Source organism: Paenibacillus sp. J22FR83, from assembly GCF_059691955.1.
On record NZ_JCAUAM010000022.1, the window covers coordinates 1 to 115,343 of the forward strand.

The following is a 115,343-nucleotide window of genomic DNA, read 5'->3' on the forward strand; positions in this document are numbered from 1 at the left end:
TTCAGATTCCACCTCGCGATGGACACCCTTGCTCTTGGCTAACGGTAGGCGTTCGCCAGCCCCCGTTCGGGACTTTCACCCTAGAGATGACGCCCATGCTGGGCGTACATACAAAAAGGGACGTGCCAGTGCACGTCCCTTTTGTGTTTTAGCGATTAATAGTCTGTTGAAGCTTCTACAATATCGGCAAAAGCCCAATAGCTCTTCGCTACATCTTCCCATGGCGATGTTGCTGTGCTGCCGCTCGGTTGACGGCCGAGCAAGCGATTAATCATGGTAACAGCTTCCGCACGAGTGATGGATTGTTCCGGTTTAAATGACTCATCTGCATAACCTTGCAGAATACCGGCGCCTTGCACCTTGAGAATCGCCTTCTCTGCCCAGTGGTCAGCCAGATCGGTGAAGCCCTTGCCAGTCGAATTGTCTGGAAGCAGAATAGCCGCAAGGCTTGCCATCTCTGCACGTGTAATTCGTTGATCCGGAGCAAAGGTTCCATCAGGATAACCGCTCATCAGCTTCATTGCGGAAACTTTGACGATGGACTCCATTGCCCAATGCGTGGCAGCAACATCAGAATAAGTCGTTTTACCCGCCGCCAGTTCATCCTTTTTAATCACACGAGTTAGAATCGTTGCCATCTCTGCACGCGTTATCGCCTGTTCCGGACGGAACGTGCGGTCCTCATATCCTTGGATATAGGCACGATGCCCTTCAGGCACAGCATTGAGCTGAACTAGTGAAAACGTGCTGAACTTATTCACGGAGAATTGCAAGCCCAGATCACCTTCGGAAGAACCATACGGCACCAACTGGCCGTGCAGCAATTCCTTCGTTCCATCACTATGCTCAACGTAAATGGCAAGATTAGCAAGTTGCTCTTGGCTCAATTGCAAGCCCTTTAGCGGCATGACAAGCTCGACTTTACGATTCTGCAAATTCGTTTCAATTGTCATCGGACGGCCGACAACAGTCACGCCTTGCTCGCCCGCAACAGCCAACACAATGGTCTCCTTGTCAGCTCGGCCATTAATGGCTTGCTTCTCAGTTGCATCTTTAATCGGCACAAAATGGAAGTAAATATCGTCCTGGAATCCTTTCAGTGACGATGCTGGGATCGTAACTTTTACGTTGTCCGTCACGATGCCTACATTGATGTTTGCATCCACGAACATCCCGGCTGCATCCTTCGGTACGGTAACGTTCACCTCGGATACTTCATCTTTCGCATCGGGAATAATGATATTCGCCGTATTCAGTTTGGCTTTTTGAATAGCTTCAACGGTCTGTTTGGCCTGCGGCGTCGTCAATTGTATCCTATCGCTTTTCGTACCGTCAGATTTCAGCGTTCTTTCAATTTCAGCTTTGGACACCGAATCGGCATCCTTGGAACCCGGTGCTTTCACATCGACTTGGATTGTTTCTTTATTCGGCACTGAAGGCGAATCAGGCTCTGCCTCTGGCGCTACAACCGTAACACTGCCCGCTTGAATTGTCTTCGTTAATTCTTTGGCGTCTCCATCGGTTATTGTGAACTGCCGAATGTCTGTCGCATCAGTAATTGTCAAAGGCTTCACACCATGTGTAGCAGTGTTCTTAATTTTAAAACTAACCGTAAACAGTGTCTGATCGCTCACGAGTAGCTGATCGCCACCTGTTCCATCCACCCAGCCTGTCATTAAATATCCGATTGTATTGTTATAAATGCTATCGAATACAACAGCTTGAGGTCCAGCGATACTCACCACCTCAAGCGATGAGGGATCATAAGCCATTCGTATGCCAAACGAACCTACGCCCGATGACACCGAGTTCAGCACGACAGGAACATCTACGATGTTACCCTGCTGCCCCTGGCCTTTACCGATTGAAACAGTCGCCGTACCCACCTGAGCGAGACTCAGTATCGTCACCTTACCTGACACTCTCTCGCTAATTTCCACTGGATCTTGATCCAGTGTGTACGAACCACCTTCGAGTGTAATCGGTGTATCACCTGGTATTGCAGTTGATTTAATCGTAAAATTCATTGTAAAAACTTTTTGCCGTTCAAAAATAAAGGTGGTCGGGAAGCTCTCCGCTTTGACGTACACACTTCCTGTTACTGTTTCGGTCGTGTCGAACGTCTCGGCCTCCACATCATTGAAGATTGGCTCGACGAGCGTCAACACACTTGGATCATAATTCACTTTCATTGTATATGCCCAAAAATTATCGTCCGATGCTGTCTCACCAGGCTGCATATACACAGCTACAGAAACCGTTTCTCCCGCATGACCGGAAGAACTGTAAACGTCAGCTTGGAAAGGCAGCGCACGAGTTGCGTGTACAACCGGCAGCAAGCTAATCATCAGGAACGCCATAATCAACAAAGCAACAGCCAGTTGAGAGACACGGTTCGCCACTTGCAAATGGGATGTCTTCACTATGGTCACACTCCTTTCCCTAAGTAAACGTTGAGAATAAGCTGACTGTCGATGGCGTCGACATCACCGTCATCATCCATGTCGAGTGCTTTTTTCTGTTCGTCGGTCAGCGTAATTTTACCTTGCGCATATCTCGTTGCGAGGAGCGCATCCGCCGGGCTGATAATTCCGTCCCCATTGGCATCACCTTTCAGAACAGTTACTGGCCCAAGTGCCTTGCTACTGTTTGGTGTGCCTACTGCAGCTCCAGAAGCAGCTTTCGGCGTCACTTCGAAAATAATGAATTTGCCGAACTGCGCCGCTTTCAACGTCAGTGTCTTGGCAGTCTCTCCAGCAATAACGGTTTTGTTCAAGCCTGCGGCATCATCGGCTGTATACCACTTGAATGTTGTGCCACTCTCGCCGTCGCTGTCAGCGTCCGTATAGGTATAGCTCCCGGTCAGTGTCTGCGTAAGCATGAACGCTCCGTCTATCTTCGCATTCGTTGCCGTCGGCGCAATGTTCGGCACTACCGCAGTCGCACCTGTAAAGGTAACTGGTGTACCTGTCAATGTACCCGTGCTCGCCACTGGCGTCACTTCGAAAATAATGAATTTATTCGCCTGCGCACTCGTCAACGTCAGCGTTTTACTTACCGCTCCGGCAATCGCCGTTTTCGCAGTGCCTGCCACATCCGTCGCTGTGTACCACTTGAACGTTGCTACACCTTCGAGATCACCATCTGTATCTCCATAAGTGTACGTACCGTTCAATGTATTTCCTTCTTTCAGCGTGCCCGTGAAACTCACGGCTGACGCCGTCGGAGCAGCGTTCGGCACTACCGCAGTCGCGCCCGTATATGTCGACGGTGTACCTGTCGGCGTACCCGTGCTCGCCACTGGCGTCACTTCAAAGATAATAAACTTATTAGCTTCCGCACTCGTCAGCGTCAGCGTATTGTTTACCGCACCAGTAATCGCCGTTTTCCCTGTGCCTGCCGCATCCGTCGCCGTATACCATTTATACGTCGTTACACCTACCGGATCGCCATCTGCATCGCCGTATGTATAAGTACCTATCAGCGTACTGCCTTGCTTCAGATCACCAGTAAAGCTAACGTTCGTCGCAGTTGGTGCAGCGTTTGAAGGCCCCCAGTTAACCACACGCACTTGGTTAGTCGTACTAGTTTCCAGAAACGTTACATAGAGCGAGCTATTAACAACACTCGGAAAAACTGAAGTAGCACTGTTCGTCGTAACCCTGTTCAATCCTTTTGTCGAATTACCATCAACAGATGTCCAAGTTGTTCCGTCATATTGTTTAACACGAACCTGATTGGTACTTCCTTCTTGCCAAGCTACATATAAATTGCTATCAAAAGCAACCAGTCTCGGTGTATAAGCATTTTGACTTGTATTGTAATTAAGTCCGGTTGTTTGCGTGCCGCCGTCTACCAACGTCCAGCTCGTACCGTCGTATTTCTTCACACGAATCTGATTTTTTTCACCAAAAGCAACGTATAACTCGTTGTCGTAAACTGCTATATAAGGAATATATGCGCCAACAGCAACATCCACATTAAGCCCTGTGCCTGCATTCCCATCAACAAAGCTCCATGAAGAACCGTTATACGCCTTCACTCGCACCTGCGATACCGTGCTGCCATTCTCACTCCAAACCACATAGAGCTTTCCATTGTAGACAGCCACTTCCTGATTTTGGGCCGCTTTCGTGTTGTCCTTGTTCAGCGAGGTGCCCCCATCCGCTAGATTCCAGGTGGATCCCCCCGCATAGACCTTAGCTCGAATTTTGTTTGTACCGTCGCCACCCGTTTCGTCCCAGATAACATACAACGCGCTGTTATACACAACGAGCTTCGGATTTCTCGCATTTGTAGGACTATTTACATTCATGCCAAAATCGCCATCACCGTCAATACGGTTCCATGATGTTCCGTTGAACTTGGCCACGCGTAGCTGCCACCAGTTAGTCGAAGCCTGCTCCTGCCAAGCGGCATACAGCTCGTTGTTAAATACAACCAGATTAGGCGTTGTCGCTTCGCGTGAAGCGTCTTTATTCAGCGGTGTGTTATTATCGGCCGTCACCCATTGGCCATTCGTCATCTTCTTGACACGAATTTGATTCTTGGTGTCATATACCTCCGCCCAAATAACATAAGCCGTACCGTTCCAATCCACCATCCTTGGACTGCTTGCATTTTTCGCCGTATTGTAGTTAATACCCGTCGTTTCCGAATTACCATCTACGAAATTCCAAGATTCCGCGAACGCAATCGTGCTGTACATCATAATGAATGAAAGCGACAGCACCACAGCAAAAATCATACTGCAACTTTTTTTCCACGTTTTCAACCTAAAAGTCCCCCTCTAGAAGTAAGTGAGATGTATTCACCTGACCTTGTTCAAACAGCCAATCGACATGTTTCAACAAAAAGTCATGTCATGTTTATCATTCTAAGGCTATTGTCCTGGCAGGCATAGTGACGAAAAGTCACTCTTTTCTCTTAATTACAATGTGAGGGAGCGATAAATTGAAGTATAATGAAATTCTAGTGTGGAGGGAGGTTGAACCAGAACATGTCTAACGCTTTACAAATTTTAATCGTGGAAGATGATGCCTTGTTACGAAGCGGACTGGAGCTTATTATTGCGTCCGAAGCGGATATGGAGGTTTGCGGAACTGCACGGAATGGAAAAGAGGCGTTGCAACTACTCGAAACAGTCCTTCCTGATCTGGTGCTCATGGATGTTCAAATGCCCGAAATGGACGGTTTGACCTGCATCCGGGAAATTCGAAAGGGAAATGCCGAATTCCCGATTCTAATTTTGACCACTTTTAATGAAGAAGAATATATTTTCCAAGGCCTTGCGGATGGAGCAAATGGTTATATTTTGAAAGCATTGGATTTTGAAAAGCTGGTTCAAGCCATTCGCGACACCGTCAACAAGCAGTTTGTTCTGCCAGCACAAGTGGCCGCCAAAATTGCCCACTATGCCGCAACAAACAGTCAATTTATGAAAGAAAAGCGGCTGCAGCTTTTTTTCGAAACCGACCAATCTTTTACCAAATCAGAACGTCCGATTATCGAATTGCTGCTACAACGATTGTCCAATAAAGAGATTGCCGACAGCTTGTTTCTCACCGAAGGAACGGTCAAAAACAAACTATCGACTATTTACATTAAGCTAGGTGTACAGAATCGGCAAGATGCCATTCGCAATTTAGAGACCAACCTCTTGAACTAAGACAGCACAGGCAGGATACAGTAAAATACGCTCCCGGCCCCTTTCTCGCTGCTGACTCCAACCTTACCGTGATGCTGTTCAACAATCTCTTGTACAATAGCTAACCCAAGCCCGCTGCCGGTTTCATTTTTTTCACGATTGGTGTAGAAACGATTAAATACAAGCGCCTGTTCAGCAACCGATAAACCCCTGCCGTAATCTGCAATTTCGAGTATGAACACATCTCCCATGCCGCTTGCCTCCACCTCTACCCTGCCTCTGAGCTCAATAACACGACTGACATCCTTGCTGAATTGAACCGCATTGCTTATTAAATTTTGCAGCACCCGCAGCATTCGAAACGGATCTATTCGCAGTTGCAGTGGGGAGCCCTCACGAGCAATACCGGTTAAATTAGCATGCAAGATCACCCCTTGATCAGCTAGATCTCCTTCAAACTTGCGGTGTATGTCTTCAAACCAGGAAGCTATATGTACAACCTCATATTTAAAAGCAGTCTCTCGCGACTCCAGCTTGGACAATTCGAACAAATCATCCACCAAGCGTTTCACATAAGCCGTCTTATCTAATAACTGCTCCGTAATATGCGTATTATCTTTGTCCATAGGCAGCTTCCCTCGAGCAATTAGCTGCAGCCAAGTCTGGATGCCAACTAATGGCGTTCCCAAATCATGTGCGATATTGGCCAGCATTTTGGTTCGCCGCTGATTCGATTCATGCAGACTTCGAGTTCGATCCGTCACTTTCACTTCAAGTAGTCTATTGGTCTCTCCTAGCTCTTCCACCAACACATCATTCCGCCGAGAAAGCCGGACGTATCGATGCGAGACAATGATCGCCTGCGCCATCACAAACGGTACGATGCTATAGCTCAGGAGTTCAACTGTCTGAATAATTCGCAAGTAATATAGCGTATCGTTAATCACTGCACATAAGATGAGAATTAAGACGACCAAATGAATCATGGCCCCTTCCCGTTTGCGCGCACAGGCCTTGAGACCGACATATAGGGTAAAATAGAGCAGAATGCCCCCCTTGAGGACGCTTTGCAACACCATAGACTCTGTGTAAACACGGGCAGGCGTTACACAAATGAACACCAACAGCCCGACAGAGGCAAACATGGAAATTTTCACCATACCTGAATGGACTTCCTGGGGGTACAAGCTTCTAATCAAGAAGATAAGCGTGATCAACCCGAGGACCTCACTTACATATTCGAGCTTCGTCAGCCCTTCCCAACTCTCTAGATGCAGCAGTTCGGCGGACAAATACCCGTTGATAAACATCGTTCTCATTGAGATAAACAGCGCGGTCAAGCCCACAAGTAAGGTGGCGAGATCTCGCTTGCGCATGCCCCACACGATCAGGTGATAGATGCCCATCATTAGAAAACCGCCGATAACGAAGATATCATAGAGCAACTCTTTTAAAATCCCGGGAATTAACGCATCCGTATCACCATACATAATTTCCCGCGTCATGCCGCCCTCACGGAAAGCGTAGTTGGATACTTGGAGGACGATCTCCACTGTTTGCTGTTTCGGTTCAAAAAAGACAAGATTAATATGGGATCTCGGCTGTTCTTCCTCCAAACTGGCGCCCACTTGGCCGAGTCCCGGCTTTTCGATGCCATCAATCCACAATCGGTATGCGCTCCCAATCGCCCTGAGGAACAGGGATTTATTCTTGCCCACGTCGGAAGCCGGCACATGCAGAACCATCCGGTACGTACCGAAACCATGGCTGGACATGCTCACACCATTCACTGTACCGTCTGGCCACGAGGAGGGTACCTTCATATAGGAAGGCTGTAAGTCGGTCTGCACAAAATCTGTCGGCTGAAGCCATTGTTTCCAGTAAAACTCCCAGTCCCCATACAAAGGAATTACACCCTGATCCCCTGCCACCTTATCCTCTATTTCCAAAACGCCTTTCTGAGGCTGATGCGCCACTGCTTCCACTGCAGCCGAATAGACTGTCGTCAGGCTCGACATGAACAGCATAATTACCATCCCGATGACGGTTAACACAATCCGCTTCTTCATTTCTTCATCAACCGCCTTCTCACTGTCGCCTAAAACAAATCTTCGCTAACCCCTACTGCGGCCGCCCGATCCCACTTCATAAAATACTCATACCCCCCAAACCGCGTCAGAGCTTCCTGATCTGGCAGCCAGACCCATTCGTCAATCTCCGTCTGACAGCGGTGTGCACGAAATGCCGCGAGCTTCGCTTCGAGATGCGCATGTACGTCGATTCGTGCGATCTCCCTCGCTGTGTAACCGAATCGCTCTGGCCGCGCCATCGCATCGCCGAATGAAATAAAGTATAGCGAGCCCCGCTGTCCGGTGCGCTGGAAAGCCGCCGTCGTCGCTTTACCAATAGCGCAGTGATCCGGATGACCACCAAGCACTTCGTGAAACGTCAGAACAACATCCGGCTGCAACTCCTCAATCAGCGCTGCGATGCGTGTGATAAGGCTCTCTTCCTCGACGAATTCCACCGTTTTATCACGAATATCCAAAAAGATCAGCCGCTGCACGCCTAAATGCTCGCAAGCCTCGGTAAGTTCAATCTCACGGGCTGCCGCCATCGTTTCCCGGTTAAGATATGGCGGGTTCCCCATGCGCCGTCCCATATCGCCGCGCGTTGCGCTCACGAGCGTAATCTCCACGCCTTCTCTGGCATATTTCGCTAGCGTGCCGCCGCAAATAAACGATTCATCGTCTGGGTGCGCGAAAACTGCGAGCAGTCTTTTGCCTTTGTTATTGGTCATATTCATTCCGGAAAAGGCTCCTTTCCCAGATGCAGCGCCACATTCATTCTGCCTCGGTCATCATATCCAGCTAGCAGCAAGCTCCCCTGCCCGTCAACTTCATAATGCGTAAGTGCCTCCATGCGAAGCCAGCCATGCCCGTCGTAACGGACTGCCGCTCGGTAGGGCCCTTCCCCTGCGATGAACGCGTGTGTCACATTCACTTTGAAATTACGAACAAACATATACGATGTTGCTTCACTATGTACATAAACATCAGACCCCACAAAGGTCTGCAGTTCTTTTGCTACCTCATCCTTATCTATGATGTTCATCAGCGTCTACTCTCTTTTCAAACAGAATTTTGTTGCTCCTATACTGTAACATAAGTTTGTACACTAAACGCAGAAAACCACTCAAACCCGATTCATGCAAGCCTTGATGTTGAAAAAACTGCCCTAAAAGTAGATACGTCTACTTCAGGACAGTTTATCTTATTACATGTTTCACACTTATAGATGGCGCATCCCGTCACGGGATACGGTCAATTTCTCGTATCCTTCTTCTGTAATCAGATACGTATCCTCAACACCAACAACGCCCCGCCCTGGGAAGGTGAACTTAGGTTCAATCGCGATGACCATGCCTGGTGCCAGCGGGTATTTGAAGCCTTTGGCGAGAACGGGCAACTCATCGATTTCGAGCCCGATACCATGACCAAGGAATTTAACTTGGTCAGCGCCATACCCCATGAAGTGGGCGCTCAGCCCAGCTTCCTGCACTTGATCCAGCGCGAGCAGATACAGATGCTCGGCAATTGTGCCCGGCTGCAGCCTGGCTTCCGTGGCACGGAGGACCTCCTCCGCCACGTCATAAGCACGCTGCAGCTCAGGGTCTAGATCGCCGATCACGAGCGTACGCGTCTGATCGATCAAGTACCCGTCGATGGTGCAGCCAATATCGACGAGAATCGGTTCGCCGCGCTGAATCAGCGCGCGGCCTGAGCTCTGTGGGCTGGACGGGTGAAGCCCCGTGCCCCCGGCCGGCCCATCAAAATAGGTGGGCACCGCCGCCGATGCGCCTGACGCAACCATTCCGGTGATTAACTCGGAATTGTACGCGCGCATGCGCATCAGCCCTTGGTGCCCGCGCAGTCTGAGCTGATGCTCGATGAGCGCCATCAGCTCAAACTCCGCCATCCCCTCACGAATGTGGGGGATGACCGCCTCCAGCGCGTCGTCCGCGACGCGCGCTGCCGCCCGAATCGCCGTGACTTCGTCCGGCGATTTGATCATACGCTGCTCTCGCACGAGCAGCGAGCCGTCCTCCCAGACCGCGCCGGGCAGCGCGGTCTGGAGCTTCAAGTACAGCTGGACGGGTAACACGTCCAGCTCTGTCGCCACGCGCAGCGGCTCAGCTGCCGCTGCGCCAGCGCCGCCCATGCGAGCGCGCAGCCGCTCGCCGAGCGTCTTCCAAGACCCGAGCGCTTCGACGGCCGCTGCCGCTTCCTCCTCTGCTCGAACCAAACTACGGCGAACCAGATAAATCGCTTCGCCCTCCGTCGGAATGAATAAATACCCCGTCTGCATCGAGCCACAGTAATAATATATATCAACATTGTGCGTGACCAAGAAACCTGACCACCCACGTTTACGCATCTCATCTTGCAGCCACCGCTGCCTTTGTTCAAAAATTGTCATCACCATCGACTCCTATACGCCGTAGATTAACACCTCACCTTCACATTATACATGGAAATATCCTTTGTCGCTCTAACCATACTCTACCACCACTAGCTACCTCTATAGATCAAATAGATGGATTTTCTGTATCTAATTCCTCCCCTTTTGGGCTCATTTGCCGAATAACTGGATTTTCTCCAGCTATTTTCTTCGATATTCGAGGATTTGAGTAATTAAGACGAAATTACCTGTACTTTTTCCATTTATATTCAAATAATCCCCTTTTTCGCTCGAAATAGCTGTATGTTTTCCAGTTAAACGCCGCTAGTTAATCCAATACCACCGTCCGGGCACGACTGGCCTAGTCTCGTCCGATCTGGTCTTGCCCCCACCACCTCAATGAACCATCTCCGCCGCAGACTTAATCGTCCACGTTATCGGCTGCAACACCGTATACGTCCGCGGAAACACCAACCGGATGAACATAATAACACCAGGTCGTTCCAAGGTAACTGAGTAATCCTGACTGTCATCACGATACGTATAGGGAAATATTTCGCCTTCATTAACAATCTTAAATAAGTCTACCACCACCGCGCTCTGCAAAAATGTATCCGGCAAGGGCTCATTCTGCGCATTTAAACGTAAATTGGCCTGCAAATAGGCCATCGCAGCCTCCCTTGCTTTCGTCTCATCTATGGCATGAACCCCTTGTGCTAGCTTCCCTTCATCACTTTGTTGAGCAGCCGCATGCACGGCATTGTTCAGCCCGTGTTTTCCCTGAAATACGGTATGCATGGCCAACTCTTCATCCGTCTGAAGGCCGTACAACGACATAAATACAACGCTCATTAACACCATTAACAGCAGCTTATACATGCCATTCCCTCAACTCCCACGACTCTCACGGCACATATTCACTCATCTTCATGCCCGTCGCACCCATTCGATCGGAAGCCATCGGCACCGAAATGCCGACAAGCTGATCAATGACAAAAAGCCGCTGATACGGATACGTAATCGTTAACCTCAAGCCCGTTCCTCGCCAGACCGGTGCACTTGCATCCATGCCACTTACACCTGAGTCGGTAGCCACTGAATAGGCAAGCTCATCTACTAAGAAGCCTCTTTCCGCCATACGCTCCTTGGATGCGGCAATCATCGTTGCGTTGATATACCCATGGCTGCCATTCGCCCCAACTTCGAGCAGATAATCGACTTCCTTTTGCAGCACCGCCTGCCGAACAATAATAATATGCTTATACACTGGCGCGAACATAAACCAGCAGAGCATTGTCGCGAATAGAATAAACACCAAAATCTGCTTCATGGATTAATCCGCTCAATGGATCCACTAATTCTAGCCCCGCTATTGCTAACCTGTTTGCGAGTTCCCGTGTTTCCCCCAACAACATCCATATATATGCCGATAACAACAATCATCAACAGCACCGTTACAAGAATTGACCTCATACATAACCTGCCATTTCTCTATGGGGTAAGTGCTGTAATATTCGTATTCGCTGTCGTCCCGTGTGTCCCAATATTTCGTCGCATTCCTGTTGAGCCATCATTAATAATCGATGTAAACAATAACGCCACTACGATTAACATCATCACCGTTACCAAAATATTTCTCATTTCCTTACTCTCCCATCACATGTTAGTTAATTGCATCAAATAATCGTTGCCCTTCGGCGATCCATGGGTACATAAACACCCGAAATGTATTTAGAATCGGCAGTCCCGCAAGGACAAAAAGCACATACGATACCGTTTCCTTCTTACTGTCGCGAATCAATTCCATCTTCTCTTTATAATCCTGTATTCGTTGCTTCAGCAGGTCGTAGTAGCCCCCATGTTCATTCAGCCTGAGCGCATTCAACGTTTCGCCAAAACTATGAGCTTCTTCGGTTCCTAGCCTCTTTTTAAAAAGAGTAATCGCCTCTTCGGCCCCTTGGTACCATTCATTAAGCAGCAGCTGCACATGAGCTCGAGTGGATGTCGTCTGACCGACACATAAGGACAATTTATCATGCAGATTTAATTTCGAATCGTTATAGTATAAAAGCTGTCGACTGATTGCATAAATATCCCGTACGATGCGCTGTGATCGCTTTTCTTTGAGCTGGGCAAGTACTTTGCCATCCCATATAAGAAAAATCGACACGATAGCCGCTCCAACTAACACGTATGCAGGCTGTATGTTCAAAACGATCCAAGGACGCTCGATGGCCGCATATCCCATACCGCCTACTAGCATTGTTCCTGCCAAAAGCAATCTTCTTGCTCCCTCATACAGGATTGCATTCAGCCAAATCCCACATCCCAATAACAACTGGCGCTTCGCCTCCACCGCTTTCGTATTCATGCCCAGCATTTTATACAAAAACGGGGGGAATTCAGCCTCTTTGAGCGTGCTCTTTACCTGTAGGGACCGCCATCTTCTCTTGCGCGCTGGTATGTACCTTAAACCTTGGTAAATCATCATCATAAAAAGTAAAAATAATAGCACACGCGACGCGTACTGCAGCATTAACAGCTGGGTATTGACCATAATCACAGGGATTCACCACCTCACATTCTTCGCATCGACAAGTAGATCCCCATCAGAAACGACACAAAAATTAGCAATAGGGCATCCAAAATCATATTCCGACCCTCAGGATCGATCACATAATATAAATAAGCGTTATCTGTGTTTACCTTAAAGTTAATCCACATGAATAAGGCCATGAATCCAATTGGCGTAAAATTAGCAATTCGAATTTCCAACAGTCGATTTCGTTCGATTTGATCAAAACGTTGTGCTTTGCGCATATCAGTAATCAATTCCTTCAAGCTATCACCAACAAAACTTCCCTCCTTCAAGGCCACTCGCATAATCCCTGTAAAATAATCCGCCCAGATGTGACCCAAAGTCAGGTTGAAAATTCGCAAGCTTTCTTCCGTATCCCTTTGCGTCATAAGATGACGGTATAATTGCTCAAAAACAGGCTTGATCGGGTACAGAATACGATGTTCCTCAATACAATACTTCAGTGCGATTTTCATATTTTGATTAGGGTCCATCATATACGATTGGAAAAACACTTCAACAGCAGGTAGGAACTCCAGTCTCGTTCGCAAACGGACGCTTACCAGCTTCACTCGAAGCAGCAAATACGGCAGCGAGGCACCAATCATCGTCATAATAAGCGAGCCTTTGAACGTTTGGAAGAACACGCCACCAGCCAACAAGCCAAATAACAACCCAATTAAACTTATGGTGAGCACCGCTTGCAAACTAAATCTAGATTCGACGGATTCCAGCAACTCCTTCACATGCTTGATCCAGCCCCATGTCTCCATCTGCGTGGTAATTCTGGCGCTGACGGTTGACCTTCTTACATAATGCAGCCTAATCCTAGCCTTATGTTGTCTAATAACTAGTTCCAACAGCGCTCGAAACCCGACATAAATAAGCACAAATAACAACAAGAGAAAGACATATTTAGCGAAAATCACGGCTCACAACCGCCTTCTTCCCCTTCATTTTCAATAAATCCGTGCTCCTTCAACAGCGAATGCTGTATGGGATCCGCCTTCTTTATTTTTCGCGATGCATGATGCGACAATTTCCCGGGAAATGACCATTTGTCTGTCGAGTTGTCATAACATGCTAGATCTGTGACGAAAGCGCATTCATTCTCATACCGATATTCGACGATTCGCACAATCTTTCTTTTCCCGTGAACGACCTGCATTTCAATGCCGATATGTGTCACAAATTCCGTGATTCTTTTCGTCAAACGCTTCGAATCCATTCCTCTGCCGTCGAGCATACACATATCAGTTATCGCATCGGGTACATCTTCCAACTCACTCACATGGACCGTCGTCAAACTGCCTTCATGACCACGTGTACAAGCGCGAACATATAAGTTAGCATCTTCATCCCTAATTTCAGCGTGACATATGCGTTTCGGAGACTGCCTCAATGCGAGCTTAAAAGCCTGCAAACCCGAATGCCTCGGATCTTCCTCGTCAATTTCGTATTCGACGATATTCTTATGAGGAAAATCTCGCTTTAAATTCAACTCGAATCGCGATTCAATCGTGATAATTCGTTCGTTATCGTCCATTTCGGCAATAATCGCTTTTATTAAGTTGGTTTTCCCTGAATTTGTCGGTCCAATGACGACCATGTTGAAATACGTGTGGATGAAACAACGGAGTAAGACTTCCATGCGGGAATCCATCGTGGCCAGTTCTGGGGAGGCAAGCGAGGCTAAATCAAATCTTTTGACCGTGTAAAACCTTATCGTTAAGGTAGGTTCTGCTGTAAACCCGAAGCCCGTCATCGTCACACGCGAACCGTCTTGCAGAACAACCTCTGCCCAACGCTTTCTAGGATTGAGGGTATCATGGTTAAATAATACTAAATTTTGTTGAATTCGCTCTAATTCTCGAATGGACGGAAGCTCATAGGATGAAGGTGTGGCTTTTCCTCCACGCACTTCAAAAATCTGCCTTCCCACAACCTGAATCTCTTCCAGTCCCTCCTTCTGTTTGAGGACAAGTTCAAGAACATTAAGGCCGATAATTTCAGCAAAAATCGCTTCAGGCAACGTCGTATACCCGCTAGTTCTAGGCGGAATGTCCGAAAGTCTCCTTTTCGACACGAGGTCATGAATAATGGCCAGCAGTTTCCCTCGATCCTCTTCATAACCCAGAATTGCCCGATTCAGCGTCTCGTTATACAGTTGTTTCTCCGTCTCTGATCGGCCTTTCAATGCGACAAGCTCACTGCGAATCTCCTGCACCCATTGCTGGAAAACTGCTTCCTCTCCGGCGCCCGCTTGATCCTGGCTGATTCCGTTCACACGTATTTCGTTCGCCCGTTCAATCGCTCTATCGCCTGAATCAATAGCTCCCCCTGCTTGTAATGTCGGGAAGCGACCCCCGCCAACCACAGACTCTTCTGTCCTACGTTCATGCATGTAGGTAATCATCGAGAACCTTTTACCACTCACACCTTCACCTCCTGATCCTGATTAGCTGACCGCTCGTTTACCGGCAATGAGCTTTTGGAACCATGTCGCCTGCTGCACACTCGTCTTCATGGGCAACTTATAGAAGTCTGCAAATTTCCGCGCTACTGCCTTCACCTCTTGATGCATGGGATGAGTCACGCTCAACATTTCCATCAGCTTTCCTTGGTTGCAACGCGCAAGCGCATCTCCGTGTCTGCTAACATGTCCAATCAAGTGAAGCTGCGTTTCTTTGCGAATATCTTTGATTGTAAACTCGCTTTGCTTCGCATGCCGATCTGTTTGCACGGCCATAAGCTCGAATGCATCCGGTTGGAGGCCAAATACAGATCCCACCTGCCTGATCCATCTCGAGAAATCCTCTTGGAAGTGGGCAATATCTCCTGTCGTAACGACGATTTTGCTATCCGCTTCCAGCAGTCCGCTTACCGTCGCCGCATTATCCCAATATGCGCTTACTTCGATGATACAGATGTCAAAAGCACCTCGCGCCACACGCAGTAAATGGATAATTTCCGATGGCGTGAAGAATTCCGCCTGCTCCCGCAGCATATTACCATAGAGGATATGTAATCCATGTGCCTCTTTCGGCTTGTCGCACACGTGGAGCAATCTTTCTGGCGTTAAACTTTGCGCCTTCAATTCCGCTCTTAGGCCATCTAATGTAATTAGATGATCTTCACGCCCCAAATACCGATGAAGCTTTGAACTTTTGAGATTCAAACACAAATAACCGACCTTCTTCGACGTCTCCATCGCTAACGTACAAGCCACCCCAAACGATGCTAAGGTTGTCCCAATATTCGGGGTAGAACCAACGAACGTGATTAATTTACCAGAAAGCGCCTGGTTGGATTGACCTCCGTTCGCCCCATCAACCCAGGCACGAATTTCATCCGCAATCACTGCCGTACTGCGCCCTGGGAGGATATAATCCAGCTTCATCAGCTTGCACATTTTCAGATACTTCTCATTGATGGAAGCATCGTGGTAATTCGAAAGCATCACAATAACTTTCGCCTTTGGTTCCTGCCCCTGCATCCCTTCAAGAAACTCCTCTAACTCGCCATACGCGAGATCCCGATCCGAAAGAATGATATGGGAGTAAGCCTCCTCCATTAATTTAGGCTGTAAATCATTCGCCTTGGCAAATATTCGCCACCCAAATGGTTTGGCATACACAACATTCGTTATCTCATCTATCAATCGCTGATCCGTCGACACCAGCCCGATTTGCACTCGGTTTCACCTCTCTCTAATGCTAGATTACATTCTACTCTTGGACTTGAATCGATGTGGAACTAAAAGCAATAACCAGCTTCGCCTTCTTCGCTGAGCATAATTGATCAATCTGTAGCCATTCGTTCTCTGTCAAATTCAAATTAATCTGATCGATCGCACCATTGGCTTCCAGTCTGGAGGTATACATCTTCTGCTCATCTCCTTGGGCTTTGGATAGCAAGTTGGAATTCTTCGGGTTGTCGACCTCCACATTCGCTGATGACTTCACAGATGCCACCGTAATTTCCTTGTCATGGAACAACCTGCGTGAGCTGCCATCGCTCCCAGACACGTAAATACGAACCTGATCACCCGCACGAATTCCATTTGAAACAGTAAGTAGATACTCCTTAGGAATTTGAAAAGTTGCCTGTTGTTCATTCGGAAGAAGATGATAACGATTCAGCTTCCACTTCAGAATGGGCTCCCCTGTGCCTAGAGGGATCATGGATTCCTGTCCAACAACATCTGTCAGCTGCGTCAGCATATTCGCTGTATAACTACCCTTCTGAATCGCCTTGAACTCGACCATATCGTCTTGAATAAACTGCCCTGCTCGTATAAAATCCTTCGGTACCACAACCTGAACCGTCTGCTGCAGCTCGACCTGATTCGCTTGCAACACATACACTCCGTACACAAGCAACCCAGCCAGCAATGCAGCAACCATGCTAATTAGCAGGCTTCTCCTGCGATTCAATCGATCAACTCCTTCCTTACTTGTACATAAACAACAAAAAACGCAAACCCCGGAGAATTCTCCGGAATTTGCGTTCTTCGCAATTCAAACTATATGATCATCAGTTCGAAACAATATACTAAAACTATCACATAAACTTCCAATTTTCAACATCTTTTTACAAACTAAACGATCACTTTATTTCGAGGGTGGAGCAAGCCGCCTACAAACCTGTTTACTCGACAATGAATACTCCCACCACTTACCTTAGCTAAAGCTAAGATTAAACTTGGGGTTTCTGGTGTATTAAATTAGTTTCAAACAGGATGAAGAAAGCTTACAAGGTACAGTAACCACTTTACAGCAAGTATTGCATGTCCTAGAGAATGCCGTGCAGCAAGAGCTTATGGAAGCACAGGACCTAAATCTTTTCATCTTCAAGATCTGGACTTCTGTAAACATCGGTTCGAAGAACTCTCTCTGCTTTATCAACTTTCTTGACAGGTATCTTCAGCAACGCCTTCCTGACATAATTCGTCTCTGTGCCCTTGCACCAGGGTCTATGAATATCATCTGGTAAAAAGATTACATATTGACCTGGATATAGCGTTAACTCCATCTCATTTTCCACAACATCGAAAAAGGTATGATCTTCAATAGCTGGACTCACCTCAACCGGTTGATTCTTCTCGCAATCCCGAGCAAAGCCAATGGTCTCTGATCCGGCTAGGATATAGTGAATATCTATATAACGTTGATGTCGCTCTGGCAATACCTTCGCGAAGGGGAGCGTAGAAGTCGTTTTCACGACCAAATATGTACCGTCTTCACTCACCGGATATACACCATCTTCGTTTTCATCGAATGAACAGGTATATAGGTACTCCAAGTACTGTGCAAGCCGCTCAGAGTATAACCATTTATCCTCTGACCACTTACGAAAATCTCCTAATAACAAGCTTGGTTCCTCCTAGCCAACATGTCAGTTTCTAATGAAGTGCTCACACTTATGTTTTCACTAACATCAATAACGATCCTGCAATTGGCGTCATAATCATCGCAGAGCGGAGCAGCAGCTTCGGAGCTCTCTTCGTAAATTTGGCCCCAATGTAAGAGCCAATCATCGTCCCGGCAACGACTTGCGCGAGTAATACAAAGTCCAAGAATCCGGCTTGGAAAAATCCTATAGACCCGAACAAAGCAATTGGTAGAATAACGACCATTGTCGTCCCCACCGCTTGTCGGAGTGGAAATCCGAATAAGATGAGCAGTGCCAACTGGATGAAAGGTGTTGATCCAATCCCGAATACACCTGACAATGATCCCGTGACGAGCCCTGTAAGCGCAGCTAACATCCAGAACCTCGCCTTTTTTAACTCGTTGGATTCCTCAGCAAGCACTCGCTCCTTCGTAGAAAACACCTTACTTGTCCGAAGCCAAATAAGAATCCCCGATAAGAACAACATACCACTGGTCAGCCAAATGAGCTGATCAGCTGCAATCATGCGAGCCACGAAGGTTCCGGCATAAGCACCACCCGCTCCGAATGCCCCAATAATGAGGCCTGAGCGAAGCCTAGCATTCCCTTCTCGGAAATGACTGATTGAACCCGACAAGGTTGTAAATACCATCGCTGCAATCGAAGTACCAAGCGCCGTATGAACTGGAACATGGAACACCGCTAGGAGAATCCCAATAATAAAGCCAGAGCCTCCCGTTCCGGCAAAGCCTAAAATCATGCCCATCAGAAGCATGGTTGCTAGAATGTCCACATTCGCCATCTACTTTCTCATTCAGGTTGTTTGAAAGGCATATTGTTGATAGAAAGAAGGCCGCATATCGGTACGATTCCGATTATGTCCATTTTCTCGAATGTATTTCAAGTAATCGAGATTAATATCTCCGACGACAACCATCTCCACATTCGCTTCCCCTTGGCTGACAATCGCATTTGGCGTACCGATCATCGGTTGAATCGGTGAATAGATGCCGCTTTTACCCGTGAATGTAAATCCGTAAGGAATATGAGTTGGAAACGGAATCGATCCGATCATGTGGCTATTCACGACGAACACCTGATTCTCCGAAGCTCTTGCCTGAGCGAATAGAATATTGCGGCTTTGGCCCCATTCATCGAGACAACAGGTCGGCGCGAGGATAATATCAGCCCCCATTTGACTAAGGATACGTGCTACTTCGGGGAAGGAGTTATCATAGCAGATAGAGATGCCATAGGTCACACCATTTATTTCGAAAACATCCAGCTTGTCGCCAGGTGTGGTCAATTCTTTGTTATACACCATTTCATAGGAAGGATGGATCTTGTTCTGTTCAAAAACAGCACCGCTAGCTGTGAAGACATACGCTGTATTATAATAGCATTTACGATCCGGCTGATAGGCGAAATGCGTCCCCGCAGCGAGTGTGATTTGATACTCTTTGGCCAAATTGGCACATAATTGCTTGATCGCTGCTGTGTACTCCTTGCCAAACCACTCGAAGATTTTCGTGACATCCTCCTTACTCTTGATGTCAAAATGGTGCAGCGTGAGCAGCTCAATCGCGAAAAACTCAGGTAATAAGAGCAGCTCCGCCCCTTGTGCTACGGCTGATTCAACGTGCCACCGAACATGATCCTCAAAGTCTTTCATTGATCTTAGCTTTTTGGCCCGAAACTGGCTGCTGGCAATCTTCATCTTAGTTAACTCCTCTCAGTTCGACCTCATGGGTGATCTTGCGCATGAATTGGTTCATCCTTGCATTTTTCATATGAAAGACTTCGTCTGGCTTCCCGTTCATCGTAATTTGACCATCCTCCATAAAAAGAACGCGATCCGATACGTTGCGAGCAAAATTCATCTCATGTGTCACGACGACCATCGTCATGCCCTCTTTCGCAAGTTTGACCATGATATCGAGCACTTCATGGACTAATTCAGGGTCAAGTGCGGACGTCGGCTCGTCGAACAAAATAACCTTCGGTTCCATGGCCAAAGCTCTTGCTATCGCCACACGCTGTTGTTGACCACCCGATAAATTAGCGGGATACTCATTAATTTTCTCTTGTAAGCCAACCTTTTCAAGCAGCTTAACCGCTTTGGCTTCTGCTTCTTTACGTGGAACCTTTTTCACAATACGCGGTCCCTCGGTTACGTTATCCAGTACGGTTTTATTCGGCCATAGATTAAATTGCTGAAAGACCATGCTGACCTCCGATCGAAGCCAGGTCAATTTCATGTACGATTGCAGCGTTAAGCGGCCGCGAGCGTTCGTCTTATATTCGGCTTTGCGCGTATCCACGTAAATCTCCCCAGAGGTCGGCACCTCTAGCAGATTCATACAGCGTAGCAATGTGCTTTTCCCCGCACCGCTCGGCCCAATAATCGAGACAACCTCACCCTCGCGAATTTCGAGATTGATTTGATCTAGTACCTTTTTCTCATGAAATTGTTTATTTAGTCCACGAATATGAATCATATCTCATGCCTCCTACCTTTTCGCAATACGCAGCTTCTTTTCGATGAAGAATTGCAGCAACATGATCGAGCTGGTCATGGTTAAGTAGATAACGCCTGCCACACCCAGCGTCTCGATGACACTGTATGTACTGTTATAAGCTCGTTGTGCGCCAAGCATTAAATCCGGCACGGTAACAATGGATACGATGGCTGACTCTTTCAGCATAATGACACAGTTATTAATATAAGGCGGCGTTAGCAGTCTAATTGCTTGCGGAATGGTGATGCGGATCATCTTCTGAAAAGGGTTCATCCCAATCGAATCCGCTGCCTCCAATTGACCTCGATCCACGGACATGATGCCTGCTCGAATGATCTCCGACTTGAAGGAAGCGGAATTGATCGACATGGCCGCAAGTCCCGCGATAAACGCGGGAAGCTTGAGACCAAATGGTGTGGCATAATACAACCAGAACAGCGTAAGCATTAACGGGGTTCCTCGAAATACCCATACATAAACGAAGGCTATGCCGCGAACTACACTGATACTGGAAAGCCTCATAAGAGCAATAAAGTAGCCAAGTATTGTTGCGCACAAGATGGCTAGTATGGAAATTTTGAAAGTCGTCAGCGCCCCCTCAAGGTAGAGGGGCATATAATTGGATACAATATTCCAGTCCATGCCAATCACTCATTTTCGGTTTATTTTAGGTTACTTCGGAAGCGGTGCCCCTACCCATTTGGTAGCCAGCTTATCGATGGTTCCGTCCTTCATTTTCTCGTCTATCAGACTATCAATGATTGCTTTTAATTCCGGCTCTTCTTTACGCATACCCACACCCATATTTTTAACTGCTGCTACTTTACCAACTAATTTAAGTGGTTTATCACTCTTATCATTCTTGATGTAATCATTTGCTGCAATGTTACCGACTGCGTAAAGATCGATTCGACCTGCTTTCAAATCTGTGAATGCTTCCGCATTCCCCGGGTATTCCTTCAGCTCTTTGAAGCCTCCGAATTCCTTAATGACGGTATGTGTCGCTGAACCGCCAATCACGCCTGTAATCAGACCACTCAGCTTTGTTACGTCCTCTACTTTGGTCGCATCCTTCAACGTCACAGCTACCGTGCCGTCTTTGCCATAAGGTATGGAGAAATCAATACTCTTCTTTCTCTCATCCGTTTCCGAAAGAGCCGACATCACGAGATCGAATTTCCCTGCTACGAGACCTGGGATTAAGCCCGCGATGTTTCCTGGCACGAACTCAACCTTAACGCCAAGTTTCTCTGCAATCATTGTACCGATATCAATATCTAGTCCTGTGATCTGGCTTTGTTCATTCATGAAGGTCATTGGACGAAAGTTTCCACTTGTACCAATCACGAGCTTGCCGTTCTTTTTAATTTGCTGAACCGTTGCTGATGTGGCAGGCACACTTGTTGCAGCCACTGCCGTTGTTGTTGATGCTACTGACTGGTCAGCAGGCTTAGCAGTTGTACCTGTCGTCGTTGCTTTGGCTCCACAAGCGCTAACTAATAAAAGCGATGCAATAACCAAACCTTTACTCATCCAATTAGTATGTTTCATTTTCTCCAGCTCCCCGTAATGTATGTTGTCTTTATATGTTAGATTATATATCATAATAACTCACTTTACATTGGAGTTGCTTCACAAATCTACCATGGCCCCATTGTGAACATTTCACAAAAACTAAGCTCTCTCCATGGTAATATTCAACGATATATGCTCCTTCTCCTTTATATATCTAACATTTTTTTAGTGATTCCTACTAATTTAGCTCTTTTATTCACCATTGTTTTATGTTAGGTTTATTAACATATACAAGAGGGGGTTATCCCATGAATGGAATCAGTGTGAATGAATTAATTGCTCATAAACCTTTTTTATTCGGAAAAGATCCCATCATTAGCGGTGCCAACGGCTTAAGCCGCCGGATTACGAACGTGAATGTGATGGAGGTACCGGATGTCTTCAATTGGGTAAGACACGGTGATCTCCTCCTTACAACCGCATACTCAATTAAAGACAACCCCAATGCTCAGAATGAGCTGATTCCCAAACTTGCTGCAACAGGAATAGCCGCTATAGGCATCAAAACCAAGCGGTATCTCGAAACCGTTCCAGAGGAAATGGTCGCACTATCAAACCAGTATGAACTTCCCATCTTGGAATTGGCTTATCAAATCGGCTATTCCCAGACTATTTCGGAAGTGCTTGAAGAAATTCTAAATCAGAAATCGAATTGGCTCATGGAACAGCATCATAAGATACAGTTACTTACCAGTACGCTAATTATGGGCGAGAATAGTAAAACCTTTCTTGAGACGTTTTCCAAAAGCACTGGCTTACAGGCTGCCTTAATTACCTACGAATCTGCCATGTATAGTACAGATCCAGCATTCAAGAAGGAATGGCCTGATGCCAGGCAACTTCGGCCAGTTACATTGCCTTCATCTACCTCTGCACTACTTTCATATTGGCTTGGCGATGACACAACTAAAATCTATCTGCCGATTGAGAAAAGCAATGAAACGATGGCTTATTTTGTATGCTGGGGATGCAATCAAGAGGGATGGGAGCCGTTGCAGCTCCTACTTCAACATACTGTTAACTTACTCACCCTGCACTTAAGCAAACAACATTCACTGCGAAGCTTAGAGGATAATCAGAAAGATCTTTTTCTCAAAACCTGGATTCTCGGTGAGATCACCGATCCACAAGCTATAGCACTGCAGGCGGCCTCTTGCGGACTTCAGCTGCAAACTAGCTATACCGTATGCCTCACCTCACTGCTACCCCCTTTTTCGTCACGTGAGCTCATGAATGTGAAAGCTTACTGCATCCTCCAAGGTATCATTATGCTGTCCATGGGAAATGAATGGGTTTTCCTTATACCGAACCTGCTAGTTAATCAGAAAAACATCTACCATAAGTTACAAGCGGAGCTCCATAAGTACTTGAAACAACCCATTATTCGACTGGGCATCAGCAGTATGAAGGGACTGTCCGACATACACGAGGGATATAAAGAAACCGTAACCGCGCTAGAACTTTGGGACTTCATTCGAGCCAATGAAACACTGTGTTACTACGACCAACTCGGCATGTATCCGATTGTTCATGTGCTTTCCGATCAAGAGTCCATTAAAAAGCAGTTATTTCAATTCATTCAGCCCCTGTACGCATTCGATAAAGAAAATAAAGCAAAACTCGTTGATACGTTAATTACCTATTTGCAGTTTGGAGGAAACATCAAGGAAACAGCCAAAGCTTCCTTCTGCCACTACAACTCCATTGTCTATCGACTAGAAAAGGTTCAATCCTTATTAGGAGTTGATTTAAAAGATCCCGACATTCGATTCCAATTGCAAATAGCAGTCAAAGTTTTTGCTTTTTCCACAAAAAAAAAAGGAACTATGATAGGTTCATAGTTCCTTTTGAATTGTAAATCGATGGTTGCCCAGTTGCGGGCTCTTCATATCAACAACATCACCAATTTGACAAGTCATTGGATTGGACGGGGTTCCAGTTAGGATGATATCCCCTTTGCACAATGTGGTCATTCGCGAGATATGTGAGATCAACCAATTTGCAGAAAATAACAGATTCGATGTATGATCTTTCTGTATCAGCGTGCCGTTCACCCACATTTCCAAATCCACCTGATGCGGATCAACTAAGGGAACCATAGGGCCAATAGGAGTCATCTGATCAAACATTTTAAACCTGCCCGTATCAAAATGCGCGCTCGCCGTAATGTCATTAGCAATTGCATAGCCCACGACTATAGACGGTACATCCATTTCTGCAATATTTCTAGCTTCTTGGCCGATAATAACCGCCATCTCCACCTCACAGATAAACTCCGTTAGCTGCGGTGGCAAATAAATATCCGACTCTATCGTTAGGCTTTGTGGAGACTTGATAAAGAGGAAAGGATCCTCCTCATTGGTAATTCCTTTTTGAGCTCGAAAAGCTTTGAAATTAGGTCCAACACCAATGATTTTGCGTGTTTCTTTCAAGTACGCTTGAATATTCATGAGATACCCCCTTCATTTCTCTAATCCGTTATATCCCGAAGTTGGTCATTTTACTGTTGGACCGATCTCATTAAATCGACTTTAACATCTTTATGCTGGCCTTAATGAGTAGCTATTTTCTATAATTATTCAAATATTGCACACTGTCAATATGGTGCTCCGGCATTACGAGGCAAGCCCCCACAGCGGACCTTTAACGCCTAGTTAATCTCCATGCGTTGGCACATGACAAAAGAGACCCAGCTTTTAGCTGGACCTCCTCATTAACTTCCCTTTTATTTGTGATAACCGAGTGCTCGCATGATAAATGTGGTGGTCTGCTCAATCAACATCTCCATGTCTGGACGTTCCTCTGTAAACATCGGTTCGAAGAACTCTCTTTGCTTGTAAAAAAACATAGCTCCCAACACGAACATAAGCGTACTGTCCAGCGATTCAAAAACATAGAGCCCCTCTTGTCTTCCCTTGTCCAATAAATCGCGAACCTTTCTCCATAGCGGAAAAACAAGCTCCCTCATTTTATCGACTCGTGGGGTAATCGTGATAATCTCCATCTGAATCAAACTGATCAGCTGCGGATCTTCGTTTCGAATTTTGACAACTTCTCGAATCACCGTCTTAATGCCTGCAAGTGGATCTTCCACTTCATAAAACTCCGTTAATTTAATCACAGGGAAAAACTGCTTAAATATTTCATGGAAAACGCTCTCTTTTCCACCAAAATAATAGGAAACCAGAGCCACATTGGCCCCGGCCTCCTCGCATATTTGACGAACGCTAGTCGCTTCATAACCATGTTGTGCAAACAACTTTTTGGCAGCCAATAGAATTTTCATTTTCATGTCTGACTTGTCTGACTCTTGATGAACCATGCCTAGCGCCCTCCTATTTGAAAGTTAAGCGTTTGTTTGGACACGACCAACCGCTGGAGCTATCTTCGCTTTCTTCACAAACACAACTAAGATATCAATCACAAGCGCTACCGCGGCAATCACAAATAAGAAGCCAACTTCGCTGCCAACGCCAGGTCCACCGAACAAAATATTCATCAACCCATTCACCGCATAGGTCGCCGGGAAGAAGTTACTGATAGAATGATAGAAATCCGACAGAAGCTCTCTCGGTACAATCGCACCTGAGGAAACCAACTGCAACGATAACATAGCAATGTTAAATAGCATACCTGCGTTCCCAAACAATGTCAAAAACATTTGAGCAACTAAGGCAAACGTCAATAAGAACAGGGATTCAAAGCCCCACAGCGCAACAAATCCTTTGTCTACATGCCCGCCCAATGACACAACCATAACAGCACTGATGAGTCCAACAACAATTGCGGCAATCACCGTAATGCCGATGCGTGCAGTTAATTTTTGCATTTTAGACAGAGAAGCACCTAATAGATTGGTTGAAACGCTGAAGTTCATTCCCATAATCATCGTACCGACAATCGAAGCGAGTACAAGCATCATCGGCAGCATTTGATTCGGCATATCCTTTACTTTATTGGTACTTTGGATGTCTGAACTTACTTTACTCGCTAACCCTTGTGCAATCTGAGTCGCTTGCTCAGCCGGAAGCTGTGGGTTCATCTGTGTCAGGACAGCCGAAGCCCCTGCTGCTACAGCCTCTTTATTGACTGTTGCCGTAATGTTGCCTGCGACAGCTTGCATGACCGACTTCGTCATGGACGGGTTCGACTCATTAATCGTGTAAGAGATCGGTACAGTCTGTCCTGGTGTTTGAAGCTTCTTGGAGAAATCAGGTGAAATGTGCATCACCATCTGCACTTCACGCGCGTTCAGCTTGTTCTGTGCTTCCTCATTGGATGTGATAACTTCCGTTTGGAAAGGGAGATTGCCCTGCAGGTTTTGAACAATTTTGCCACCCATAGCTTGATCTTCATTCACGATCGCAATCTTCAAATTCTTCGTATTATCCGAAACGCCCGAATACCCCGTCATCCATATGATGCTAAACAGCAACTGAAACGTAATCGCTGTAATAATCCCTACTTTAGTTGTTGCAGGCTTCAAAAAAGCCGCTATTGACGATCCCATTTTTGACCACTCCTCATTATTAAACGATCATTTAAAACAACTGTTTAAATAATAAGACAGTTCATTTATTTTGTCAACTGCTATCAATTGGGTACAGACGTTTTCTTCACGAACTTATATAATTAATAAAGCTAATTAAGTATTCGATAACCTCTGTAATAAGACTCTTAGCAAACTTCACAAGCCCAAGAAACTCTATATCCGATTGGCATCCGATCAGAAGCATTGGCGAACCCACAACCGTTTGGAACTCATCCGAAGTGATCTAGCTCTCTTGATCGAACCGTTCCCCGGCAATCTGCTAGCCGTTAAACTGCGCATGTTCCAGCACCCGGATTGGCACGGTCCGCAATTCTACGTACGGTCATACTGTTGCTTAGCTTATCAAATTGATACGGGAACAACGGCTCGTGATTATTGCACAACTTGTCCTAAGCTAACTTCAGAAGAAAGAATACATCTGCTACATTCTCCCGATAACCCGCAGTAATTGGATGACAAAAAGAGGCTCCTTTGGAGCCTCTTTTTGGTCATTACGGAGCAGGCGGCGTGATCGTATCTAACGTGAGCACGACCACACTTTTGGCTGGCATCAGATATGTGGCAAACGGTGCATTCCCCGTTAATTCAGATGTATTCACCTGAATCTCCTGGCTTGTTCCCGTATTATGCGAATCTAGCGAATCGCCAGTCAATATCGTTTCCTTAACAGCCGTGTAACTGGTCAACCCGCTGAGCTGAATTTGCCGCTTTAATTCCGGTTCACGGTTTACAATGACGAGATTGATTCCGGTAGCGGTTTTCATCGCATTCAGCGTAAGACTGGCATACGGATTACCCACTTCTGTGTGCTCGCCCGTTAGCGTTACACGCACTACCTCGCTGCCAAGGTTCTCATTCAGCAACTTCATCAAATCGGCCATCCCAGTTAAATAAAGCTGGCCAGTATCTGGTGATTTGTACACCAAGCCCCAAGGTCCAGAAGTAAACGAGTGATAGGTTGCGGAAGCAATTTCCTCGCGCTGGAACATTCGGTTCAGGAACTGCGCCGTTCCCAAAACGCCTTTTAACGCGTGCGTCTGATACCAGCTTTCCTTCCATGTCTTTCCTGGCAACTCGTCAGGCCATACGGCATGCTCGGAAAGAAACACTTTGATCCGGTCGGAGCCGGTAATCTGTACAATATCGTCACGAATGGCGTCCAAATATTGCTCCATCTTGCTGATCGGGTAACCCAAATAATATGGATGGAACGTTAGATAATCGATCTCGTCACCTAACTCTTCTAGGATAGCTTGATGCCATTCACGCCATACGACATTATCGTTATAATCGCTCCACGGCGACGTTTTGGCTAATACGGCAATCTTCGCGTTTGGGATCAGATTACGAACTTCTAGAATCGTCTCCCTGCACGCCTCAATATACGCTTCGACACCGTCAGGACCGAACTTGTCGCTATACTTGGCAAAATCCAGCTCGTTCCCAAGCTCCCAGACGGCTACATTCACTGGAGCAACAATGCCTGCATCGATTCGCTGCTGTGCCCAGTCGATACCGCCATTAGGATTGACACCGCCACCGACTCCAGTCAAATATTCCACGGCATCGGCATGGTCCTCTGGCGTATCCATCATCATGTTGAAATTCCAAACAAATTCAGCATTAGGGTCGACCGCAAGGACGGAGTGAAGCCACTCGGCAGGCCCAAAACGGTAGACAGCGGCAGGTTCGCCCCAAGTACTTTGCGGCGTTCTTTGTGCAAGATTGCCAACTGCCTGCTGCCATCGGAATACTTGAGAGTCGCTTCCCGCCATCCGGTTCAGCGGCATGGGTAAACCGAAATTCTGGAGCAGATTCGTATATTCGGTCTTGATGTTTAGACTCGCTGGATTATCCTCCATAATCGCAATCTGGCTTTGATACCAGTCGTGATTGTAACCGAGCATGCGTTTACTAGCCTGCTTAACGACATCATTCGTATCAATCGAAGCTGCTGCCGAAGATACGTCACTCTTCGTTGTTACCGTCAACGTCTGACTTGGTCCGGATAAAAGTCCAGCTCCATCTTTGGCTATCACCTTGAACACATACGAAGAATTCGGCGTCAGTCCTTCCGGTGCATACACGTTTCCAGTAACCGAAGCGGTCAAAACATTATTCATGTACACATCGTACCCGGTAACCATAATGTTATCGCTCGCTGCATCCCAGCGTAATTTCACCTTGGAGATGCCGATCTGCTCCGCTCTCAAGTTAACCGGCTCGGTCGGAGGATCATTGTCTTGAACATAATCGATCGTTGCGGTTGCCGATGTACCCATATACGACGCTTGCAGTGTTACCGTGCCACCGCTTGAACTGCCAGTAAAGTACAGTTGGTTGTTAAGCACATACGCTGCTCCAGAGCTTACAGCCCACTTAACCGCTGGCGTAACTTCAATCGATGTCGAACCGTATTGAGCTGATACAGGCAACATACTTAAGTCAAAGCTATTGCCGATAGAAAGCTTCCGGTAATTCGGTGTAACAGTTAGCGAATCCGGTTTTTTAATCAGCACAACGTCATCCGCATACAACGTTCCTGTAATCCCCCCTCCACCAGCTACTCTGCGGATCAGCAGTCTTACTTTATTTTCATCCGTATTCATCACAATGGTTCCCTCGTATTTCGTCCAATCTTGATTGGGACTTGTTTCAACGGTTGACTGAATCACTCTTTTGAATGTGTTTCCGTTATAACCCATCAACGTTATTTGCGGCTTGTGTCCGCTGGTTGTAATATTATCCGTCTTCATCCACAGCTCATAATAATAAGCCGTACCGCCTTCCACAGCAGAAAACCGGTCGATTTCTAACGTCTTATCGCTTCCGTCAAAAACGATTTTGGCCGCTTTGGCCTCGCTTCTAACCACACCTCCCTGAATCGTGACAGCAGCGCCAGATACAGCGCCTTTCCCCCATCCGGTATAATCGGGTGTCAGCTCGAATCCACTGTTGTAAGCAAATAAATTGTCGTTCGCTGCCGCTCTGGCAACGCTTTCATAAATAAATAGTTGCAAAACGGTTACCGCCATCATAACGACCACAAGCATGGTGCTGATTTTCTTTCTCATAAGTCACAACCTTCCTTAGTTTCATAGTTCATTGTTTTAGGACGAAACATACAGCCAATGAGAGAACGCGTGGTACGCTAATCTCAGCGTACCAACGTCCAACACAGGCGATCTTCGCTCGAGTTGCTTCTCTTACTTGCTACCACCTTGCCTTACTGTTTTGTCTAGGTCTGTTATACCGACGCCAGCCCGAGTTGCGCGCCCTGCTCTGTCAAAGCCTCTTGCACACTTCGGATATCCACCTGTCTCGGTGTCATATTCCCCCGTGCACACAAGGCGGCAGCAGCTCCCGCCGCCTGACCGATCGCCATGGCAATCGGCTGAATCCGTATAGCCGAATGCGCTTCGTGCGTGGCGGATATCGGTCGGCCGCCCACCAACAAATTATCAATCTTTTTGGGCACAAGACAGCGGAACGGAATTTCATACCATTTCCCCGGCTCCAAATGTTGAATAACCGTGCCTTCACCGTTCGGATTGTGAATATCCACCGGATACGTGCCACGCGCGATGCAATCGTCGAATTTGCACGCAGACAATAGCTCCTCTGCGGTCAGCATATAGTCGCCGACGACCCTTCGCGACTCGCGTACACCAATTTGCGGAGCTGTCGTTTGCAAGTAGGCTTGTTCGAACCCTTCGACATGCTTTTGCAAAAATACAACGAGTTCTTGAACTTGGCGACGGCCATCAATTTCCGCTTCCGTCAGCTGCCACGGACACGTTGCGTCTTTCAGAATGATCCGTGTCGTGTTGAAATGAATGACGCCCGGCTGGTTCGCGTAAAACCACAGCACATCCTCACGCGGACAATCGATTTCCTTGCGCGCTTTCGCTTCAAGGAAGCGGCGCGTGATTTCCAACTTATCGGGCATGCGATCCGTGTCGACATTCGCCATACGGAAATTGAGCGTCATCGGCTGCATCAGACTATCTACGCTGCGTCCCTTCTCCACATCAGCTCCCGCAAAACCAGCTAAATCGGCATCTCCTGTGCAATCTACAAACATGCGGGCACGCAGCTCTGTCAGTCCCGCTTTGTTCGCCACAATGACCGAATGGATGCCTCTTCCGTCCTCATCCATCCGCACGCCACCTAGAAAGGTATGGTACAGCAACTCGACTCCCGCTTCTAGACACAATCGTTCGGCAACCACCTTAAGCGCCTCCGGATCGAAAGCTGCCCTTTGTTTCGGGTGTCCGTACATGCCCAGCTTCGTCATTCCCTCAATCAGCTCTTGCAATACACCAAAAATAACTTGCACCTCTTTGCCATCCGCTGAACTAGCCCAATACGGCATCCATGGATTAACCATCATAGCCGTCCCAGCGCCGCCAAGAAAGCCATATCTTTCAACCAAAAGCGTTCTCGCCCCAAGACGGGCAGATGAGACTGCGGCGGCGATCCCGCCTGGACCACCCCCCATCACGATGACGTCATATTCCAAATCCGGCATATTCTCCACTCCTCTGCAGGTTATTTAATTAAGCCCTGCTCCTTGATTTGCTTCTCTGCGGCGTCCGTGTACAGCTTATACTTGAATGTGCCCTCCAACGTTTTCAGAAAATCGCTGTATTCCGAGATCGGACGTTTGCCATACACGAATTTGACCAACTCTTCCGCTGCATAGCGATCCGCGTCCGCTTTATTGAACCCAGCGGGAGGCACAACAGAGCTGTCAAACAGCCGAATTCGCTGCGCTTTTGCCGCAAATTCAATAATCGCTTTCTGATTAGGGAACTTCGCGCTTAAATATTGATCGTTCGGACGACCAGTTAGCTGATACATATAGAAGTGGTTTCCTTCCTTAGCTAGCAGTTCCGTCATCGCAACTTTGCCTTCTTTCAGGTTATAATGCTTGCCTTGGACGCCATACATGACCAGCGTGTTGCCTTCCTGCGAAGAGACATAATTGATAAATTCGAACGCTTTATTCAATTTAACCGGGTCTTTCTCGAGTGACTTGGGAATAGCCATCAGTCGGGAAGGTTTGTCGAAATCGAACGCACCATCGAATTGTCCCGCTGGTCCTTTCGGGGCAGGAAGCTGAACCCATTCAGCGTTTGGATTAACCGTTTTGTATTGATTGACCATTTCGTCCTTAGCAATCTCGGTCCAAGCCATGTTGACAATACCAGCTTTTCCTTGAAACGCTTTTTGCTGCACACTGCTTCCTTTGTTCGTCATAAACTCAGGATCGACCACGTTCGCATCGATCATCTTTTGAATGAAAGCAAGTGCCTGCGGCATTGCGTGATCATTGAAAGCGTTCATTAATTTGCCGTCTTTTCCGTAGAAGACACCAGAGCTGAACATGTCGCTAATACCGAACGCACCTAGCACTGGAGCGAATGCATTGAACTCAAGCCCCGTCAGTCCATAGGTGTCTTTCTTCGAGTTTCCGTCTGGATCCCTCTCCGTAAATGCTTTGGCCACCTCCAATAGCTCGTCGATCGTCGTCGGCATCTTCAGTTGCAGCTTATCCAACCAATCTTTCCGTATCCAGAATGAGTTAAAAGGCAAGTCGCCATTACGCGGTATTGCGTAAATTTTACCGTTAACCGTCGATTTCTTCAGGAGATCGCTGCCCAGTGAAGTGATGAACGTTTTGGCAGGCTTCAGCTCCTTGTCAAGGTATGGCGTTAAATCGAGCAACAACCCTTTGTCTGCGTATTCCTTCATATCGATGTTTGACACTTGGAACAGGTCAGGGGAATTGCCGCCCGACATGCGGACCCGCAGCTGATTGTTGTAATCCTCATTCGTCTGAATCGCGGTCAGCATCAGATTCGTACCAAGCTTAGCGTCCAGCTCCTTCTTAAGCACATCCGCCTCCGGCAAAGGCAACCCCGTACCTGTCAACGAGATGTTCAACGTTACGGGAGCAGCAGGTTTGGCACTCTCGCCTTGATTTGATGTCGCTGGACTAGCGGAAGATTGTTTTTTGTCTGTGTCTCCTGTAGCGCACCCCGCTAGCAAGCTGCCTCCTAGCGCCAATACAGCCGAAACTGCCGTTACCCGTTTCCAAGATTTTTTCATGCAAGAACCCCTTCTTTCATCGTCTTTGTATTGGACAAATCTAATTCAACCTTTAATAGAACCAAGCAGCATGCCTTTCGTAAAATGTTTCTGCAAAAATGGATACACGATAATGATAGGCAAGCTCGCAAGCACCACCGCGCTCATTTGCATCGTCACCGTCGGAACCATGTTCTCAGCGCTTTCCAGCGGCTGCTGCGTCATCATCAAAATTTCTCGGACAACCACTTGAAGTGGGTACAATCTACGGTCTGTCACATACATGATTGCCGAGAAAAACTGGTTCCAATGACCGACTGCATAAAACAGCCCGATCGTGATCAAGGATGGCTTCGACAGCGGGACGACGATTTGCCTCAGAATACGAAATTCCTTAGCACCGTCGATACGCGCTGATTCGAGCAGCTCCTCCGGCAAGTTTTCGAAAAAGCTTTTCATAATTAACACATTAAAGCTCCATATGGCACTCGGAAGGATCATCGACCAGATCGAATCGATCAGGCCCGTTGCCTTCACGACCAAGTAAGTCGGAATGATCCCGCCGCCGAACAGCATGGTAAGAACGACCATCCCGAGAAAAAAGCTGCGCCAAGGCATGTTTTTCCGGCTTAAGGGATAGGCCATGAGTGTGGTCAGCACAAGGTTAATTAGCGTGCCGACTACAGTGATTAGAACCGTTACCTGCAAGGAACGGAAAATGTTCGACGTCTCTAGCAGTTTACTGTAAGCGCTTAAGGTCAAATGCTTCGGTATAAGCACGTAACCTCCGTTCTTTAGAACTTCCCCATAGGGGGTCAGCGATACGGAAACGACGTATAAGAGCGGCAAGATGGCTGCCAGTCCGACTAGGACAAGCAATGTGTAGGCGATGCCATTAAACACTCTTTCCCCCGGCATTCTTACCATATGCTCTCCCCCCATCTTCTCGCCAGCTTATTCGAACCAAGGACAAGCACTAGGCCGATAAGCGATTTGAACAATCCAACGGCGGAAGCCAAGCTAAAGTTCCATTGTTCCAAACCAGTCCGGAACACCCAAGTATCCAAGATGTCAGCTACTGGATAAACATGCACGTTATACATAATGTAAATTTGATCGAACCCCGCATCGAGCATCTGTCCTAGACGCAAAATGAGCAGCAGCACAATAACGTTACGGATACCCGGCAGGGTAATATGCCAAATCATTCTCATTCGACTCGCCCCGTCGACACGAGCTGCTTCATAGAGTGTCGGATCAATTCCCGCCATTGCAGCCAAGTAAATTATGGCCCCCCAGCCCATGTTCTGCCAAATGTCCGAACCGACCAGCACGCTCCTAAACCAATCGGTTGAACTGAGGAATGGAATCGACTCGCCACCTGCCTCCATGATCCAACGGTTCACGATGCCGGAATTTTCGGATAACAAGACGACCAGAATCCCATAAATGATGACCCATGATAAAAAATGCGGCATGTAGCTGAGCGTTTGGACGATGCTTTTCAACCATTTATACCGGCATTCATTCAGTAAAATCGCGAGTGCGATTGGCGGAATCATCCCGAAGATGATCTTATATAAACTGATTAGAACCGTATTGCCAAGCAACTGCGAAAAATAGGGGGATTCATAAAACTCTTGAAAATGTTTGTACCACGGGTCAGCCCAAGGACTCTTAACAATACCTTCCAGAATGTCGTAATCCTTGAAAGCAATGATCAAGCCGTAAATTGGAACATATTTGTAAATGATGTAATAGACAACTCCCGGCAACAGCATTAGGTAAAATGCCCTAAAACTCCATACCCTTCTCCAATAAGCATGTTCCAATCGGCAAACCTCCTCTCCTCACGTTATGAACTTATCGTAACAGGAACCGGAGGCGCGAATAAGGAACGGAATTGCCTACATCATAGAACGGATTTAACTTGTATGCTTGGGTTCATCTTGTGACTCTATTCGTTTTCGATACACGCTAGGCGTTATTCCAGTCACACGCTTGAATATTTTGATGAAATAATTGTCATTGCTGAATCCAACGCTGCAGCCAACATCGCTGACGGATAAATTGGACTCGGCCAAGAATACCTTTGCCTTTTCGATGCGATAGTGCTGTACGTAGTTAATCAGATTTTCCCCTACCTTCGACTTAAACAATCGACTGACATAATGCTCCTCCATCGCCACATACCGTGCCATCGATTTGAGCGTAATATTCTCATCGTAATTTTGCCGAATAAACCGAATAATTTTGTTTATCTCTTCATGGTCGGTCAGTTCTTTCTCGGACGCCGCCTTCCCCTGCAAATACCGTTCGATTCGCTGCCAAAACAGCTCTTTCAGCCGCTGGGAAGAAGCAGCTCCCGTCAATTCTGCAGAAGGCAGTCCAGGATGATTGACGATCCGCGCAAAAAGGCGATCCAACCTTACCGTCGTTTCTTTAACGAACGTAACCGGTAACGTCAGCTCCTTCATTTCGTTCCACAGCAAATCAAGGATTGTCTTACAAGCTTCCACTTTGCTCTGTTCGAAGAGGAGCAGTAACTCCCTCTCGTGAGACCAAGATAAAGCGGAGAAGGGGTGGCTAGTTAAGGAAGAAACCTTATGTTCGAATACGGCAGTTTCGGCCAACGGTTGCCCAAAGCCAGCATCAACGCTTACGAGGCCTATCCGTCCGTCATGCCAGCATCTGTCCAGCATGAGCAGCGCCTTGAACCAGACCTCGCCAAGCTCAGAGGCCGAGAACGGTTTGGCATAAACTGCCGTGCACATAGTGCCGGATTCGGCAAATACAGGCGCTTTCCAAGCCAATGTACGGTCACTCCAACCAAAGACGGTCGTAATACCGTCCTGCGTAAATGATGACCATTCGGAATCGGATGCTCCCTTCATCGCGTTCGTGTCTAGGAAGCCTATTCGTTGTGCTTGCTCCATGCAATATTCCACGTTATCGTGCAAGAACACACACAAAAAGACATTCTGCGAAGAGAATACAGGCAGCATCTCCATCTCATCCAAGCCCGGATGGCTGCTCTCCCTAAGGTAATAATGATCCCACAGCGAGCGATACAAGTCGCGATACCGGTATAAGCTCTGTTTCGCTTGCAGCTCGCGAACTTCCGCTCGGCTTTCCAGCTCCCGCTTGATTTTATACAGCGCCGTCTCCAACGATTTCACATCCATGGAAAGTTTGAGCAAATACCCGGAAGCCCCATAATCGAGCGCTTGCCTCGCATATTCGAAATCATTCATGCAGGTCAACATCAGAAAACGGCAGTCCCATCCTCCTGTGCGGACCTCCTTAAGCAGCTCAATTCCATCCATCAGAGGCATAACGATATCCGTTATAATGAGATCAGGGTTGTATGACTTAATCAGCTCAAGAGCTTCCTGTCCGTTACCCGCTTCACCTACAAGCTCGAAGCCATGCTCCTGCCAATTAATTCTGCCGACGATCGTTCTTCTCACTAATGGCTCATCCTCAACGATGATCAGTTTCCACATGAAGATCCCCTCCTTTGCTATATGGAACCGACATCAGCAAAGGAAATCGCAACCGTACCAATGCTCCGTCCTCCAGCTCCATCAACTGCAGATCTGCATTCTTTTTGAACAGAAGCTCCAGCCGTTCCTTCACGTTGGTTAATCCGATACCTTTGCGCATTCGCTTCTGCCTTACGCGCTCCGCTTCCTGCAAGCCTTGTCCATTATCCTGCACCTCCACCACGACGGAGTCATGCTGTTCATAGATGCGAACGACAATTAAACCCCCGCGATTCATACTCGCGAATCCGTGTACGATTGCATTCTCTACAAGAGGCTGCAAGCTGAGCTTTGGAACAAGCACATACTGGAGCTTCTCTTCGTACTCGTAACGGAAGTCGAATAGATGGTCGAACCTAACGTTTTGAATGTACAAATACGCGTTAATCAGTTCGATTTCTTCCCTCAGATGGATCAGCTCCACTTCCGCATTAAGACTCGTTTCTAGCAGCTTCCCTAGTTGTATACATATTTCCGATGTAACGTTATCTTCCCGATCGATTGCATGCCATTTCAACGTATTCAATGTGTTCAGCAGGAAATGCGGCTTCATCTGGGCTAGCAGCATTTGGAACCTTACGGCTTCCTTCTGTCGTTCCTCCTGTTTCAACTGATGTACCAGTCCATTCGTATCTGTGACCATTTGATTGAAAGATTGCGCGAGCGCAAGTATTTCACCACGGTAATTGGTCTCCGGTAAAGACGTTTTCAGCCTCATTTTCACCATGTTCTCCATTTTTTTCTTGAGCTGATGAAGCGGCCTTGTGATCGTGGATGAGACAAATAGGGTCAAGCCAATAAACGCCACAGTCAGCAGCAAAAAGGTGATGACCATGCGCCTTTCCAGTAACTTCAAGTCGCCGAAATAAAAGCGAAGCGGAAATTCACCGATGATCTGCCATTTCTGCGGAGTTAACGTTATCGAGTTATATAACATAGAATAACGTTCATCAATATAAGACAGGAGTTCCTGATCAGGGTTCTGCAGCAACTTACGGATGACTTCCGAGCTCATCCCGCTCATTTTCTCCGTCTGAGAGAGCAAGTTTCCCGCTTCATCAGCCAAATAATAGTTTTGTTGCACTGGAAAATCCTTGGAAATTCCTTTCATCCATGCCTCATAATCGAATCGGATCCGCACGACACCCATTAGCTTGCCCTGATCCTTGAGTGAACCCGTCAGCGTCAGCATATGGGCACTTCCACTAAGTCCCACGGGTAAATCGTTTCGGTCTGCGGATATCCAGCGATAGCTTTCTTTCGAGTTTTCCAACTCGCCAATAGCCTCGGCGTTCCAATTAAACAGCCTTTCCCCTTGCGGCACATCGAAGGAATCGTATTGATTGCCAGTCACGTCTGCCACTGACATATACAAAAAACGGCTTTGCGATAGATTACGGTTACGCATTTTTTCGAGTACTTCGCGAATCTGTCTAGCGTTATCTTCAGGCGGAACGTTGTTGCCCGCTTGCAGCGCTTCCATAACGGCAGGTTCTTTTTCCAATTGGACTAGGTGTAGAAACATCGCTTTCACCGTGTCGTTATAGTCCGTTTTCATAATATTAAGTTGCGCGCCAAACTGCTCGCTGATTTTGTTAACGATCAAGTCTTCTGTCTGTCGGTAATAATAGAGTTGCAAAATAAACAATGGAATCAGAATCACGAGCACAAAGCTGAAGAACAATCGGAATTTTATTTTTTGCGGCAGCAGCTTGCGAAGAAGTCCCCTCATTTCCAACACACACTCCCCAAAAAGTGACATAATTCGCCTATCATAAAGGTAATGTTACAGCACTTTATTTCGCATGAACAGGAACAGTTTTGTCTAGCGGATGGAACATATTTAACGTGATCTGGTGGATTGAAACGTAAATGAAAGAAGACCCACTGAAACTAACAGTGGGTCTTCTTTTATAATTCGTCGTATATTCAAACTCCTCTTGTAATGATCCAGTATGCTTCCATTGAATGCTCTTACAATTGTCATTTTGTAAGGGATCACTTGGTTGAATGAAGTCCAAAATAACTAATTCGAGCGTAGGATGCAAATTTTCTTCCCGTTCGCAGTATGAAGTTTCATTGGCACTGCTACATCTCGATGTATACTTTCCCTTGCTCTACTGACAAATCAAACTTTACTACTACAACCTCATAGGTTTTTGTACGGACTTTATTGTCTACAACAAGACCGCCGGTTTTAATATCAAATTCCCAATGGTGCCAGGGACAACGAACGATCTCCCCTTCTTGTTCGTAAACAAATTGCCCCGGTAGCGGCGATGTGACCCATGAAGTAACCGGCCCCTTACATAGACTGGCCCCCTGATGAGGACAATAATTAAGAATGGCATGCAGCTGTCCGGATAAGTTATAGATTCCTACGCTCCTCCCTTGTACATCAACAATTTTGGGTTCGCCGTCCGTGAATTCATCAACTGTTCCTAAATAATGGTGCGCCATCGTTATTCCTCCGTTTTGTCCGGCATAGGCAAGCCATAGTATTTGGCAGCGTTATAGTAAAACACATTATTGGTTGTTTCTTTGTCCATTTTCGGGAAAACGAGCTTCGGCGAGTCGAAATCCCAATGCGGGTAATCGCTGCAGAAGAGCAGCTTGTCCTTGGCGTTCATAGCCTCAAACAACGTATCGAATGCTTGACGGTTCGGCGCTTCCTCAATTGGCTGGGAGCCGATGTACATGTTGGTAAGAAAATATTCACTAGGCTTTTTCTTCACCCAGGGTGTCTGGTCACGCAGCGCTTTCCAATCCTGATCTAGACGCCATAAGTAAGGAGCGACCCAGAAGACGCCGCCTTCAATAAAAGCCACCTGCAGCTCCGGAAATATTTCAAATACGCCTTCGAAGATAAAGCTCGCCATATGGGCCATATAAGCTTGCGTACGGGCAGCGCGGTATTCAATATAGTAAGATGGATAGCCGACATTTGTGGTGGGTGCGTTCATCCCATCGCCGATAGCTCCTACATGCATGGTGAAATTGATGCCATGCTTCAAACAAGCCTCATAGATGGGATGATACATTTTATTTCCGTAAGGATGATGCGAACCCGACGGAACATACGCCTGAACCATCCCAGGATGGGAGCCGAGCCGTTCGATCTCCCGGACCGATGCAGCTACATCGTGAATCGGCAAGTAGATCGAGCCTCTGAACCGAGGCTCCTTATTAAGCCAATGCTCAATCGTATAATCGTTGAAAGCGGAACACAATGCAGCCGAATAATACGTATCGGCAGTGTTCGTGCACGCTATAAATTCACCTGTCAAAATTCCGTAACGGATGTCATAAGGATCCAAAAGCTGCTTGATCATGAAATCAAGATCTGAACCGGCAGGACCGCCGCCCGGTGGGAAAGAATCGGCTCTTTTTCCGATGTTGCCTCCGTTCATCGTACCTGGGCCCCCACCAAAATTCGATCCCCACAATTCAATGCGCTCCTTGTATTGTCGCGGCAAATAAGGGAACAACTGCTTGATGTCCTGAAAAGTATGATGGATATCGCAATCAATGACTCCAACGCCTTTGCGTCCCTTTGCCTTCTTATCCGTTGCTTCTATGAAACTCATGTTATCATCTCCCCATCTATGTTTAGGCACGAAATGCAAGTGCATGTTTTACATCTCTATCATAAAACCTGACTTACCATCCGAGAATGGTATTTCGCAATTACGATTTGTCATTTTGTAAGTATCGATGCTATACTTCTTTCTACTGTTAACAATCAAATATCCGGAGGTGCAGACGAATGCATGGGCAAGCGGCAGCATTCTGACAAATATGAAGAATCACGCAATTATGTTGTAGACGAGTTGGCCTTGAACGGGGGCCTATGGCCAGTCCGGATGGGCCGCATCAAAGCAGGCCCAGAACATCGCTTCCCGCAGAGAATGATTGATTATTACGCATTACACTTTGTTATAAACGGAAAGATTCGTCATCTCTACGGAGATCAGCATATCGAGCTAGCCAAGGGTGATGTTTTTTGCGCATATCCTGGTGTCGTATACCACCATCTCATTGTTCCGTTCGAACAACCATTGGAAATGATTTGGGTTTCCATCGATGGCGGACAAACGCCGATGCTGCTCGAGAAAGCAGGCTTCCATCCATCTGCCCCTTATGCTCTTGGTGTAATCGGCAAAGAGCTCGAAACATCTCTAGTCCATCTGTTCAGTCAACAGGAAGATAATAGTAGTCGGAGACAAGTTGAATTGATTGGGGCTATCTACCGTATATTTGGACTTATGATCCCGCAAAAAAGCACCGACGAGTCAGATTCAGGACCTGCTGGTTGGATTCCTCGAAGCATAGAGTACATGAATATGCATTACACCGAAAATATTAACGTGCAAGATGTCGCTGCGTATATCTCCGTTCACCGGGCTTATTTCTCAAAAATATTCGCCGAGCAGACCGGAATGACGCCTATCTATTATTTGCAAAAACTCCGCATGGAGAGAGCACTTCAACTTCTGCAGCAAACACGGCATTCGGTCTCGGAAATCGCAATGACACTCGGTTATCCCGATTTATATTCATTCAGCCGGGCGTTCAGCAAACATTACGCAGCATCTCCGAGTAAATGCCGTGACAATGCAGCCAAGTCTGGTAGTCAATCTGAAACGTCCCCGACTAAAACGTAACAAGAAAACGACAAGAAACTCCATACAAAAGAAAAAAACCTTGATTTAACAAGGTTTCTAAGTAGGTACTTTCTTGTCGTTAGTCTGCAAGCTTAAAAATTAGCATTTCGTTTCTATGAATTAGATGACTTCTTTCCTTCTATACAAATGTACGTATAAAATAAGACCGGTTATTGCACATAAGGCTGCACACAGGCCAATAAAGCCGTAGCCAGCTTGAAGTCCACGAAGCAAGCTTGTAGGCGAATCTTCGCCCACCACGTATTTGACGAGCCCCGTGATTCCGCCGATGAGATAATTGCCTATTACACTGCCTATTCCCATCAACGTTACCGTGAACGTGATAACCGTATCGCTCCCCTTCGGATATCGCTTGGCGATAAAAGCCATCACTGTCGGATAAATCATCGCAATGCCTATACCAGATGCAGCAAACAAGAACGCGACGCTCTCACCACCAAGTATGGCGGCTAAGGTACATAAGGCCGAGAACCCGGAGGATATAATGAGGGATAGGACAAACCCTATCCGGTCTGTTAGTGGTCCAAGCAATAGCCTGGCCAATGCGAAACATAAGAAAAAGATCGACAACATGCCAGAAGCACTTACGGTATCCCAGTTATAAGCCTTCTCTAGGAAGTTTACGAGCCAACCACCTACAGCCAATTCAGATACAACACCAAACGTAAGCACTAGCACCATTAACCATAGCACGCGGTCTTTCAACAAGGCTTTCAATGGAATACGATCTTCGTGTGAGATATCATCTCCCGGGAACGTACTGAACAGCGTGATGATAATTGGGATCACAGATAAGAGCAGCATCACCAGGTACATCCCGCGCCAATCCAGTGTGTGGCCGGCAATCGTCACCGTCATGAGCCCCGTTGCAATCAGTGGTGCGACAGTTGAACTTAAGCCGTAGAAGCCATGCGTCATATTCATCATCATGCCCGTGTTTTTCACGAAAATTCGAGCGCTTAGAATCGCCAGGCCAATCTCCAACATCCCATTGCCGATATACATCAAGAAATACGATGCTGAGAACAATGTGTAGTGATGGGAGAAATAGATAAGGATGCCGGATGCGGCCATAGAGGCAAACGCGGCAACAGTAACCCATTTGATTCCCCATTTTTTAGTTAAATACGCTGTAAAGGAACAGGCAATCAAATAACCCAGCGCATTCAAGGATAATAAAGTGCCGAGCTGGGATTCATCTAACATAAAATCGAATTGAATACGCGGTATTGCCGGTCCTTTAATATTTTCCGAGAACCCGAAGATCACAAATCCAATAAAAATAGTTGCCAACTGCATGGCATAAATTTTATTGAACTTGCCAACACTTTTTTTCATTTTTTGTGAACTCCTAACTTGTTATCTTGTCATTCTAATTGAGTAATTTGGTCATTACAAAGTCAATTTGTTCTTCCTCTCCCATATAGAAAGAGTGCGATCCTGTTTGAATAAACCCCATTTTCTTATAAAAAGCAATCGCCTTCTCATTCTCTTCCCAGACGCCTAACCAAACTTTCTTCATATCACATGCCATTGCAGTCTCTATCGCTTTGTTCAGCAGACCTTTGCCAAGTCCATGCCCTTGAAATTTGCCCTTTATATAGATCCGTTCGATCTCAAGAGAGTCGTCACCCATTGCTTCAGATTGCGCATCGTTGGTGTTGACCTTCAAATATCCAGCAACTTCATCGTTCATATAAATGAAAAAGAATTGCGATAAGGGATTCGATATTTCCTTTTCCAGCTTTATGAAATTAAATGCCTTTTCCAGATAAGCATGCAGACTTTCGGGTGTATTCTGATCTCTAAATGTCTCCATAAATGTTTCAACACTTATTTCTTGAAGCTTACGTAAATCGTCAAGACTACACTTTTGTATATGTATGGTCTCCATGATGTCGCTCCTTTTTTAAAATCAATAATCCCTCTTATTTCCCTTTTTTACGTACTCCCAATCTTTCACAACGTTTTTTCTTATCCTTTGAAGAAGAGCGTAAATGGTTTCTACTTCGCCCTCTGAGAACCCGTCTAGCGCAACGCTATTCGAATAGTCATGTTCACTTTTTATAAAAGGATACACATTTTCCCCTTTCTCAGTTGGAAAGAGTTTTTTAATCTTTTTGTTCAGGGTGTCGTCTCGCTTGACAATGAACCCATTCATTTCGAGTTTTTGAATGGCGCGAGCTGCTGTTGTACGATCGACCTTGATCATCTCAGCCAACTTTTCTTGAATGATTCCTGGGCTTTCACATATACGTACCAGGTACAAGAATTGTCCTTTTGTCAGGTCATACTCTTTAAATTCAATATTGCTTATTGAATCTAAGGCCCTAGCGATCATGCCAATCTCCCGAAGGATTTCCTTCATTATTATGCTCCTTTTGTTATAAGTTCAATATAATGGGTAGGTCCATACCACCCTAATTATATTGCATTTGCAACAAAATGTCGTTAATAGTGAATGCGCCATTCCGACAAATTTATTACCGGTATAACGAATGCAACCTTCAGCAACCCTCAACCCGCTGAGAAATGCAAAAGTGCAACTATTTTCTATCAAATTCTTGCTTTTAGGTGAAATTGATGCGAAAAGGCATCAATTTCTGCGTTCTCAGCTCTACTTAGGCATTTCCGGCCTCAGAAGATGCCTTTTTGCACTTATGAGACACGTTGGAATGAATTCTGCTGAAAAAGGATGCTCTTTTGCATTTTTGCCACATGCAATCCTTATAACCCCGACCATTCCCCGTAGTAGTTCAAATGTATCTCCAAGAAACAAAAAAAGAAGTCATTTTACTGACTTCTCTTTACCTTCTGAGGGAATCGTTGTTTGAATAACGTTCTCTCTATAACTTTTGCCCCAATCATACATCATCTGGAGTAACGGCATCAGGCTTTGCCCATACACAGTCAGGGAATATTCCACTTTAGGAGGACTCTCCGCATACACTTCTCGGCATATAAGAAGATCCTCCTCCAGTTCGCGAAGTTGATTCGTTAACATTTTCTGAGTAATGCCTGGGATGAGCCGCTTTAATTCTCCGAAACGCTTCGTCCCTTCCAATCCCAGATGCCACATTATAATTAACTTCCACTTTCCTCCGATAACAGCAAGTGTTAGTTCTTTCTCACAATTAATATCTTGCAAGTTAATTCGTTCTTTGACTTCTAGTGCCATTCTGTTGCGGCCTCCTCTCTACATACTCATTATACAGTAGTTAGGAAGAAGCCTTCTACCTCATGACATTATTCTAAATTTGCATGATTGGCATACATGCTGCTCGTATCCATCTCTAGCTTACTCATAAGGCTTAAGATCACAATATCATAGAATAACAGCAAGGTTTGCTCATATAGACTCCCCATGGGTTGCAAGGAGACTCCTGCATCTTGTTGATCTTTGCGAGCGCCAGTCAGCTTAACCGTATAATCCGCAATTCGTCCAATCGTCGAGTGAGCAGATAGCGTAATCAAGGCGACCTCCACTTGAAGCGCCGCGGCTTTTTGGGCGAAGGCAACAAGCAGAGGCGTCTCGCCAGAACCTGAGCCGATAACGAGGAGATCGCCGGCTTTTATCGCCGGTGTCACGGTTTCTCCAACAACATAGACGGGAATACCCAGCTGCATCAGTCGCATGGCAAAAGCACGTCCCATGAGTCCTGATCTTCCCGCTCCCGCTACATAAACCCGATTGGCCTTACTAATGCGCTCGGCAAGCTCGGCAACTTCACCCTCATTGATTTGCTGACATGCGTGATACAGCTCGGCTGCTACGTGTGATGTTCCTGCCGTTGTATGAGGCATCATGAACTCACCCTGCCGCTTGAACCAAGCGCTTCATCTCAGCAGCCGCTGCTTGTCGATTCTCTTGTCCCGTAATACCTCCCCCAACAATGACCAGGTCAGGTCTTGCTTCCAATACCTCGGGCAGCGTATTCAGCTTAATTCCTCCGGCGATAGCCGTTTTAGCCTGTTTCACCACTTGCTTGATAGTAGCTAAGTCTTCTAACGAATTTTTGCCATCAGCTTGGTGATCGTAACCGGAATGAACGCAAATATAGTCAACGCCTAGTGCATCAATTTCTTGAGCCCGTTTGGCCATATCAAGGACATTGATCATATCGACCATAATCTGAGTTCCCTGCTTTCTTGCTTCAGCCACAGCGCCGCTGATCGTCGTATCGTCTGATACGCCAAGCACCGTAATGATGTCCGCTCCCGCCTCAGATGCCTTCATAACTTCATAACCGCCTGCGTCCATAATTTTCAAATCTGCCAGTACTTTCACATGAGGATACGCGGCTTTCAATTCTTTGACAGCGCGTAAACCCTCATTAATAATTACCGGTGTACCAATTTCAACGACATCAACATAAGCCGCCACTTCATTAACAATCTCTTTCGCTCCTTGAATATCCACTAAATCTAAAGCCAGTTGCAGTTCCATCGTGAATCTCTCCTTCTATTTGCTATTCTGGTGAATGCCATAGCCCCATTGTAGGGCCATGCTGCGCATCCGAAAAGTAGGCACTTCAATGTGCGTAGTTACTTGAAAGTAACTGGACGCTAGTGAAATGCCTGCTTTTTCACGCTTTTGGTTACATTTTTTCATATCGTGCTGCTGTAGGATTAGAGCGATAAAAAGAAGGGAAATCTACTAAAAATGAGTAGATTTCCCTTCTTTTTACGCTATTAATTTCAATCCCACGGCAGCACTTAACACCATCGCAATGAACACAATTCTTTTCCAATTCTTCGATTCCCCATAAAACAACATCCCGACGATTGCACCTCCCACCGTCCCAATCCCTGTCCAGACCGCATAAGCGGTGCCCATCGGCAAGCTTCTCATCGCTTGGCTTAGAAATGTAAAACTCAGCACAATCCCTACGATAAATATAGCAAAGCTGCGAATATTCTTTGCTTTATTGATTTGATTCATCCCGACGACACCGACAACTTCAAACATCCCAGCAAATATGAGAAAAAACCAACCCATTAGTTCGCAGCCCCTTTCTCACCATTTGTCACGAATTTCAATCCAAAAACACCGGATAATAGAAGAAGAATGAGGAATACTTTAAGAAACTGGAGGGGTTCTCCGAAAAATAGCATTTCCACGATAACGGTTCCCGCTGTCCCCATACCTGTAAAGACGGCATATACTGTTCCTACCGGCAGTTTGGTAGACGCACTGATAACGAGATGAAATGAAATATATATGGCAATGACCGTAGCGATCCACGTCCATGTCGTATCCGAATGTTTTAAACCTGTCACCCATATCACTTCAAAAATGACACCAACGAAAATATAAATCCAATACCGATTCATGTGTACAAGCCTCCTGCTGATTTACTTTTTAATTCCGCGCCAAAAGATGAACCAGGATGATTCGATCCTTTTCATCGACCGGGTAGAACCTCCGAATAGCAATTCCACAAACATGCCATCCAAGACTGCCGAGAAAGCACCTGTGGCCTTATCGCTGCTCACTTCAGAGCTAATCGCTCCATTGTCCGAGGCTTGATCGAATAGTGGCATTATCATGGTTTCAATCGTATCTAGATACTCATAACCTTGCTTAACGATCTCATCATAGAGATGGGACGGCGGAAAAAAGGCCACGCGCAAGAAAAATTTGGTGTTATCATCTTGTTCATAGCGATCTTGATACTGGATTAGAAAACTATACAGAAGTTCATCGATGGATAGATGCTTATTGGTATCAAGATACGTTTGAACGAAGAGCAATTCTTTGGATAGCACCTCATCAAATAACGCAAGAAATAGTTCATCTTTTCCTTTGAAGTGTGTGTAAATGGACTGTTTTTTGATCCCTACATCCGTAGCAATATCAGCAAGTGATGCACCTTCATAGCCATTCTTAGCAAAATGTGTTAGCGCTACTTCTTTGATTCGTGTTGCGGTCATGTCGTCACCCTTCCGAACGTTCGTCAGGTAATAATAGCACGTAATCTTCCGCAGGGCAACCTGCGATTGTCGTAATATCATGAAAGAATCATAGGAGTCGAAAAAGAGATCATCGGCTTGTTCGCATGCTTTTCCAATTATTGAATACATATGTAAGTATTCGATGATCAGGAGGACACACGTCATGTCACAACACGGGCAATCGTTCATGAAAGGTACGTTCGTCTTGTCTGTCGCTGCTTTCATCAACCGTATTCTCGGTTTTATCAGCGGCATGTATATCGCTCGCGTACTCGGCGCAGAGGGAATCGGCATCTTGATGATGGCTCATCCCCTCGTTCCGCTCGTCATTACGATTACGGAGCTAGGGCTCCCAGTGGCCATCAGTAAATTGGTCGCAGAAGCCAACGCTCGCGGCGAACGGATGAAAGTGAGGCGCATCCTGCATGTCTCACTCGCGGTCACGAGCTTCTTGAGCGTAGCGCTCACGACCATATCGTTACTCGGATCGGAGTGGATCGCCTCCATTCTCCTAAGTGACCAGCGCGCCTATTACGCGATGTTGGCCATTACGCCGATCGCACCGATCGTCGCTGTCTCTGCTGTATTAAAGGGATATTTCCGCGGCATGCAGCAAATGAAAACCATCGCCGCTTCCGATGTGCTGGAGCATACCGTCCAAATCGCCTGCGTGCTGGCGCTGGTTCACCTCTTGCTCCCTTATGGCATCGCTTATGCGGCGGCTGGAGCCATGGCTGCCTCTGTGGTCAGCGAGGTGTTCAGCCTGCTGTTCCTTGCGGCAAGCTACAAGATTTACGGCGAATCGAAAAAGCCTGGCGAGACCTGGGCAAGCCACCTGAAACAAGGAAGGAGCACACTCGGCGAGTTGCTGCAGATCGGACTGCCGACGACTGGGCACGGAATCATTCATTCGTTGTACAGCACTTTCCAACCGTTGCTTATCACGACCAGCTTGGCGCTGGCCGGCATCGGCACAGCACTAGCGACGAAGCAATTCGGGATGTTGGCTGGCTATGCCTTTCCGTTGCTGTTCATGCCAAGCTTTATCACGCAGTCCTTGTCCACCGCGCTCATTCCTGCGATTGGCGAGGCTGCGGCGAACAAGAATAGTCTTCTCATTCATGAGCGGATGAATCAAGCGATGATCCTGGGACTCCTAATCGGTGCGCCAGCAACCGTTATCCTGTACGTGTGGGCGACGCCCCTAACGACACTCGTCTATCATGCGCCGGAAGCAGGCGTGCTACTACAAATTCTGGCGCCGATGTTTTTCCTGCATTATTTCGACGCTCCACTTCATGCGATTCTACTTGGGCTCGGCCGCGCGAAAGCTACGCTGTGGAATTACGTCGTAGCCACCTTATTCAAAAGCGTCGCGATCTTCGTCTTCGGCAGCCAATATGGCATTATTGGCGTTGCGTACGGCATTGGTATCGGCATTGTGATCCAAACACTGCTGAACTTCTTTTCCATCTCAAGCTCCATCGGCTTTTATTGGAGTATACGTCCCTATGTCAAAGTTGCAATCTCCATGATCCTAATGATGCTTTGCGGAAACTGGACTTATCACTATTTGATCAGCACTGGGATGTCACCGGTATGGTGCGTCGTCACCTCGATCGTTGGCTCCTTGTTTCTCTATTTCGCCACGCTCGTATTGACGGGAACGTTGAACAGTAAACATACACGCAATCGATTTTCGTTCCCGTGGTGAAAACGGCATCCACTTCTAAATAAGAACTTTGCATAACGCTATGACTTTGCGAACGGCACAATTAAACCAAAACTTCGGCGACTTGTCAGAATCCGTGAGCACTTGCCTGCAACTCCCCTGCAAAATTAAGGGGTTTGCAGGTTTATTTTATACACTGCGTTAACTTCAAAAATTAATTCGTCATCGGATGATTCAAATATTTCCAAGCGGTTTACATATGTTGTATAAAGTTAAAACAAATCATACAGATTGGGAGAGTGGTACAAATGAAACTACTTAAAACAAAATTGGCAGTGCTTCTTGCAGCTTCGTGCTTAATGGTTCCGAGTGTGATTAACGCCGCAACTGAGACTGATGATGATGCGTCATACTACACATATGAGAATGGTGTTGTTCACACACTTGTTAATGGATTCTTGGTACCTGGCCGTTACTTAAATGTTGATGAAGATACAGTAGCCGTATACATCCCAGGAGGGGTAGGCATTATTGCAGTCGATAAGGATACTGTCCTTCCTTGGGGTTCCGTAGTCTTAGAATAGGATCATCCACGGTGCACAAAAAGCATCGAGCCTTGGCTCGATGCTTTTTTGTACAATTAAGTCGGAATAAATTAAGTAACCGTTATTATCCTTCTATTCATCGGCCGTGGAAGTCTTTTAACTCCCTCCGTTCCGATAAAAGAACCTATCATTGCGATAATCGTACTCGAGGCGACCATATCTACAACATAATACATCACTGTTCCAAGAAGGATATCCAATAGAATAACCCTTTTTATTGTAGAGCCTTTTATTGTGTAAAAAAAGATTATTTGTTTATCTTTTACCTTCATATGTGCCATCACCTTCATCCTTTTTAATAAGGTATGAACAAGGTGGATTGTCTCATTAATAGGGTACATGAAATTTTGGATATACCTTGTTATTTCCCATTACATGTATAGTCAAAAATCAGAGACCATCTCCTTCATGGAAATGGTCTCTGTGTGGTGCCAGATGCTAAATACCCAAAGCGGCCAGCAATTTATAAATCATAGCTGCTGCTTCGCCTCTCGTCGTGGTTTGGCCCGCGCGGAAACTGCCATCCTCGTAACCATTCAAGATGCCCGATGATAGAGCCTTCTCGATTGATGGTTTCGCCCAGGACGGAATGTCCGAGGCATCTTTCAGGCTCGGTGTTGTGCTCGTCGAGCCGGCAGTACCGTGCCCATAAAGCTGCAAAGCTCTTGCCGTCATCACGGCAGCTTCCGCTCTCGTCACGGTGAGTTCGCCTTTGAAGCTAGCCGCGCCGGCTTCCTCGTAACCTTGAATCAGGCCCGCCGCCACTGCGGCCACGATGTGCGGCTTCGCCCAAGAAGGGATATCCGCTTTATCCGAGAAGTTCGTGTCACGCGAAGATGGTTCAATCCCTAAGGCCATAACCAGCATCTTAGCAAATTCGGACCTCGTTACGGTTGCGTCAGGGAGAAAGCTTCCGTCCGGGTATCCAGCAGCGACATTCATCCCTGCGAGACGACGAACGTAGTCTGCTGCCCAATGATTCGGCATATCTTTCATCTCTGCCGGTTCATAGGAAAAGACAGCGAACTTCGTGAAGTGATCGACATTCACTTGGATCGTTCCGCCTTCAGTTACGATTCCGCCGATGAAGATCCAACGCTTCTGGCTTTCATGATAATAGTACACAGCCGGTTGGCTCCCCGGCTTCACTTGTTTAGCTTCGTAGACGAAGGAAAGCTCAAGTGGTAATGAAAACCGATCGCCAGTCGTACTGGACAGTTCGAAAATCCGACTGATCAATTGAAGATCGCCACTCGCAGGAACCTGGTCAGGCTCGACGACTGAGATACGAATCGTTCCCTTCGAAGACACAGCGCCCGCAGGAATTTGCAGCTTGACTCCGCCTTCCAGCTCCAACTGCGTGCGGACGTCCGGGCTCACATCCGTTTGCTGTTCCTTACTCTCAGAGACTGGCGCAGTGCTTACTCCGCCAGGGGTTCCCACAGATTGGTTACCTTCGTTAGCAGGACCCTCGCTTTCGGATGAATTCCCTTCCGCAGCGACCGTCACCTTGCGTACCACTTCCTTAGCAGCGTTCCCCGCTTGGTCAGAAACATGGTATCGCAGCGTATATGTGCCTACCGTGCTTGTTTGGACTTCACCTATCACTCTAATTTCACCCACAGGACCTATATTATCGGTTGCCGTTGCGCCTTGCTCGCTATAGGCACCACCTACGGGAACAGTCACATCGGACAGTCCATTTAACGTGATAACTGGCGCTGTCTTATCTATGTTGATCGTCAATTTTACGGTCTCCGTTATATGTCCCGCACCATCGTCAGCGTAATAGCGAAGCTCATGGTATCCCTCCGCTGAAATCGCGATCGGATCGCTGTACGCGAGCCAAGTGTCTCCCTCATCCAAGCTGTAGAACATGTTGGCATGATCTATGCTTTCGCCTTCCGGACGCAAAGTGACCTGTACGTCCGAAACGTACCATCCGTTGCTGCCAGCTTGGCCAGTCACCTCCGCTTTCACGCCCAGGGAAGCATTCCCTTCCTCACTCTTGGGAAGTTGTCCCGATACGTCGAAGCCCGTAAAGGCGTTGTATGTCGCCTGAATCCCATCTGAATAAAGACCTGCCTGTGCGAGTCTATTTTCAAAAGGATCCTCTGCATCAAAGATCAGACCGTTGTTCACCCAGACGTAGATTTTCCCCTTTGACCGAACCACCTTATAGAAGTTTTGCGCACTGATCTCTTCGCGAAGGGCGAAGGAGAACGGGCGATTCAAATCTGAAGGCACGCTCAGTCGAAGTTGCCCGGTTTTTACTGGCGCACTAAAGTCGGCGATATGATAGTCGCCTCTTCCCTTATCCTGATACGTGAACGGCACCGCATTCCAACCGTCCTTCTGACTGTCGAATTTGAAATCTGCCGAATTCGACTGCGGCAGTTCAAAGTTCTTGTTCATATACGAGAATAGACCATTGAACCACAGAATTTTCGCCGACGAAACTTTCGTTTCCCCACGCAAATCGTACACATACTCGCGCTGGCCATTTTCTGCATAGTTGCTGTGTCCATAGATCGTATCTCGCGCCGTTGGAGCGGCAGCGATGATTTCCTCCTGGCCATTCACAACCTTGCGCAGCTCGAACTGGTTCGTGGCGTAATTCGTACTCGCCGTCACGTAGTTCTGGTCGTCGACATACTCGAGAATGACGCCCGCCTTCCCATTGTCTGGCAGCGCTCCTGTGTTCACATTAACCGAAAATTCATGCCCGAGCGTTCGATCGCCCTTGAACGTGAGCGCTTCCCCTGCCGCAGGGGACTGCAACCCTTTCTCGGATACCGACCAAGCGTTATCCCAACCGTTGATGTACTTCCCATATTCACGCCAACCGGTCGTCACGGTCACGTTATCCATGCGAACATTTGCCTTGTTGCTGATCAAACCAATTTGACCCCGAACTGCCATCGCCTGATGCTCGAACACAGGCTTGTCGTCGTTAAGGGTGTAGTGATCCAACTCCGCAAACAATTTGGACCCGTTCTTGTATACCCTGAGCGTATGATATTGCTCCGCAAAGTCTTTCACACGCGGGTCATCGGACAGGAAGGCAAACGTCGACGGCAAATCTGTGACCGCGCTTTGAGAAACACCACCGATGCGGGACTGGACGATAAGTTTCCGGTCATTGCGGTCAATCCATACATTTACGTAGTTATTCTCATCCTGATGCCAGGGAACAATACCTGCTTGCCCCTCATCTCCAAAATCCTTGTCATCAAATCGTAGATTGGCTTCCACAAATACATTTTCCGCTTCGTATCCGTTCAGCAGCACCTGTTTCGATTCGCTAGGCGCGTTAACATACAATGTCTCGTTATCGATCGATACGCCTTCGGCGCTCGAAATTCCATAATGGGACAAGCTGGCTTCAGAATCGAACCTATCTTGGAACGTTGGTGTCCATGCCTCCGGATGAATGCCTTCCGAATCATAGGAGGTTGGTCCGTCAACGACCATCTCTTGATCCCAAAAGTAGACACGATCCTTCCCTTGCCCTTCATCACTGTTCCAAAAAGCTTTATAGGTGACCCAATCCTCAAAACCATTTGGTCCCTTAATCATATTCGGTTGCGATGGTCCGATAATGTCGGGTTCCACAGGATGCCCGTTCGTATCATACAGACCAAAATCCAGATGGTAGTAATTCAAGGCAGCCCAGCCTTTTTTACTGATCTCTACAGCGATCACATTGTCCCCAGCTTGCAGCAAATCGGCAGGAATCTCGACCATCTTGTAGGCTCGCTGCTGACCACCGAATGTGAAGAACTCTTTGCCGTTCACATACAGCTTGCCATACCCTTCCAGACGGTAGCGCAGGGCCGTGGTTTCCGGCACAGTATCCAAGTGGAAGGAGCGTTTCGCCCACATGGAGGCTTGACCGCTCGGGTGCGCCCAAATCTCGGATGGCGCCGTTTTCCCATTATTGAAAATGGTCGGGATCTTCCCCGTTCTCGTATCCGGCCAGCCGAAACCGCCCTCCCCGCTCATCCAACCATTTGTCGCAGCGCCAATCGTGTTCCAGCCCGCCCCAGGGGCAGTGAAGCTATATTGATAGGGCTGGCTGCCGTGCTCAGCAGTCGGCAGGATGACGTTGTATTTCAGGAGCAGCCCCTCAATATTACGTGCCAGCAGCTTGCCCGGGTATTTGGAATCATTCGTGATTTTATCATAACTGTCGGCTTGCGCCACCCCGGTCTCATAAAGTCCTGTTTCCGGGAACATCTGATTGCCGACATACAGCATGTAATACTCGCCATTATGGTAAAATAACTCCGGTCCTTCAAAATTGACGAAGTTCACATTGGCCCAGTGACCCTTCTGTGTATGAACCGTTTCAATCGCTTTGCTTCGGCCCGGATTGCCCTTCTCATTGAAGAAGGATTGCACGTTCCAGAGCCATGCACCGGCATTCGCCGGCTTGGCTGCCCCGGTATTCGGGTCCACCTCGTCCGGATTTACCTTGCGCAGCAAGATTAAATCTCCGTTGTGCGCAACGAATAATTGAGGGTCAATCCCATCATCAAACTTTTTATCCTTGAGGGCGTACTCGAAGTTAGGCGAAGTATTCATCTTGCTTGGGTCCCCGTAGAGCAATGAGGTACCATTGTAGATATAGTACATCACCCCATTGTGGAAGAACAAATCGGATGCGCCTAATTCGTTGTGGTCAGATGGCGTCACCGTAGGGGGCATCGTACTCGGATCATTCGAAATTAACCGATACGGACTTTCCCAGTGAATCATATCCTTTGAGCGATACACGTTCCCCAAAGTTCCGGTTCCCAACGCATAGTAGTAGCCATTATACTTCTCAATCGTTCCGTCATAGAGGGTAGCCTTCTTGCCAAGCTCGGACCCCGAATAGACTCTGAACAAGTTATCTACTTTCTCAATGGCGGAAGTGCTTACTGTAATTTCACTGCTTGCCGAGAAGCCTCCGTCCTCCGATGTTACCGTAATGGACGCACTGCCCAATCCAACAGCTGTCACCCAACCGTTCCCATCAACTGTTGCAACAGAAGTATCGGAAGTTGACCAGGATACATTCTTATTCGTCGCGTTCTTAGGCCAGATGACGGCTGCCAACATTTGCGTCCCCCCCAGCGCTAACTCCACTTTCGAGTGATTGGGAGAGATGGTCAAAACCGGGATTCCCTTCACTGTCACCACCGCTGTAGCCGTATGAGCGCCATCTACTGTCGTTACGGTAATAGTCGCTGTACCTGGCTGAAGTGCCGTAACGACGCCCGTTTCGTTCACCGATGCGATCGTCGGATTGTCAGAAGACCAATTCACCTTCTGGTTCGTTGCATTCGTCGGTGTAAATGTCGCTGTTAGGGTCTGCGTCGTTCCTATCAGCATCTCTGCAGCCGCTGGTGTAAGACCGACCTCCGCTACTGGAATATTCTCAACGGTCACACTGCTCTGCGCCGAGTATGTCCCATCGACCGTCGTGACGGTGATGGTCGCCGTACCTACCGATACCCCTTGCACAGCTGCTTTCAGACCGTCCTTTGACACCACCTTCGCAATGGCTTCATTGCTGGACGTCCAGATCAGATCTTGATTCGTTGCGTGTTTCGGGAAAACCGTCGCAGTCAACTCCTGCGTAAGGCCGGCCCCAACCGTGACCGCAATCCGATCCAAACTGACGCTTTCTGGGTGGACGGCACCCAAGATAGGCTCGACAGCCCCATTGTACAATCGGACATCATCGATAATCCCGTTAAAATAAGCCCCAGTTGCCGGCCCTTCAAAGGCGTCAACACCGAATCTCGCACCGATCGCCGCTTCGTTGGCCGCAGTGGGAACTTTATCGAACGACGTCGCGGTTTCTTTCGCCAATTGTCCGTCCAGGAACAACTTAAAGGATTTGTTGCCATAAGAGACAGCAACGTGATGCCACTCGTCTGCCCCCGTCAACGCGGTGGAAAGCATGACGCGATCAATGGCAGGCTTGTTATTCACAATCGCTGCCTCTAGCTTGCCGGCATTGATTTGAATCGCTAGTCCTGCTCCATTGCCTCCACGCTCGAACAACACCTGTCGAGTGTTCAAATCTGCCGGTTTGAACCACATCGCAGCGGTGAATGCGGAGAACTCATCCCGCAGGAAAGGGACCGTGCTCGTATTGAGCTGAATGATACCTGTCAATCCATTAAAGGAGAAGGCGCCTCCGTCAATACCGCCATCCGGCAGCCATGCTCCGATAGCGCTTACAGAATGATGCGCGTTGCCGGAGGAATCCTCTGCCACTTGCTTGCCGTTAGAACTGAATGGCGCGTCCAACTTATACCAGGCCGCCATTCCCTCAAAAGGCATGGAGATCCGCGCCGGAAGAACGGTGACAGCACTTGCCGCCGTATAATTTCCATCCTCCGTTGTCACGGTTACAATTGCGCTTCCGGCTTTTTTACCTTCAATAGCCGCTTGTCCTGAACCATAAACAGCGAGCGTCACGACTGATTCATCACTAGATGTCCAAGTGACATTGCGATTCGTCGCGATTGCTGGCTGGAGAGCAGCGTCAAGGTAAACAGCCTCGCCGACCGTCGTGGTCAACCGTCGCTTGCTCACGCTGACTCCAGTCGCTTCGATCGACGGTGTAACCGCTTTATTGTACAATCGCACATTATCGATCATTCCGTTGAACCACGCTCCCGTCTGGCTGTCTCCACCGAAGGCATAGACCGCAAATTTGGCGCCGATCGCCGCTTCGTTAAGCGCCGTGTTCACTTTCGTAAACGGCACGGTTTTCGTGGCGGCGACTTTCCCATCCAAAAACAGTGTGAACACGCCGTTGTTGAACGTAACCATCACATGGTGCCAAGCGGTGGTATTCGTAAAATCCACCGACACCGTTCCCCTCACGTCTGCGCTTGCAATGGCGGCCTCCAGTTTGTTCGCGTTTAATTGAATGGCCATGCCAGATGCATTGCCTCCGCGTTCATACAGCACCTGCAGCTTTTGCGTATCGCCCGCTTTAAACCATAACGAAGCGGAATGCTCCGTGAAGGCGTCCTTCAGATACGATCCCGCCGGATCCGAACCCAGGTTCAACTGAATTAGATCGGAGGTGCCGTTAAACGATAAAGCTCCGCCGTACACCCCGCCATCCCCAGCCCAAGTGCCGCTTGCACTGATTGAATGATGACCATTGCCCGATGAATCCTCTGCCACGTTCTTGCCGTTAAGTTCATAAGGCGAATCTAGCTTGTACCAAGCTAACAATCCAGGTTCCTCGCTTTTCTCCAAAGCATGTGCCTTCCCCCACGGAATGGCGCTGCATAAGAGCGCTGTGATGAGGATAAATGCGAATATCTGCCGTAAACTCTTAATCAAATTCCCTCTCCCCCTAGATACTGGTATTACTCCAAGAAAGAAAGCGCTTTCTGTGAAGCTTTTTCAGTATAGTCGATGATTTCTTCTGGTGGGCTCCAATAATATGACATTCCATTCCTCATTTTCGACTTTTTGCATGCCTTCGTTAGCATAATCGTCTTCCATCAGATAACTATAAAGAAGCTACCCCAACGGAGCAGCCTCGTAACCTTTTGCTATGGATTCAAAATTTCATCCGCATACCGCTGGCCAAGCAGCCTTTGGCTCGTCGCGTTAAAGTGCGATCCGTCACCGATTGAAACCGTGCCTGCATTGGAAACCCAATACGAATTGGCAATGTACTGTGGAATCGTTGTAATCATTTGGTTAAAATCAGCGCTTTTTGTCGGCAGCAATTGGCCAGCAACAAAAGGTACAGACGCAGTACCCAAATCGGCCCTCAAATCGCCGACTAGCTGCTGAAGGCTGCTCATATAGGTGGTGTTGGCTTTCGACTGATCCGATTCCCCTTGATGCCAAATGATCCCTTTCAACGTTCCCGTCTTCATCGCTTCTTTCGTCCTTCTCACCGCTTCCTCGTATAGACCCGTCCCGGTTCCTTTTTGCCATTCTGCAATACTCGTCCCGCCTCTAGCATTGGAAATAATACCGACCCTGATTTGCGAGTTGCTCAGCGTAATCGCCTTGGCAAATTCACTCGCGACGTTCAAGCCGTTCACTTTCGTGCTCTCTTCAACGGAAGAATATCGATTAAATCCTTGTGTCCCCGTTAGGGAAGGACGGTTGGTCACGAGACCGGGCTTCGCCTCCTCCCATTGATTCAAACCGTTAAACAAATACGCTCGACTGATCACCGACAAATCTTGTGATTCCACCGGCGCCCTGCCGGACATATTCGACTGCCCGATAAATAGATACAGGTGAAAGTCTGCTTTGGCCGCTGTGACGGTTTGAGCCGCTCCCCCGTATAGGCCCGTATGCACAATCATGCTTCCGTTCGGATTAGAAGGTGGGCTCGCAGCGTTGTAGACCTCCAGTTCATACAAGCCGAACGCATAGATGGCATTAGGTGCTGTAATCCGAATATAACGAGCGGTCAAATTGTCTACAGCAATCGTCGTCTCACGGTTGGTCGTTCCGGTGTTGGTAAACGTACGCGTATAGACTTGATTCCAATCCGTCTGGTTATCCGAAATGTCCACGATCAGCTGGACCGCTTTTTGTTTATATTCAGTCAAAACAATCGTATTGAATAGCTGCTGGCTGCCTAAATCCAATGTCACCTGTGCCGATAAAGACGATGGGCTGCCTTCTGCATAGGTTCTCCACATCGTGGCAGAATCGCCGTCCGTTATGTTGACGGCTGCATTGGTGCTGAATGTGCCGCCCTGATTGATCGTGACTATTTTGCCCAGCGCCAAATTGCCTCCGTATACTTCAAGCTCATAAATACCAAATGCATAAAGAGCATCAGGGGCTGAAATCCGGATATATCTCGCCGATTGACTACCTAGCTGCATATCGGTGACCCGGTTGGTGGAACCCGTCGCAGTGAACGAATTCGTATACACTTGCGTCCACTGCGTATTGTCGACCGATATGTCCACCGTCAGTTGAACAGCTTTCTGCTTGTACTCGGTCAGCACGATCTTGTTGAACGACTGCACGCTGCCCAGGTCAACCGTCACCTGCGCCGTAAGTGTGGCGGGTGTACCAACATCATAGGACCTCCACATCGTGGCGGAATCCCCATCGGTCATCAAGCTGGCCGACGTGCTGCCCAGTGTGCCACCTTGGTTGATCGTAGCGGATTTGCCCAGTGCCAGATTCGTGCCCGCAGCTTGCGCACTCCCCGAAAGTCCGGGTGCGAGTGGAAGTATCCCCAAACTTAAAATAACCAAGCATACAGCATGTAAAAGTTTTTTGATCATTCGTCGCCTCATTTATTGCCTCCGTTTCAAAGTCTTGTTTTCACATCATTGCACCTATCATTCAGCAGCGTTTACACTCCGGAAATTCCTGTAATTCAGCTCAACCTTCGCTTGCTTCTTTAATTGCTCGATATGCTTCTTAAACCATTGGTCAGTCCATTCGCGAAGAATCGCGTCCTTAACCTTATCGAAAGGGAGGTATTGGTGATCCGTTTTACTGACAAGCTGAATGACAGCCACATAATTGGCAAAATTCATACGTAACGCCTCCCCTTCTTCCAACTGAAGCGCCGCCTTCAATAGACGTTCCTCTGCTTCGGACCGATCCTCCGTTCCGGTTCCTCCAAGTAGGATACCTTCCCCGTCCGCTCGACGTTTCATCACATAGGGCGAAAGCTCGCTCTGCACTTGCGTGAACGAAACGCCGTCAGCCAGCATGGACATCGCGTCCACAGCTCGATTCCCGTCACCAAGCGGAAAAGACATGACATTCACAGTTACTTCATCCGGTATCCGATACAGATTATCTTTGTGCTCCTCATATAACTGTTGCAACTCATCTTCTGTGGGGCCCCCTCCGCTTTCCAGCAGCTTTTCCTTTAGCTTAATCACCAAGTTAGAATGGGCATAATCATAAAAGCCCCATTCGCTATACTGGGCAGGTCCGTAGATTGGGCTTCCAGTTTGCAGCAGCGCCTTGCGCCGTTCGTTCTCCTCCCGCAGACGCTGCAGAAATTGTCCATAATCTGCCGATACGTCCAGTCCATAGCTTTGCGCAAGCTGCTGCTGAACCCGGTATTCCGTCAGCTGGTCCAGCGCTGCTTGTTTGGCATAATCCGATGGTATTACACCCTCATAGGCAGTCGTCCAGAACGTCTCGTTAACAGCGGCGTTGTACTGCTTTTTATAATATCGGACGGTCTGTGATCGCTGCTGGGATAGAAGCAAGGCAAACTCTCTGCGGTCCACCAACGAGTCGTTGATGCGGCCCAGACTATCGTCCTGAAAACCAGTAAGCAACGCCACTGTCACTGCTCCTCCCATAAGCAGAACACTTGCCAAGAGCCAGCCTGCAAGCCGCTTTTTCACCAGTTGTTTACCATTCATCGCTTTCTTCTCCCTCTTCAACCGCATCTCGTCCTATCGTCCATAGTCACTTATCACTGCTTAGTAAGCACAACATAGTCAAACGATAAAATATAGTCCGAGCTTGCCGCATTTTTCCCAGTTACCGTAAACTTCAACCCCTTATCCCCAGCTTGATTATAGGTTACGTTACCGATATTCAGCTCAACTACGGAAGAAGTTGCCGAATACAAATCCTGCTCCGTACCAATGGGGCTCCCCGCACCTGACAATTGGAATTTAGCGCGATCGTTCAGCTTCTTCACGCCTACCTTCACGTTATAAGTGCCGGGCTGAGGAATATTGATTCCATAGATGACATTATCGCCAACCCCATCAGACGAAAATTTGGTACACCGCCCTCCGCTGCAAGCCGTATCCGCAAAGGAAATATGTCTCTCACCTGTACTTCCGGACAACAGCAGATCTTCCGTCTGGCGGGTAAAACCGCTGTACGTCACCCCAGCTCCCCCGTATGCTCCGCGATTAGGTGCAGCAGTCGCCGATACAGTATTGCCCCAATAATCCCTTCCTCCGTTACCGGAAATCACTTTCCCGCTTCCAATCGCCGGCGATCCGGCAAGCAGCTTATAACAATCCACCCCATTGAGTCCAATGCCTCCCGTACCAGGGCCTACAAGCAGAGGATTCGAAGTAAGCTTATGGGTATCCACACTTGATGAAGGTTCGCTCGCTGGATGCTGTCCGTAGAACGTATTCGAGTCGAGTGAGCGCGTCGTTCCGCTTGAAGCAAATACATAGGAAGCCGTAGAGCTATTGTTGTAAATCAGGTTATTGTCAAAAGAGTACGTATGCGCATTGGCTGGATTTTCCCTAATAATCGTCGGGGACAGTCCCGAGCCTATAAAGAACGTATTGTTATAGATCGAGGCTCCTGTAAAAGCATAATTGATGTAAACCAGATTACCCTTGTCGTTCTGGCTGATGTTGTATCGGACAATCAGACCACTGTCCTCCGGATCCGTGCAGAACCAGATCAATCCATGATTGTTATCATGGCTATAGCTGTACTGCCACACTGTGCCTGGACTCCTGAGGTCGGGATCGTACATATTGCCGTCAACTCCCGGACTCTTGTTCAAATAGCCTTCATTGTATTGAAGCACCGTATTTCTGGAACTCCTTGTAAACATGGTGTTCCCCGTCGTGCCTGTCGCCGTATCGTGTGCGACGTTATACTCGACGACGCCACCGTCGGCAAGCCGGATAATCATCGCATTCTTGGAAATGTTGTAAATCGTATTACTGCGGATAGCCAAATTCGAATATTTGACGTTATTCCAGCCTGACTCCCCGGGGTAATACTCGTCTGCACTGAAATCGATAGCCGAGTTATTCGTTACAATACCTTGATTCTTCACGTCGTGAATCACATTATTCTCAATCACGATATCGTTAAACTGCGTCATCTCCGACTGGCCTTCGAAATAGATGGCAGCCGTCTTCTTATTCGTGAGTGTGCCTCCTACCGAACCTTCAATGTCATGAATAATATTGTTCCGGATATAAAAATGATTGATCGTCCCAGATGTATCAGCTATGATTTCGATCCCTCTGCGATCGCCCTCCGCCAACGCGTCATTGGTGATATCCAGATTATTGATTTCCCAGTACTGCTGATTGGAGAAAAAGACGACACCCTGCCCCGTCATTCCATTTCCATCGATAATCGGTTTGTTCCCCGTACCATACATGTCGATCGAAATCGCGCCTCCTGCCGCACTTCCCGATCCGCCTGGATGCAGCTGACCGGTCCATATGCCGCCAGCTTTGAACAAAATGGTATCGCCAGGCTGGAATGTGACGCTGTTGACCTTGGTCAGTGACTTCCAAGCCGTTGCCATGCTTGTGCCATTCCCGCTGTCATCGGGTCTGGAGGCATCTACGTAAAAGGTCGTACCTGCCGCTTCAGCCGGCTTAGGAATGGACAGGGCTCCTGCCAGTGAGATGAAGGATAAGGATAGGCTAAGTACCAGATGGGTCCATAAACGGTGTTTGAACAAACAAATAACCTCCTCAGCGATTATAAAAGCCATTGCGCTACATCTCCTCGCGAGATGATAGCGCTACCAAAATACGAACCACCACCCTCTTCTAAAATTCGGGTAACAGACAGATACCGCTTTGCGCCCATTTTTGCAGCACGAACCCGGTTAGCCCCATCATAGCGATAGCCGGAATCTTATGTAAATCTTCGATTTTTTGGAGGCATTGTTTTCTTGCAATCCCAACGACAGCGGGTTCTACGCAAATTTGCAAAGCCGTTCAAAAATAAGAAAACACAGTGGTTCAGGCCAAAAATGCATAAATAGCCCGAATCCACCTAATTGGAGCGCAAGTTTGTTAAAAACTCGCTCAAACGCTCGAATTGGGTAAAATCGGACTATCATTTACTCTGGCTTATCGATTAATTAAATTGCCCCTCAACCTAGCGCAAACTCTTTTTGAAGAAACGCTAGAATCGACTGAATGGACTGCTGCTGCGCATCTGATGTAATGCCATAGCCGAAGCCGTGCTTCACGCCTGGCAAAGCAACCACCTCAGCACGCGAGCCCGCCTCAATCAGCTTTTCGGCAAAAGCACGCACTTCCGCTAATGGCGTCGTATTATCTTCATCACCTTGCATAATGATGAAGGGCGGTGCGCCTTCCGATATGCGGTCAATCGGCGATCCTTCCCGATACAGATCGGTTGCGTCCGATTCAGGGACCACCATAAACTTCAAGACGAACTCCTTATCGACATGCAGCGTCGTCACTGGACAATAGAGGGCAACTGCGTTCGGACGTGTATCCGTCATAACCAGCTCGGCCGTTCTTCCTAGCTCGTCATCCGGCTGAATCAGCGCCAGCATGGCGGCCAAGTAGCCGCCTGCCGACGATCCAGCCGACGCTATTTTCGCGGGATCGAATCCTAATTCGTCGGCATGAACGCGCATATACTGCATCGCCAGCCTCGCGTCTTCCAAAGCGGCGGGATACGGCTTCTCTGTGCTCAGCCGATACTTCATCGAGGCACAGACGAATCCGTGCTCCGCGAACCAAGCTGCCACATCGTGGAACTGTTTCTTGTCTCCCTTGGCCCATCCGCCGCCATGAATGAACAGAATAGCGGTGCCGTTCTTATTCTCCTCAGGCAGAAATAGATCCAACACACGCGTCTCTGGCATCTCTATGCAATAACTAACATCATAGCGTACTTGCATTGCCTTTCACCTCAGATCAACTTATTTCATTTATTGTAACTGCCTTACCAACTAATCAAGCATCCGGAATTTCCCCGGTGTAATGCCTTCATACTTCTTGAACGTCGTAATAAACGAAGTTGCGGAAATAAAACCGACTCGCCCCGCAACCTCCTCCATGTTCAGTTCCGTTTCCTTCAGCAGTTCCTTGGCTTTATTCAGTCTGACCTTGGCGACATAATCGACGAACTTCTCCGACGTATAGTCCTTGAAGATGCGGCTAAAATGACCCATGGACATGCCAAGCTGGCGTGCGAACTGCTCGAGCCCGAGATTCTCCGCGTAGTGCTCGTGGATATACGAAGTCACCTGCTCCAGCAACAACGAGCGTTCTTCCTTGCTCTCCGCTTCAGACAGCATCTTTCCGCAAGCTTCTGAGAAGACGAGCTTGAACTCCTCCAGTTCCACGCACATGGATAACTGCTCAAGCAGCGCCGGATACGTCTCCAAATTGACTTCGACGCCAGCAGCCATGCTTCCTTCCCGGATAAAAGCGTTCAACATATCCCGAGCCAGCTCTTTCGTCTCCTTCAGCGTATACTGCTTCCGAACGCTGTCGTCCAGCAGCTCACAACAATAACGGACAAGACCAGAACGATCCATGCTCTTGACTAGATTCGTGATTCGGCTTAGCTCTTGTTGGGTCAGACAGCCGTCAAAAGAGCTTCGCTCATGCTTCAAGCCTTCGCCCGTCAAGATATGCTCCAGCTGCGATACTGGCTTGTTCTCTAAAAGGTCTGCCGCTTGGCAGTACGATTCGTACAACTGATGAGGCTCCAAAGCGACAGCCCCAACCGAGATGACGCTGCGGGAATAGACCGCGAACGACTGCAAGATCTCCTGGATAAGCAGCGCTTCCTCTGCGCCGCTGCCTCCTTCCGGCATCAACCGAATAACGCAGACAAGCTGGGTTTCCGTCGGCTGCGTGAACCAGATTCGCCCGGGTAAAGCAGCTGCAATTTTGCTGCGCAGCTCTGTGCTATGCAGCGTCTTCTCGCTGACGCTCGTTGTCCGATGCGTGTTCACATCATAGAGTAGCTCGATAATCAACACGCATTTGGGTGCGTTTTCATATAAATTAAAGCCAATCTCTTTCGCGTACTGCTGAACGAGATAGGGATTTCGCCACTCCCCGGTCACAATCTTCCCGACAAAATGCTCATGAATAATCGGCTCCACCGCTCGCAGCGTGACCTCCATCTCACTACTTCGATTCAATAAATGATTGGACCATTTCGAGATCATATGCAGTTCGTCTTGCGCTCCGTCCGGCACGTCCTGCTTGTATTCGGGCATGAGCTCGAACTTCGATTTGATGCGGTAAATCGGCGATGCCATCCGGCGGCTTAAGAACCCGGAAACCACCAACCCGATGACCGTAAAGCCAAGCAAAAACCAGATCGAGGCCGTCCGCATCAGATTGGCGGACTTCCGCAGCTCGGCCAGCTCCGTTAGCGTCACGTAGTACCAATCGTTCAACCGCGAGCTGACATAAGAAACGTGAACCTTCGTTCCTCCCAATTCGACGATGCCTGATCCGCGTTCATTAGCAGCGACCAGACCTTCCACCTGCAGGACATCCTGCTCCGAATAGCCAGGCGTCATCGCAATCACGGAATGATTCGCTACGTCTAGAATAGCCGTATCTTTGCCGAGATCTGCCTCCAACGTAATGACGGATTGCAACGACTGTCCTTGAATATCCGCGACCAGATACACCTCCGGTGTGTCGGAGGCGATCGGATAGCTCATTAACAGGCTGACGGCTGGATAAGAAGCCGCCACCTCTCTGTTCAAAATATCATAACGCTGAATATTCAGCTTAGGGGTGAACGTCATCCGATGTTTACCTGTGAACAACTTAGTTAGATCCGCTGCGGACAATCCCTTGTACACATGGCGATAAGTGAAAAACGTGTCCTTAGGAGACACGCCGTTCTTATCAATGACAAGCTGTTGTTCCGGGAAATACAGAAACGCATGGCTGAGCTGATAGGCGTTCTCGATTGTTGTCAGCTCCCGGTAGATTTCTTTGATCGTATCTACTCGCTCCACCTGGTCAACCGATTGCGGACTTGCTCCGTATTCGCTGAACTTACTCACGAAATAGGAGCCTGCCAGCTGAACCATATCTTCTCGCAGATTGAACAGCATTTTGTCCGTGCTTTGCGAGAAGCTTTGCAGCATAAGGAGATCCGACTTCTCGACCTCGCTGTCCATCATGCTTACCATGTACGTATAGATCAGGAAACACGCGGAAATGGCAGGCAGTAAGATCAAAATGATGTAGCTCGAGAAATATTTCCAGAATATCCGGCCCTTTCTCTTTTTCCACATGTTCCGGGTTCCTTTCGTTCCTAGACACAGTTTGAATACAGTGCCTATTTCTTCAACGCTCTTTGCAATTGCTCGTTATACATCTTGATTAGATCGTCACTTCCAAGCTTTTTGCACTGAGCGATAAAATCAGTTAAAGCAGCGTCCGTAATTGGTGTTTTCCCCATGACGAACTCAGTCAACTTCTGCTCCATATACTTTTCGAGGCTCGGAAGCTTCGACTTCTCAAGGCTTAATTCGGCTTCTGTCGCGACAACGGAAGGGGAAGGGTCGATCGCCGACTTGGCGTTCATCGCTTCGAGTTCCTGCAACTTTTTCGTCATCGGAGGCTCAGCATCTCTGCCTTTGTTCACATAGTTCATCATCGGGAAGTTGTTATAGCGAACGCCAAATTCCGTTTTCAATTTGGATTGGATCGCTGTCGGAATCGTCCCAAACGCTGGCAAGTACTGTGCTTTACCATTAACCTTCTCATACGTAACGCCCTCTGCACCCAGCATGTAAATATCCGATCCTTCATCACTGTAAAGATAATCGAAGAACTGTACAGCAATTTCCGGGTTCTTAATATTAGCGGATAGCGCGACAGATACGGGAGCATTCACTTTAGGTTTAATCAGTTGAAATGGTCTCATCCCAGGAGCCGCCACAGGCGTCATGCCAACCATGTTGTATTTCGTGTTCGGATCAGCTTTCACGGCTGCGTCAGTAAAGATATCGATCCGACCTTTGTTGTAATAAGTCATGAAGGAAGTTCCCGACTGCACACGTTGCTCCCAGTTTTGCGTTTTCATGATAGCAAATTCCTGATCGAGCAGTCCTTCCGTATACAGCTTGTTCAAGTACGTCAACATACTTTTGTATTGTGAATGGCTTGGTGCAAATTCATATTTTTTATAAAAAGGATTATATCCTAGCGCAGACGTCGTTTCTGTAAACATCGTCGTAAACACGTTAAACAAGCTTGGAACGTTGGAGCCGGCGGCAGCAGCATTCTGTGTAATCAGTGGGAATGATTTCGGATATTTCTCCTTCATCGCCTTCAGCATGCGATACAAGTCGTCCGTATCCTTCGGCGCCTGCAAGCCAAGCTCCTTCATAATATCGTCACGCACCATCCAGGAATAGCTCAGCCAATTCGGCTCACTTAAGCCTGGCAGCGAATAAATACCGCCGTCCCCTGCCGTCGTCACAGCCGTAATGTCTGGAATTTCGGACATCAGCTTCTTCACATTGGGCATCAACCCTTTGTCGATATATGGCTTTAAATTCAGAAACACTTTATCAGGGCCTGCTTTGAGCGCATCCGTCTCGTTCACCAAGGAAAAGTCAGGCACGTTATTCGTCGCGATAAGCAGCTTCTTCTTCTCTTCGTAGCCCGTCGATGGGACAGGCTCGAACTGAATGTTTACGTTCGTTTTCTTAGCTAGCTCCTTCAGAACGAGCCAGTCATTCTTGACGGGAATATCCGCCACTTCGCGGATCAGGAATTTGTACGTCACCGGTGTGCTGCTAAGCGGTAAATTGAGTCCTCCAGTTCGGGGATTGCTCTGTGCACTCGGAGTCGCTGCAGCTTCCTTCTTCGGAGTCGCTTCCTTGGTATCTGTACAACCTGCGAGCAGTGTAACGGTTGCGGCAACGGCGGTGACACCTGCCAGCCATTTGATTGTTTTGCCCATTTTTACATAGACCTCCCTTAATCGATTATATGCTAATTTAAGCCCCGCTTCAGTAGTTTCTATCCTTTAATGCCGCCGATCATGCTCCCTTGTACGAAATACTTCTGGATAAAAGGATACACAAGTAAAATGGGCAGCGTCGCAAAGATGATCGTGGAATACTTCACTGTCTCCAGAATATACACATCCCCGTCCTGGTTGCCTGACACCTGCGAAGCTGCGGAACTGGAAATGACGATATTCCGCAGATGAATTTGCAAGGGATACATGTGTTTATCGGACAAATAAATAAGCGCTTCGAAGAATGAGTTCCACTGGCCAACTGCCGTAAATAAAGCAACAGTCGCCATAATCGGTGTAGACAAAGGAAGTACAACCCGGAACAAGACACCCAGCGCACTGCAGCCATCCATTGTTGCCGCATCCTCCAGCTCATCTGGAATTCCCTCGAAGAACGTTCGCATCAGAAATAAGTACCAGGTACTAATTAAGGATGGAATAATCAAAGCCCACGTTGTGTTGATCAGACCGAGCTGCTTCACGACAAGAAATGTTGGAATGAGTCCTCCATTGAACAGCATCGTGAAGGCGATAAGAAGCATAATCGTGCGCCGGCCAAGCAACCGCTTTTTAGCTAAAGGGTAAGCCAGCATAGCCGTGAAGATAAGGGTAAGCACCGTCTGCAGTACCGTATATTTAATCGTGTTGTAGTAGCTGATCCAGATATAGGGATCCTTGGCAACGAGCCGATAGGCTTCTAGCGTGATTTGTTTGGGGAACATGATGACTTCCCCTTTGACGACTAGACTTGGATTACTGATGGACGCCGAGAACACGTAGAGGAACGGATATACCATCAGCATCATCAATGCGAGCATTAACAGCACATTACATACATCAAAAAGCTTAGAGCCGAAGCTCGTCTTCATTCTCATTGGTTCATCCCTCCGCTACCATAAGCTGGTCTCCGAATATTTCCGGGCCAACCGGTTAAAAGCAACCACCAGAATCAGCCCAATGACCGATTGGAACAGGCTGACAGCCGAAGCGAAGCTGTAATCGGCGTCTAGCAGCCCTCTTCGATACACAAAAGTGCTGATGACATCTGCTTTATCGTAGACGAGAGGGTTGTAAAGCAAAATAATTTTCTGAACGCCGAGTTCGAGAATGTGACCGATTTTAATAATGAACAAAATAATCATGACCGGAATCATCCCGACAAGCGTCACATGACGAATTTGCTGCCAGCGGTTCGCTCCGTCTATCTTGGCCGCTTCATACAAGGTAGGATTGACCCCAGCGATAGCCGCCAAATAAATGATGGTGTCCCAGCCGGCCTTCTGCCACAACTCGGATGCGATATAGATCGGCCGGAACCATTGCGATTCCCCAAGAAACATAATCGGCTTGATTCCGAAGGCCTGGAGCAGATGGTTAACGATGCCAGTCGATGGCGACAAGAAGTTGACGATAATGCCGCAGATGACGACAGTCGAAATAAAATGCGGTAAGTAGCTTATCGTCTGTGCCAGCCTTTTAAATAGGGCGAAGCGCAGTTCGTGGAAAAGCACGGCCAGCAGGATAGGCGCCGGGAAGACGATTAGCAGCTCCAGCGCATTCAAAACGAGGGTATTCCTAATGAGCACCGCTGCATCCGGGGAATCGAAGAACGCTCGAAAATGCTCGAACCCCACCCACGTGCTTCCCCATACCCCTTTAGAGATGGAGTAGTTCTGGAAAGCCATTAACAATCCATACATCGGTACATACTTGAAAATCAAATAAAACAGCAGCCCGGGAATCATCATGATATAGAGCACACGATCCCGGACGATCGTACGGAAGACCAGCTTCATCCCCACTATCTCCTTATTTCTTTTTATCATTCGTTGATCACTCCCCGATCGGATAGCCCTATCATAGCGGGTTGCCAAAACGGATGTAAATCTTCGATATTTTCATGGTTTTGCTTTTTTGCATAGGGGTAAGGAAGACTAGAAATGCAAAAAAACAAGATCGATGAAAAAGAGTAGATAAGGTGGCTATCTCCCCTTCCGGCATACCTTGGACGCATATACGAACAGTAAAAAACCTTCCTTTCGGAAGGTTTTTACTGCTAAGAAATTTAATGGCGTTAACTGTACGTTTCCTTCATCCTAATCACAAAGCTCCAGCATCTCGCGCTGTATAAAATGAGGGGTACATTGGACGATAGTTCAACTCGTCTCTAATGCGAGTTGTATCGACGATCATGTCCCATGAATTGAAAGGCTGCTGTGCATCCTCTGCCTCTAACCGTTCGGACTGATGATGAACTCGAAACAGCTCTGCCACGGTAATCGGTGAATCATCAGCGGCATTATAAATGCTGCCGTCGATACCGGGAGTTGTAGCCGCTAGAAGCAAGGCTTGGCTTACATCCGCATGATGAATCATATGAAGCCGTTTAGCCGCATGCCATTTCCTCATTATCGGCAAAAATTCGGTGATATGAGGATCACCTTCTCCATAGACAAACGCAAGTCGTACAATGCGAAGTCCCAGTCCTTTCTCCCGATGAAGCTTGCTCAAAGCTTCTTCCGCTATTTTTTTCGTCTGAGGGTAAGGGTGCGAGGGGTGCAGAGGATCATTCTCTCGGCTCGGTCCACTGGTATTCCCAGTGCCATATACGAGATTCGTACTAGCAAATACAAACCTTGGAACATTCGCTTTGCATGCTGCTTCTGCTAAGGAAATACTTGCATCGATGTTTGACTTCCGCGCAGTGGATTCATCGACACCACGAAATTGCGCTGCGAGATGCACAACAACATCTATACCCCTAAGCACGGAAGAAAGGCTTTCCGGCTGCAAAAGATCTCCCTCAATGACGTTCGCACCTAGCTGCTTCAGCATCCCCGCCTTCGCCGCATCCCGTACCAACACGCTAACGTTATGACCCCGCTGCAGTAAGCGTGGTACAAAGCGACTCCCTACTTTCCCTGTTGCTCCTGTTACAAAAATATTCATCGTATTCCAATTACCTCCCTCGTTATGTTGGTGCTATACTTACAGTATTGCAGATACTATAACCATAAGCCTTCCTGCGTTTATCGTAGGTTTGGCAGTGTCAGGATAAGGGGAATCAACTATGGGAGAGATGTCTACTAGCTTATCGCTTGGCGAATTTATGCGGGCACGCCGAGAACGTCTTACCCCGGAAGAAGTGGGATTATCTTCATTTGGACGGCGTCGTACACCTGGACTGCGGCGTGAGGAAGTGGCCCATCTTGCTAATATAGGGACTTCCTGGTATACCTCCTTAGAGCAGGGCAGAGAGGTGAACCCTTCAGCTCAAGTGCTTGATAGCATAGCAGACGCACTCCAACTATCCGTCGATGAGCGACGTCATCTTCATATGCTGGCAAGAACAGCTGCACCCGAAGAAGAGGAACCAGCTACAACGGTAAACATAGGTATGGAGCGAATGTTGCTCGCGCTTGAACCGAATCCTGCTTTCATTTTGGGAAGAAACTGGGATATGCTGATGTGGAATCAGGCTGCACGCATGGTATTTCGCCTTCCGGCGACTGATGTGGAATCTGAACAACGACCTAATTGGTTGCGTAGGTTCCTGACAGCATCGTCTCTTCAGACGAATAATCCCGATTGGGAGGCCAAAGCGCAGGTCATGATTGCCCATTTTCGTGCAGATTACGCCCATTTCCCGCATGATGAAAGGTTCCATGAACGGATAGAGGAGTTTATGCAAACTAGCGAGGTTTTTCGTGCATATTGGCCGCTTCATGACGTTCAAATCGCTGCTGACTGTCACAAAAGATGGTTGGATCCTACCATTGGCGAGATGGAGTTTGAACTTGTAACTCTAGAAACACCTCATAGCCCCTATATGAAAATCATGACTTACACAGCTACTGTTGAAACTGCCGAACGGTTAACACATCTGTTGAAAACTTAAAACAAAGAGTCTATCCACTGCAAATTAGTTTTTAAATGTATAAACTACAGCTAATATGCTCGAGATTGATGTATTTTCGTTATTAGATGGAAAAAGTACATGTATTTTGTATAGAAAAAGAATATTTGTGCTAATTGCAAGAATTTAGCTACAGAAAATACAGTTAATCCTTCGAATTCAGGAAATCCCCTCCAAATAGATGGAGAAAATCCAGTTAGTTTGTTGAAAGGTATGTTGAAAGCCAGGATCAATCCAACCCGATAAAAAACGTTCCGCATATCCCAAGAGACAGCCGTCTCCAGGACGCCTGCCGCTTGGTTGTGATCTTATTTTTCTGAGAAGGAATACACCGATTTGGCGGAAAATGTTTGCGTAAACGATCCCCCTGAGAGTGTCACATCTGTCATGTTAGTAAGGTTATCCGTAGCACTGGTCTTGAGCTTGGATGCTGCGGTTGAGGATGTACTGAACCCGCTCACGGTAGCTGTGATATCGGATGAAGAGGTATTGATGACGACAAGCTGCGCTTTGCTGGTAGAGTTGATTTTCGTTGCCACAACTAATAGAGATGGGTTGCTGGAAGCCGTTTGAATGCGAACATAACCAGGTCTCATCACACGGCTGAAATTGCCCATCGCGTAGAGAACCTTACTCGTTGCATACGTGCCTCCGCTCGTATCCAGATTGATTAACTGTTGCGCCAAGCTCTCATTGCTGCCAACACTCCACCAATACAAGAACCCTTTGGCCGCGTTCGAGCCCCCTGTGGTCAGAGCACGATGAATGCGGACCGCGAGATCAATTGCTTGTTGGTTATCATAGGTCGTATTGCCAGGATCCCAGAGATTGTTGGTCTCGTCCTTCAAATTATATTCCGTCATTAGTTTTGGCTTTGTTTCCGCATAAAGCGTGCTATTATCATTGCCATAATTATGATAGGCTACATAGTCCACAAGGCTTTTGTTCGTTGGCATATTGTTCAGGAAATTCATGGCCACATTCTCCGATGTTGCTTCGGGAGACGTTAATTTAACTTGCGACCTTATCCCTTTGCTGGTCAGGGCGCTATCAACCGCACCAATGACACTGTCCATCTCTGCGTTGTAATATCGGGCAGTTGCCCATAGCGGATTCTCATAATCAGGTTCATTTTGAATGCTTAACCATTTGACGTTGTAGCCGAAATCACCCCGATATTTCTGGACCCACCTTGCTACATAGTTGGCATAGTCCGTATAGCGAGCAGGGAGCAAATGACCGCCTTTCACGGTAGCTGTGTCTTTCATCCACGAAGGAGGGCTCCATGGAACGGCATAGAACTGCATAGCACTATAACGCGACAACGCCTGGTCGGCAAACCACCGTTGGTGCGAATCCGTACTCCAATCTTCTGTACAATTGTTCCATCCACAATAGGAAATCTCAATGCCCGATGGGTCCTCACTTAGCTTGAAGGGATTGACTTCCCACCGAATCATTGTAAGTCCAGCATTAGAACCGCTGTTGAGAAACAGTTTATCCAGAATAGCACTCTGATTCATCGCGCTCATATTGTGCTGCAAATCGTACACCGGCTTATTCGCCGCTGCTCCAAAACCATCGATCGCTTGGTAGGTCGTCGCTTTCGTAAGGGTAATCGTATCGGCCGCTGCGGCGATCGGGACGCTGATCGGTAAGCACGTGAAGCCTATCACAACAGTAAACAGTATCATCACTACCTTGATCGATAAACTCGAACGGTTCGTGTTCAATGGCATACCACTCCTCACCTAATGGTGCTCCCTCGGCCGCGCGTACCGCTGAAGACAACGTAATTGTAAGCGGATTCAAACGTTGTCGTCTATAGTCATATCTCGACTTTCATCAGAAACAGGCCGCAATCTCGACACCTTAGTCGGATTACAGCCTGTCTATTTCATTTATTCCATATCCAACCTATTCGAAAGCGAAAGCGGCATGCTTTCGTTCAGGACATCCCATGAACTTACCACGAAAGCATGAACGTGATAGCTCATATTCTCCGGGTCGGGTACATCAAAATGTCCAGCTACACGATTTCCTGCTCCAATTTCGCTTTCCATCGCGACATAGGATACAGGTGTTGTACCTTTGAGCAGTTGGAAGAAAACAACTTCCGTTCCTGCATGATCCGCTGCGTTTGCCGTACGGTTAACGAGTACACTTGCACGAAGCCCATTGCTTCTATCCAACTGACCTTCTAGGGTAAAAGGTAATGGCGTTTCAACCGGCGGCACGACAACGACGTCATCTGTCAGTTCAGTCACGAGAAAATCGTCGATTCTAGCTGCTTGGTTGGCGACGCGGATCCCCGCTTTCCCTTGTGTGAGTGCCGGCGGATTGGAGGAAAATAAACTGCCATTATCGATTTCATCGAAAATGAGGTTATCATCAACGTAGCCCTTGAGGTGATTGCCCTCCACGACCAGCCTTAATTGATACCAGTTTCCAACGATGTAAGGATACGGGATTTTTTTGCTATCCAGCTCCTTTAGACTTCCATTCACCATGCGGCCCAAAGCTACATAGCCTGTGCTGCCGCCTGCCAACCCATTGGTGCCATTATGAATGCGCAGCATATAGAAGTTCTTCGCATCATCGGAAGCCCGCGCGATCACGCCTGGCAGGGCAGTTCCGACTTGCGCTTTGACCCTTGCCCGCACATCGTAATTCGTCCATGCACTTTGACCAACGGTAAAAGCCATGCTCGTTGTTGTATATTTCTCAAGCACTTTACCTTGCTCCTCGTCTACGACCCGCAAATGCGATGAAGCAGCATTCGGTGTCGCCCCATTGTTCCAGCCGACGGAAGGATCGGAATTGAAGCTGCCACCTTCAAAATCTTCTTGGTAAAGCACCGCTCCTATAGGAGCTTCAGCGTTCGCTACAAGGTTCAGCGTGTACATCGTCGTTGTGCCGGCCTCTGAGGTGACCGTCACCTTCGCGGTCCCCGTTCCATTCACCATAACGCCATCTGAGATCTGCGCTGTGGCCACATTGCTCGCCGTCGGTACAGCCTCGACAACTTTGACATAATTCGTCCTAGAAGGTACGTGTATGGTGTAATTCGTTTGCCCTGGGATGAGTGCAATACTCATGGCTGGAAGCTTCTGACCTGGTGCTGTAAGTGAATCCGTGACCACGGACAACCTCAAGCTGCTTAACGTCGCATCCGAGCTCGCCTGCTTTAACCTAAGCGAATAGTAGTTCGCGCCATTCCCTTCACTAGATAGAGCAGCAATCATATAGGTTTTCTCTTGTCCTACCGCATCGAACGTTACTTGCCCTGAAGCTGGCGAAACCGCAATACTGCCTGTTCCATAGGCTGAACCTGTCACCGTCACTGTGCTGGTTGAAGAAGGCACAAGTACTGTGTAGTTATTAATTTTAGGATCAAATCCGTTGATCGTCACGCCATCCACTTTGATACTGCCAAGCAACGGTACGATTGGATATACCCGCACATCATCATAACTCGCTAGGGCATCATGACTGCGTAAGCCGAATTTACCGCTTGTACGGCTGGTATCCGTCGTTTCAATGACAAGTACACCATCGACATAGCCTTTAATTGTCGTGCCGATCGTTTCCAGATTGAGCTTATACCATTTCGATGAATCAATCGCTGTCGGTAAATCAACCGTTGCTAGAACAGTCGTCGTTCCGCTTATTCTTTTTTCCAGAATAGCTTGATTCGTCGTACTCGTTCTCATTAATTTAAAATAATACTGACTATTATACGTGCTAGCTCTAGCTAGCAACCCCATCTGTACTTGACCTGTGTAGCTGCTATTCGCCACTTTAATGCGAGCTTCAACCCCATAATCTTTCAAGTCGTCTCCGAGGATGGCAAAACTAGGTGTTGTACCATACGTATTTACCGGAATCGCATACGTGTTGTTCGTCACGCTGTCGGTAGCGAATGTCCATGGCGTAGAGGCGCTGCTATACCCCGTCATCGTCCAAGCGGATGTATCCCGATCGGCGACGGATTCGAAGTCATTTTTGTACATCCCATCTGCAAATACTTTCACTTCATTGATCGATAGCGGGCCATCGTACGTAGAGCCTGTTACCGTTAACTTGACGTAACGCTCTTTCCCAGTGAACCACGCTAGACTATTTCCCAGAGGAGGCACGTAGGTTGGGTTTGAGCTAAACGTCATATCCGATGCTAGCGTAAAATGAGTACCATCCAGACTGGTCTCGATCTTATAGGTGTACCCTCTGGAGGCGCTATTCGTCCAATCGATGCCCATCCCCGCGAGCTGATAGGACTTACTTAAATCGACAGTCACTGTTTGCGGATAGGTGTTAGCAGCAGCAACAGCTGCAGTCGTATCATAGCCATCTACGAGGTTCGCCCCGCCCGTCATGCCAGGAGATAAGGTCACCGTTTTACCTGCGGACACGATATTTTTAATACTCGGATCTACGGCTTCCAGCTCGATGAGCATGACCGCATTTTTCTCCAGCGTTTGGCTTAGCACGATCGTATCGGTGAGATTGACGACTCCTTCATCGACCATTTGCAGGTCATCTATCTTGTTATAGGCATGATTGCTGTGAGCTTCATCGACAAGGAGCTTTTTGTAGCGAACGCTTTTCCCTTGGAAGCCCACAGGCAAATTCTTCACGCTAATATCCACATTGGCGGATGCTGTACCGTCACCTTGCTTATTCCAAACCATCATCGTAGCTTTCGTATCGCTATTCTTCGTGGCTAACATCCGTGTGCCATAAATATCGGTGCTGCCACCGCTAGTTTTGACACGCGTATCCCCTAACTGAGCAAACATGCGCATCGTGTTGAAATAAGGTGTGAAAAAGGTATGCCCGAGCACCTCGTAATATTTCAGCTTATCGCTCGTCCCGATGAGTTGGAACGTGTTGATGTCCGTGTTTCCCCATTTGATATCCACTCTTGCGATCGCTGGGGCATTCGCTCCTAGGTCAAACTTTAACCATGTCCAATAATCGGATTGCGTAAATTGCGTTGCATCGTCATTATCTGTAACGGCTGCAATGCTAGGATCATTTAACACATTAGGGATCGGAATCGGAGTATTGCTGCTGTCGAAGAACCGAATCTCCTTGATTTTCATCGGCTTCGAGGTCGAAGCTGATTCGCGCCAACCGCGTAGGTTCAAAAATTGCAAGGATCTCGGATCGCTATTGGTAAAAGATTGCCAATTCCCCGTATCTCCGCTGCTTAACGCATAGTCGACATCGAATTGGTTTTTGAAATACGCGTTAAGCGTATGCACTGCGACCCAGTTCATTGGGATATCCGTGCCTCCACGTGCATAGAAGTAAGCTGAATCGGTCATGAATGCCGCTTGCTTGGCGAGACCAACATTGTTCGTCGCATCGCTTAAGCCACCGCCGCCTTTCCAGCCGTACTCACTCACAATGGTGGTAGCATTCGGATAAAACCTGTGCAGATAGCCCTTCATTTCAATTTCCTGTGTCTCATTCATCCGCACATCCTCTTGATAGCGGTGCCAAGAAACGAAATCCACTTGGTACCCATTGGCATAGGCGATATCAACGAACTGCTTCTGCTTGTCAAAGTTATAGCCAGATAACACCGGTCCTCCCACCTTCACGGATTGGCCAGCGAGTCCTTGGGTATTGACCCATTTCACCGCTTCCGACATACCTTGATACATGCGCATATAACCAGGGATGTCTTCCTTCGTATGACCATAAAAAGCGGGCTCCAAGTTCGGTTCATTACCGACTTCGATGTACTCTAGCTCTGGATTTTTCTCCTTCAATGTAAAAATAATCTTCTTCATGGCCTTATCGAATTCCGGCCAATTCATTGTGGTTTCACCGGCGATCAACCGGTTCTTCTCCGGATTCGCATCGCCGCCATAGGAATAGGCAAGGGAAATGAGGAGAGAATCCGAAAACTGTGACATGAAATCATACGTTTCTTTGCGTGCACTCAGTAGGTCTGGATTCGTCGCATTCCGCGCATCGTCGATAGAGTAGGCTAGATAGTCACTATTCGCACTATCTTTATTGTAGTACCAGTTGATTTTGACAAAATCCCGTACAACCTTCGTCTTAATCCCTTTCAATTCATCAACGACATGGACAGGCAAAGGGGTGTAATTCGTATTGTTAAATTGCTCCGTTCGCACGAGCGGCCCTTCCGAGACGGCATAGTCCGCCTCCAAATTCATGCTCGCTGCCTGCACAGCTTGCGGAGCGAAGCTAACGGCGGCTGAAGTGAGCATGAGAGCTGCGGTTAGCGCAGCGCAATGCTTTTTCAAAAATCGCATCCTACATACCTCCCGATCTATGGTAAATTCGGTATAACATCACGGCTGTTTCCGCTCTGCTCGTACTAGCCAACGGCAATAGTAAACCATCGTTGCCTTCGATAATCCCTTGCCCAATCAGCGCTTGGATGCTGTCCGAAGCATAGCTCGCTACGTCAGCTGCGTCCTTGAATGCGGCCAAATTGCCGCCAGTTCCAACATGCGCAAGCTTACCAACGATGGTCAGCGCTCTCGCCGTAAGCGTCATCATTTCCTGCCGGGAAATGGTTTGGTTCGGCTTGAACAGGTTATCGCCAAAGCCTTGCGTAATGCCAAGCGTTCTTGCCGTCTGAACCGCATCTTGATAATAATCACTTTCGTTAACATCTGCGAAGCGTTCCCCCGCTGGCGCCGTCATTTCTAGCGTCCGCATGAGTAACAGGACAAAGTCAGCCCGTTTGATCGAAGTCGCCGGAGAAAAAGCCCCCTCCGAAGTTCCCGCTATAATGCCCTTGGCTGCGAGAGCTTCAATCTGTTTCTTAGCCCACGGATATGCAGCGATATCCGCAAATGTCCTCGTTACATAGACGACAGCATATTGGCTAAAATGCGTGGTGGTGAATGTCACTTGGCCTGATTTCTCGTCGTATTTGCCGCTCGTCACGGGCACAGGCTTGCCACTCCCATCGAGATACCAGACCGTGATGTTCTCAGGGTTGGTCAGCTCCGTTAGCGTCGGCTGATACGGGATCGACACGCTGACGGGTGTCTGTTCATTCGCCCAAGGCACTGGTTGACCATCCAGCATCACTTGGATGTCCACGATGGGCCGATTGCCAATTGCAGCCTTCGCTTGCGCAGATAAGTTATCTGCTACGACATGACGCAACGTGATGGACACACTCGCTGCCCCGGCGATTGTCTCCGCCTTAAACATATTGCTCGGCAACGTTAACGAGCCGAACTCCGTTCGAAGCGTCAGCTGCCTTAGCTTGCCTCCCTCGGTTAGGGCAGCAGCTGGAAGGGTCGTTTCGTAGGCTTGCGCTCCCTCCACCTTCTGCACGTCTAGCGTCAGCTTTGATGAAGCAGCACCCTGCACCCTGGCGAAAGCTTGGTCTAGCGCTTCCAGTGTCACGGCCGCTTTCGCCACGCCTGCTGCGTCAGGCTTGCCCACAGCGAGCTCGCCGCTGCCGCCAGGCTTCACGCCAGGAAGCCCAGGAGCTGCCGGGGTATCCTCTGGGTCTGGCCCTGAATCTGTTTCCGTGTCCGTCCCTGGACCTGTCCCCGGATCTGTCCCTGGGTCCGTCCCCGGATCCGGATCACCGCCCCCGCTTGCAACAACGACGAACGTCGCCACGCTTACATCACTGCCGTTACCAACCTTCACCGTATAGCTCCCCAAGGGTGCTTGCATCGGCAAAGTTATGGTTTTGCCCGCAAGCAGCTCCGACTTCGTCAGTTGGTCCATTTCCATCAGCGTCTGATTCGGCCGCATAATCTGCACGATGACTTCCTGCAAGCTCGTTGTTCCTTGGATCGTCAGCGATTCGCCCTGCTTCTTTTGCCCGATGGGGGCAAGACTCGTTGACGACTCAGCTGCATCGACAATGCTTGCCGTGAAGAGCAACACGATTAGCACTAACATGCTTGTTAATCGTTTTATTAACACCTATTTCTCCTCCTGTTCCTATTGAAATAGTCAGATATACAACAAGGAAGCGCTTACTAAAACGCTTGAGTAAGAAGTTAACTGGATTTCTTACATCTATTTCCCAGAAAAACTAGCCTATGAGGAATTTAACTGGATTTCCTACATCTATTCCTGCTCAAAATTACCCGTTTGGCGATATCGCCTATAAATAACGGGAGAAAATCCAGTTAATCTAGGAAATCACAGCATTTCGCTTGAATTAGATGCAGAAAATCCAGTTATTCAACGCCGACTCCGTCCTCCGAGGACGGAGTCAATCTCATTTCTCTGGCTTGCCCCGATACTGTCCGGGAGTTATGCCTTCCATTTTGCGGAAATAGCGAATGAAATTCGCCGGATTATTGTATTTAAGCTTCTCGGCAATATCCGTGACCGTCATATTCGTCTCGCGCAGCCAACGCTTGGCAATATCGAGACGGTATTGCGCCAGATACTCGGCAAAGTTAATCCCCGTCTCCTGACGGAATACCCGAGAGATGTACTGCGGGTGATAATTAATGCGGGCAGCGCATTTTTCCAACGTCAAATCCGTATCAAACGCTTCCTCAATCAGTCGCTTCACTTCATCCGAAATCGTACGGAACTGCGTATCCCTCCGCTCCTCCAGCAAGCCGATGCTAGGCTCTACAATTTGCTCATAGAACCAAGCTTCGATCTCCCTGGCAGCATGAAGGTGCAGCAGCTCGTCGAACAAGGATCGTTCCCTCTGATTCAGCGCATATAACGAAATGCCGGAGTCCTGCAGCAGACGGATCAGATCGACCAACAGACGCACGAGTGAAAGCTGATAATCGTTGTGGTTATCGACGGATTTGGAGGCATTCTCGATAAAGATGGCTAACGCTTCATGCGCACGCGACTTATCTGACGACTGAATCGCATCGATGACTTGCGCAGCCGCTTCCTTCGGATATTGACTCTCCTTGCCTTTCTTGGGCTGCACGTCCTCAATGAACAATGCGGCCTCCCTTCCGAGCTGCACGCGATATTTCAGCGCTACTACGCATTCCGCGTAGCCCTGCTCCGCATCCATCCAATGCGCGAAGCTTCGGCTAATGCCTACACTCGCTTCTACGGACAAGTAACCTTTCACCGCTTCCTGAATGGCTACGGCCATCTCGAACACGTTATCCTTGAATGCCTCTTCCGAGCCTGTCTGCGTACCTGCAATCAATAGCACCGCATCTTGAAAAACGATCGGAGCCAACCGCTCCTGACTTGGCACTAGTTCCGACACGATATTGCTAATCGCAAAGAGCAGCAAATCACGGTCCTTCTCATCAAACCGACTCTCCGCCAAATCATCGATTTGGAAGAGGAGCACGCGCATTTTGTCCCACTCCAACGTATAGCCATAATACTGGAGCCGTTCTTGAATCTCCGATGACTTCGCTTCGCCCGTGAGCATTTTGCGAACGAGCAGCTCAGTCATATGCTCCTGTTGGCCCTCTAATTGAAATTGCATACGCGATTGATTGGACAAAAGGGATTGAATGCCCTCGCTAATGACGCCCATTTCGTCCTTCGCTTCACGAGACGTTTTGGCATTCGCAAGAGAGCGATAGATGCTTCTTACAGGCCTGTATACACTTCGTGTACCTAGCACGGCAATGATAACGGACGTACATAAAGCGATGACGCTGACCCATAAGGATGTCCACGCAATGCTTTTGGCCCGCTTCGTCATCTCGCTAATCGGAAGCACAGACACGTACGTCCAACCGTTGTAGGCTGATTTGCGATAAGAAATGGACATGTCCTCGTCTTGCATGCGGGACTTGAACAGCCCCGTTGGTTCACTGGATTCCGCAATGTGACGAATGAACGCCTCTTGCGACATATCCTTACCGATCATTGTCCGGTCTTGGTGGGCAACGAGCTTGTTCATTTCATCCACGATGTACATTTGTCCCATGTCGTCGTCTTCTAAATCGATCAGGTTGTTCGTTTCCTTCCCTGACAACAGCACCGCCATCATGCCCTGAGGCTTCAGGGAGTTGATCGGCCACTTTTTCACATTCATAATCGTGTAGTTATTGCTCACGACCAATGATTCCGCATCATAGCGCTCGGATAAGTCCATGCTGACCCACTTGGAGCCAGGTTGCATCGTTGCGAACTCACGCAACAGATCCTTCATGTTCACATGACTATATTCATTAAAACCTGAATTGCTAATTAACCAGTCATTCTCCAGGCTGTACAGGAAGACGTCCTTGATCCCAAGTTCGAAAGTCTGTATCCCCAGAAGGTTATCGTAGAGATCATTGATCAACTCTGCATCCGTGATCGTCAGCCGCTTGCCAATCGCGCTTGTCATTAGCGGTGTATTCAGCAATTGCGACGCCGTGTAATCGATGGTCTTCAAAGTCTGTTCGACGCGCAGCTGCGTTTGACGCAAGATCTGTGCGTTGCTTTCGTTCACCTTTTCCAGAACGGTATGAGAGGAATATGTATAGGAATACCACCCCAATATGAGAACCGGAAAAGCCCCCACAACGAGCGTCAGCACGATTAATTTGCGTAAGTACGTATGTGTCTTCATGCCCCAGTTGTCTCCTTCAGCAGACTAGTCTTGGTTACTGTCAATTCCTCTAGTATAACAAATAGGATCTGTGCCATGGGGAAAAACACAGACCCTGACAGCTGGGGCACAAGACTTCGATTATTTCTTGGCTGATTTGTTATATTCGGCTGTATACTCTTCGATTACTTTGCTGCCGCCATTTTGCTTCCACTGTTCCACGACTTTGTTCCAGCCGCTCTCATCCAGCGCACCCATAATAAATTTGGTTCTCGCGTCTTCGATCAATTTATCCAGTTCCTTGCCTTTCTCACTTGCCGTGTCAGAAATTAACGCATTGACTGGGTTCTCGATCGCGATTTTCGCATTTTCTTTCCATACATTGTCCCGTTGGTGCACAAGCTCAGGACCGAACGTTGTCACTTGATCTCTTAAAACAGCAAGCTGAGAAGAATCGCCCATCCCGTACTCTACAAGTAATTTAGGATCTGCTGTTTTCTTGTATTCACCGTTTTCAACCGTGTATTGACGGCCTTCAATACCATTGTAGAGCATATTTTGCATGTCTTTATCGGATAATTTATCGAAATAGTTCAAAATCGCCTTCAGCTCAGTTTCCGTTTTTACAGACGTCTTAGGAATCATGAAAATCCCGTAAGATCCAGTTCCCGCGATACTGCGAAGTCCTTTCGGTCCTTCCAATGCACCAATGATCGTAACTTTGGCTTTCGGATCTACTTTCTTCGCTTGCTCTTCAATCCCATTCGCATCATTCAGGTTCGCAACCCAAGCTCCCCCTGTTCCTTTGTTCATCACTTGGCGGCCGTCTTTGACCACTGCGAAATCGAGGTTGATCAGCTTTTCATCGTACAGCTTTTTGTAGAACTTCATCGTTTCCAAGTACGCAGGTGACAGGTGAGCTGGACTCATCTTGCCATCCTTTAACTCCCAATCGGCAGGCCCACCATGCCAAGCCAAGACACTTCTCCAACCTGCAGGCGTTTGCTGTTCAACGAGTCCAACCGTATCATTTTTACCATTTTTATCAGGATCATTATTCGTAAAAGCTTTCAGCACATTGTAAAACTCATCAATCGTTTTCGGTACCTGCAAGCCCAGATTGTCTAGCCAATCTTTACGCAGGGTAATCCCGTCTCTCGCCAAATCCCGCTCCCGATAAATCCCGTATACTTTGCCATCGATGGAAATCGCGTTCAAGGCAATGGGGTTCATGCGGCTTAAGTTTTTATAATCCTTCAAGTAAGGCCCGAGCTCCCAGAACATGCCTGAGCGAACAGAATTCACAATGAAAGGTACTTTCTGATTCAAAACGGTAATGACACTCGGCAGCTCGCCTGAGGCGACCGTTGCGCTTAATTTATCCGAATAGGTCGCAGATGGCACCCAATTCAACTTCAGTTCTGTGTTCGTCACGCTTTGGATTTTCTTGAAAATCTCACCGTCCGTTGACATCGGCTCCGGATTAAAGCTCGGCATCATGATCGACATTTTGTAAGGAGCTGCCGGCTTAGCTGATTCCGTTGCTGCTGTGGACGGCTTCGCACTACCATCGGCGCTCACCGCTTCCTTGCTCCCTCCGCCACAACCTGCAGCTACCCCAGCAGTCAGTGTTAGAACGGAAGCTAATGCGATGGATTTACTCATTTTCGGATGCAACATTTTTTTCATAGTAAACGTCCTCCCTTTTTATATGATACATCTATCGAGAAACTGTGGAAACAGTTTACCCTTTAACGGAACCCAGCAATACACCTTTCGCGAAATGCTTTTGTAGAAACGGATACACAATCAGAATCGGCAATGTGGAAATAACGATAACGGCCATCTTCACACTTTGCTCAGGCGGTTGTACGAAATCGGCTGCGAGTGAAGTTGAATCGCCAAGCCCGCCGCCATCAGACATGATGACAATCTGCCTGAGCAGCACTTGAATCGGCCATTTTGTAGAGTCATTAATATAGAGCACGGCACTGAAAAAAGTATTCCAATGTCCCACCGCATAAAATAGCGAGAACGTGGCAATGGCCGGCAGGGAAAGCGGTATGACGATGCGGAACAGTATTCCTGGATCGGAACAGCCATCGATCTTAGCAGATTCCTCCAAGCCGTCGGGCAGCTGCTGAAAGAAATTCCGCATAATGATGAGATTGAATGCGCTAATTGCGCCGGGAATCAACAAAGACCAGTACGTATCAATCATGCCTAGCTGTTTAATCACGAGAAACGTCGGGATCATCCCACCGCCGAACAGCATGGTGAAAATAACAGCGATTTGAATCGGTTTACGGTAGTCCAAATCTTTCCGAGCCAGCGGGTAGGCCATCAAACATGTCATCATGATATTGATGAACGTACCTGCAATCGTAATGAAAATCGTGACGCCCATGCTGCGCATCAACGTTCCGGTAGAGAAGATGTACGCATAGGCACTTATCGAGAATTCCGTCGGGAACAGGATAAAGCCTCTCTGCAATAATTCCTTTTGGGTCGCAAACGAACCCGCAACGATATAGATAAAAGGGATCAATGTCACCAACGCAAACACAGTTAACAAGGTGATATTGACGCCATCGAACAACCTGCTGCCTAACGAACGATCTTTAACCATGGGATAGCCTCCGTTCCATCATGTTACACGACACCTTCCTCGCCCATTCGCTTGGCGATAAAGTTCGAAGCTGCTACGAGCACGAGTCCAACAACTGATTTGAACAAGCCTACAGCCGTGCTATAGCTATACTGTCCTTCCGAAATTCCTGTCGAGTACACATAGGTGTCGAACACCTCGCCAACCTCGCGATTCATCGCATTCAGCATCAGCCAAATTTGCTCAAATCCGGTGTCCAGGAAATGGCCAAGCCGCAGAATAAGCAGAATCACAATCGTGGAGCGAATCGCGGGAAACGTCACATGCATCATTTGTTGCATGCGGTTCGCCCCATCGATGCGAGCAGCTTCATATTGCTGGGGATCCACGCCTGACAACGCGGCTAGGAAAATGATCGTCCCCCAACCTGTTTCCTTCCAAATCACCTCTGCTGTGATGAACGTTCGGAACCAGTCCGCGCTGAGCAAGAAGTTAATCTTGTCTCCGCCAAGCGACTTAATTCCCTCGTTCACTAGACCGCCTTCGGTTGTGAAGAATAGGTAAACAATGGATACGATGACGACCCAAGACATGAAATGTGGGATGTACACCACCGTTTGAATCGTTCTTTTGAACAACTCCACCCGAAGTTCATTCAGCATCAGCGCGATAATAATGGGTAATGGGAAAAAGAACACAATATTATAAATCGCTAATATGAAGGTGTTGCTGAGCAGCCGCCAGAACAGCGGGTCTCCGAAGAACCGATTAAAGTGCTTCATTCCCACCCATTCACTGTCCCAGAAGCCGAGGAACGGCTGGTAATTCTTGAAAGCGATGAGTACGCCGTACATAGGTACGTACTTAAAAACGAGAAAATACAAGATGCCAGGGAGCAGCATCAGATACAGCCATCGGTTACGCAGCATGCGTTTCATATGTTGCTTACGATGTATCCCTCTCGCGGATGTCGCGGACGCCTTGGTCGCGGCTAGGGCTGATTCCGTGTGCATAACTGCACTTCCTTTCTTACCTGGTGTTGTTCCTATTCGAACACGTTGATTGCTACCTCTGCATCATAGGGAACACGTGATATTGCCGTCCATAGTCATTCCTGCACGTGTTTCGGGAGGACGCGAAAAGCCTGTCACAGCAAGGGATTGCGGCATAGTATAGTCATCATCGGACACCGCATAGTCATTGTTATACTCGGCGTCGGAGGGACGACTATGGACGGAACAGAGATGACGAAAAGCCCTATCCGCTCGGCGATAGGCCGGTGGATAGAGCTTTATACAATCAAAAAAGGAGCTCCGCCGCGAAGCGAAACTCCCCACTATTTATTAACGTGATACCTCTAACGATTTCTTGCCGCTTAAGCCAAGAATCCGAGTGGTCGACGTATGAATTTCTTCGATAAGTTCTGGATGTTTCAGAAGTGACACACCATAACTCGGAATCATTTCTTTTATTTTCGGTTCCCACTCTTTGATATGTTCAGGGAAACATTTCTTCATTAACTCCAACATAACCGAAACCGCGGTAGAAGCCCCAGGCGAAGCGCCGAGTAATGCTGCTAATGAACCGTCAGCTGAACTAATGACTTCCGTACCAAACTGAAGGGTTCCTTTGCCAGCAGCCGTGTCTTTGATAACTTGTACACGTTGGCCCGCTACAACTAACTCCCAATCTTCCGTTTTGGCACTTGGGATAAACTCCCGCAGCTCTTCCATGCGCTTTTCTTTGGACAACATGACTTGCTCGATCAGGTATTTCGTTAAGGACATGTTCTTGGCACCAGCCGACAACATCGTCACGAGATTATTCGGTTTAACCGACGTAACCAAATCGAACATGGAGCCCGTTTTGAGGAACTTAGGCGAGAAGCCAGCGAATGGTCCAAATAATAACGACTTTTTATTATCGATAAAACGTGTATCCAGATGCGGAACTGACATTGGCGGTGCGCCGAGCTTCGCTTTACCGTAGACTTTGGCATGGTGCTGTGCGACGACAGCTGGATTATTACATACCATGAATATTCCGCTTACCGGGAATCCACCGATATTCCTACCTTCCGGAATGCCGGACTTTTGCAGCAGATGCAAGCTTCCGCCACCACCACCGATGAAAACGAATTTAGCCGTATGGCGTTCAACACTGCCACTGTTAATATTACGTATTTTCAATTCCCATGAGCCATCGCTAGTACGTCTCAAGTTATCAACGCTGTGCTTGTATTTAATATCAACGTTCTTCGTCTTTAAGTGATTAAATAGTATACGCGTTAAAGCGCCAAAGTTTACATCCGTACCGGTATCAATTTTGGTTGCCGCGATCGGTTCATTAGTTGGACGATCTTTGATAATCAGCGGAATCCATTCCATTAACTTCTTAGGATCTTCGGAGAATTCCATCCCTTGAAACAGTGAGTTGTTGGACATCGCTTCATAACGTTTCTTCAAGAACGATACATTTTGTTTGCCTAGAACCATACTCATATGAGGCAATGGCATAATGAAGTCTTCTGGATTACGGATTAGCTTGCTATTGACGAGATAGGACCAGAACTGCATCGAATGCTGAAATTGTTCATTAATTTGAATTGCTTTACTAATATCGACAGATCCGTCTGGTTTCTCGGACGTGTAGTTAAGCTCGCACAGTGCTGCATGCCCTGTACCCGCATTATTCCATTCGTTAGAGCTTTCCTCTCCAGCGCTTTCGAGCTTTTCAAAAACTTTGATTTCCCATTCAGGCACTAACTCTTTCAGAAGCGTCCCCAAAGTCGCACTCATGATTCCTGCACCAATTAAGATGACGTCTGTTTTCGTTTCTCTGTTGCTCATTTTAACCATCCTTATACCCTGAAATTTGCAGAAAGGATATAGACGCGCCTACTTCAGCGTTACAGCAAGCCAGGACGCAGACTAGACACACACCTTTTCTGTATCATTAATAAGACAATCGATCCAATATTTATTACTATTATATGATAGTTATAAGCACTACGACAAGAAGTGAGACGAAGAAGTCGTGTCGATAAAACGAATAACTACTAAGAAAGACCTGCAGCTTGTAGCTGTAGGTCCATTGATGATTAATGGCATCACATATTTACGCAATCGAATGACAAAGTTAGTTATTTTCCATGCGCTGATGGTACTCAAACCAAACTTCGCGCAATTCATTATAAACGAAACTGTGCTCTACAGCAACATACTTTACCCAATACCCATAATATAACTTTCCCCCACAATGCCAATCTCCACCTATATCCTGCTCCTACTCCCTGGAATCCATCCCTCCCTTTGCAGCTTGGCGCACAATTGTTTACTATAATGACATGAAGGAATTGTAAATAGTAATCATTTATAGTAGTTTGGTACCCTTATTTTACTTAAATCTGATGAAATTGGAGCTAACTTAATCATGCGAGCAAAATTAAAAGTAACTGTCTTCCTAGTTCTAAGCATTCTTTCGGTTCTATGTTTTAGTGTAGTCGCCTCCCTCATCAAAGGGCGGTGGATCGCACAATTCGACAGCAGTGTTATTTCTGTGGTTCAAGGGATGGAATCTCCTTGGTTAACGCCCATTATGCATGGGTTCACTTTTATCGGTTCAACGACCGTTGTAGTTGTTATTTCCCTATGCTGCTTATTCCTCTTCTTTAAATTCCTGCACCATCGACTTGAATTGGTTCTATTCATTGTTCTCGTGGCGGGCACAGCCATCTTAAATCAGATCTTAAAGTTCTTTTTTCAACGGGAGCGCCCTACGCTTCACAGACTGATTGAAGAAACCGGTTATAGTTTCCCAAGTGGTCACTCCATGGCAGCCTTTGCGCTGTATGCTGCGCTTTCTTTCCTGCTTTGGCGGCACATCTCCTCGAAAAGCGGCAGAAGGATTGTCATTTTAATAAGTATCCTAATGATACTCCTCATTGGTACGAGTCGGATCTATCTCGGCGTCCATTATCCAAGTGACGTTCTCGGCGCCTATTTGGCTAGCGGATTCTGGTTCACTTTCTGCGTTTGGATCTTCCAGTGGTATATGGAAAATCGGAAATACAAATAACTACTACGCTAGAACTGTTCTGATTATTCTCCCCCCTTTCTGGGCACGCTAAACCGAATGGTAATGTAAGGGAATAGGGGGGCTTGGCTTGATCGAACGCATTCGTGCTGAACTGAATAATCCTGCTGATCTATTCTATGACACCCTCGACAACGGCTATATGCAAATGGAAGTGATTTACTTCCCCTCTCTCTGTGACCTGGCCCTACTCAAAAACGGATTGACCGTTCCTTACTCCTACTGCTTTAATCCGGAAGAATTCGACCGTATGATTAACGCGAGCCCTGCCTTCGGCAAAGTGGATGACCCCGAGCATTGGACGTTCTTACTACTTAAAGGCACGGTTCTCTTTCAAATTGAAGAACAGGTTTACCGATTCGACATACAGCGGAAGTTCCAAGACAAACCCGATACCGTTCAGGTTGAGGTTGCCATACAAGGGCCGCAGAGTGCGTTTAACGAAGATTTGGATTTAAATATTAGCCTCGTTCGGATGCGTTATAATGCGCCCTCCCTTTGCGTAGAAACCCATACGATTGGACAAATCTCGAAGACGCGAGTCAGCGTTCTTTATGACAAAGGCTTAGTCAACGAAGATGTACTTGGACTATTAAATGAGCGGATTTCCACCATACAAATCAAAGTTCTCCAAGCTGCCGGCCAGCTCTTGCAATCGCTCTCGGGGCAGAGGCGTCGGTTTTTCCCCATCATCATTCAGACAGAAAGGCCAGACCGTATCGCATCTATGCTCGAACGAGGGAAAATTGCCCTTCTTCTAGATGGAAGCCGCTTCGGACTCGTTCTGCCTGTACGGCTGTTTGATTTCCTGCATGCCATGGATGATGACTATGAATCCTATTGGATGAGCAAATGCCTCGTCCTGCTGCGCTATTTTGCCATGCTTTTAACCATTACACTACCCGCTCTTTATATTGCGATTGTTTCTTACAACCCTGAAGTGCTTCGCGTCCAACTGACCCTTTCGATTGCAGGAAGCCGTGTCGTCGTCCCGTATCCATCCTTTGTCGAAGTCTTCATCATGTTATTCATGATCGAAGCTTTGATCGAGGCTAGTCTCCGGCTACCGCGCTATGTGGGCTCAACCGCCACGACTGTTGGCGGCCTCATCTTGGGACAAGCCATTCAACAAGCAGGTTTAGTTAGCTCCATTATGATTATTGTGACTTCTGTCGTTGCGATTTCCAATTTCGTATTTCCCAATAACAGCTTTGGATACTCGGTACGCTTCGTTAAATATATCTTTGTGATAGCTGCCATATTCTTTGGCTTACTTGGTGTCGTCGTGTTTGGCTTCATCTTAATTTCCTATTGGTGTAGTCTGCGAAGCTTTGGCCAACCCTATTTGGCCCTCTATATCCCTAAACTTGAGGCGAAAGCGCATCACTCCAACCTTAGAAAGGGGGCAAAATAACTCATGTCGCGCTATACCTACTATCATGTGCTTTATGTTGGCATGATTAATATCATGATGTTTGTCCCCTCTCTGCTCATCCGAGACCGGTTCAATGGCGCTGTATCAGGCATGCTAGTTGCCATGGTGATTGGCACCATCCTCTCACTTGGTACCATGGCTTGCTTCGAGCGTTTTCCAGGACTTGGATTCCCGGAAATATGTGATCGGTATACGCCGCGTTGGTTTAGTCAAATCAACATCTTATTTGCCGCGCTGTGCCTTTGGCTACCAGCAGGTATTATCGTGATCTATGCATATTCAGAAACGGTTCGAATGTTCTTCTACCCCGACATCAATCCCTTTCTGAACCTAAGTCTTATGGCAACCGCGGCCGTATGGGCATGCAGCCGATCTACACGTACGGTCCAGTTCATTCATGAAGTTATGGTTATTCTTAGTTCACCATTACTCATTTTGTTTATCATGAAAGCCACCTTTAATGAAAACATAAATTGGGATGCGATTCGTTATGTAGCGGGGTATGTCAATAAACCACCTTCCTTCGATACAATCGCTGCCTCTACGTTTCTATTCTCTGGCTACCTCAGCCTCCTCATTTTCAATCGGTTATATACCGTAGGTTTTAAATTTCGCTTTCGTTGGGTCGTGCCGCTATTCGGCGTGCTCTTCTTGCTGGTTACTTTTTTTGTGCCTATCGGTTTCCATGGTACGGTTGGTGTACAAAATTATGTATACCTATGGAGTATGACAGCTGATTCCATGGTGACGGAATACGGGTTTATTAACCGTGTTTTGTTCGTCTTCCTACTTCTCTTCACAGGGCTATCACTGTTATTCGTCATGAATACTTGGCACACGACAATTATGTTGCTCCGCTATTCCATGAATGGTGCCGTTCAAGTTGAAGAAGACCCTGTTCCATGGCTGAACGTAGGGCTCGGAGTGGGCATTGGTTTACTTGCACTCCTTTTCATGCGTGTTATTAATTTGGAGCGAAATCAGCATTTCTCCGAAGCTTGGTTAGTGCTTCGATTTTTCGTTGAAATCTATTTCCTTTTCCTGATGTTTTATTTCGTAAGGAAGCAAAAAAAGGAACAGGTCCACTTATGAAGACACTTCTCACAGGGATTTCCCTTCTGCTTATCTGTACATGCCTAGGCGGTTGCAGCTTTAAAGATATCGACAAGCGATTCTTTGTCGTTGCCATGGGTATTGATTGGACAGGCAAGGAGGATAAGCCTTATCTCGTCACGCTGCGGCTTGCCATCCCCGCCTCAAAGGTCGGTGAGGGCCTGGCTGAAAGCCAGATCGAACATCAAGAGGCCAAAAGCATTGCCGAAGCCGTAAGAAATCTCAAAGCACACGTTGATAAAGAACTGGATTTCGGGCATTGTCGTATGTTCCTATTCGGCGCTGAGTTAACGAAGGAGTCCTTAGAAGAACCACTAAATTGGCTTTCTCGAAGACGCGACATTCAGCTCATTTCTTATACAGCCGTTGCCGAACCTAATGCGCGAAAGCTTCTTGAATCGAACCCCACTACGGAGAGACTTGCTGGAAACTCTTTTTTTCTCACCTTCGGTAAAGAAGGAACCGTTTCTCCTTATACGGTAACCGCGCTTTTATTTGATACGTTCCGCCGCTTCAAAGAAACCGGGTTAGATCCCTATTTTCCGATTATTAGCTTCGATGGAGATTCTTATGTCGTTGAGCACCTTGCTTTGCTGAATAAAAAAAAGCAACGTACCATCCTCAATCCACAGGAAACTCAGCTTTATAATTTGAGTGCGAATGAGTTTAGCAAGGCTGGGATTACGATCACTTATGATGGAGAACCTCTAAGCTTCTATGTAGCACGTGTCAAGAAGCACGTTTCCATTTCCAAAGAAACTACGCCTGTCGTCACACTCAAACTCGATCTTACGGGCATGATTGAACAGGGTATTATCAATTTGGATCCTCACCAAGTTAAGACACAACTCGAACAGCAGGTCAACCAAACTATAGAGGCACTCCTCTACAAAATTAGGGATGCCGATGTTGACCCTTATGGCTTCGGGCTTCACTATTTAGCCCAGCATTTTGGCAAAGAGAAGGATTGGGCCTATTGGCAGTCCGTTTATCCACAGGTTAAATTCAAGGTGGAGACACATGTGAAGATTGAGGGTACGGGATTGGTGCATTGATGGCGTACTTAAAAGGAGCAGGGGGTAAAAGCTCAGGCTTATGTGACGGAGAAGCTCGGGCTTATGTGGCGGAGAGCCCAGGCCTCGTGATAGAAAGCTCAGGCGCGCGTGATTCGTTGCCGTAAGTCGATTTTTTCGACTTACGGCAGCCCGCCTAGGCGTCCCAGGAACATGAAAACGTGTCCATACTTGTCGCATGGCGTGTATCATTTTGCACAAAAAAAGGCCCTCCCTCACCTTATTGAGATGTGGGAAGCCCCTCAGCAATTCATATATATTTGATCAAAATGCTCTCCACATGCTCCAAATGCTCACGCATCGCTTGAGATGCTCGCACGGGGTCACCGCAGCAAATCGCTTCATAGATGACTTTATGCTCTTTCAGAAGCTGGACCGCTACTTCCTGGTTCGCATACAGCTCCGCGCGCCGGATATCGCGGATCATCATTTCCATCGCGTTACGGATGGATTCAAAAGTTTGCTCCATAATGCTATTATGCGTCGCTTGAACGAGCAACTGATGAAAACCGAGATCCGTCCGTTCCCCCTCCGCATCATTACCTACGGAAGTCCCCATGTCTTGCATGATGCGCTCCAGTTGGGCTAAATCCTCCGGAGTTCTTTTCCGTGCAGCAATAGATGCGATCGATATTTCCAGCGATTGCCGCACTTCCATGAGTTCTAGGAGCGTCGTACGATTCATGCGAAGAGACGTCCACTCTGGCAAGGATACTTCGGAAGGCGACTGCCGGATCACACGACATGCGCCGCCTTGACGAATCTCAATGAGGCCCATCGCCTTCAAGGCGCTGAGGGCTTCCCGCATCGTGGAACGGCCGACGCCGAAGCGCTCGGATAGTTCTTTGGTAGAAGGAAGCTTATCGCCCATCTTCAACTGCCCCTGCATAATCATATCTTTGATTTGTTGAGCGATCTCATCATAATGATTTTGTTTCTGCAGCTTCGTAACTTCCATAGAAATACCTCTTCTATCCGATAAGTAGCACGTGCACAATCCCTGGTCCGTGAACACCAATTGTCAAATCGTTCTCAATATCCGCCGAACGGCTTGGGCCTGAGATGAAGTGAATGCCGGCAGGCAGATCCTTCCTTGCAATCCCATCAAGTGGAGCGAGAATCTCGCCTAGTCTCGTTCGCAATCGTTCAATCGGCAGCAGGACGATTAATGCTGTGGGGAGCAAGCTCACCGATCGGCCTTTTTCTTTCGATGATAACACAGTTAACGAGCCTGTGTAAGCCGCGGCATGATCAGCTAAGACGATACCCATGTCGGCGTTCGCTGCACTAGCCTTCCAATTCGTGTCCTCATCGGTATTCCATACCGCGATGTCGACTTCAGGAAGGGCATCACCAAGCTCCAGCGCATGAAGCTCCGCTTGATCCTGATGAATCACACGCTTGACACTTAACGTGCCAACGAGTTCTTGAATGGTTGCCTTCGCCGCTTCCATCGAAGGTACTCGGACGACATGCCCGCCTGCGGCATGAAAGTTCGCCGTAAAATTCTCGATGCGTTCTTCTGGGGACCAGTTGAACGCTTTCCAGCTATCTGAAGCCCCTTGGTAAGGATGGGCCGGCTTCTCCGTTACCCGTGCGCGCCCCAGCTTCTGGGCGATGCCTTGAATGAAACGCTCTTGTTCCACTAGCGCTTGCTGATCCAGCTCCTGCAGCTTCGCCTGCCACTCTGGCGTGATGTCACGTTTAGCCATGATGATGTCCTCCCTTTTTGCTTCGTGCCGCCAAGGCTTCCGCCAACCTTGCTTGAATCGCGGGATCAGCCTCAGTCAGCCCATGGCGAATTTCTTGCTCGAGTGTCTTCCAACCCTCGCGGAAAGAGGCCTTCGGCAGGCTTGGTGTTACGCGGTACGTGTTCCACCCTTTAAGCGGGCCGACCTTCAGACGAATGCCGCCGTCGCGAACGACGAGCTTTTGGCCGATGCGGCCCAGCTTAAGCACCGCGCCCATCCGTTTCGAGCTGCCCATCAGCGCAGCAAAGCCCTTCATACCCGCGGCCTCGATCTTGTCGCCATGGCCGCTTTCGACCTTGCGGCGGCGCAGTGACACGAGCATGTCGTGCAGCGGAATCTTCACTGGGCATGCCTCGTAGCAGGCGCCGCACAGACTTGAAGCGTTGGCAATGTCATCCCAATCCGCCACATTTTTCTTGAGCGCCGGTGTAAGCACCGCGCCGATTGGCCCGCTGTACGTGCCCCCATAAGCATGGCCGCCGATATGGCGGTATACCGGGCACGCGTTCAGACATGCACCACAGCGGATGCAGTTGAGCAGCTCTTGGAACTCAGGGTCGCCGAGTTGCTGCGAGCGTCCGTTATCCACGATGATGATGTGCATCTCTTCCGGACCATCCGCATCTGCGTCTCTTCTCGGACCCGTGATGCCCGACATGTACACGGTCAGCTTCTGCCCTGTTGCGGAACGAGGAAGCAGCGTCGCCATGACCTCAAGATCCGCCCAGGTTGGGATAATGCGCTCCATCCCCATGAGCGTGATTTGCGTCTTGGGCACCGTCGTGACCATGCGGGCGTTGCCTTCATTTTCAAACAAGACCATCGATCCGCTCTCCGCAATTGCAAAATTACAGCCCGTCATTCCTATATCGGCTTCCAGGAATTTCTCTCTTAATTTCTTGCGAACGTAGCCAGCCAGAATCGTCGTATCGGGAGCAAGCGTCTCCCCCGCATCCTTCGATAAGAGCTCGGCGATTTGATATCTATTTTTATGAATAGCTGGAATAATGATATGGGACGGCGTTTCATCCGCCAGCTGAATGATGTACTCACCTAGATCCGTCTCAATCGCTTCAACCCCAATGGAGTCAAGCGCCTTGTTCAAATGCAGCTCCTCCGTCACCATCGACTTGGATTTCACGACCGATTTGGCTTGCTTGGCTGCTGCGATTTCCAGGGAAATTTTAACCGCGTGGGCATCCGTATCGGCAAAATGCACATGAACCCCATTCGCTCTCGCATTGTTCGCAAACGTCGTTAAATAATAATCCAAATGCGCAATCGTATGCAGTCGAATTTGTCTGCCGCGTTCACGCCAATCGTCCCAGTTCCCGTGATCGGCCGCTGCTTTCAGCTTGCCACCGCGCAACCGCTCCGTCGTGAACTTGACCGCTTTGCGCAGAAACTCATCGTTCAACGCGATATCGGCCCGCTCTTTAACTGTTGATTTGCTAGTCGCTTGACTCATGCCCGCTTCACCCCTTCATATAGCAGCTCAGCTAGATGCATCACCTTCACCGGCTCATTCCGATAGCGCAGATTGCCCGCAATATTCATCAGACAGGCCAAATCCAGACCAACCAGCACCTCAGCCTCGGTTTCCTTCACGTGATCGACCTTCTCCTGCACCATCGCACCCGAGATATCGGCCATCTTCACCGCAAAGGTTCCACCGAATCCACAGCAATCTTCTGCAAAAGGGAGTGGCACTAGCTCCAAATCTTTGACGCCTTGGAGAAGTGCGAGCGGCTCTGACTTCACGCCGAGCAGCCTGCTTCCGTGACAAGACGGATGATACGTTACCTTATGTGGAAACACAGCGCCCAAGTCTTCAATGTTTAGCACATTGACGAGAAACTGTGTAAATTCATACGTTTTGTTCTGAAGCTGTATGGCTTTCTCCAACCACTCCGGTTCATCCTTAAATAAATTCGGATAGTGATGAATCATATACGTGCATGAGCCCGATGGCGAAATGACAAAGTCACTATCGTCAAATGCTGTAAGAATCGTCTTCGCTGTTGCTCGCGCCTCATCCCAGTAGCCGCTGTTGTAGGCAGGCTGACCGCAGCACGTTTGCACCGTCGGCAATTCCAGCAAGACGCCATAGTGCCCGAGCAGTCGAGCAATAGCCTCGCCAACCTTCGGATAGAGTGCATCACTTAAACACGTAATAAATAAGGAAACCTTCATGAAAAGCCCCACTTTCTTTCATTAACTTATCAGGTTGTCAGACAAGTTGAGTTTAACATAAACCCCTTCTCTTGAGAAGGGGTTTATGCCAGATAAACGGAACATTACCCAAGTTTTCGCTCAAAAATAACCTCATAAGCCAGCGGCTTCCCATGACCGTTATAATTAGTCGGCAGTACCTGTACCAATCGCCATCCCTCTAAGGCATGTTCATCAATGGTTTCGCGATGCTTCGCTGAACTGAAAAATCCACCGAGTGTCGTTTCGACATACTTGTATTCGTACATGGTAACTCCTCCTCAATGTAGCGTTATGATTCGAATGATTGGCTTGATCAAGCTGCATGTATGACCAATTATCCATTTGGGGAATAGCACTACGAAACCAATCATAAGCAATGAAGAAAGTCATCGCCGTGAAAACATATATCCATTTACGTGTGAACATGCGCTCCCCTTGTGGGATATATGATTTTTAGTAAATTGGCTGCCAACACTTTCCCCTCAATGCAGAATTATTAGCTAAGTTATTCTATAGTCACGCTATAATTCCTGTAATCCAAGTGCTGTACAGCCTTCTGCCCACTCCCCCCTCGCGCCACAACTACATGTATAAAGTACAGCTAATTTCTTGAAAATCGACTGAATTTATCAATTAGATGTAAAAAGTACAGCTAATCTAGCCACACCACGCAATTCTCTTCAAATTACGTTCAATTAGCTGTAGAAAATACAGGTAATCCTAATAGCCTTGCCGATTCAAGCCCCATTCCTGTATACTTTGGCTGTAACGAGCCACCCAGAGCCTACAATTCTACACCGAAGAGGAAGTGAGCCTGATGTCCTATGTTCAAAATATCGGCTTGAACGAGATCCCGCTCTATTTTGCCTATCAGCGAAGCACCATTGGATCTGACAAGTATCAGGGTACGTTTCACGCCCACCAAGGCATTGAAATCCTAGTCGTGCATGAGGGTCGTGGGACGCTGATCGTTGATCAGAAGAGCTATGAGATAACCTCAGGCACGCTTTGCGTGTTTCAGCCGTTTCAGTTGCACCATATTCAGATGGACCCCGAAACGCCTTTCGTGCGGACTGTGGTTCAATTTGAACCATCCGTCTATGAATCCTATTTCGCACATTGGCCGCGAATGTTGGCTTTTTTCAAGCATATCCATACCAGCACGCTGCATGCTCCTTGTCTCTATGGACTAGAGGAGGAGAATCAGTTCCATTCGATCTTCCAAAGCTTAGAAACGAAGCTGCCCTCCATAGACAAAAAAGATGAGCTAGAGGAATATTCCCTCTTTCTCATCGCTTTTTTTCGTAGCTTCATGCCGCTGTGGGCACAAAGTGAAGATCAGAATCGCTCTGGCCCCACGCGCACACGCAAAACCCATCAAGCCGAGCGTATTCTTAGCTGGTTGGAGGAGCACTACACTGAACCGCTGCGCTTGGAACTGATGTCCGCTGAACTGCATCTCTCCCCCTACCACTTGTCCCATCTATTCACTGAGTGCACGGGCACGAGTATTTCCGACTATGTGACTGCTCGGCGGTTGCAGCAAGCCGTGAAGCTGCTTACGTCAACGGATCAGGCGGTTGCTCGCATTGGCGAGGCGATTGGGGTGACGAATTGCTCTTATTTTTGCAAAATGTTCAAGAGCCACATCGGCATTACGCCTCACCAATATCGCAAACAACTACAGAAGCATCACGAGGCATCCTTTACTCAGCGCCCGTAATGATCATCGCATCGCGCTGCGCAATCAGGCACAGCTCTGCTGCTTTGAAGGCATGCTCCTGCGTCATCGCCACTTCCGTGCGGTTCAAGCAATCCAAGATTAGCTGCCCGAAGTATGGGTAACCGACTTGCCCGCTAACCGCGAAATGCTGCTCCCCATCCTTGTTCACAAGGTACACGTGATTACTCGTCTGCTCTCTGGCGATATCGACATATTTGCGAAGCTCAATGTATCCTTCACTCCCCAGAATCGTCATGCGGCCATCTCCCCAAGTACTCAGCCCATCTGGCGTCATCCAGTCTACCCGGAAATAACCCGTTGCTCCATTGTCCCCGATTAACGTCGCATCCCCGAAATCCTCAAAATTCGGATACTGCGGGTAATTGTAGTTGGCTACTTTACTGTGCACAACCTTCGCATCTTTTGCCCCTGTAAAGTACAGGAACTGCTCAATCTGGTGACTCCCGATATCGCACAAGATACCGCCGAATTTCTCCTTCTCAAAAAACCAATCCGGTCTGCTCGATAAACTAATACGGTGCGGCCCTAGTCCAATGACTTGATGAACGCGACCGATTGCGCCCTGTTCAATTAATTGCCCTGCGTAGATGGCACTTTCGACATGCAAACGCTCGCTGTAATAGACCGCATACTTCTGACCTGTTTCCGCTACCTTCGCCTTCGCCGCTTCCAACTGCTCTAGAGTCGTAAACGGTGCTTTATCGGTGAAATAATCTTTGCCGCTATCCATCACACGCAGCCCTAGAGGACCGCGATCAGAAGGAATCGCCGCAGCTGCCACCAGTTTCACTTCGGCATCTCCTAGAATCTCCTCCAACGAACTTGCCGCACGCACACCAGGGTAGGTGCTCAGGAATTTATCCACTTTGGCCGGATCTGGATCGTACACCCATTTCAATTCCCCGCCTGCTTCGCGCAGACCATTGCACATCCCATAAATATGCCCGTGATCCAATGCTGCCGCTGCGAAAACAAACTCCCCAGGCTGACATACCGTTTGAAAACTCCCTTGCGGAGCGTAATTCATGCCATCGCTTTTTTGCATTTCCATCAATCTCCTCTTATTTAAATGAGCTTCCTGTCGTAATCGTCTGTGGTGCGAAATTTTCAATCGATGTGTTCTTCTCATAAAAATGGGTCGCATTCGCCTGCACGCCGCTTCTTGTATAGAAGGCATCTTCCGCGCCTAGCGGGAATTTCACAAGCTCACCCGTGCTCGCTGATTTGTAAATACCCGTGATAAGCTCCAACGTTTGACGCCCGCTAATCCCATCGATTAGCACAGGTGCGCCAGTTTCAATAGCGGTTAACACATTGTCGATTTGACCGGCATGCCCTTCGTAAATCACTTCTGGCAAACCATCGTACAAAGCTTGCAGCTCCTCCTCTAGCGCCGTATTCGGCTCTGGGAAACCATTCGACGTCGAATTCGACGCCTTCACCTTCCATGGCGCAGATACGCGTGCTTTCGCACCTTGGAAGATCAACTGCTGCTCCTCGCCATGATGCACGACCGAGCTCGTGATCTGCCCCAACGATCCGTTCGCGAAGCGCAGCATCCCGATCGAGAGGTCTTCGACCTCCGCGTTGTCATGCGACACATTGCTCATGAACGCCTGCACTTCTGTCGGGCTGCCCATCATCCACAGCAAGGCGTCGATATGATGCACCGCATGGTTCAGCGTTGGGCCGCCGCCTTCCTTCTCCCACGTGCCGCGCCACCATAGGTCATAGTAACAGTGGCCACGCCACCAGAAAGAATCGACCTGCGTATGGACGATGTTGCCCATGAGGCCGCTTTCCAGCACCGATTTCATTTTCATCATCGGTGTCTTGAAGCGGTTCTGCGCAACCACCGAGAGAAGCTTGCCTGTCCGCTGCGCAGCCGCGTTCATGATATCGCATTCCTCGAGCGAGGAAGCCATTGGCTTTTCCACCATGACATGCGCGCCTGCTTCTAGGAATTCAACTGTAAGCGAAGCATGCGTATACGGTGGCGTACAGATCGACACCAGATCGATCCCGGCTTCCAGCAGCTCCTTATAATCCTTCACAGCCTTCGCATCTTTCAGCTCAAACTGGTCAATGCGTTCCTGCGCTTTATCCTCATAAATATCACTGATCGCGACAATCGTACACCGCTCTGGAAATTGTAAATACGCTTCAATATGCGCCCTCGAGATCGCGCCAGCACCGATAATCGCTACCTTCAGCATCCACTTCATCTCCTTGCTTTTTGTTGTTCCAAGCATACCAAGAATACGGTTACAAAAGTGACGTTAGCTTGTGCAAAAATGCCGTTACTTTGCGGTTTACATATCCAGTGTCTGATAAGCAAAACAAAAAAAGCCCTCGCACACCGCAAGGACTCTTCTGTCTGATCTATTACAATACTTGACCCTAGTGTTCTATTGATCTGCCGTTTTTATTTTAACGGTCGCTTCTTCGACCAAACTTGTCATTCTCTTCGCGTATTCAAGCAATACTTCCCCCTGCTTCGTCAGTTCAATTTTCTTTCCTAAACGAAGAAAAAGAGTTGCCTGAAATTGCTCCTCCAGCTGCTGAATTTGCGTCGTAATGGTCGGCTGGGAGCAGTACAAACGTTTAGCCGTCTCCGTAAAAGAAAGACATTCAGCTAGTGTGATAAATGTTTCTATTTTATCCAGCCATTTCAGACAGATCACTCCCATTTAAACAAAACCCTCATTTATTGATAAAGATTATCATTATCAATAAATATTGTCAATGCATAGGACGATACCAATCCCCCAAAACGCTGTATTTCCGCTTCTGCCGAGACACACAAATGACTAGTGATTGGTAAAGGGGTGATCCCTAATCCATTCGGAGACAATCGCATACACATTGTCCTTCAATAAGGGACTAAATGTAGGGTCATTTATAATCTCATGTTGCTTTGGAACAACATCTAACAGCCTGACACCATCCGTCTCGAATCCTTTTGGCAGCTCATTAAGCTTACTTACCTTTGAAATATAGATATTTTTCACAAATACAAGATGGTTCCCTTCATAAATGAGGTATTGCCCAATTCGTTCAATCGTATCGAGTTCTCCGCCAGCCTCTTCATGCATCTCCCGGATAACCGTTTGTATAATAGACTCGCCTTCCTCCCTAGTTCCTCCAGGTAATTCCCAACCGCGATCCTTATGCCTAACAAGAACCAGCTTACCTTGATAGAAAGCAAAAATCAGAACACAATTCGCTTCTTCCCTCAGACACTCCTTCGATAATAGGATATGTTGATGGGGCAGCGCACCGGCAAACGCATGAAACAACGAACTATTCTGATTATAATCAATGCTGAGGATGAGTTTCTTTTTCACAGGATGCACTCCATTTTCTTGTTTATGTGTTGGGTTTCTTCTCACCTAAATGGAAAATATACAGCTATTTTCGCCATATTCCCCTGAGTATCTAATTTAACTGTAAAATATGCAGGTAAAACTGCCACTTTCTCTCGAATCGGATAAAACAGGTCGATTTAACTGGAGGTTTTCCATCTAATCTTCATTTGATCAGCAATCCCCAAATATAACTGTATAAAATCCATGTATTCCCCCAGAACACCGGTAAATTCTCCAAATGCCCCACATGCCACCGCCCTGTATGCAAAAAAGTATTTGATCCTAGGATCAAATACTTTTTCCAGACGTAACTCAAGGGATATTTCAATGCTAGAGTAAGAATTACTGGTTCTACACTAGAGCAGCATGCTGGTCACGAGCAATTTGCGTCGCCGCTACCATGTTGCGTAAGGAAGCAACCGTTTCTTCGAGTCCGCGCGTTTTCAGACCGCAATCCGGATTGATCCAGAATAGCTTCGGATCAAGTACACGCAGGGCGCGTTCGATCATCGCTGTCATTTCCTCGACACTCGGCACGCGTGGGCTGTGAATATCGTATACGCCTAAGCCAATACCCAGCTTGTAAGTATTCAGCTCGAAGCTATGGATCAATTCACCGTGGCTGCGGGACGTTTCAATGGAAATAACGTCAGCATCCATCGCTTCGATGGAATCGATCATGTCATGGAATTCGCAATAGCACATGTGCGTATGAATTTGTGTTGTGTCTTGCACCGTGCAAGTCGCAATGCGGAAAGCTTTGACCGCCCAAGCCAGATAACCGGCTTGCTCTTCTTCCTTCAGCGGCAAGCCTTCGCGAACCGCAGGCTCATCCACTTGGATCATGCCGATTCCAGCTCCCTCAAGTGCTTCGACTTCTTGTCTAAGCGCATAAGCCAGTTGGTAAGCGATTTGTTCGCGAGAGATATCGTCACGGACGAATGACCAGTTCATGATAGTAATAGGTCCCGTTAACATCCCTTTGACAGGACGGCTAGTGCGAGACTGCGCATACTTCGTTTCTTCAACCGTCATTTCGCCAATGAAGGCAACATCTCCGTAAATGACCGGCGGCTTCACGCAACGGGATCCGTACGATTGGACCCAACCGTACTGCGTAAAGGCAAATCCAGCTAATTTCTCGCCGAAGAACTCAACCATATCCGTCCGCTCGAATTCCCCGTGAACGAGTACATCGATGCCAATCTCCTCTTGCAGCTTGATCCAGATGTCGATTTGTTCTCGAATGAACGTCTCGTACTGTTCATTGCTCCACTCGCCCTTACGCCACAACTGACGCGCCTTGCGCACTTCCGCAGACTGCGGGAAGCTTCCGATCGTCGTTGTCGGGAATAGTGGCAGCTGCCATTTCGCTTGTTGCGCGACATGACGCTCCGCAAAAGGACGGGAACGCTCCGGCTGCTGAACACGAAGCTCTGCAACCTTCTGTCCGACATCGTTGCGGCTGCGCGCTTCCGACTCTTGCAGGGCTTGCAGGGCACGATCGCATGCTTCCAATTCTCCGGCAATCGCTGCAGGGCCTGCGGAAACAGCTTTCGTAAGCAAGACAAGCTCAACCAGTTTCTCATCGGCATAAGCGAGCGCATCTTTCAATACAGCCTCCAGCTTCGTCTCCCGCTCCGTCGATACAGGCACGTGGAGCAAGCTGCTTGACGATTGTACGAGAAGTCGTTCAGCCGGTACAAGCGCAGTAATTTCTTCCAACAACGCCAGCTTCTCACGCAGAGATGCTTTCCAAATACCGCGTCCATCGATGACACCTGCACCTAATACTTTGTCAGCTGGGAATCCGAAGGTTTTCAAAGCTGCCAAGTTTCCTTGAAGGCCATGAACGAAGTCCAGACCAAATCCTTTGACCGGCAAGGAAATAATGTCAACGTAACGATCTACGGATTCAAAATACGTTTGCAAAACAATGTTCAAGCCAGGCACGGCTTCGGCAAACGTTTCATAGATGGTTTTCAGTCTAGCAACATCCCCATCGCTCAACTTCGTGACGAGAATCGGCTCGTCGATTTGTACCCATTGAACGCCTTCTTCTGCAAGTTCTTTAAGAATTTGCACATATAATGGAAGCAACGTGTTCAACCACGTGTCGAACTCCGATGCGCTGAAGCCTTTGGACAGCTTCAAGAATGTCAAAGGACCGACGATAACTGGCTTACCTTCGATACCTAGCTTCTCTTTCGCTTCCCGGTAAGCAATTAGAGGCTTGTTCTCCGTAATGACAGGTGAAGCTCCGTTCAGTTCAGGCACGATATAATGATAATTGGTGTTGAACCATTTGGTCATTTCACTTGCTGTAGCATCTTTCGTTCCTCGGGCAACTCCGTAATACACTGACAAGGGCACTACGCCACCCTTAAAAGCAAACCGCTCAGGAATGATGCCAAACATAGCAGCTGTATCTAGAATATGATCGTAATAGCTGAAATCGTTGACAGGAATAAGGTCAATCCCTTTCTCCTGCTGCTTGCGCAAGTGATTTAAACGAATCTCCTGCAACTGTAATTCAAACTCTGATTCTTCCAGCTTACCTGCCCAGAAAGCCTCGAGTGCCTTCTTCCATTCTCTGTCAGCACCGATACGCGGATATCCTAAACTACTGCTTCTTACCATCGGACAAAACCCCTCTGCAATTTGTTATACAAAAGATAACATAGCAGAGTAGTTATAACGTAACTGGAATAATGTATATCTAGATATAGGAAAAAGCTATATTAAAGCACCATGGGGGCAATGGCTTGTTGAAGGGCTTCTACATAAGCAGTTCCCAGCTTGGATAGCGAGATATGGCTATGGGAAATCCAACCCACATTGATGGTTTCATCACAATCCAGTGGTACAGGGATAATCTCATTGCCATTCAAATCTGAGCTTAAGACCCCGGTTGATATGGTATATCCATTTAAACCGATTAATAAATTGAAAAGCGTCGCCCGGTCATTCACACGGATGCTTTTCTTATGTGACATCGTACTAAGAATTTCTTCGGCAAAATGAAAAGAATTATATTCCCCTTGATCAAAGGATAAATACGGATAGCTCTGCAGCTGGTCAATGGTGACCATGGATTGCTTAGCGAGCGGATTTTTAATGGAGATAAAAATATGCGGTTTGGCGATAAATAAACTATTAAATTGCAGATTTGCGCTTTTCAGCAGCTTGTTTATCACCTTGCCATTGAACTCATTCACGTATAAAATGCCGATCTCGCTCCGCGAGTTTTTGACATCTTCGATGATTTCATATGTTTTGGTTTCACGTAAAGCGAGCTCATATTCCTCCTGCCCATACTCCGCAACCAGACTCACGAATGCATTTACGGCAAAAGCATAATGCTGCGTCGATACAGAAAAATGCTGCGAAGAAGGCTTCGCATTGAGATATCGACTTTCCAGTAACTCCGCCTGTTCGACAACTTGCCGCGCATAACTTAGGAATTCCACACCTTCCTTCGAAAGTGAGATCCCTTTATTGGATCTATCGAAGATCGAGATTTGGAGTTCTTCTTCCAGATCTCGAATCGCATTGGAAAGGCTGGGTTGAGAAATAAACAGCCGTTTCGCTGCTTCATTAATCGACCCGCGGTTCGCGACTTCAATCACATATTTTAATTGCTGTAATGTCATGGCTTCGTCCCTCCCACTGGCATATGAACCAGCGCTTCGTGAATTATGACTATGGTAACACATATTGTGTGAATTGCCGTAAATGGAAGGTCATTTGCTAGTAAACTTCCATAGACAAACAATTCAACTATATATATGATTAAACTAATTAAATAATGGATAGTTAAGGTGCATGCTTACGAACGTAGGTAATGCTTAATTGGGAAGTCTGGTGAAATTCCAGCACGGTCCCGCCACTGTAAATGACGAGCGACTCTAGAAATGGCCACTGGTATAGCTATACTGGGAAGGCGAGAGAAGCGTTGACGCATGAGTCAGGAGACCAGCCTTACTGTGTATTCACAAACTCTACGGATGATAGAGGAGGTGCTTTTTTTCGTTGTCTACGACCCATACTGACATCACAGCCCTTGATTTTTTCCACGCAAGGGCTTTTTTGTATGTTCATCATCCCTATCATTTTTCACTTGGAGGATCACAATGAAACTACCTTATAGGATGTTCACCCTATTCATGGCTCTATTCCTACTGGCAAGCAGTCTAAACATCGTGCCTGTATCCGCTATGCCGAATGCAGCTGTAGACATTGCTGTACAGGATACAGCGCAGTATGTGCTTACGACTGTACAGAAACCGGAAGTTGGTTCTATCGGCGGTGAATGGGCCATTCTTGGCCTTGCTCGCTCCTCCGCTGACGTGCCGCAAAGCTATTACGACGATTATTATAGAGGCGTAGAAACCTACGTGAAAGCGTTGAATGGCAATCTGCATGATAAAAAGTATACCGAATACTCCCGCTTGATTATCGCTTTAACAGCAATTGGCGCGGATCCCAGTAACGTCGGAGGCTATAATTTGCTGAAGCCGCTCGGCGACTTTGACAAGACGATATGGCAAGGGATCAATGGGCCGATATTTGCTTTAATTGCGCTCGACAGCGGCAAGTATACGATACCTGTCAACCCAACGGCCAAGACGCAGGCAACGAGAGAAATGTACATTGACGAAATTCTATCGAATCAGTTAGCAGATGGCGGCTTTGCACTTTCGGGCACGTCGGCTGATCCTGATATTACCGGCATGGCCTTGCAAGCTCTAGCCAACTATCAGAACAATGCGAAAGTCAAAGCAGCAACAGAGAAGGCCATTATACTTCTATCTCGCATACAGGACAATGAAGGCGGGTATGCCAGCTTGGGTGTAAGTACTTCGGAGAGCACCGTGCAGGTATTAATGGCACTATGTGAACTGGGGATTGACCTACACGACAGTCGTTTTGTGAAAAATGGCAAAACCATCGTCGATAATTTACTCTCCTTTTATTCAAAAGGACAAGGATTTCAACATACCACGGATGGCAGCGGAGCAACGGGCATGTCTACAGAGCAGGCCCTCTATGGACTTGTGAATGTCCAACGCATCCTATCAGGTCAGAGCAGCCTCTACAGAATGAACGATGTCAAGTTATCTACTTCATCTACGCATGTAGGCAATTACGGATTAGCCAACAAGAACAAGGATATCAAAGTGATGCCCGTCATCGCTGCGAATCCGTCTTTCTCGGATATTACCGAACATGCGAACAAAACAGCCATTGCATCCCTGGCATCTAGAGGCATTATTAATGGATTGACGGACAATCATTTTGCGCCGAATCAAACAATGACTCGCGCTGAATTTGCAACCATTGTAACCAAAGGTCTCGGCCTTCCTCTGCGAAAACAAACACAATTCCATGATGTCCCTGCTGCAGCATGGTACGCAGACTATGTTGGTACGGCATATTCTTACGGCATCGTAAGCGGAACGTCCGATACCACATTTACGCCAAATAATACGATTACGAGGCAGGAAGCTGCTGTCATGATTGCCAATGCAGGCAAGCTCTCTGGCATGAATACGACGTTAAGCACAAGTGCAATCCGAGATATGCTAGCGCAATTCGGGGATTACACACTCACGGCGGAGTGGTCGAGGAATGCACTGGCTTTTAACTATCGCGAACAGCTATTATCGCAGGATATGCTCAATATTGAGCCTACTCAAACTGTTACACGGGCTGAAATCGCGGAGATGCTTTACCGCCTACTCACTGCAGCACAGTTAATTAAAGAGGCGAGCTAATGCGATTTACTAAAAATAAAGTTATTGCCGCAGCACTTATCCTGGTCGTACTCGTCATTGCCTACCTAAGCAGCGGACAACCGCGGCAACAGGCTATGCCGACGTCTACCATCGCGCTTGAATCTAATAATCCAGCGGTAGCTTCACCTGCTGTGACTGAACCGAGCGCTGAACGGTCGCCAGCGCCCACAACATCACCCGACGCTGCACTTTCAAGTACCGAGACACCAGCGGCAAGTCCGACTGTGGCGTCTCCGCCTGCGTCTGAGGCTGCATCCCCATCTCCACCTGCCTCGACTCAGGCCGTGGAGCCACAGGCTAAGTCGGGTGGGGACGGCAGCCAATTGGATCTACCCAAGGCAACCGCCCCAAGCGCAAGATCAGCTATGCCAATTGACCCTAAGACGGGGAAGGATCCATACCTGACCGAGCCTGTTCCTGAAGGCAAGCCGCTGCCCATAGAGCCGGAGAACGCGAAAACTTCTGACAAACAACTGACAGCTACCCTTTCGGTAAGCTGCTTAACGATACTTAACAACATGAAACTTCTCGATCCGGAGAAGGTCGATCTAGTCCCGAAGGATGGTATGATTTTCAAAGCCCAGCAGGTGACTTTTTATGAGGGAGAGTCCGTGTTTAATGTCCTACAAAGAGAGATGAAGAAGAACAAAATTCATATGGAATTCGTGAATACCCCGATTTATAATTCCGCCTATATCGAAGGGATTAACAACCTATATGAATTTGATTGTGGAGAGCTCTCAGGTTGGATGTACAAAGTGAATGGCTGGTTCCCCAATTATGGTGCGAGCCGCTATCAACTGAAGCAAGGGGATGTCATTGAATGGGTATACACCTGTGATTTGGGACGTGACGTCGGGGACACCTATAATTCAGCAGGCGGTGGTAAGAAGCAATGAGGGATTCCTTTGCAAGCTTCCACCCCTTCGTTAATTTTCTATATTTTACATGCGTCATCCTGTTCTCAATGGTCTTCATGCATCCGATCAGTCTAGTGATTTCCCTGAGCTTTGCCTTTGCTTATTCGATCTATCTCAACGGGAAGAAAGCCATCAAGTTCAACTTTATCTACATGCTTCCTTTCCTTATCATCACCGCGTTAATCAATCCTGCCTTTAATCACGAGGGCGTTACGATACTGATGTATTTGCATAGCGGCAATCCACTGACCCTGGAATCGATTACCTATGGCTTTGGGGCAGCGGCGATGTTCATATCCGTCATCTGCTGGTTTTCTTGCTATAACGCGGTTATGACGTCGGATAAATTCATTTATTTGTTTGGTAAAATAATTCCAGCCCTGTCGCTCATTTTCTCCATGGTGCTGCGCTTTGTGCCTCGTTTTAAGGCTCAGCTCCTCATCGTTTCCAATGCACAAAGGAGCATCGGCAGAGATGTCTCCAATGGCAGCCTTATCCGAAGGATTCAGCATGGCCTACGGATCCTGTCCATCATGGTGACCTGGATGCTTGAAAATGCCATTGAAACGGCCGATTCGATGAAGAGCCGTGGGTACGGGTTGAAAGGAAGATCGGCATTCTCCATCTTCACATGGGATAGCCGTGATCGAACCGCGCTTATCACCCTTCTCGCAACCGCAGGCTACATCTGCATTGGAGCTGCTGCGAAAGCGATGTATTTCCGATACTTTCCTTCTATGCGAAGTACGGGGCTTTCTTTTTACAGTATAAGTGTCTTCATGGCCTATGCATTGCTATGTGCAATACCGCTTATTATCAACATAACGGAGGATAGAAAATGGAAGTCTTTACAATCCGACAATTAACATTCTCCTATCCTGGCTCCCTAGGGCATGCGCTGCATGAGGTATCTATAGCTATAAGGCAAGGCGAGTTTATCACAATTTGCGGTAAATCAGGGTGCGGTAAATCAACGCTCTTACGGCACTTAAAAACCGATCTTACCCCTCATGGATCACGAAGTGGCGAGATCTTATTTCATGGGACGCCTCTCGAAGAGCTCGACCGACGTACCCAAGTTGCCCAAATCGGTTATGTCCTGCAGTCTCCCGATAACCAAATCGTGACTGATAAAGTCTGGCATGAGCTTGCTTTCGGTCTTGAAAGCCTTGGATACGACACTTTGGAGATTCGGCGGCGTGTTGCTGAAATGGCCAGCTTCTTCGGTATACAGGAATGGTTTCATAAACCCGTGACCGATTTGTCCGGCGGTCAGAAACAGTTGCTGAATCTGGCATCCATTATGGCTATGCAGCCCAAAATTCTGATCTTAGATGAACCTACAAGCCAGCTTGATCCGATCGCTGCATCCGAATTTCTAGCTGCAATTGGCAAAATCAACCGAGAGCTCGGCGTCACCATTCTCATCTCCGAGCATCGTCTCGAAGAAGTAATGCCGCTATCCGATCGGGTTATTGTCATGGATCATGGCGAAATTCTCCAAGTAGGAACGCCGAAAGAGGTCGGCGAGAAACTTCGGGATGTAGGGCACGACATGTTCTATGCCATGCCAACACCTATGCGTGTGTATGCTCGCATCGATAATCAGCTTCCATGCCCCATTACAGTGCGTGAGGGAAGGGAATTCTTGCATCATCTTGCTCAGAAGCAAGCCTACGCGCAAGATATTCCAGCTGCGGACATGCCTGTGCGAACAACTGAACCAACGCTTGAGCTTGACGAGGTGTGGTTTAAGTATGAGAAACACGCCCCTGATGTCGTGAAGGGCCTTAGTCTACGTGCCTATCCAGGTGAACTCTATGCGATTGTCGGCGGCAATGGAACGGGCAAAACAACGACCCTCTCCCTCATCTCTGGACTCCGCAAGCCTTATCGTGGAACGGTCCTGATGAAAGGGAAAGCCGTCGACAAGTATTCGGACCGGGAGAAATTCAATGGACTCCTTGGCGTCCTTCCCCAGAATCCGCAATCACTTTTTGTCCATAAAACAGTGAGAGCTGATCTCCTAGAAATGCTGTCCGACAGCGAGCTGGACAAGGATCGTAAGCAAAACTACATACAAGAGATTGCCGAACTCTGCCTGCTGCAGGACCTTCTCGACCGTCATCCGTACGATTTGTCTGGTGGTGAGCAGCAACGAGCCGCACTTGCCAAAATCTTGCTTCTTCAACCTTCCATTCTACTGCTGGACGAGCCAACCAAAGGATTGGATGCCCATTATAAATTCATATTTGCCGACATATTGACCAATTTAAAACGACACGGGACAACCATCATTATGGTCAGTCATGATATCGAGTTTTGCGCTAACTTTGCTGACAGGTGTGCTATGTTCTTCGATGGTACGATCGTATCAGAGGACAATCCTCGCGAATTCTTTGCTGGAAACAGCTTCTATACGACTTCCGCAAGCCGTATGGCGAGAGACCTCATCCCGAAAGCCATAACGACCAATGACATCATTAAGGCCTTTCATGTGAATGAAGAGATGGATCATTTTACAAATAGGGAGCCCTTACTTCCATTGATTCGTAAAAGTGCCAGCACGACCATCGTTTCTGACCCTAACGAACAAACACCTATCGAACATAGAAGCCTCTCCAAGCGTACACGGACCGCCATGCTCATGATTTTTTTATTAATCCCATTAACTATCTGGTTTGGCATTTACTACCTGGACGATCGAAAATACTATTTCATTAGCATGCTGGTCATCTTGGAAACGATGCTCCCCTTCGCTTTGATATTCGAAGGGCGAAAACCGCAGGCCAGAGAACTTGTCGTCATAGCCGTGCTATGTGCGATAGGCGTCTTTGGGAGAATGGCCTTTTTCATGGTTCCTCAATTCAAACCCGTCGTGGCCATCGTTATCATTTCTGGCATCGCCTTTGGTGCAGAAACCGGCTTTCTCGTCGGTGCCGTTACAGGATTTGTATCGAACTACTTTTTTGGACAAGGGCCCTGGACCCCCTGGCAAATGTTCGCTTTCGGGATCATAGGTTTTTTGGCTGGAGCGCTGTTTAAAAAGGGGATTTTACAAAGGAATCGCACTGCTCTTTGTATGTTTGGAGGCGCAGCAACCTTTGTGATTTACGGGTTCATTATGAACTTTTCTTCCATCATGATGACGCAAGCCAAACCAACAATTAGCCTACTGGTGCTAGCCTGTATCCGAGGCATCCCCTTTGATTTGGTTCATGCCGCTGCAACGGTGATCTTCTTGTATGTCCTTGCAAGACCGATGCTTGAGAAATTAGACCGGATTAAAGAGAAGTATGGGCTGGTTTCGTAAAAGTAGAAAAGTAAAACAGAAAAACAGCACCTCATTGGTTAGTTAACCTTTGGGGTGCTGTTTTTTAATATAAGGGTTAAGCAAAAGTTGAATTACTTCTTATCGTGATAAGCTCTCATTGCAACAACCGTTGCCATTTCGCGCGTTACTTCATCACTCGGGTGGAACTGGTTATCCCAACCTGACATCAAGCCACGTGCCATAATCGTTTGCACACTCGCTTTAGCCCACTCGGATACCTGATCCAAATCGTCGATAGCTAGTGTCTGTTCAGCAGTTTGAAGCTTAAGGGCATTAACCATGATGACGGCCATTTGCTCCCGTGTTAACTTCTCATTTGGACTAAACTCGTCCGCACTCGTACCCGAGATCAGCCCTGCCTTATACGCCGCGTTCACGTAAGGATAGAACCAGTCCCCTTGCGCAACGTCGTTAAAGTTAATGACCTTAACTGCCTTCACATCTAGCCCAAGAACACCAACTAGCATCTTCATAAACTCCGCTCTAGTTACAGTTGCTTGAGGGCTAAATTTCCCGTTGCTACCCTCAACGAATGCTTTCTCTGTCGCTTCACGAATGGCATCAAGAGCCCAAGTGGAAATTGATTTAACATCACTGTACAGCTTATTTATATCCACTGCCACAGCTGTCTCTTCGTTACTCGTATAGGAAACAAAGCTCGTAAAATGATTCGTTTTAATAATCAAATTGTTGTCTTGTACAAAAGCATAAGTAATCTTTTCTTTACCCTTTGTTGCCTCGATGCCTTCAGCCTCTGTGCCATAAATCTCGATTGGCGTAAACACATTGCCTTCGATAAATCCAACTTGTTGGCCCTTAGCGCCTTTCAGTACAAGGGTTACAGGTCGATCGAATAACACAGACTCATTCGGGTTCCCCATGGCAAAAGCTTGACCAAGCTTGAGCTGTTTCGCAATCTCTTCACTTAAGCCGTTTTTCACTAACTCCTGAAGCGTTGAGTCCTTCGGATCTAAAGTAGTGAGTAGTTCGACATTTACATTCCCTGATTTTAGAACGGTTCCCTTATCGATGGAGAATGAAATGTCACCTTTTACAGCGGAAATCATAGGAATACTGTCTTTGACGTCTGTTAAATTAAGAATGACTTTAGATTTCACATCAGGGATGTTTATTGTGATTAATTCTTTATCTTGCAGTTCTTTTGTAATGTTAATCGGGTAATCTTGTTTAATATCCGTTGGAACATCAATAACTGGTTTCTTATCATTAGAATTAATAATAGGACCGGTTGGTTTTATCGGTTCCAGATCTTCCCCAAGATTAGTTGTATATCGCCATTGAATCGAGTCTCCATTCTTAAGTGAGTACTTATCAGCCCCATAGCCAGGATAAACACCATTAACGTTATACTTCCACCCGCTGCCTGTCCCATGGTCGAACTCACCATCACCATCAATGGATTTTACGTAAATACTGTTATATTTCTCAAATATGTCAGCTATATAGCTTATCCTACGGCTATCAAGTACTCGTTTAAAGATACTCCACACAGTATCCCCTTGCTTCAACTCAACGCTCACTTCTTGAACAACATATCCCTTATTAATAGTTAGTTTATCTACTGAAAAAGTAACCTTGTTTGTTGGAGGAGGAGTTGTCCCGCCGTTATTACCACTATTATTACCACTATCTGGTACCTCAGTTACACTTGAAGTATAAGCAACAAAATCTGTAAAATGTTTCGTTTTAACAATTAAATCATTGCCATTGTCATACGCATATTCATTTTTGCCGCTAGCAGCCCCTGCTGTATCACTAGCAAACTTCTGAATGACACTTGGAACACCATTTTGAATATAGGCCGCTTCCTTGCCTTTCATCCCAGCGAAGGTCACGGTAATGAATTGGTCAAATACTACGCCGATACTGCCGCCGCCAATCGTAATGACCTGATTAACCGAATCCAGTTTCTTCCCGCTTGTAACCAAAGAACTCACATTTTGTTTTACAGCAGCATCATCAGTATTCTTTGAAGTAACCAGCTCCACGGCTAGGGTATCACCGCTTGTTACCTGAGTACCTTGAGGAATAACCATGGTAACATTGCCTTTGACAGCCTTAATTTGTGGCAAGCTGCTGCCAGTAGGTAGACTCACATAAACCTTAGATTGGCTATCATCTGGAATTTGAATAGTTACTTCTTTAGCAGCATCTGTGTGCGAAACTGGAATAATGTAGTCTTGATTTCCTTCTGGAATCTCAATAGTAGGTTGATTATTCCCTATCGGTAATGGAACGTTAGTCGAAGCAAATCCTGCTTGTACCTGCAAGGATATCGTAGTATGAACAACGTTAGGAGCGCTATTTGCTACATAATCAGAAATATCAACCGTATAGTTCCCTGCTGGCAAATGTCCGAAGACTACTGCCCCCAGAGCATCTGTTTTATGAGAACTTACAAGATCGCCTGCAGTCGTGTAAATAGCAACATTGACGCCGGCTGCAACAACAGGAGTTAAGCCAAAATCACTATAGTCCATTTCTGTTTTATTCACGTGAACAGTGAAATTAACATCCTCATAAACCGTGCTTCCTTTAGCTGGTTCGATTGCGATCGAATCAATAGGCATTGTTGCATAATTATTATAAAAAAACACGACTTCATCGGAAGCTTTTAAAATAATCTGATCGCTTGTGCCTTGGTAAGAAGTAAGCCATTTATTCCCTCTATGGATAGCAAAATCCCATGAACCGTAATCTTCATCCCCATAGAAGCTGGAATGTATCCCTGCAATATTTAAATCAAGCGTGCCCCATTTTACTTCTTTCTTTACTTCAACACCTTTAGCAGTAGCTAAAGAATCAAGTGCTTGCAAAGGAGTAGCTGCCGTGACAGTCCCTTCAGCAATCCGGCCTTCTGGCCCCTCAACTCTAATGCTCACAGGTGATGAAGATACCTGATCCAAGCCAGGCAATGGTTTAGTTAAATCATATAATCTTTCATCTTTGCCTTCTTTATATAACTTGTACGCTGCTAATGCTTGGAGAGCCTGTTCTGTCGCCATACCATTGGATCGCATCTCCGTGGAGTGCGAGAAGCTTCCATCCGCTAAACGGAATTGAAATAATTTATCAAGTAGATTTACACCGTTTTTCGTATACTTAGCATTCGTTGGATCGATTTGATTGGACGTAAGAGCAATAATAGCTTGTGATACGCTCTCACTGCTATCCACACCCCAGGAAAGGTAACCGCCGTTTGATTCCTGATGTTGGGACAGCCAATTTATTGTTTTGGTAATCGTATTCGCACTCAACAATGCTTGATTGTCTACGTAAGGTGCAAGTGCTGTTAATACCATCGCCGTAATATCGGGGTCACTCGCCCCACTACTCAAGGCAAAGCCTCCATCTGCATGCTGTCTGGAGATGATTTCATTTATGAGTAATTCTCTGGTCCATGTAGCGTCTTGTGGTACCGAATAATTCTTGGAGTCAAGTGCTAATAATGCGAACACTACGCCGTTAATGCCTTGGTCGGTCACTTTGTTGCTGTTGTACAATTTAGCAATTAAATTGATACCTGAGACATTCGTAGCATCGCCACTCGCAACAGTAATGCCTAGAATTGTACGCTCTAAATCGGTAACTAACGAGAAATCACCTTGGCTATACGTTACGTTGTTTTGCAATTTATGATAGTACGTTTCGGGAAGCTTGTGTCCTGTTCTTGCTAAACCAATGGCAGTCCATTCTGAACTTATGCCACTTGCTTTCGATGTGAAATAATTGGAGGCAGCATCAATGGCAGTCTGAATTTCAACAGGCGATGGATTGCCACCGGAAGGACCGTCTGTACCACCACCAGGTGTTGTTGGATTCTCTAATTCGAAATTATCCGTATAACGCAGAACAATATCCGCATTTTTGGTCAAAATATAACTAGCTATACCTACATTGGGATCAACACCATCAACGGAGTACAACCATCCGCTTTTCGGTCCACCATCGAACTCCCCTAAATCTTTGACTTTCGAAATATAGCTCCCGCCATTACCTTCGTAATGAATCCCGGCCTCAGTTAAGACTTTGAATATTACATAAGCAGCGGTTTTCCCTGACTCCACTTGAATAGTTGTTTTCGGTAAGGAAACATCTTTCCCTACAGCTACCGCACTATGTCCATTTAATGTAAATGAGACTGAAATGGTTTGTTGCTCAGGTGGAGAAGTTGTTGTAACCAAACTCTGAAATGCTGAAGTCAGTTTGGATAGGGCACTAGTAGCGTGATATTGAATTGCATAGTTATTCGCCGCTACTTCTTTGGCAAGCGTCAAACTTTTTTGAAACGCTGACCAACTTACTTCTGTGTAAGTCCCCTGTGTTACATCTTTCAATTCATTGATTTTTAAATTTAGTGCCGTTTTATCTGCAAGTTCAGTAATATCTTCTTCGTAATCATCTGTGT

General features: G+C 47.5%; 87 protein-coding genes and 1 riboswitch (1 of these 88 running past the window's edge). Of the genes, 15 read left to right on the top strand and 72 right to left on the bottom strand.

What is annotated here, in order from left to right; translation table 11 throughout:
* Nucleotides 1-155: 155 nt before the first annotated feature.
* The gene (locus AC58PV_RS29750; protein WP_497436446.1) at nt 156-2,423 is read right to left on the bottom strand and encodes an S-layer homology domain-containing protein; all 2,268 of its coding nucleotides are present in this window, start codon (nt 2,421-2,423) and stop codon (nt 156-158) included.
* 5 nt (nt 2,424-2,428) lie between these two features.
* On the bottom strand, nt 2,429-4,774 hold the full coding sequence (locus tag AC58PV_RS29755; RefSeq protein ID WP_497436447.1) for a dockerin type I domain-containing protein: 2,346 nt from the start codon (nt 4,772-4,774) through the stop codon (nt 2,429-2,431).
* 225 nt (nt 4,775-4,999) lie between these two features.
* Between AC58PV_RS29755 and AC58PV_RS29760 the strand changes: the two genes are divergently transcribed.
* Nucleotides 5,000-5,668: a response regulator gene (locus AC58PV_RS29760; protein WP_497436448.1), complete on the top strand. Its 669-nt coding sequence runs from the start codon at nt 5,000-5,002 to the stop codon at nt 5,666-5,668.
* Here the strand turns inward: AC58PV_RS29760 and AC58PV_RS29765 are convergent.
* From AC58PV_RS29765 to AC58PV_RS29855, 19 genes are all read right to left on the bottom strand, one after another.
* Nucleotides 5,665-7,716, bottom strand: coding sequence for a sensor histidine kinase (locus tag AC58PV_RS29765; RefSeq protein WP_497436450.1), 2,052 nt, complete (start codon nt 7,714-7,716; stop codon nt 5,665-5,667). The two genes, AC58PV_RS29760 and AC58PV_RS29765, sit on opposite strands and share 4 nt — an antisense overlap.
* 29 nt (nt 7,717-7,745) lie before the next feature.
* A complete protein-coding gene (locus AC58PV_RS29770; RefSeq protein WP_497436451.1) occupies nt 7,746-8,453 on the bottom strand; it encodes a PIG-L family deacetylase in 708 nt (235 codons plus the stop codon).
* Nucleotides 8,450-8,761 (bottom strand): DUF1806 family protein, encoded by a 312-nt coding sequence (locus AC58PV_RS29775; protein ID WP_497436453.1) that lies wholly within the window; start codon nt 8,759-8,761, stop codon nt 8,450-8,452. Before AC58PV_RS29775 ends, AC58PV_RS29770 begins: the two co-directional genes overlap by 4 nt.
* Before the next feature lie 177 nt (nt 8,762-8,938).
* On the bottom strand, nt 8,939-10,126 hold the full coding sequence (locus AC58PV_RS29780; protein WP_497436455.1) for a M24 family metallopeptidase: 1,188 nt from the start codon (nt 10,124-10,126) through the stop codon (nt 8,939-8,941).
* A gap of 378 nt (nt 10,127-10,504) precedes the next feature.
* Nucleotides 10,505-10,987 carry a hypothetical protein gene (locus AC58PV_RS29785; protein WP_497436456.1) on the bottom strand — a complete coding sequence of 161 codons (483 nt, stop codon included), beginning with the start codon at nt 10,985-10,987 and terminating at the stop codon, nt 10,505-10,507.
* A gap of 25 nt (nt 10,988-11,012) precedes the next feature.
* Complete coding sequence (locus tag AC58PV_RS29790; RefSeq protein ID WP_497436458.1) at nt 11,013-11,438, bottom strand: hypothetical protein; 426 nt, start codon at nt 11,436-11,438, stop codon at nt 11,013-11,015.
* Nucleotides 11,435-11,581, bottom strand: a complete 147-nt coding sequence (locus AC58PV_RS29795) for a hypothetical protein (RefSeq protein WP_497436459.1) — start codon at nt 11,579-11,581, stop codon at nt 11,435-11,437. The genes AC58PV_RS29790 and AC58PV_RS29795 overlap by 4 nt, the downstream gene beginning before the upstream one ends.
* A gap of 18 nt (nt 11,582-11,599) precedes the next feature.
* Nucleotides 11,600-11,749 carry a hypothetical protein gene (locus tag AC58PV_RS29800; RefSeq protein WP_167355879.1) on the bottom strand — a complete coding sequence of 50 codons (150 nt, stop codon included), beginning with the start codon at nt 11,747-11,749 and terminating at the stop codon, nt 11,600-11,602.
* Nucleotides 11,750-11,771: 22 nt separating this feature from the next.
* Complete coding sequence (locus AC58PV_RS29805) at nt 11,772-12,671, bottom strand: hypothetical protein (protein WP_497436460.1); 900 nt, start codon at nt 12,669-12,671, stop codon at nt 11,772-11,774.
* A 14-nt stretch (nt 12,672-12,685) separates the two neighbouring features.
* Nucleotides 12,686-13,615, bottom strand: a complete 930-nt coding sequence (locus tag AC58PV_RS29810) for a hypothetical protein (protein ID WP_497436462.1) — start codon at nt 13,613-13,615, stop codon at nt 12,686-12,688.
* Nucleotides 13,612-15,123, bottom strand: coding sequence for an ATPase, T2SS/T4P/T4SS family (locus AC58PV_RS29815; protein WP_497436463.1), 1,512 nt, complete (start codon nt 15,121-15,123; stop codon nt 13,612-13,614). The genes AC58PV_RS29810 and AC58PV_RS29815 overlap by 4 nt, the downstream gene beginning before the upstream one ends.
* Nucleotides 15,124-15,144: 21 nt before the next feature.
* Nucleotides 15,145-16,380, bottom strand: coding sequence for a CpaE/TadZ family protein (locus tag AC58PV_RS29820; protein WP_497436464.1), 1,236 nt, complete (start codon nt 16,378-16,380; stop codon nt 15,145-15,147).
* A 34-nt stretch (nt 16,381-16,414) separates the two neighbouring features.
* Nucleotides 16,415-17,122 (bottom strand): CpaB family protein, encoded by a 708-nt coding sequence (locus tag AC58PV_RS29825; protein ID WP_497436465.1) that lies wholly within the window; start codon nt 17,120-17,122, stop codon nt 16,415-16,417.
* A gap of 400 nt (nt 17,123-17,522) precedes the next feature.
* Complete coding sequence (locus AC58PV_RS29830) at nt 17,523-18,059, bottom strand: NanQ anomerase/TabA/YiaL family protein (protein ID WP_497436467.1); 537 nt, start codon at nt 18,057-18,059, stop codon at nt 17,523-17,525.
* Between the two features lie 49 nt (nt 18,060-18,108).
* Entirely contained in the window at nt 18,109-18,882 is a 774-nt protein-coding gene (locus AC58PV_RS29835; protein ID WP_497436469.1) for a sulfite exporter TauE/SafE family protein, read from the bottom strand.
* 12 nt (nt 18,883-18,894) lie between these two features.
* Nucleotides 18,895-19,797 carry a nitrilase-related carbon-nitrogen hydrolase gene (locus AC58PV_RS29840; protein WP_497436470.1) on the bottom strand — a complete coding sequence of 301 codons (903 nt, stop codon included), beginning with the start codon at nt 19,795-19,797 and terminating at the stop codon, nt 18,895-18,897.
* Between the two features lies 1 nt (nt 19,798).
* Nucleotides 19,799-20,578, bottom strand: a complete 780-nt coding sequence (locus AC58PV_RS29845; protein WP_497436472.1) for an amino acid ABC transporter ATP-binding protein — start codon at nt 20,576-20,578, stop codon at nt 19,799-19,801.
* Between the two features lie 12 nt (nt 20,579-20,590).
* Nucleotides 20,591-21,241 (bottom strand): amino acid ABC transporter permease, encoded by a 651-nt coding sequence (locus tag AC58PV_RS29850; RefSeq protein WP_497436473.1) that lies wholly within the window; start codon nt 21,239-21,241, stop codon nt 20,591-20,593.
* Nucleotides 21,242-21,271: 30 nt separating this feature from the next.
* Nucleotides 21,272-22,150, bottom strand: coding sequence for a substrate-binding periplasmic protein (locus AC58PV_RS29855; protein ID WP_497436475.1), 879 nt, complete (start codon nt 22,148-22,150; stop codon nt 21,272-21,274).
* A 272-nt stretch (nt 22,151-22,422) separates the two neighbouring features.
* Here AC58PV_RS29855 and AC58PV_RS29860 point away from each other — a divergent pair, with 272 nt between their 5' ends.
* Entirely contained in the window at nt 22,423-24,015 is a 1,593-nt protein-coding gene (locus AC58PV_RS29860; protein ID WP_497436476.1) for a PucR family transcriptional regulator, read from the top strand.
* On the opposite strand, the gene AC58PV_RS29865 is transcribed toward AC58PV_RS29860, so the two are convergent.
* The 12 genes from AC58PV_RS29865 to AC58PV_RS29920 form a co-directional block, all read right to left on the bottom strand.
* The gene (locus AC58PV_RS29865; protein ID WP_497436477.1) at nt 24,010-24,624 is read right to left on the bottom strand and encodes a fumarylacetoacetate hydrolase family protein; all 615 of its coding nucleotides are present in this window, start codon (nt 24,622-24,624) and stop codon (nt 24,010-24,012) included. The genes AC58PV_RS29860 and AC58PV_RS29865 overlap by 6 nt on opposite strands.
* A 275-nt stretch (nt 24,625-24,899) precedes the next feature.
* A complete protein-coding gene (locus AC58PV_RS29870) occupies nt 24,900-25,496 on the bottom strand; it encodes a TetR family transcriptional regulator (protein ID WP_497436479.1) in 597 nt (198 codons plus the stop codon).
* A gap of 24 nt (nt 25,497-25,520) precedes the next feature.
* Complete coding sequence (locus AC58PV_RS29875) at nt 25,521-26,684, bottom strand: YhgE/Pip domain-containing protein (protein ID WP_497436480.1); 1,164 nt, start codon at nt 26,682-26,684, stop codon at nt 25,521-25,523.
* Nucleotides 26,685-27,217: 533 nt separating this feature from the next.
* Entirely contained in the window at nt 27,218-29,800 is a 2,583-nt protein-coding gene (locus tag AC58PV_RS29880) for a fibronectin type III domain-containing protein (protein ID WP_497436482.1), read from the bottom strand.
* A 173-nt stretch (nt 29,801-29,973) separates the two neighbouring features.
* Nucleotides 29,974-31,257, bottom strand: a complete 1,284-nt coding sequence (locus AC58PV_RS29885; protein WP_497436483.1) for an FAD-dependent oxidoreductase — start codon at nt 31,255-31,257, stop codon at nt 29,974-29,976.
* A 20-nt stretch (nt 31,258-31,277) separates the two neighbouring features.
* On the bottom strand, nt 31,278-32,840 hold the full coding sequence (locus AC58PV_RS29890) for an extracellular solute-binding protein (RefSeq protein ID WP_497436484.1): 1,563 nt from the start codon (nt 32,838-32,840) through the stop codon (nt 31,278-31,280).
* A 45-nt stretch (nt 32,841-32,885) separates the two neighbouring features.
* Nucleotides 32,886-33,746, bottom strand: coding sequence for a carbohydrate ABC transporter permease (locus tag AC58PV_RS29895; RefSeq protein ID WP_497436485.1), 861 nt, complete (start codon nt 33,744-33,746; stop codon nt 32,886-32,888).
* Nucleotides 33,740-34,600: an ABC transporter permease gene (locus AC58PV_RS29900; RefSeq protein WP_497436587.1), complete on the bottom strand. Its 861-nt coding sequence runs from the start codon at nt 34,598-34,600 to the stop codon at nt 33,740-33,742. Before AC58PV_RS29900 ends, AC58PV_RS29895 begins: the two co-directional genes overlap by 7 nt.
* 144 nt (nt 34,601-34,744) lie before the next feature.
* Nucleotides 34,745-36,325 (bottom strand): response regulator transcription factor, encoded by a 1,581-nt coding sequence (locus AC58PV_RS29905; protein WP_497436487.1) that lies wholly within the window; start codon nt 36,323-36,325, stop codon nt 34,745-34,747.
* Nucleotides 36,303-38,096: a sensor histidine kinase gene (locus AC58PV_RS29910; RefSeq protein ID WP_497436488.1), complete on the bottom strand. Its 1,794-nt coding sequence runs from the start codon at nt 38,094-38,096 to the stop codon at nt 36,303-36,305. The genes AC58PV_RS29905 and AC58PV_RS29910 overlap by 23 nt, the downstream gene beginning before the upstream one ends.
* 356 nt (nt 38,097-38,452) lie before the next feature.
* On the bottom strand, nt 38,453-38,824 hold the full coding sequence (locus tag AC58PV_RS29915; RefSeq protein ID WP_497436489.1) for a Rieske (2Fe-2S) protein: 372 nt from the start codon (nt 38,822-38,824) through the stop codon (nt 38,453-38,455).
* A 2-nt stretch (nt 38,825-38,826) separates the two neighbouring features.
* On the bottom strand, nt 38,827-39,951 hold the full coding sequence (locus AC58PV_RS29920; protein ID WP_497436491.1) for an amidohydrolase family protein: 1,125 nt from the start codon (nt 39,949-39,951) through the stop codon (nt 38,827-38,829).
* 183 nt (nt 39,952-40,134) lie between these two features.
* Between AC58PV_RS29920 and AC58PV_RS29925 the strand changes: the two genes are divergently transcribed.
* A complete protein-coding gene (locus AC58PV_RS29925) occupies nt 40,135-41,028 on the top strand; it encodes a helix-turn-helix transcriptional regulator (protein WP_497436492.1) in 894 nt (297 codons plus the stop codon).
* 120 nt (nt 41,029-41,148) lie between these two features.
* Here AC58PV_RS29925 and AC58PV_RS29930 read toward each other — a convergent pair whose 3' ends face one another.
* The 9 genes from AC58PV_RS29930 to AC58PV_RS29970 all read right to left on the bottom strand — a co-directional run bounded on the left by AC58PV_RS29930 (nt 41,149) and on the right by AC58PV_RS29970 (nt 46,983).
* Nucleotides 41,149-42,387 carry an MFS transporter gene (locus AC58PV_RS29930; protein WP_497436493.1) on the bottom strand — a complete coding sequence of 413 codons (1,239 nt, stop codon included), beginning with the start codon at nt 42,385-42,387 and terminating at the stop codon, nt 41,149-41,151.
* Between the two features lie 34 nt (nt 42,388-42,421).
* A complete protein-coding gene (gene paiA, locus AC58PV_RS29935; RefSeq protein WP_497436495.1) occupies nt 42,422-42,943 on the bottom strand; it encodes a spermidine/spermine N(1)-acetyltransferase in 522 nt (173 codons plus the stop codon).
* Nucleotides 42,944-42,964: 21 nt separating this feature from the next.
* Nucleotides 42,965-43,417 carry a MarR family winged helix-turn-helix transcriptional regulator gene (locus AC58PV_RS29940; protein WP_497436496.1) on the bottom strand — a complete coding sequence of 151 codons (453 nt, stop codon included), beginning with the start codon at nt 43,415-43,417 and terminating at the stop codon, nt 42,965-42,967.
* Between the two features lie 420 nt (nt 43,418-43,837).
* Nucleotides 43,838-44,227 carry a winged helix-turn-helix transcriptional regulator gene (locus AC58PV_RS29945; RefSeq protein WP_497436497.1) on the bottom strand — a complete coding sequence of 130 codons (390 nt, stop codon included), beginning with the start codon at nt 44,225-44,227 and terminating at the stop codon, nt 43,838-43,840.
* Between the two features lie 68 nt (nt 44,228-44,295).
* Nucleotides 44,296-44,856 (bottom strand): 6-phospho-3-hexuloisomerase, encoded by a 561-nt coding sequence (hxlB, locus tag AC58PV_RS29950; RefSeq protein ID WP_497436498.1) that lies wholly within the window; start codon nt 44,854-44,856, stop codon nt 44,296-44,298.
* A 4-nt stretch (nt 44,857-44,860) separates the two neighbouring features.
* Entirely contained in the window at nt 44,861-45,496 is a 636-nt protein-coding gene (gene hxlA, locus AC58PV_RS29955; protein ID WP_497436500.1) for a 3-hexulose-6-phosphate synthase, read from the bottom strand.
* A 237-nt stretch (nt 45,497-45,733) separates the two neighbouring features.
* The gene (locus tag AC58PV_RS29960) at nt 45,734-46,048 is read right to left on the bottom strand and encodes a DMT family transporter (protein ID WP_497436501.1); all 315 of its coding nucleotides are present in this window, start codon (nt 46,046-46,048) and stop codon (nt 45,734-45,736) included.
* Complete coding sequence (locus tag AC58PV_RS29965) at nt 46,048-46,383, bottom strand: DMT family transporter (RefSeq protein ID WP_497436502.1); 336 nt, start codon at nt 46,381-46,383, stop codon at nt 46,048-46,050. The genes AC58PV_RS29960 and AC58PV_RS29965 overlap by 1 nt, the downstream gene beginning before the upstream one ends.
* A gap of 21 nt (nt 46,384-46,404) precedes the next feature.
* The gene (locus AC58PV_RS29970) at nt 46,405-46,983 is read right to left on the bottom strand and encodes a TetR/AcrR family transcriptional regulator (protein ID WP_497436504.1); all 579 of its coding nucleotides are present in this window, start codon (nt 46,981-46,983) and stop codon (nt 46,405-46,407) included.
* Between the two features lie 184 nt (nt 46,984-47,167).
* On the opposite strand from AC58PV_RS29970, the gene spoVB reads away from it, so the two are divergent.
* Entirely contained in the window at nt 47,168-48,718 is a 1,551-nt protein-coding gene (gene spoVB, locus AC58PV_RS29975) for a stage V sporulation protein B (protein ID WP_497436505.1), read from the top strand.
* Between the two features lie 266 nt (nt 48,719-48,984).
* Nucleotides 48,985-49,260: a hypothetical protein gene (locus AC58PV_RS29980; protein ID WP_497436506.1), complete on the top strand. Its 276-nt coding sequence runs from the start codon at nt 48,985-48,987 to the stop codon at nt 49,258-49,260.
* Between the two features lie 459 nt (nt 49,261-49,719).
* Here AC58PV_RS29980 and AC58PV_RS29985 read toward each other — a convergent pair whose 3' ends face one another.
* The 10 genes from AC58PV_RS29985 to AC58PV_RS30030 form a co-directional block, all read right to left on the bottom strand.
* Nucleotides 49,720-56,640: an Ig-like domain-containing protein gene (locus tag AC58PV_RS29985; RefSeq protein ID WP_497436508.1), complete on the bottom strand. Its 6,921-nt coding sequence runs from the start codon at nt 56,638-56,640 to the stop codon at nt 49,720-49,722.
* A 215-nt stretch (nt 56,641-56,855) separates the two neighbouring features.
* Entirely contained in the window at nt 56,856-58,571 is a 1,716-nt protein-coding gene (locus tag AC58PV_RS29990) for a sialate O-acetylesterase (protein ID WP_497436509.1), read from the bottom strand.
* Between the two features lie 57 nt (nt 58,572-58,628).
* Nucleotides 58,629-59,678, bottom strand: a complete 1,050-nt coding sequence (locus tag AC58PV_RS29995; RefSeq protein WP_497436510.1) for a peptidyl-prolyl cis-trans isomerase — start codon at nt 59,676-59,678, stop codon at nt 58,629-58,631.
* 53 nt (nt 59,679-59,731) lie between these two features.
* Nucleotides 59,732-61,720: a hypothetical protein gene (locus AC58PV_RS30000; protein ID WP_497436511.1), complete on the bottom strand. Its 1,989-nt coding sequence runs from the start codon at nt 61,718-61,720 to the stop codon at nt 59,732-59,734.
* 420 nt (nt 61,721-62,140) lie between these two features.
* Nucleotides 62,141-62,923, bottom strand: coding sequence for an alpha/beta hydrolase (locus AC58PV_RS30005; protein ID WP_497436513.1), 783 nt, complete (start codon nt 62,921-62,923; stop codon nt 62,141-62,143).
* Nucleotides 62,924-62,974: 51 nt separating this feature from the next.
* Nucleotides 62,975-65,299: a helix-turn-helix transcriptional regulator gene (locus AC58PV_RS30010; RefSeq protein ID WP_497436514.1), complete on the bottom strand. Its 2,325-nt coding sequence runs from the start codon at nt 65,297-65,299 to the stop codon at nt 62,975-62,977.
* A 44-nt stretch (nt 65,300-65,343) separates the two neighbouring features.
* Nucleotides 65,344-66,978, bottom strand: a complete 1,635-nt coding sequence (locus AC58PV_RS30015) for an extracellular solute-binding protein (protein WP_497436515.1) — start codon at nt 66,976-66,978, stop codon at nt 65,344-65,346.
* Between the two features lie 59 nt (nt 66,979-67,037).
* Nucleotides 67,038-67,913, bottom strand: coding sequence for a carbohydrate ABC transporter permease (locus tag AC58PV_RS30020; RefSeq protein ID WP_497436517.1), 876 nt, complete (start codon nt 67,911-67,913; stop codon nt 67,038-67,040).
* A gap of 15 nt (nt 67,914-67,928) precedes the next feature.
* Nucleotides 67,929-68,864, bottom strand: coding sequence for an ABC transporter permease (locus tag AC58PV_RS30025; protein WP_497436519.1), 936 nt, complete (start codon nt 68,862-68,864; stop codon nt 67,929-67,931).
* Nucleotides 68,865-69,138: 274 nt separating this feature from the next.
* Nucleotides 69,139-69,987 carry an NAD-dependent epimerase/dehydratase family protein gene (locus AC58PV_RS30030; protein ID WP_497436521.1) on the bottom strand — a complete coding sequence of 283 codons (849 nt, stop codon included), beginning with the start codon at nt 69,985-69,987 and terminating at the stop codon, nt 69,139-69,141.
* A gap of 121 nt (nt 69,988-70,108) precedes the next feature.
* On the opposite strand from AC58PV_RS30030, the gene AC58PV_RS30035 reads away from it, so the two are divergent.
* Nucleotides 70,109-70,936 (top strand): helix-turn-helix transcriptional regulator, encoded by an 828-nt coding sequence (locus AC58PV_RS30035; RefSeq protein WP_497436522.1) that lies wholly within the window; start codon nt 70,109-70,111, stop codon nt 70,934-70,936.
* Between the two features lie 326 nt (nt 70,937-71,262).
* Here the strand turns inward: AC58PV_RS30035 and AC58PV_RS30040 are convergent, their stop codons facing one another.
* From AC58PV_RS30040 to AC58PV_RS30075, 8 genes are all read right to left on the bottom strand, one after another.
* Nucleotides 71,263-72,693 carry a glycoside hydrolase gene (locus AC58PV_RS30040; protein ID WP_497436524.1) on the bottom strand — a complete coding sequence of 477 codons (1,431 nt, stop codon included), beginning with the start codon at nt 72,691-72,693 and terminating at the stop codon, nt 71,263-71,265.
* 162 nt (nt 72,694-72,855) lie between these two features.
* Nucleotides 72,856-77,247, bottom strand: a complete 4,392-nt coding sequence (locus AC58PV_RS30045) for a 3-keto-alpha-glucoside-1,2-lyase-like domain-containing protein (protein WP_497436526.1) — start codon at nt 77,245-77,247, stop codon at nt 72,856-72,858.
* A gap of 1 nt (nt 77,248) precedes the next feature.
* A complete protein-coding gene (locus AC58PV_RS30050) occupies nt 77,249-78,895 on the bottom strand; it encodes an S-layer homology domain-containing protein (protein WP_497436527.1) in 1,647 nt (548 codons plus the stop codon).
* 301 nt (nt 78,896-79,196) lie between these two features.
* A complete protein-coding gene (locus AC58PV_RS30055) occupies nt 79,197-81,482 on the bottom strand; it encodes a helix-turn-helix domain-containing protein (RefSeq protein WP_497436529.1) in 2,286 nt (761 codons plus the stop codon).
* Nucleotides 81,483-81,602: 120 nt separating this feature from the next.
* Nucleotides 81,603-83,150 (bottom strand): extracellular solute-binding protein, encoded by a 1,548-nt coding sequence (locus tag AC58PV_RS30060; RefSeq protein WP_497436530.1) that lies wholly within the window; start codon nt 83,148-83,150, stop codon nt 81,603-81,605.
* Between the two features lie 55 nt (nt 83,151-83,205).
* Nucleotides 83,206-84,090, bottom strand: coding sequence for a carbohydrate ABC transporter permease (locus AC58PV_RS30065; protein WP_497436532.1), 885 nt, complete (start codon nt 84,088-84,090; stop codon nt 83,206-83,208).
* Between the two features lie 23 nt (nt 84,091-84,113).
* Nucleotides 84,114-85,082 carry an ABC transporter permease gene (locus AC58PV_RS30070; RefSeq protein ID WP_497436533.1) on the bottom strand — a complete coding sequence of 323 codons (969 nt, stop codon included), beginning with the start codon at nt 85,080-85,082 and terminating at the stop codon, nt 84,114-84,116.
* A 330-nt stretch (nt 85,083-85,412) separates the two neighbouring features.
* Nucleotides 85,413-86,918 (bottom strand): malate:quinone oxidoreductase, encoded by a 1,506-nt coding sequence (locus AC58PV_RS30075; protein ID WP_497436534.1) that lies wholly within the window; start codon nt 86,916-86,918, stop codon nt 85,413-85,415.
* A 583-nt stretch (nt 86,919-87,501) separates the two neighbouring features.
* Between AC58PV_RS30075 and AC58PV_RS30080 the strand changes: the two genes are divergently transcribed.
* The 4 genes from AC58PV_RS30080 to AC58PV_RS30095 all read left to right on the top strand — a co-directional run bounded on the left by AC58PV_RS30080 (nt 87,502) and on the right by AC58PV_RS30095 (nt 91,767).
* A complete protein-coding gene (locus tag AC58PV_RS30080) occupies nt 87,502-88,146 on the top strand; it encodes a phosphatase PAP2 family protein (RefSeq protein WP_497436536.1) in 645 nt (214 codons plus the stop codon).
* Between the two features lie 88 nt (nt 88,147-88,234).
* Nucleotides 88,235-89,578 carry a spore germination protein gene (locus tag AC58PV_RS30085; protein WP_497436537.1) on the top strand — a complete coding sequence of 448 codons (1,344 nt, stop codon included), beginning with the start codon at nt 88,235-88,237 and terminating at the stop codon, nt 89,576-89,578.
* Nucleotides 89,579-89,581: 3 nt separating this feature from the next.
* Complete coding sequence (locus AC58PV_RS30090) at nt 89,582-90,691, top strand: hypothetical protein (protein WP_497436538.1); 1,110 nt, start codon at nt 89,582-89,584, stop codon at nt 90,689-90,691.
* Nucleotides 90,688-91,767 carry a Ger(x)C family spore germination protein gene (locus tag AC58PV_RS30095; RefSeq protein ID WP_497436539.1) on the top strand — a complete coding sequence of 360 codons (1,080 nt, stop codon included), beginning with the start codon at nt 90,688-90,690 and terminating at the stop codon, nt 91,765-91,767. Before AC58PV_RS30090 ends, AC58PV_RS30095 begins: the two co-directional genes overlap by 4 nt.
* A gap of 268 nt (nt 91,768-92,035) precedes the next feature.
* Here AC58PV_RS30095 and AC58PV_RS30100 read toward each other — a convergent pair whose 3' ends face one another.
* The 5 genes from AC58PV_RS30100 to AC58PV_RS30120 all read right to left on the bottom strand — a co-directional run bounded on the left by AC58PV_RS30100 (nt 92,036) and on the right by AC58PV_RS30120 (nt 96,016).
* Complete coding sequence (locus AC58PV_RS30100) at nt 92,036-92,743, bottom strand: FadR/GntR family transcriptional regulator (protein WP_497436541.1); 708 nt, start codon at nt 92,741-92,743, stop codon at nt 92,036-92,038.
* A gap of 13 nt (nt 92,744-92,756) precedes the next feature.
* Nucleotides 92,757-93,497 (bottom strand): LutC/YkgG family protein, encoded by a 741-nt coding sequence (locus AC58PV_RS30105; protein WP_497436542.1) that lies wholly within the window; start codon nt 93,495-93,497, stop codon nt 92,757-92,759.
* Nucleotides 93,490-95,004, bottom strand: a complete 1,515-nt coding sequence (locus tag AC58PV_RS30110) for a LutB/LldF family L-lactate oxidation iron-sulfur protein (RefSeq protein ID WP_497436543.1) — start codon at nt 95,002-95,004, stop codon at nt 93,490-93,492. Before AC58PV_RS30110 ends, AC58PV_RS30105 begins: the two co-directional genes overlap by 8 nt.
* On the bottom strand, nt 95,001-95,729 hold the full coding sequence (locus tag AC58PV_RS30115; RefSeq protein WP_497436544.1) for a (Fe-S)-binding protein: 729 nt from the start codon (nt 95,727-95,729) through the stop codon (nt 95,001-95,003). Before AC58PV_RS30115 ends, AC58PV_RS30110 begins: the two co-directional genes overlap by 4 nt.
* A gap of 104 nt (nt 95,730-95,833) precedes the next feature.
* Nucleotides 95,834-96,016 carry a DUF4177 domain-containing protein gene (locus AC58PV_RS30120; protein WP_497436546.1) on the bottom strand — a complete coding sequence of 61 codons (183 nt, stop codon included), beginning with the start codon at nt 96,014-96,016 and terminating at the stop codon, nt 95,834-95,836.
* A 551-nt stretch (nt 96,017-96,567) separates the two neighbouring features.
* Between AC58PV_RS30120 and AC58PV_RS30125 the strand changes: the two genes are divergently transcribed.
* Complete coding sequence (locus tag AC58PV_RS30125; RefSeq protein ID WP_497436547.1) at nt 96,568-97,473, top strand: AraC family transcriptional regulator; 906 nt, start codon at nt 96,568-96,570, stop codon at nt 97,471-97,473.
* Here the strand turns inward: AC58PV_RS30125 and AC58PV_RS30130 are convergent.
* From AC58PV_RS30130 to AC58PV_RS30155, 6 genes are all read right to left on the bottom strand, one after another.
* Nucleotides 97,457-98,539 carry a Gfo/Idh/MocA family protein gene (locus tag AC58PV_RS30130; protein ID WP_497436548.1) on the bottom strand — a complete coding sequence of 361 codons (1,083 nt, stop codon included), beginning with the start codon at nt 98,537-98,539 and terminating at the stop codon, nt 97,457-97,459. The two genes, AC58PV_RS30125 and AC58PV_RS30130, sit on opposite strands and share 17 nt — an antisense overlap.
* A gap of 16 nt (nt 98,540-98,555) precedes the next feature.
* Nucleotides 98,556-99,710 carry a Gfo/Idh/MocA family protein gene (locus AC58PV_RS30135; protein ID WP_497436550.1) on the bottom strand — a complete coding sequence of 385 codons (1,155 nt, stop codon included), beginning with the start codon at nt 99,708-99,710 and terminating at the stop codon, nt 98,556-98,558.
* A gap of 192 nt (nt 99,711-99,902) precedes the next feature.
* Nucleotides 99,903-100,184 (bottom strand): LysR family transcriptional regulator, encoded by a 282-nt coding sequence (locus AC58PV_RS30140; RefSeq protein WP_497436551.1) that lies wholly within the window; start codon nt 100,182-100,184, stop codon nt 99,903-99,905.
* A gap of 120 nt (nt 100,185-100,304) precedes the next feature.
* A complete protein-coding gene (locus AC58PV_RS30145) occupies nt 100,305-100,841 on the bottom strand; it encodes an NUDIX domain-containing protein (protein WP_497436552.1) in 537 nt (178 codons plus the stop codon).
* A gap of 372 nt (nt 100,842-101,213) precedes the next feature.
* Nucleotides 101,214-103,502 (bottom strand): 5-methyltetrahydropteroyltriglutamate--homocysteine S-methyltransferase, encoded by a 2,289-nt coding sequence (gene metE / locus AC58PV_RS30150; RefSeq protein ID WP_497436554.1) that lies wholly within the window; start codon nt 103,500-103,502, stop codon nt 101,214-101,216.
* A 101-nt stretch (nt 103,503-103,603) separates the two neighbouring features.
* Nucleotides 103,604-104,515 (bottom strand): LysR family transcriptional regulator, encoded by a 912-nt coding sequence (locus AC58PV_RS30155; RefSeq protein WP_497436555.1) that lies wholly within the window; start codon nt 104,513-104,515, stop codon nt 103,604-103,606.
* Between the two features lie 148 nt (nt 104,516-104,663).
* Nucleotides 104,664-104,860: riboswitch (cobalamin riboswitch) on the top strand.
* A 135-nt stretch (nt 104,861-104,995) separates the two neighbouring features.
* On the opposite strand from AC58PV_RS30155, the gene AC58PV_RS30160 reads away from it, so the two are divergent.
* The 4 genes from AC58PV_RS30160 to AC58PV_RS30175 are packed head-to-tail and all read left to right on the top strand — an operon-like array spanning nt 104,996 to nt 110,893.
* Nucleotides 104,996-106,639: an S-layer homology domain-containing protein gene (locus AC58PV_RS30160; protein WP_497436556.1), complete on the top strand. Its 1,644-nt coding sequence runs from the start codon at nt 104,996-104,998 to the stop codon at nt 106,637-106,639.
* Complete coding sequence (locus AC58PV_RS30165; protein WP_497436557.1) at nt 106,639-107,559, top strand: DUF4430 domain-containing protein; 921 nt, start codon at nt 106,639-106,641, stop codon at nt 107,557-107,559. The genes AC58PV_RS30160 and AC58PV_RS30165 overlap by 1 nt, the downstream gene beginning before the upstream one ends.
* On the top strand, nt 107,556-108,446 hold the full coding sequence (locus tag AC58PV_RS30170) for an energy-coupling factor transporter transmembrane component T (protein WP_497436559.1): 891 nt from the start codon (nt 107,556-107,558) through the stop codon (nt 108,444-108,446). The genes AC58PV_RS30165 and AC58PV_RS30170 overlap by 4 nt, the downstream gene beginning before the upstream one ends.
* Entirely contained in the window at nt 108,419-110,893 is a 2,475-nt protein-coding gene (locus AC58PV_RS30175) for an ATP-binding cassette domain-containing protein (RefSeq protein WP_497436560.1), read from the top strand. Before AC58PV_RS30170 ends, AC58PV_RS30175 begins: the two co-directional genes overlap by 28 nt.
* A gap of 92 nt (nt 110,894-110,985) precedes the next feature.
* On the opposite strand, the gene AC58PV_RS30180 is transcribed toward AC58PV_RS30175, so the two are convergent.
* Nucleotides 110,986-115,343: the 3' portion of a DUF4430 domain-containing protein gene (locus AC58PV_RS30180; protein WP_497436561.1), read on the bottom strand. It continues 1,774 nt past the right edge of the window; only the last 4,358 of its 6,132 coding nucleotides appear in the window; the start codon falls outside the window, past its right edge; it ends in the stop codon at nt 110,986-110,988.

Excerpts from the sequence above, each read along its gene's own strand:
- AC58PV_RS29910 (WP_497436488.1), bottom strand. The coding sequence starts at position 38,096 with ATGAGGGGACTTCTTCGCAAGCTGCTGCCGCAAAAAATAAAATTCCGA.
- AC58PV_RS29965 (WP_497436502.1), bottom strand. The coding sequence starts at position 46,383 with ATGAATCGGTATTGGATTTATATTTTCGTTGGTGTCATTTTTGAAGTG.
- AC58PV_RS29890 (WP_497436484.1), bottom strand. The coding sequence starts at position 32,840 with ATGAAAAAATCTTGGAAACGGGTAACGGCAGTTTCGGCTGTATTGGCG.
- AC58PV_RS30125 (WP_497436547.1), top strand. The coding sequence starts at position 96,568 with ATGTCCTATGTTCAAAATATCGGCTTGAACGAGATCCCGCTCTATTTT.
- AC58PV_RS29840 (WP_497436470.1), bottom strand. The coding sequence starts at position 19,797 with ATGAAGATTGCCAGCAGCCAGTTTCGGGCCAAAAAGCTAAGATCAATG.
- spoVB (WP_497436505.1), top strand. The coding sequence starts at position 47,168 with ATGTCACAACACGGGCAATCGTTCATGAAAGGTACGTTCGTCTTGTCT.
- AC58PV_RS30040 (WP_497436524.1), bottom strand. The coding sequence starts at position 72,693 with ATGCCATTGAACACGAACCGTTCGAGTTTATCGATCAAGGTAGTGATG.
- AC58PV_RS29855 (WP_497436475.1), bottom strand. The coding sequence starts at position 22,150 with ATGAAACATACTAATTGGATGAGTAAAGGTTTGGTTATTGCATCGCTT.
- AC58PV_RS29940 (WP_497436496.1), bottom strand. The coding sequence starts at position 43,417 with ATGAAGGAAATCCTTCGGGAGATTGGCATGATCGCTAGGGCCTTAGAT.
- AC58PV_RS30015 (WP_497436515.1), bottom strand. The coding sequence starts at position 66,978 with ATGGGCAAAACAATCAAATGGCTGGCAGGTGTCACCGCCGTTGCCGCA.
- AC58PV_RS29995 (WP_497436510.1), bottom strand. The coding sequence starts at position 59,678 with ATGAATGGTAAACAACTGGTGAAAAAGCGGCTTGCAGGCTGGCTCTTG.
- AC58PV_RS29875 (WP_497436480.1), bottom strand. The coding sequence starts at position 26,684 with ATGGGATCGTCAATAGCGGCTTTTTTGAAGCCTGCAACAACTAAAGTA.
- AC58PV_RS30135 (WP_497436550.1), bottom strand. The coding sequence starts at position 99,710 with ATGCTGAAGGTAGCGATTATCGGTGCTGGCGCGATCTCGAGGGCGCAT.
- AC58PV_RS30110 (WP_497436543.1), bottom strand. The coding sequence starts at position 95,004 with ATGAGTCAAGCGACTAGCAAATCAACAGTTAAAGAGCGGGCCGATATC.
- AC58PV_RS29930 (WP_497436493.1), bottom strand. The coding sequence starts at position 42,387 with ATGAAAAAAAGTGTTGGCAAGTTCAATAAAATTTATGCCATGCAGTTG.
- AC58PV_RS29860 (WP_497436476.1), top strand. The coding sequence starts at position 22,423 with ATGAATGGAATCAGTGTGAATGAATTAATTGCTCATAAACCTTTTTTA.
- AC58PV_RS30080 (WP_497436536.1), top strand. The coding sequence starts at position 87,502 with ATGCGAGCAAAATTAAAAGTAACTGTCTTCCTAGTTCTAAGCATTCTT.
- AC58PV_RS29795 (WP_497436459.1), bottom strand. The coding sequence starts at position 11,581 with ATGAGGTCAATTCTTGTAACGGTGCTGTTGATGATTGTTGTTATCGGC.
- AC58PV_RS30055 (WP_497436529.1), bottom strand. The coding sequence starts at position 81,482 with ATGAAGACACATACGTACTTACGCAAATTAATCGTGCTGACGCTCGTT.
- AC58PV_RS30035 (WP_497436522.1), top strand. The coding sequence starts at position 70,109 with ATGGGAGAGATGTCTACTAGCTTATCGCTTGGCGAATTTATGCGGGCA.
- AC58PV_RS30175 (WP_497436560.1), top strand. The coding sequence starts at position 108,419 with ATGGAAGTCTTTACAATCCGACAATTAACATTCTCCTATCCTGGCTCC.
- metE (WP_497436554.1), bottom strand. The coding sequence starts at position 103,502 with ATGGTAAGAAGCAGTAGTTTAGGATATCCGCGTATCGGTGCTGACAGA.
- AC58PV_RS30030 (WP_497436521.1), bottom strand. The coding sequence starts at position 69,987 with ATGAATATTTTTGTAACAGGAGCAACAGGGAAAGTAGGGAGTCGCTTT.
- AC58PV_RS29835 (WP_497436469.1), bottom strand. The coding sequence starts at position 18,882 with ATGGCGAATGTGGACATTCTAGCAACCATGCTTCTGATGGGCATGATT.
- AC58PV_RS29800 (WP_167355879.1), bottom strand. The coding sequence starts at position 11,749 with ATGAGAAATATTTTGGTAACGGTGATGATGTTAATCGTAGTGGCGTTA.
- AC58PV_RS29990 (WP_497436509.1), bottom strand. The coding sequence starts at position 58,571 with ATGATCAAAAAACTTTTACATGCTGTATGCTTGGTTATTTTAAGTTTG.
- AC58PV_RS30090 (WP_497436538.1), top strand. The coding sequence starts at position 89,582 with ATGTCGCGCTATACCTACTATCATGTGCTTTATGTTGGCATGATTAAT.
- AC58PV_RS30120 (WP_497436546.1), bottom strand. The coding sequence starts at position 96,016 with ATGTACGAATACAAGTATGTCGAAACGACACTCGGTGGATTTTTCAGT.
- AC58PV_RS29880 (WP_497436482.1), bottom strand. The coding sequence starts at position 29,800 with ATGAGAAAGAAAATCAGCACCATGCTTGTGGTCGTTATGATGGCGGTA.
- AC58PV_RS30165 (WP_497436557.1), top strand. The coding sequence starts at position 106,639 with ATGCGATTTACTAAAAATAAAGTTATTGCCGCAGCACTTATCCTGGTC.
- AC58PV_RS30060 (WP_497436530.1), bottom strand. The coding sequence starts at position 83,150 with ATGAAAAAAATGTTGCATCCGAAAATGAGTAAATCCATCGCATTAGCT.
- AC58PV_RS29845 (WP_497436472.1), bottom strand. The coding sequence starts at position 20,578 with ATGATTCATATTCGTGGACTAAATAAACAATTTCATGAGAAAAAGGTA.
- AC58PV_RS30160 (WP_497436556.1), top strand. The coding sequence starts at position 104,996 with ATGAAACTACCTTATAGGATGTTCACCCTATTCATGGCTCTATTCCTA.
- AC58PV_RS30105 (WP_497436542.1), bottom strand. The coding sequence starts at position 93,497 with ATGGCTAAACGTGACATCACGCCAGAGTGGCAGGCGAAGCTGCAGGAG.
- AC58PV_RS29945 (WP_497436497.1), bottom strand. The coding sequence starts at position 44,227 with ATGGCACTAGAAGTCAAAGAACGAATTAACTTGCAAGATATTAATTGT.
- AC58PV_RS30025 (WP_497436519.1), bottom strand. The coding sequence starts at position 68,864 with ATGATAAAAAGAAATAAGGAGATAGTGGGGATGAAGCTGGTCTTCCGT.
- AC58PV_RS29760 (WP_497436448.1), top strand. The coding sequence starts at position 5,000 with ATGTCTAACGCTTTACAAATTTTAATCGTGGAAGATGATGCCTTGTTA.
- AC58PV_RS30130 (WP_497436548.1), bottom strand. The coding sequence starts at position 98,539 with ATGCAAAAAAGCGATGGCATGAATTACGCTCCGCAAGGGAGTTTTCAA.
- AC58PV_RS30070 (WP_497436533.1), bottom strand. The coding sequence starts at position 85,082 with ATGCACACGGAATCAGCCCTAGCCGCGACCAAGGCGTCCGCGACATCC.
- AC58PV_RS29920 (WP_497436491.1), bottom strand. The coding sequence starts at position 39,951 with ATGAGTTTCATAGAAGCAACGGATAAGAAGGCAAAGGGACGCAAAGGC.
- AC58PV_RS29775 (WP_497436453.1), bottom strand. The coding sequence starts at position 8,761 with ATGAACATCATAGATAAGGATGAGGTAGCAAAAGAACTGCAGACCTTT.
- AC58PV_RS30010 (WP_497436514.1), bottom strand. The coding sequence starts at position 65,299 with ATGTGGAAAAAGAGAAAGGGCCGGATATTCTGGAAATATTTCTCGAGC.
- AC58PV_RS29850 (WP_497436473.1), bottom strand. The coding sequence starts at position 21,241 with ATGGACTGGAATATTGTATCCAATTATATGCCCCTCTACCTTGAGGGG.
- AC58PV_RS29915 (WP_497436489.1), bottom strand. The coding sequence starts at position 38,824 with ATGGCGCACCATTATTTAGGAACAGTTGATGAATTCACGGACGGCGAA.
- AC58PV_RS30075 (WP_497436534.1), bottom strand. The coding sequence starts at position 86,918 with ATGAGCAACAGAGAAACGAAAACAGACGTCATCTTAATTGGTGCAGGA.
- AC58PV_RS30155 (WP_497436555.1), bottom strand. The coding sequence starts at position 104,515 with ATGACATTACAGCAATTAAAATATGTGATTGAAGTCGCGAACCGCGGG.
- AC58PV_RS29865 (WP_497436477.1), bottom strand. The coding sequence starts at position 24,624 with ATGAATATTCAAGCGTACTTGAAAGAAACACGCAAAATCATTGGTGTT.
- AC58PV_RS29900 (WP_497436587.1), bottom strand. The coding sequence starts at position 34,600 with ATGCTGTTGCCGGGAGTTGTCTATTACATCATTTACAAATATGTTCCA.
- AC58PV_RS29770 (WP_497436451.1), bottom strand. The coding sequence starts at position 8,453 with ATGAATATGACCAATAACAAAGGCAAAAGACTGCTCGCAGTTTTCGCG.
- AC58PV_RS29970 (WP_497436504.1), bottom strand. The coding sequence starts at position 46,983 with ATGACCGCAACACGAATCAAAGAAGTAGCGCTAACACATTTTGCTAAG.
- hxlB (WP_497436498.1), bottom strand. The coding sequence starts at position 44,856 with ATGATGCCTCATACAACGGCAGGAACATCACACGTAGCAGCCGAGCTG.
- AC58PV_RS29790 (WP_497436458.1), bottom strand. The coding sequence starts at position 11,438 with ATGAAGCAGATTTTGGTGTTTATTCTATTCGCGACAATGCTCTGCTGG.
- AC58PV_RS30005 (WP_497436513.1), bottom strand. The coding sequence starts at position 62,923 with ATGCAAGTACGCTATGATGTTAGTTATTGCATAGAGATGCCAGAGACG.
- AC58PV_RS29960 (WP_497436501.1), bottom strand. The coding sequence starts at position 46,048 with ATGGGTTGGTTTTTTCTCATATTTGCTGGGATGTTTGAAGTTGTCGGT.
- hxlA (WP_497436500.1), bottom strand. The coding sequence starts at position 45,496 with ATGGAACTGCAACTGGCTTTAGATTTAGTGGATATTCAAGGAGCGAAA.
- AC58PV_RS29870 (WP_497436479.1), bottom strand. The coding sequence starts at position 25,496 with ATGGTTCATCAAGAGTCAGACAAGTCAGACATGAAAATGAAAATTCTA.
- AC58PV_RS29765 (WP_497436450.1), bottom strand. The coding sequence starts at position 7,716 with ATGAAGAAGCGGATTGTGTTAACCGTCATCGGGATGGTAATTATGCTG.
- AC58PV_RS30115 (WP_497436544.1), bottom strand. The coding sequence starts at position 95,729 with ATGAAGGTTTCCTTATTTATTACGTGTTTAAGTGATGCACTCTATCCG.
- AC58PV_RS30140 (WP_497436551.1), bottom strand. The coding sequence starts at position 100,184 with ATGGGAGTGATCTGTCTGAAATGGCTGGATAAAATAGAAACATTTATC.
- AC58PV_RS30065 (WP_497436532.1), bottom strand. The coding sequence starts at position 84,090 with ATGGTTAAAGATCGTTCGTTAGGCAGCAGGTTGTTCGATGGCGTCAAT.
- AC58PV_RS29780 (WP_497436455.1), bottom strand. The coding sequence starts at position 10,126 with ATGACAATTTTTGAACAAAGGCAGCGGTGGCTGCAAGATGAGATGCGT.
- AC58PV_RS30045 (WP_497436526.1), bottom strand. The coding sequence starts at position 77,247 with ATGCGATTTTTGAAAAAGCATTGCGCTGCGCTAACCGCAGCTCTCATG.
- AC58PV_RS30020 (WP_497436517.1), bottom strand. The coding sequence starts at position 67,913 with ATGAGAATGAAGACGAGCTTCGGCTCTAAGCTTTTTGATGTATGTAAT.
- paiA (WP_497436495.1), bottom strand. The coding sequence starts at position 42,943 with ATGGAGACCATACATATACAAAAGTGTAGTCTTGACGATTTACGTAAG.
- AC58PV_RS29895 (WP_497436485.1), bottom strand. The coding sequence starts at position 33,746 with ATGGTAAGAATGCCGGGGGAAAGAGTGTTTAATGGCATCGCCTACACA.
- AC58PV_RS29925 (WP_497436492.1), top strand. The coding sequence starts at position 40,135 with ATGGGCAAGCGGCAGCATTCTGACAAATATGAAGAATCACGCAATTAT.
- AC58PV_RS29785 (WP_497436456.1), bottom strand. The coding sequence starts at position 10,987 with ATGTATAAGCTGCTGTTAATGGTGTTAATGAGCGTTGTATTTATGTCG.
- AC58PV_RS30170 (WP_497436559.1), top strand. The coding sequence starts at position 107,556 with ATGAGGGATTCCTTTGCAAGCTTCCACCCCTTCGTTAATTTTCTATAT.
- AC58PV_RS30100 (WP_497436541.1), bottom strand. The coding sequence starts at position 92,743 with ATGGAAGTTACGAAGCTGCAGAAACAAAATCATTATGATGAGATCGCT.
- AC58PV_RS29980 (WP_497436506.1), top strand. The coding sequence starts at position 48,985 with ATGAAACTACTTAAAACAAAATTGGCAGTGCTTCTTGCAGCTTCGTGC.
- AC58PV_RS29885 (WP_497436483.1), bottom strand. The coding sequence starts at position 31,257 with ATGCCGGATTTGGAATATGACGTCATCGTGATGGGGGGTGGTCCAGGC.
- AC58PV_RS30095 (WP_497436539.1), top strand. The coding sequence starts at position 90,688 with ATGAAGACACTTCTCACAGGGATTTCCCTTCTGCTTATCTGTACATGC.
- AC58PV_RS29905 (WP_497436487.1), bottom strand. The coding sequence starts at position 36,325 with ATGTGGAAACTGATCATCGTTGAGGATGAGCCATTAGTGAGAAGAACG.